General features: G+C 31.4%; 100 protein-coding genes and 1 other RNA gene (2 of these 101 cut by a window edge). 54 read left to right on the top strand and 47 right to left on the bottom strand.

The window, feature by feature from the left end; all coding sequences use genetic code 11:
- The 3 genes from queC to H0I32_RS04005 form a co-directional block, all read left to right on the top strand.
- On the top strand, positions 1-592 hold the 3' portion of the coding sequence (queC, locus tag H0I32_RS04015) for a 7-cyano-7-deazaguanine synthase QueC (RefSeq protein WP_179314661.1). 50 nt of this gene lie to the left of the window's left edge; 592 of the gene's 642 nt are visible here — the last part of the coding sequence; the start codon falls outside the window, past its left edge; it ends in the stop codon at positions 590-592.
- Between the two features lie 1169 nt (positions 593-1761).
- Positions 1762-2724, top strand: coding sequence for an endonuclease/exonuclease/phosphatase family protein (locus tag H0I32_RS04010; protein ID WP_179314660.1), 963 nt, complete (start codon positions 1762-1764; stop codon positions 2722-2724).
- Positions 2725-3002: 278 nt separating this feature from the next.
- Positions 3003-4562 (top strand): Fic family protein, encoded by a 1560-nt coding sequence (locus H0I32_RS04005; protein ID WP_179314659.1) that lies wholly within the window; start codon positions 3003-3005, stop codon positions 4560-4562.
- Between the two features lie 558 nt (positions 4563-5120).
- On the opposite strand, the gene H0I32_RS04000 is transcribed toward H0I32_RS04005, so the two are convergent.
- Genes H0I32_RS04000 through H0I32_RS03990 form a run of 3 tightly spaced genes read right to left on the bottom strand, consistent with a single transcriptional unit; the run spans position 5121 to position 6574 of the window.
- The gene (locus H0I32_RS04000; protein WP_179314658.1) at positions 5121-5420 is read right to left on the bottom strand and encodes a hypothetical protein; all 300 of its coding nucleotides are present in this window, start codon (positions 5418-5420) and stop codon (positions 5121-5123) included.
- A gap of 3 nt (positions 5421-5423) precedes the next feature.
- Complete coding sequence (locus tag H0I32_RS03995; RefSeq protein WP_179314657.1) at positions 5424-5819, bottom strand: DUF5675 family protein; 396 nt, start codon at positions 5817-5819, stop codon at positions 5424-5426.
- Entirely contained in the window at positions 5819-6574 is a 756-nt protein-coding gene (locus H0I32_RS03990; protein ID WP_179314656.1) for a hypothetical protein, read from the bottom strand. The genes H0I32_RS03995 and H0I32_RS03990 overlap by 1 nt, the downstream gene beginning before the upstream one ends.
- Positions 6575-6732: 158 nt before the next feature.
- Between H0I32_RS03990 and H0I32_RS03985 the strand changes: the two genes are divergently transcribed.
- From H0I32_RS03985 to H0I32_RS03955, 7 genes are all read left to right on the top strand, one after another.
- Positions 6733-6936, top strand: coding sequence for a hypothetical protein (locus H0I32_RS03985; RefSeq protein WP_173588953.1), 204 nt, complete (start codon positions 6733-6735; stop codon positions 6934-6936).
- 103 nt (positions 6937-7039) lie between these two features.
- Entirely contained in the window at positions 7040-7282 is a 243-nt protein-coding gene (locus H0I32_RS03980) for a helix-turn-helix transcriptional regulator (protein ID WP_173588952.1), read from the top strand.
- On the top strand, positions 7254-7568 hold the full coding sequence (locus H0I32_RS03975) for a HipA N-terminal domain-containing protein (protein ID WP_179314655.1): 315 nt from the start codon (positions 7254-7256) through the stop codon (positions 7566-7568). The genes H0I32_RS03980 and H0I32_RS03975 overlap by 29 nt, the downstream gene beginning before the upstream one ends.
- Positions 7565-8512 (top strand): HipA domain-containing protein, encoded by a 948-nt coding sequence (locus tag H0I32_RS03970; RefSeq protein ID WP_179314654.1) that lies wholly within the window; start codon positions 7565-7567, stop codon positions 8510-8512. Before H0I32_RS03975 ends, H0I32_RS03970 begins: the two co-directional genes overlap by 4 nt.
- A 508-nt stretch (positions 8513-9020) precedes the next feature.
- Positions 9021-10223, top strand: a complete 1203-nt coding sequence (sbcD, locus tag H0I32_RS03965) for an exonuclease subunit SbcD (RefSeq protein WP_179314653.1) — start codon at positions 9021-9023, stop codon at positions 10221-10223.
- A 12-nt stretch (positions 10224-10235) separates the two neighbouring features.
- A complete protein-coding gene (locus H0I32_RS03960) occupies positions 10236-13889 on the top strand; it encodes an AAA family ATPase (RefSeq protein WP_179314652.1) in 3654 nt (1217 codons plus the stop codon).
- 45 nt (positions 13890-13934) lie between these two features.
- Complete coding sequence (locus H0I32_RS03955; RefSeq protein ID WP_173588947.1) at positions 13935-14294, top strand: hypothetical protein; 360 nt, start codon at positions 13935-13937, stop codon at positions 14292-14294.
- 42 nt (positions 14295-14336) lie between these two features.
- Here the strand turns inward: H0I32_RS03955 and H0I32_RS03950 are convergent, their stop codons facing one another.
- Both H0I32_RS03950 and H0I32_RS03945 read right to left on the bottom strand, forming a co-directional pair.
- A complete protein-coding gene (locus tag H0I32_RS03950; RefSeq protein ID WP_256928788.1) occupies positions 14337-16604 on the bottom strand; it encodes a tetratricopeptide repeat protein in 2268 nt (755 codons plus the stop codon).
- Positions 16605-16692: 88 nt separating this feature from the next.
- A complete protein-coding gene (locus H0I32_RS03945; RefSeq protein ID WP_173588946.1) occupies positions 16693-16845 on the bottom strand; it encodes an SsrA-binding protein in 153 nt (50 codons plus the stop codon).
- A 572-nt stretch (positions 16846-17417) separates the two neighbouring features.
- Between H0I32_RS03945 and H0I32_RS03940 the strand changes: the two genes are divergently transcribed.
- On the top strand, positions 17418-19379 hold the full coding sequence (locus tag H0I32_RS03940) for an endonuclease (protein WP_179314651.1): 1962 nt from the start codon (positions 17418-17420) through the stop codon (positions 19377-19379).
- 89 nt (positions 19380-19468) lie between these two features.
- Here H0I32_RS03940 and H0I32_RS03935 read toward each other — a convergent pair whose 3' ends face one another.
- Both H0I32_RS03935 and H0I32_RS03930 read right to left on the bottom strand, forming a co-directional pair.
- Positions 19469-21409 (bottom strand): M56 family metallopeptidase, encoded by a 1941-nt coding sequence (locus H0I32_RS03935; protein ID WP_179314650.1) that lies wholly within the window; start codon positions 21407-21409, stop codon positions 19469-19471.
- A gap of 2 nt (positions 21410-21411) precedes the next feature.
- Complete coding sequence (locus H0I32_RS03930) at positions 21412-21771, bottom strand: BlaI/MecI/CopY family transcriptional regulator (protein WP_173588943.1); 360 nt, start codon at positions 21769-21771, stop codon at positions 21412-21414.
- A gap of 149 nt (positions 21772-21920) precedes the next feature.
- On the opposite strand from H0I32_RS03930, the gene H0I32_RS03925 reads away from it, so the two are divergent.
- Complete coding sequence (locus tag H0I32_RS03925) at positions 21921-22871, top strand: calcium/sodium antiporter (RefSeq protein ID WP_173588942.1); 951 nt, start codon at positions 21921-21923, stop codon at positions 22869-22871.
- Between the two features lie 497 nt (positions 22872-23368).
- Here the strand turns inward: H0I32_RS03925 and H0I32_RS03920 are convergent, their stop codons facing one another.
- A complete protein-coding gene (locus H0I32_RS03920) occupies positions 23369-25207 on the bottom strand; it encodes a T9SS type A sorting domain-containing protein (RefSeq protein WP_179314649.1) in 1839 nt (612 codons plus the stop codon).
- 374 nt (positions 25208-25581) lie between these two features.
- Positions 25582-26601 (bottom strand): glutamine synthetase beta-grasp domain-containing protein, encoded by a 1020-nt coding sequence (locus H0I32_RS03915; RefSeq protein WP_173588940.1) that lies wholly within the window; start codon positions 26599-26601, stop codon positions 25582-25584.
- A 170-nt stretch (positions 26602-26771) separates the two neighbouring features.
- On the opposite strand from H0I32_RS03915, the gene H0I32_RS03910 reads away from it, so the two are divergent.
- From H0I32_RS03910 to H0I32_RS03900, 3 genes are all read left to right on the top strand, one after another.
- Positions 26772-28958, top strand: a complete 2187-nt coding sequence (locus H0I32_RS03910) for a glutamine synthetase III (protein ID WP_173588939.1) — start codon at positions 26772-26774, stop codon at positions 28956-28958.
- Positions 28959-29493: 535 nt separating this feature from the next.
- Entirely contained in the window at positions 29494-30672 is a 1179-nt protein-coding gene (locus tag H0I32_RS03905; protein WP_179314648.1) for an AIR synthase related protein, read from the top strand.
- 10 nt (positions 30673-30682) lie between these two features.
- On the top strand, positions 30683-31681 hold the full coding sequence (locus H0I32_RS03900; RefSeq protein WP_179314647.1) for a DUF3078 domain-containing protein: 999 nt from the start codon (positions 30683-30685) through the stop codon (positions 31679-31681).
- 13 nt (positions 31682-31694) lie between these two features.
- Here H0I32_RS03900 and H0I32_RS03895 read toward each other — a convergent pair whose 3' ends face one another.
- Positions 31695-32354 (bottom strand): ABC transporter ATP-binding protein, encoded by a 660-nt coding sequence (locus tag H0I32_RS03895; RefSeq protein WP_179314646.1) that lies wholly within the window; start codon positions 32352-32354, stop codon positions 31695-31697.
- A 419-nt stretch (positions 32355-32773) separates the two neighbouring features.
- On the opposite strand from H0I32_RS03895, the gene prfA reads away from it, so the two are divergent.
- Genes prfA through H0I32_RS03880 form a run of 3 tightly spaced genes read left to right on the top strand, consistent with a single transcriptional unit; the run spans position 32774 to position 35543 of the window.
- Positions 32774-33853: a peptide chain release factor 1 gene (gene prfA / locus H0I32_RS03890; RefSeq protein WP_179314645.1), complete on the top strand. Its 1080-nt coding sequence runs from the start codon at positions 32774-32776 to the stop codon at positions 33851-33853.
- Between the two features lie 34 nt (positions 33854-33887).
- On the top strand, positions 33888-34703 hold the full coding sequence (gene pyrF, locus H0I32_RS03885) for an orotidine-5'-phosphate decarboxylase (protein ID WP_179314644.1): 816 nt from the start codon (positions 33888-33890) through the stop codon (positions 34701-34703).
- A gap of 54 nt (positions 34704-34757) precedes the next feature.
- Positions 34758-35543: an ABC transporter substrate-binding protein gene (locus tag H0I32_RS03880; RefSeq protein WP_179314643.1), complete on the top strand. Its 786-nt coding sequence runs from the start codon at positions 34758-34760 to the stop codon at positions 35541-35543.
- 194 nt (positions 35544-35737) lie between these two features.
- On the opposite strand, the gene H0I32_RS03875 is transcribed toward H0I32_RS03880, so the two are convergent.
- The 3 genes from H0I32_RS03875 to purU all read right to left on the bottom strand — a co-directional run bounded on the left by H0I32_RS03875 (position 35738) and on the right by purU (position 37712).
- Positions 35738-35923, bottom strand: coding sequence for a Lacal_2735 family protein (locus tag H0I32_RS03875; RefSeq protein ID WP_173588931.1), 186 nt, complete (start codon positions 35921-35923; stop codon positions 35738-35740).
- Positions 35924-36022: 99 nt separating this feature from the next.
- The gene (locus H0I32_RS03870; protein WP_173588930.1) at positions 36023-36733 is read right to left on the bottom strand and encodes a DUF4197 domain-containing protein; all 711 of its coding nucleotides are present in this window, start codon (positions 36731-36733) and stop codon (positions 36023-36025) included.
- Between the two features lie 124 nt (positions 36734-36857).
- Positions 36858-37712: a formyltetrahydrofolate deformylase gene (purU, locus tag H0I32_RS03865; RefSeq protein ID WP_179314642.1), complete on the bottom strand. Its 855-nt coding sequence runs from the start codon at positions 37710-37712 to the stop codon at positions 36858-36860.
- A 145-nt stretch (positions 37713-37857) separates the two neighbouring features.
- Here purU and H0I32_RS03860 point away from each other — a divergent pair, with 145 nt between their 5' ends.
- From H0I32_RS03860 to H0I32_RS03845, 4 genes are all read left to right on the top strand, one after another.
- Positions 37858-41343 (top strand): methylmalonyl-CoA mutase family protein, encoded by a 3486-nt coding sequence (locus H0I32_RS03860; RefSeq protein WP_179314641.1) that lies wholly within the window; start codon positions 37858-37860, stop codon positions 41341-41343.
- Between the two features lie 86 nt (positions 41344-41429).
- Positions 41430-41897 carry an OsmC family protein gene (locus tag H0I32_RS03855; protein WP_179314640.1) on the top strand — a complete coding sequence of 156 codons (468 nt, stop codon included), beginning with the start codon at positions 41430-41432 and terminating at the stop codon, positions 41895-41897.
- A 245-nt stretch (positions 41898-42142) separates the two neighbouring features.
- A complete protein-coding gene (locus H0I32_RS03850; protein ID WP_179314639.1) occupies positions 42143-42682 on the top strand; it encodes a sigma-70 family RNA polymerase sigma factor in 540 nt (179 codons plus the stop codon).
- Positions 42683-42742: 60 nt separating this feature from the next.
- Entirely contained in the window at positions 42743-43351 is a 609-nt protein-coding gene (locus H0I32_RS03845) for a DEAD/DEAH box helicase (RefSeq protein ID WP_173588925.1), read from the top strand.
- A 10-nt stretch (positions 43352-43361) separates the two neighbouring features.
- Here H0I32_RS03845 and H0I32_RS03840 read toward each other — a convergent pair whose 3' ends face one another.
- Complete coding sequence (locus H0I32_RS03840) at positions 43362-43757, bottom strand: hypothetical protein (RefSeq protein WP_179314638.1); 396 nt, start codon at positions 43755-43757, stop codon at positions 43362-43364.
- 39 nt (positions 43758-43796) lie between these two features.
- Positions 43797-44765, bottom strand: coding sequence for a YpdA family putative bacillithiol disulfide reductase (locus H0I32_RS03835; RefSeq protein ID WP_179314637.1), 969 nt, complete (start codon positions 44763-44765; stop codon positions 43797-43799).
- A gap of 114 nt (positions 44766-44879) precedes the next feature.
- Between H0I32_RS03835 and H0I32_RS03830 the strand changes: the two genes are divergently transcribed.
- Complete coding sequence (locus H0I32_RS03830; protein ID WP_173588922.1) at positions 44880-45485, top strand: DUF1684 domain-containing protein; 606 nt, start codon at positions 44880-44882, stop codon at positions 45483-45485.
- A 5-nt stretch (positions 45486-45490) separates the two neighbouring features.
- Here the strand turns inward: H0I32_RS03830 and H0I32_RS03825 are convergent, their stop codons facing one another.
- The 4 genes from H0I32_RS03825 to H0I32_RS03810 all read right to left on the bottom strand — a co-directional run bounded on the left by H0I32_RS03825 (position 45491) and on the right by H0I32_RS03810 (position 48118).
- Complete coding sequence (locus tag H0I32_RS03825) at positions 45491-45955, bottom strand: GNAT family N-acetyltransferase (RefSeq protein ID WP_173588921.1); 465 nt, start codon at positions 45953-45955, stop codon at positions 45491-45493.
- 5 nt (positions 45956-45960) lie between these two features.
- A complete protein-coding gene (locus H0I32_RS03820) occupies positions 45961-46815 on the bottom strand; it encodes a hypothetical protein (protein ID WP_179314636.1) in 855 nt (284 codons plus the stop codon).
- A 65-nt stretch (positions 46816-46880) separates the two neighbouring features.
- Positions 46881-47699, bottom strand: coding sequence for a 3-deoxy-8-phosphooctulonate synthase (gene kdsA, locus H0I32_RS03815; RefSeq protein ID WP_179314699.1), 819 nt, complete (start codon positions 47697-47699; stop codon positions 46881-46883).
- Between the two features lie 59 nt (positions 47700-47758).
- Positions 47759-48118, bottom strand: a complete 360-nt coding sequence (locus tag H0I32_RS03810; protein WP_173588919.1) for a hypothetical protein — start codon at positions 48116-48118, stop codon at positions 47759-47761.
- Between the two features lie 228 nt (positions 48119-48346).
- On the opposite strand from H0I32_RS03810, the gene typA reads away from it, so the two are divergent.
- The 7 genes from typA to H0I32_RS03775 all read left to right on the top strand — a co-directional run bounded on the left by typA (position 48347) and on the right by H0I32_RS03775 (position 57321).
- Positions 48347-50143 (top strand): translational GTPase TypA, encoded by a 1797-nt coding sequence (gene typA, locus H0I32_RS03805; RefSeq protein ID WP_179314635.1) that lies wholly within the window; start codon positions 48347-48349, stop codon positions 50141-50143.
- Positions 50144-50269: 126 nt separating this feature from the next.
- Positions 50270-51715, top strand: coding sequence for an MBOAT family O-acyltransferase (locus tag H0I32_RS03800; protein WP_179314634.1), 1446 nt, complete (start codon positions 50270-50272; stop codon positions 51713-51715).
- Positions 51716-51717: 2 nt separating this feature from the next.
- Positions 51718-52626 (top strand): hypothetical protein, encoded by a 909-nt coding sequence (locus H0I32_RS03795; protein ID WP_179314633.1) that lies wholly within the window; start codon positions 51718-51720, stop codon positions 52624-52626.
- A gap of 15 nt (positions 52627-52641) precedes the next feature.
- Entirely contained in the window at positions 52642-53619 is a 978-nt protein-coding gene (locus tag H0I32_RS03790) for a GNAT family N-acetyltransferase (RefSeq protein ID WP_179314632.1), read from the top strand.
- Entirely contained in the window at positions 53616-54716 is a 1101-nt protein-coding gene (locus H0I32_RS03785) for a DegT/DnrJ/EryC1/StrS family aminotransferase (RefSeq protein ID WP_179314631.1), read from the top strand. Before H0I32_RS03790 ends, H0I32_RS03785 begins: the two co-directional genes overlap by 4 nt.
- Positions 54717-56027 carry an O-antigen translocase gene (locus tag H0I32_RS03780; protein ID WP_179314630.1) on the top strand — a complete coding sequence of 437 codons (1311 nt, stop codon included), beginning with the start codon at positions 54717-54719 and terminating at the stop codon, positions 56025-56027.
- 10 nt (positions 56028-56037) lie between these two features.
- Positions 56038-57321, top strand: coding sequence for an O-antigen translocase (locus tag H0I32_RS03775; protein ID WP_173588912.1), 1284 nt, complete (start codon positions 56038-56040; stop codon positions 57319-57321).
- A gap of 3 nt (positions 57322-57324) precedes the next feature.
- Here the strand turns inward: H0I32_RS03775 and H0I32_RS03770 are convergent, their stop codons facing one another.
- The gene (locus tag H0I32_RS03770; RefSeq protein WP_179314629.1) at positions 57325-58470 is read right to left on the bottom strand and encodes a glycosyltransferase; all 1146 of its coding nucleotides are present in this window, start codon (positions 58468-58470) and stop codon (positions 57325-57327) included.
- Positions 58471-58506: 36 nt separating this feature from the next.
- On the opposite strand from H0I32_RS03770, the gene H0I32_RS03765 reads away from it, so the two are divergent.
- Positions 58507-59601 (top strand): glycosyltransferase, encoded by a 1095-nt coding sequence (locus H0I32_RS03765; protein ID WP_179314628.1) that lies wholly within the window; start codon positions 58507-58509, stop codon positions 59599-59601.
- Positions 59594-60004 (top strand): sugar 3,4-ketoisomerase, encoded by a 411-nt coding sequence (locus tag H0I32_RS03760; protein WP_179314627.1) that lies wholly within the window; start codon positions 59594-59596, stop codon positions 60002-60004. Before H0I32_RS03765 ends, H0I32_RS03760 begins: the two co-directional genes overlap by 8 nt.
- Here H0I32_RS03760 and H0I32_RS03755 read toward each other — a convergent pair.
- From H0I32_RS03755 to H0I32_RS03705, 11 genes are all read right to left on the bottom strand, one after another.
- A complete protein-coding gene (locus H0I32_RS03755) occupies positions 59990-60928 on the bottom strand; it encodes a glycosyltransferase family 2 protein (RefSeq protein WP_179314626.1) in 939 nt (312 codons plus the stop codon). The genes H0I32_RS03760 and H0I32_RS03755 overlap by 15 nt on opposite strands.
- Positions 60925-61806 carry a glycosyltransferase family 2 protein gene (locus H0I32_RS03750; RefSeq protein ID WP_179314625.1) on the bottom strand — a complete coding sequence of 294 codons (882 nt, stop codon included), beginning with the start codon at positions 61804-61806 and terminating at the stop codon, positions 60925-60927. The genes H0I32_RS03755 and H0I32_RS03750 overlap by 4 nt, the downstream gene beginning before the upstream one ends.
- A gap of 61 nt (positions 61807-61867) precedes the next feature.
- Entirely contained in the window at positions 61868-62551 is a 684-nt protein-coding gene (locus tag H0I32_RS03745) for a cell division ATP-binding protein FtsE (protein WP_179314624.1), read from the bottom strand.
- A 232-nt stretch (positions 62552-62783) separates the two neighbouring features.
- Positions 62784-63965 carry a tryptophan synthase subunit beta gene (gene trpB / locus H0I32_RS03740; protein ID WP_173588905.1) on the bottom strand — a complete coding sequence of 394 codons (1182 nt, stop codon included), beginning with the start codon at positions 63963-63965 and terminating at the stop codon, positions 62784-62786.
- Between the two features lie 273 nt (positions 63966-64238).
- Positions 64239-64892: a phosphoribosylanthranilate isomerase gene (locus H0I32_RS03735; RefSeq protein ID WP_179314623.1), complete on the bottom strand. Its 654-nt coding sequence runs from the start codon at positions 64890-64892 to the stop codon at positions 64239-64241.
- A gap of 127 nt (positions 64893-65019) precedes the next feature.
- Complete coding sequence (gene trpC / locus H0I32_RS03730; protein WP_173588903.1) at positions 65020-65805, bottom strand: indole-3-glycerol phosphate synthase TrpC; 786 nt, start codon at positions 65803-65805, stop codon at positions 65020-65022.
- A gap of 412 nt (positions 65806-66217) precedes the next feature.
- On the bottom strand, positions 66218-67213 hold the full coding sequence (trpD, locus tag H0I32_RS03725) for an anthranilate phosphoribosyltransferase (protein ID WP_179314742.1): 996 nt from the start codon (positions 67211-67213) through the stop codon (positions 66218-66220).
- 85 nt (positions 67214-67298) lie between these two features.
- Positions 67299-67865 carry an anthranilate synthase component II gene (locus H0I32_RS03720; RefSeq protein ID WP_179314741.1) on the bottom strand — a complete coding sequence of 189 codons (567 nt, stop codon included), beginning with the start codon at positions 67863-67865 and terminating at the stop codon, positions 67299-67301.
- Position 67866: 1 nt separating this feature from the next.
- Positions 67867-69267, bottom strand: a complete 1401-nt coding sequence (locus H0I32_RS03715; protein ID WP_179314740.1) for an anthranilate synthase component I family protein — start codon at positions 69265-69267, stop codon at positions 67867-67869.
- Between the two features lie 280 nt (positions 69268-69547).
- On the bottom strand, positions 69548-70117 hold the full coding sequence (locus H0I32_RS03710; RefSeq protein WP_179314739.1) for a YceI family protein: 570 nt from the start codon (positions 70115-70117) through the stop codon (positions 69548-69550).
- Positions 70118-70119: 2 nt separating this feature from the next.
- On the bottom strand, positions 70120-70578 hold the full coding sequence (locus H0I32_RS03705; protein ID WP_173589624.1) for a MarR family winged helix-turn-helix transcriptional regulator: 459 nt from the start codon (positions 70576-70578) through the stop codon (positions 70120-70122).
- Between the two features lie 276 nt (positions 70579-70854).
- Here H0I32_RS03705 and H0I32_RS03700 point away from each other — a divergent pair, with 276 nt between their 5' ends.
- The 3 genes from H0I32_RS03700 (at position 70855) to H0I32_RS03690 (ending at position 74136) form a co-directional block, all read left to right on the top strand.
- Complete coding sequence (locus H0I32_RS03700; RefSeq protein WP_173589623.1) at positions 70855-71172, top strand: rhodanese-like domain-containing protein; 318 nt, start codon at positions 70855-70857, stop codon at positions 71170-71172.
- 10 nt (positions 71173-71182) lie between these two features.
- Positions 71183-71587 carry a rhodanese-like domain-containing protein gene (locus H0I32_RS03695; RefSeq protein ID WP_173589622.1) on the top strand — a complete coding sequence of 135 codons (405 nt, stop codon included), beginning with the start codon at positions 71183-71185 and terminating at the stop codon, positions 71585-71587.
- Between the two features lie 143 nt (positions 71588-71730).
- Entirely contained in the window at positions 71731-74136 is a 2406-nt protein-coding gene (locus H0I32_RS03690; RefSeq protein WP_179314738.1) for a protein-disulfide reductase DsbD family protein, read from the top strand.
- Positions 74137-74139: 3 nt separating this feature from the next.
- Here the strand turns inward: H0I32_RS03690 and H0I32_RS03685 are convergent, their stop codons facing one another.
- From H0I32_RS03685 to msrB, 3 genes are all read right to left on the bottom strand, one after another.
- Entirely contained in the window at positions 74140-75096 is a 957-nt protein-coding gene (locus tag H0I32_RS03685) for an aldo/keto reductase (protein ID WP_179314737.1), read from the bottom strand.
- 75 nt (positions 75097-75171) lie between these two features.
- Complete coding sequence (msrA, locus tag H0I32_RS03680) at positions 75172-75717, bottom strand: peptide-methionine (S)-S-oxide reductase MsrA (RefSeq protein WP_179314736.1); 546 nt, start codon at positions 75715-75717, stop codon at positions 75172-75174.
- Positions 75717-76169: a peptide-methionine (R)-S-oxide reductase MsrB gene (msrB, locus tag H0I32_RS03675; RefSeq protein ID WP_173589618.1), complete on the bottom strand. Its 453-nt coding sequence runs from the start codon at positions 76167-76169 to the stop codon at positions 75717-75719. The genes msrA and msrB overlap by 1 nt, the downstream gene beginning before the upstream one ends.
- A 235-nt stretch (positions 76170-76404) precedes the next feature.
- Here msrB and H0I32_RS03670 point away from each other — a divergent pair, with 235 nt between their 5' ends.
- Complete coding sequence (locus tag H0I32_RS03670) at positions 76405-76833, top strand: peptidylprolyl isomerase (protein WP_173589617.1); 429 nt, start codon at positions 76405-76407, stop codon at positions 76831-76833.
- Positions 76834-76921: 88 nt separating this feature from the next.
- Here the strand turns inward: H0I32_RS03670 and H0I32_RS03665 are convergent, their stop codons facing one another.
- From H0I32_RS03665 to ssrA, 4 genes are all read right to left on the bottom strand, one after another.
- Entirely contained in the window at positions 76922-77761 is an 840-nt protein-coding gene (locus tag H0I32_RS03665; RefSeq protein WP_179314735.1) for a universal stress protein, read from the bottom strand.
- A gap of 69 nt (positions 77762-77830) precedes the next feature.
- The gene (locus tag H0I32_RS03660; protein ID WP_173589615.1) at positions 77831-78658 is read right to left on the bottom strand and encodes a universal stress protein; all 828 of its coding nucleotides are present in this window, start codon (positions 78656-78658) and stop codon (positions 77831-77833) included.
- Between the two features lie 38 nt (positions 78659-78696).
- Positions 78697-79545, bottom strand: a complete 849-nt coding sequence (locus tag H0I32_RS03655) for a universal stress protein (RefSeq protein WP_173589614.1) — start codon at positions 79543-79545, stop codon at positions 78697-78699.
- A 308-nt stretch (positions 79546-79853) separates the two neighbouring features.
- Positions 79854-80247, bottom strand: a transfer-messenger RNA (tmRNA) gene (gene ssrA / locus H0I32_RS03650).
- Positions 80248-80780: 533 nt separating this feature from the next.
- Between ssrA and H0I32_RS03645 the strand changes: the two genes are divergently transcribed.
- The 3 genes from H0I32_RS03645 to H0I32_RS03635 all read left to right on the top strand — a co-directional run bounded on the left by H0I32_RS03645 (position 80781) and on the right by H0I32_RS03635 (position 87657).
- A complete protein-coding gene (locus H0I32_RS03645) occupies positions 80781-81665 on the top strand; it encodes a tetratricopeptide repeat protein (RefSeq protein ID WP_179314734.1) in 885 nt (294 codons plus the stop codon).
- Between the two features lie 7 nt (positions 81666-81672).
- Positions 81673-85641, top strand: a complete 3969-nt coding sequence (locus tag H0I32_RS03640; protein ID WP_179314733.1) for a choice-of-anchor D domain-containing protein — start codon at positions 81673-81675, stop codon at positions 85639-85641.
- A 129-nt stretch (positions 85642-85770) separates the two neighbouring features.
- A complete protein-coding gene (locus tag H0I32_RS03635; protein ID WP_179314732.1) occupies positions 85771-87657 on the top strand; it encodes a cytochrome-c peroxidase in 1887 nt (628 codons plus the stop codon).
- A 77-nt stretch (positions 87658-87734) separates the two neighbouring features.
- Here H0I32_RS03635 and H0I32_RS03630 read toward each other — a convergent pair whose 3' ends face one another.
- A complete protein-coding gene (locus H0I32_RS03630) occupies positions 87735-88688 on the bottom strand; it encodes a T9SS type A sorting domain-containing protein (protein ID WP_179314731.1) in 954 nt (317 codons plus the stop codon).
- 440 nt (positions 88689-89128) lie between these two features.
- On the opposite strand from H0I32_RS03630, the gene H0I32_RS03625 reads away from it, so the two are divergent.
- Positions 89129-90334, top strand: coding sequence for an NAD(P)-dependent oxidoreductase (locus tag H0I32_RS03625; protein ID WP_179314730.1), 1206 nt, complete (start codon positions 89129-89131; stop codon positions 90332-90334).
- Positions 90321-91112 (top strand): SDR family NAD(P)-dependent oxidoreductase, encoded by a 792-nt coding sequence (locus H0I32_RS03620; RefSeq protein WP_179314729.1) that lies wholly within the window; start codon positions 90321-90323, stop codon positions 91110-91112. Before H0I32_RS03625 ends, H0I32_RS03620 begins: the two co-directional genes overlap by 14 nt.
- Here the strand turns inward: H0I32_RS03620 and H0I32_RS03615 are convergent.
- The 5 genes from H0I32_RS03615 to H0I32_RS03595 form a co-directional block, all read right to left on the bottom strand.
- Positions 91109-91771 carry a DUF1361 domain-containing protein gene (locus H0I32_RS03615; protein WP_179314728.1) on the bottom strand — a complete coding sequence of 221 codons (663 nt, stop codon included), beginning with the start codon at positions 91769-91771 and terminating at the stop codon, positions 91109-91111. The two genes, H0I32_RS03620 and H0I32_RS03615, sit on opposite strands and share 4 nt — an antisense overlap.
- The gene (locus tag H0I32_RS03610) at positions 91759-92166 is read right to left on the bottom strand and encodes a DUF2809 domain-containing protein (RefSeq protein ID WP_173586612.1); all 408 of its coding nucleotides are present in this window, start codon (positions 92164-92166) and stop codon (positions 91759-91761) included. Before H0I32_RS03610 ends, H0I32_RS03615 begins: the two co-directional genes overlap by 13 nt.
- Before the next feature lie 67 nt (positions 92167-92233).
- Positions 92234-93625: a cell envelope integrity protein CreD gene (gene creD / locus H0I32_RS03605; RefSeq protein ID WP_179314727.1), complete on the bottom strand. Its 1392-nt coding sequence runs from the start codon at positions 93623-93625 to the stop codon at positions 92234-92236.
- An 83-nt stretch (positions 93626-93708) separates the two neighbouring features.
- The gene (locus H0I32_RS03600) at positions 93709-94002 is read right to left on the bottom strand and encodes a winged helix-turn-helix domain-containing protein (RefSeq protein WP_173586614.1); all 294 of its coding nucleotides are present in this window, start codon (positions 94000-94002) and stop codon (positions 93709-93711) included.
- Between the two features lie 54 nt (positions 94003-94056).
- Positions 94057-94665 carry a hypothetical protein gene (locus tag H0I32_RS03595; protein WP_179314726.1) on the bottom strand — a complete coding sequence of 203 codons (609 nt, stop codon included), beginning with the start codon at positions 94663-94665 and terminating at the stop codon, positions 94057-94059.
- 314 nt (positions 94666-94979) lie between these two features.
- On the opposite strand from H0I32_RS03595, the gene H0I32_RS03590 reads away from it, so the two are divergent.
- Positions 94980-97529: an adenosylcobalamin-dependent ribonucleoside-diphosphate reductase gene (locus H0I32_RS03590; RefSeq protein ID WP_179314725.1), complete on the top strand. Its 2550-nt coding sequence runs from the start codon at positions 94980-94982 to the stop codon at positions 97527-97529.
- Between the two features lie 160 nt (positions 97530-97689).
- Positions 97690-98058, top strand: coding sequence for a DUF1801 domain-containing protein (locus H0I32_RS03585; RefSeq protein ID WP_179314724.1), 369 nt, complete (start codon positions 97690-97692; stop codon positions 98056-98058).
- 172 nt (positions 98059-98230) lie between these two features.
- On the opposite strand, the gene crcB is transcribed toward H0I32_RS03585, so the two are convergent.
- Entirely contained in the window at positions 98231-98596 is a 366-nt protein-coding gene (crcB, locus tag H0I32_RS03580; RefSeq protein WP_179314723.1) for a fluoride efflux transporter CrcB, read from the bottom strand.
- A 355-nt stretch (positions 98597-98951) separates the two neighbouring features.
- On the opposite strand from crcB, the gene H0I32_RS03575 reads away from it, so the two are divergent.
- The 4 genes from H0I32_RS03575 to H0I32_RS03560 all read left to right on the top strand — a co-directional run bounded on the left by H0I32_RS03575 (position 98952) and on the right by H0I32_RS03560 (position 106205).
- Positions 98952-101975, top strand: a complete 3024-nt coding sequence (locus H0I32_RS03575) for a tetratricopeptide repeat protein (RefSeq protein WP_179314722.1) — start codon at positions 98952-98954, stop codon at positions 101973-101975.
- 54 nt (positions 101976-102029) lie between these two features.
- Positions 102030-103760, top strand: a complete 1731-nt coding sequence (locus H0I32_RS03570; RefSeq protein ID WP_179314721.1) for a TonB-dependent receptor — start codon at positions 102030-102032, stop codon at positions 103758-103760.
- Positions 103761-103862: 102 nt separating this feature from the next.
- A complete protein-coding gene (locus H0I32_RS03565; RefSeq protein ID WP_394366317.1) occupies positions 103863-105527 on the top strand; it encodes an amidohydrolase in 1665 nt (554 codons plus the stop codon).
- Positions 105528-105536: 9 nt separating this feature from the next.
- Complete coding sequence (locus H0I32_RS03560) at positions 105537-106205, top strand: hypothetical protein (protein ID WP_179314720.1); 669 nt, start codon at positions 105537-105539, stop codon at positions 106203-106205.
- Here H0I32_RS03560 and H0I32_RS03555 read toward each other — a convergent pair.
- Entirely contained in the window at positions 106202-106897 is a 696-nt protein-coding gene (locus H0I32_RS03555; protein ID WP_179314719.1) for a class I SAM-dependent methyltransferase, read from the bottom strand. The two genes, H0I32_RS03560 and H0I32_RS03555, sit on opposite strands and share 4 nt — an antisense overlap.
- Positions 106898-106976: 79 nt before the next feature.
- On the opposite strand from H0I32_RS03555, the gene H0I32_RS03550 reads away from it, so the two are divergent.
- The 3 genes from H0I32_RS03550 to H0I32_RS03540 all read left to right on the top strand — a co-directional run bounded on the left by H0I32_RS03550 (position 106977) and on the right by H0I32_RS03540 (position 109311).
- Positions 106977-107471, top strand: a complete 495-nt coding sequence (locus tag H0I32_RS03550; protein ID WP_179314718.1) for a YkgJ family cysteine cluster protein — start codon at positions 106977-106979, stop codon at positions 107469-107471.
- A gap of 47 nt (positions 107472-107518) precedes the next feature.
- A complete protein-coding gene (locus H0I32_RS03545; protein ID WP_179314717.1) occupies positions 107519-108418 on the top strand; it encodes a hypothetical protein in 900 nt (299 codons plus the stop codon).
- Positions 108419-108483: 65 nt separating this feature from the next.
- The gene (locus H0I32_RS03540) at positions 108484-109311 is read left to right on the top strand and encodes a glycerophosphodiester phosphodiesterase (RefSeq protein ID WP_179314716.1); all 828 of its coding nucleotides are present in this window, start codon (positions 108484-108486) and stop codon (positions 109309-109311) included.
- Positions 109312-109323: 12 nt separating this feature from the next.
- On the opposite strand, the gene H0I32_RS03535 is transcribed toward H0I32_RS03540, so the two are convergent.
- Complete coding sequence (locus H0I32_RS03535; RefSeq protein ID WP_179314715.1) at positions 109324-110622, bottom strand: exo-beta-N-acetylmuramidase NamZ domain-containing protein; 1299 nt, start codon at positions 110620-110622, stop codon at positions 109324-109326.
- Positions 110623-110630: 8 nt separating this feature from the next.
- Here H0I32_RS03535 and H0I32_RS03530 point away from each other — a divergent pair, with 8 nt between their 5' ends.
- The 4 genes from H0I32_RS03530 to H0I32_RS03515 form a co-directional block, all read left to right on the top strand.
- Positions 110631-111863 (top strand): ABC transporter permease, encoded by a 1233-nt coding sequence (locus tag H0I32_RS03530; protein WP_179314714.1) that lies wholly within the window; start codon positions 110631-110633, stop codon positions 111861-111863.
- A gap of 457 nt (positions 111864-112320) precedes the next feature.
- Positions 112321-113301, top strand: a complete 981-nt coding sequence (locus H0I32_RS03525; RefSeq protein WP_179314713.1) for a PLP-dependent cysteine synthase family protein — start codon at positions 112321-112323, stop codon at positions 113299-113301.
- A gap of 200 nt (positions 113302-113501) precedes the next feature.
- Positions 113502-114395 carry a T9SS type A sorting domain-containing protein gene (locus H0I32_RS03520; protein WP_179314712.1) on the top strand — a complete coding sequence of 298 codons (894 nt, stop codon included), beginning with the start codon at positions 113502-113504 and terminating at the stop codon, positions 114393-114395.
- A gap of 228 nt (positions 114396-114623) precedes the next feature.
- Positions 114624-115343, top strand: partial view of a methyltransferase gene (locus tag H0I32_RS03515; protein WP_218841366.1) — the 5' portion only. Its footprint extends 348 nt past the window's final position; 720 of the gene's 1068 nt are visible here — the first part of the coding sequence; its start codon is at positions 114624-114626; its stop codon lies off the right edge, out of view.

The raw sequence follows: 115343 nt of genomic DNA, 5'->3' as shown, positions 1-115343 counted from the left end.
AACGTTATTAGCTAAACTAAAAGAGGAAAATAAAGAAGTTTTAGCGATTAGTTATTTCTATGACCAAAAACACGCAATAGAACTTGAATTTGCGAAAGAAAATGCTGAAAAATATAATGTAATTGAACATAAAACAATTCAATTAGATAGTCAACTCTTTTCAAGTTCTGCTCTTGTGAATAGCAATAAGCAATTATCTACTTATAAAGAAGGAGAAAAACCTGAAGGGCAAGAAAACGCCTATGTCCCTTATAGAAACTTAGTGTTTTTGAGTATGGCGCTTAGCCTTGCAGAATCTTACCGAATTAATGATATTTACGTGGCTTTTAATAAGGACGACTGTGTTAACTTTTGGGATTGTACTACCGCTTTTTTATCTCAATTAAACACGATTTCAGAACAATCAAAAACGGAAGTACACGCACCACTAATTAACTTAACAAAGAAGGAGGTTGTTCAATTAGCTAAAAAGTTAGATGTCGATTTAAATAGAACTATTAGTTGTTATCAACCTTTTAATGATAAAGAATGTGGTAGCTGCTTGAGTTGTTTGGTTAAACAAGATGCTTTTAATAGAATAGAAATAGAGTGAAAAAAGAATGAATATTAAGGAGTTAATCGGTAAGTATAGTATGAATTGACGCAATCAAAACGAAAAAGATTCGACCTGCATAGGAAGATTGAAACTAATTAGCTTCGATTAAGAGTAAAAAGAGAATGTCCTACATTTCCAGCACTTACTCATTCTGCCGTTTCACGAAAAGCTTCACGCTATCAATCGCAAGAGCTTCCAACAAAGCCTGTCCTTAGCAAAATCGAAGCGCCCAATACTAGTGATGTCCATTTCGCACCTACCTATCGGATAGACGCTACATTCCCAAAAACAATATCTTCTACCAAAGCACAACGCGTCCTTTATTTAATCTATAGTACTAACATCAAAATCAAGGTAGGCAGGTAATAAGGTGTTCGTCAGGCGTTCCATTTTGTTATATAGTACATCTGGGCAAGGCACAGTACCCACGAAAGTGGGGATCTTATTCATAATTCGCAAACCACATAAGTAACCGCTCAAACCAACCCCTTGCCCAAACCATAAATAGCACTACTGCGGCGACACGTCCTCGCAGCACTATGTATTTGTACTATGCCACACACTACACTATTCCTCACCCATAGCTACTCTTGTACCTTAAAATCCAAAGCGGTTTTGCGCAAAGCGCAAGCGCTAAAAATTAAGGTACAACCGCTATTTAATATTTCGCGAGCCTGCGGGTCGCTGCGGGCAAAACCCACAGTAATGAGGTGCTCAATAATAGCTTTTTACAGATAATTAAAGGGCCATAAAACGTTAAGATTTAAAAGAGTTAAAGCTGTGGGTCTACGGGTGTCACATTTTTTGAAACCGAAACAATAAACCTAAAGGATCTCAATAACGGACGGCAGCAGAACCATAAAAAAAATGCTACAGCTGCTGTCCTGGCAAGTAAGAGTAGTACCAACCCTCGCTTTTTCCTACCGTCAAAAACTTCAAATTGGCACTACACTTACCGAAGCGAATAAACAGTAAGCCACCATACAACAAATCAAAAAACTGCGCCACCCTTGCGGTAAACCGTTGCTGTGCTGCGCCCTTTTGCAAAAAAATGCAACGGGCTATTCATCACACCACCCTTGCTCATCTCGCAGTCGGCTCGCGCCTTTTAGATCACCTGCTTATCAAACAATTGGAAATAAGAACCAATAGTAGTATATTGAGAGATGAATGCAATACAAAAACAACCACCTCAAGAAGTTATAGAGAATCTAGAATTTCTAAAAGCCGACTTAGACATTAAAATACCTTCCAAACAATTAGATAAAAACCTTCTAATTGCAACCTGGAACATTAGAGCATTTGGAAACCTCACACGTAAATGGGATTCTGATGATGACGATTCACCTAAAAGAGATTTACATGCCATTCTATGCATTGCAGAAATTATAAAACGTTTTGATGTTATAGCAGTACAAGAAGTAAAAGATAACATCCGTGCTTTAAGGGATACCTTAAAAGTATTGGGTTCAGATTGGTCATTAATCTTAACCGATGTAAACAAAGGAAAAGTGGGGAACGGTGAACGCATGGCTTATGTATTTGATACACGTCGTGCACAACTTTCCGGATTAGCAGGCGAACTTGTAGTGCCAGAAGAATGGGAAGATGCAATTAAAGATAACGCGCTTTCAAATCAATTTGTAAGAGCACCGTATGCCGTAAGTTTCAAATCAGGAAAACGTACATTTATTCTAGTAACACTGCATATTTTATATGGTAAAAATAAGAATAGCCGTATTCCCGAATTGCGTGGTATAGCCAAATGGCTCAGGGAATGGGCGGAGAATGTAAATGCATACCATCAAGACTTTATTGTCTTAGGCGATTTCAATATAGATGCTCGTGGCGATTTGCTAAATCAAACATTTTTATCTGAAGGGCTTTATGTTCCACCGCAATTACAAGACGAAAAAGTAACCAGGTCCATTTTTAATAAAACAAAGTACTACGATCAAATCGCTTGGTTCAATAGTGATGATGGTGGTCCTAAATTAGCAATGGATTTTATAAATGGAGGTAATTATGATTTTGTAAATGTGGCTTTAAAAAATCGAGTGCTAACCAATAATAGTTTGTCCTGGCTCATCTCAGATCACTATCCATTATGGGCAGAATTTAAAGTATAAAAAAGAACACAAATAGAGTGGGCTTCCATCGGCCACTACTAAAATGCTATAAAGTGCAAGCCAAAGGTTTTGAAAAAAAAATACGCCGTAAAAAGCGTATTTTTTTGCGCTTATTTTTTCTATTAAATGAGTTTTGCGCTTATTTTTTTGTAATTGCGCTCGTTTTTAAATTTTAATTTGCGCTCGTTTTTATTTTTGATTTCAATTTTGCGCTCATTTTTTATGAATAGCGCGCGTGTTTTTGGTTATCTTTGAGTAGTATTCAAAGAAATTAAAACATGGAAATAGTAACATCATTAGTAGTAACATCATTAGTAGTAACATCTATATTTCAAGGAAAAACCATACCTGAAAAAGGGAAAATAGTGGGCTACGGTGCTATCATAGAAGGTTTAAAGTTACCAATACCATTTCCAAACACATTAGCATTAATAGCTGACAAAAGCAAAAAATATAGTAACGGCAAATGGAAAGTGTTTCCTGCGTCCTACCAACCAGAAGAAACATTATATAAACAGTTGGTGTTTGCTATTAAATATGAAGGCATAAATTTATTAGTGTTTAAATCATTATTTAATGCAATAACTAAAGATAAAGTACAAGATATATTACATATAGAGCCTAGTGGTCAATATAGTCGTAAAATTTGGTTTTTGTATGAGTGGCTTCAGCAAGAACAGATTCATGTAGATGTCGATTTAAAAAAACGTAAATATATTCCGTTGTTAGACGCTAAAATGCAATATGTAATAAAAGGACAAGAAGCTGTAAGACAAAAAATAATTAATAATCTTCCAGGTACCGTAGATTTTTGTCCGTTAATTTTTAAAACTGAAAAATTAGAAAAATATATCAATGCCAATTTATCCGATCAAAAAAATAGGTTCTTACAGGGTATTCATAAAGATGTATTACAACGTGCATCTTCGTTTTTACTATTAAAAGATTCTAAAGCGTCTTTTACTATTGAAGGTGAAAATCCTGGAAATAACAGGGCTATGCGCTGGGGGAAAGCAATTGGGCAAGCTGGAGATAAACCTTTAAGTATTGAAGAGTTAGAACGTTTACAGCAAATAGTTATTGAAAATACTAGATTTTTAACCATGGGGTTACGTAACGAAGGGGGTTTTGTAGGGCAGCATGATAGAAGTACAGGAGAACCAATACCAGATCATATTTCTGCAAAACAAAATGACATAGAACAATTACTAAAGGGTTTAATGGCAACAAATGGAGTAGTGCAGGATAAAAGTTACGATGCTGTTTTAGCGGCTGCAACCATAGCATTTGGTTTTGTATTTATACACCCTTTTGTAGATGGTAACGGGCGTTTACATCGTTATATTATACACCATATTTTAGCAAAAAAGAAATTAACACAACAAGGGGTTATTTTTCCTGTTTCTTCCTCAATTTTAGATCATATAGAGGATTATAAAGCTGTTTTAGAATCTTATTCCCACCCGTTATTAGATTATATAACATGGAGTCGAACAGAAACTAATAATATAGAAGTAACAAATAATACTATTGATTTTTATCGTTATTTTGATGCAACCAAACAAGCTGAATTTTTATATGATTGCGTAGCGGATACTTTAAAAAGGGTGATTCCAGAAGAAGTAAGTTATTTGCAAAAATATGATGAATTTAAAAGGTATTTAGATAATCATTTTGAAATGCCAGACAAATTAGTAGCATTAATGGTTCGGTTTTTAGAACAGAATAATGGTACTTTATCAAAAAGAGCTTTGGAAAAAGAATTTACAGAATTAAAAAAAGAAGAAGTTGCAGAGATAGAAGCACAATATCTCAATATTTTTTTAAAGATTGAATAGCCTAATAACTTGGCGCACAATTAGAAAATATTTGGATGAATCATGTCGTTGGTTGGTTTGTTGGTTGTGTTCAGTTATTGGTTTAAAAAAAAGAACACAAATATAGTGGGTTCCCATCGGCCACCACTAAAATGCTATAAAGCTCAAGCCAAAGGTTTTGAAAAAAATAATCCGCCGAAAAAAGCGGATCATTTTTTTAAACCTAAAACTAGGCGTATTTTTTTGTCCAAAAAGCTTGACAGCATCGCCACACCACCAATGAGATAGTTATCTTTTTTTGTTTTTCGTTAAAAATAATAGGAAAGGGTTTTGTAGGATAGTTGAATGATTGCGTTAACCAAAAAGAGCCTCTAGTGAAGCTCTTTTTTATTATTCTTTCGTTTCAGAATAAAGTGATGTATGCGTTTAATCAGTAGTGAAACGAAATAACTGACGATAGCTCCAAAAGCAGCCATGACAGCAGTTTTGAGGAGGTCTTCAGATGTGATTTGAAACCACACAGAGGAAACCGTGCCACCAAGAATTGAAAAGCGAATAGGGGTCACATTTTGGGTCATTTTATCCGGAACTTGATGCAGAATCTTTTGGATCCTTGTTAGGTTTTTTTGTTGTCGGAGACTTCGGAATTACAGTCGCAGCATCGGCATCAGCATCATCATCCATAATCACAGCCTGACTCACTGCGGTAGCAACAGTCCCGGCAACAGTCATATAAGTGGCTACCGTCACCACTAATGCCGGTAATGAAATTGGTGCTGCAATAATAGCACCGCCAGCCGTGGCTAAGGCGATACCGATATTTCTTAAAGTTCTGAAGAACTTTGGCGTTGTTGTTTTATAACGATCTAAAATAGTCATGGTTTAAGATTTAATAGTTAATAATACATTTTCGTTTCTATCCAAAGCTTGATAGCATAGCGATACTAATTTTTGAAGGCATGCTTTTGAATGAATCCCTTTTCCAAGACCTGTTAACTGCGTAACAGGAGCAATACAACCACGAAGATCACGCTGCGCATCATTTGCAGGATGTAGTAATATCAAGCTACGATCTGGTACATCAAGCACTTGTAAATGAGGCCCAAATTTTTCGGAATACCGCGCTTTTAGTGGATATACACCTTCAGGAATACATGAGATATTCCGTTGATTAGATTTCCAAGGCAATTCAATAGCAAAGCCTAAAAATTGACCATTACAGAAGAGGGCACTTGGCGTACCCGCTTCATAATAGGTTCTCTGGAGCAACACAGTCATTACACAGTGTCAATTTGTGCCACAGATAAGGCGTTATAAGCACCGTTTTTTAACGGATACATTTGTCCGTTCACCTCTTGGTAAAACGCAATACCCACAACCTGAATCACAGGAAGTACGGATGCTGCGGTCAAAGTCACAGTAAGGTTCATAGCAGCCGTATCTACACTATCATAGGGAAGAATAGCGGTTTCTGAACTTTCAAATACAGAAGCTTCATTAGCAAAATCAAGTTCTGCTGCACCCATAACTAACTTGTAATGTGTAGTACCAGTTGGGGCAGTAATTCGCACCGTTGGTACAAATGCAACAATATCCACATCAACATCACCAGTGGCACGATCATAGGTGGTCACATAAGGAGTGAAAAGGGTAGCACCCAACTTTCCATTGATGTTAAATTCAAAACCTTGCAAGGTGTTCATATCACCATCTTCAATGGTTCTTAGTCCACGTTCGTTAACTGCATCCGTTTTAGTGATGGCCACTAAAACCTTTGTCAATCGACTCACAACTCTGCTGTCTTTCGCATTCTGCAAAAGCACCCGAATAGCATTTCGGATCACTTTACCACCTTTCCCTGCACGTCCAAATTCAGAACCATTTTCACGGGTTCTCTGAAACGCTGGATCATTCGCAATACGATTTCCATCAACACCACCTTTGTAACGCGCAAGGTAGCCGTCTGCACTCTTGTAAAATGAAATATCACCAATGGTGCCTTTCAATTTAATAATTCCTGTTTGTTTTGCCATAATGTTCTAAAATTTTGATTATGAGACAAAAGACGGTAGATTTATAGAAGAAATCAAATACACATAACCATCCATTCCGATGGATACGTTTTATGCCGTAACAAGTCATATAGACAAACCCAAGATGAGGTATAGACCGTGTATAGATAAAGTATAAAATGAGAATAGTAAGAGCCTGCATATATCCAAAAGACATTCAGCGTATCACGGGAAGAAGTGAACGCTACGGTCGTAAGCTCTTAAATGAAATTAAAACCTACTTCGGAAAAGAAGCACACCAATTTATCACGGCAGATGAATTCGCTGAGTATAGCGGCATCAAAAAAGAGATTGTTATAAAATATCTAGAGAGTGCTTTGTAAATAGACCCTTTCGGGTATAGCTTTGCTTGGTTATATATTAATTACACCTTAAAGGGTATGATATCGATTAAAATCACTAAATTGCACCCATAAAGGTATAATTATGAAAGAATGGGACCGCAATAATGCTATAGCAACGTTTGTACGTAACAGACGTAAAGAAGCCAACTATACACAAATTGATCTTGCAGATTTAACCGGATTAGGCCTGCGTTTTCTTCGTGAATTAGAACAGGGAAAACCAAACGTAATGCTAGATAAGGTCAATCAATTATTACAATTCTTCGGACATACATTAACTCCAACACCTATAAGAAATGAGACAAGGAACCATCTGGATCAATAACGAGCAAGCAGGCATCTTGAAAGAAACCGATGAAGGATACAGGTTTAAGTATCACACAGACTATCTTAATCATAAGAATGCTGCAGCGATTGCGCTATCATTACCATTACAAGAAAAGGAGTTTCAGTCAGAATACCTATTTCCTTTCTTCGATGGATTAATACCAGAAGGGTGGCTACTAGAGATTGCACACAAAAACTGGAAGCTTAACCCTAGAGACCGTATGGGACTTTTACTAAACACTTGTCATGACTGTATCGGCAACATAAGCGTACGTGAGATATGATTTGTTTAGCCTGTCACCAACCAATTACCGAAAATAATAACCAGTATCACGAGGCTTGTCTCAAAGAATTTTGGCAAGAAAACAAGCCAGTAATACAACTAGATTATGCCATGTCTGAAATAGATCAGTTGGCTAAAGAGAATATTGCCCAACGTTTAATAGTTACAGGTGTGCAACCAAAGCTATCTCTAGGGTTTAATAAGCAAGAGGATAACGATAAACGTCTAACCATCGTTGGCGCTTTAAACGGTCGTTTCATATTGAAGCCGCCTTTTTCACTATACCCTGAAATGCCACAAATAGAAGCCTTATCCATGCACCTGGCAAAAGCTTGTGGTGTAGCTACAGTTCCTTTCTTATTAATTCCATTAAAAGATGGAGAGCTTGCATATCTCACAAGACGAATAGACCGCAAACCCGATGGTAGTAAACTAGCAATGGAAGATGCATGTCAATTCACAGAACGATTAACAGAGTACAAATACAGAGGATCCTATGAACAAATAGCAAAAGGAATAAAAGCCTACGGCTATAACCCTTTAATAGATATCATCCGTTTCTATGAGCAGGTTATTGTCTCATTTTTAATAGGTAATAATGATATGCACTTAAAAAACTTCTCATTGATAGCAGAAGTACCAGGGAACTATAATTTAGCACCAGCATATGATATGGTTGCAGCACAATTATTAGTAGATGATCCAGAAGAACTAGCACTTAATCTCAATGGAAAAAAGAATCGTTTAAAACGTTCTGATTTTGATGTGGCCATAGAAGGGAGTGGTATTCCTAAAAAGGCCATGCAAAATATATGGCAGCGTATAGAAACAGGAATGGAAGAGTGGCACCAACTCATTGAAAATAGTTTTTTAAGTCCTGAGAACAAAGAAGCTTTTAATAAGCTAATCGCTGAAAGAGCTCAGCAAATCAATCTTAATTTTTAAAAGTCTTCATAGCATTTAGTACCGTTTATATAGGTTTGAATCTCTGATTTTAGTATCTTTGTAATAAGATTGAAAGACAAGGTAAACCAATCAAAATCAACCGATATTTCAACAAATCGGTCAACAGTATTTTACAAGCATCATAAAGACCTATAAATAGTACAGACTAGATATGTATTTGAATCCAGTCGAGGTCACAATAGAAATTAAAGCTTCCAAGATATTGGGAGCTTTTTTTTGTTTCCTATTTTCTCTAAAATTGCATATAATTCAGGTAAAAAAAATTATGCCTTGATTCCAAAAATGCAATTTATTTAAAAAACAATGTTCTTTATTTTTATTAATTCTATTTCTTAAATATTTTACTTTTGATGATATCAGGTTAATGATTTATGAGTATTGTGAATAACATTAATACTAATTAATTGTTTTTTGTAAATTTAGAAGTGTCATTTGTAAAAGAAAACCTTCAGTCTTAAGCTTAATAGAAAATATCAGATTTTAATATATGAAAGTACTGCATACTGCCGATTGGCATTTGGGACATCGATTGCATGAACAATCTCAGTTTGAAGAACAATCACTATTTTTAAGTTGGATTGAAACTTATATTATTGATCAAAAGATTGATGTGCTTTTAATTTCTGGAGATGTTTTTGATACCGGTTCTCCGTCTAATCAAAGTTTAGAAATGTACTACAGTTTCTTAGTAAAACTAAACGGAACCTCTTGTAAATCGATTATTATTACTGGCGGAAATCATGATTCTCCAGGTACTTTAAATGCGCCAAAACACATCTTAGGTGCTTTGTCTATAAAAGTAGTTGGTAAAGCAACTGAAGACATTAAAGATGAAGTTTTTGAAATTGAAATAAACAACGAAAAAGTAATTATTGCTGCAGTTCCTTATTTACGTGATGGTGATATTAGACGTGCTGTTGCTGGTGAAACTTTTGATGAATTAACAGATAAATATAAAACAGCATTAATTAACCATTATGTCTCTGCTGCACACCAATGCAAACTTATAAACACCACCAATGCGCCTGTAATTGCCATGGGACATTTGTTTGCAACCGGCGGAACCATTTCTGATAGTGAACAAAATATTTATGTAGGAACTTTAGGGCATATTGGTGCTGAAGATTTCCCTACGTATTTTGATTATGTAGCTTTAGGACATTTACACAGACCTCAAATAATTGGAGGAAACGACAAAGTTCGTTATTCTGGTTCTCCTAATATTTTAAGTTTTAGTGAAATTAATTACGATAAAAAAGTCATTATTTTATCTATAGAAAATAATAAAATTGCTGACATTAAAGATGATGTAATTCCGAAGTTTAGAGAGTTTTATAAACTTACAGGTAGTTTGCAAGAATGTATTTCTAAATTTTCTAGTTTGACTTCTAATTCTTATGAATTAACATCTTGGGTAGAAATTGCTTTAAAAGAAGATCATACAGTTAACACAGACGATTTAAAGTATGAAGCAGCACAATATCCTTTTGAAATCTTAAAAATAGGATTGAAAAATCAGCGAAAAGTTAAAGGAATTGAAGAATTGTTGGAGAATACAAAATCAATTAAAGAATTATTACCAACAGAAGTTTTTAAACTTAAATGCGAAGAAATGGATTATGATTTAGAACAAAGACCAAAAGTTTGGGATGCTTTTAATGAAATATTACAATCCGTTAAAAAACAATAAGGCAGCTTCTCTATGAAAATTTTAAAGATAGAATTACAAAATATAAATTCCTTAAAATCGGATACTCCTATTGTTATTGATTTTGAAAATGAACAATTTAGAGATGTTGGTTTGTATGCAATTACCGGTTCTACAGGCGCAGGAAAAACCACTATTTTAGATGCAATAACCATTGCTCTGTATCACAACGTTCCGCGTTTTAACGGATCAAAAGGTACTTTGTTAGATGTTGTAAGTCATGGTGCACATGATGCTTTTAGTAGAATAACTTTTAAAAATGACAAAACCATCTACGAAGCTTTCTGGGGAATTAGAATTGCTGATAAAAAAGGAAAAGCATATAAAAACCCAAAGGAAGAAGTCAGTTTAAAAAACTTAACTACAGATACTATTTTAGCGACTCAAAAACGAAATTTAATTACCGAAGTAGTTAATGCTACTCAATTAGATTACAATCAATTTTTACGATCTGTAATGTTAGCGCAAGGTGAATTTGCTTCTTTTTTAACGGCAAAAGGTCCAGAAAAAGGAAAGTTATTAGAACAAATTACGGGCGAACAGATTTATAAAAAAATTGGTCAAGGAATTTTAGATCGAAAATCTGAGGAAGAAAAAAAACTAAGAGAAATTGAAGCCAAAATAAATGCTGATGACATTTTAAATGAAGAAGCTAAAGCGAATTTAATTTCTGAAGATAAAACGTTAGATGCTGATATTAAACTTACCGAAACTGCGATAAAGTTTTCTCAAAAAATTGTGGATTGGTATGTTAGCTTTCTAAAATTAACAAAAGAAGGAGAAGAACATGAAGAGAAATCTAAAAGTGTTCAATCTTTTGTAGAGAAGCACCAAGTAGCATTAGATCAATTGTCTTTACATGAAAAAGCATTGCCTTTTAAAGAGTTAATAACAGATTTGAATAGAACAGAAAAAGAAACTGTTTTAAAAGAAAATCAACTAAAAGAAATTGAAAAAATAGTAACAGAACTAAAACCACGAATACTTCTTTTAGAAAAGCAAACCAAAGCAGACACTAATAATGTAGAAATTGCAGAAAAAGATTTTGCGGAATGGTTGCCAAAATTTGATACGATTACAAATTTAGACAGTGCTTTAAAAAACGAACGAATTGTAAAAGAAAAAACTTCTGAAAGCTTAGTTAAACTTGAGTTAGAAATCAAAAAAACATCTGAAGACAAAAGTAAATTAGTCAACAGTTTTAATGAGACTACAAATCAAATTAAAATAAAAGAAAGCTTTATAAAACAAAATGAATTTTTAAGATCAGTTGCCTTAGAAATAACAGATTGGAGAACCGATTTATCAACTTTAAAAACCCATAAAGAAGCGATTGTAAAAAGCAATTTATTAGTTGATCAAAAGGAAAAAGAGGTTACTAAAACTACTGAAAACTTAAAAGAAAACAAGAGTTCTTTTCAAGAGAAATCAGGTGCTATAAAAGTTATTGAAGAAAAAATTGCAGCACTAAGCAAAGAGTTAGAGAAAAATACATTAAGTGATTTATTAGCGTTAAAAGAAAAATACAATCAGTCTGAAAATAATTGGAAACAATTTAAAGTTTTTGCGGAACAACATCAAAAAATAGCAAAAGATAAAACTGATTTAGAGACGGATGAGAAAAAATACGTAACCGATTTAAAAGAAATTACTGATAAAATAATAGCTCTGCAAAAAGTCCTTGAAAATCAGGATAAATTAGTTATTGATGCTACTAAAATATTAGATTTAGAGCGAAGCGTGGCTAAATATAAGGAGGATAGAAATCGTTTAATAAAAGGAGAACCTTGTAGTTTATGTGGATCTAAAGAGCATCCGTATACAGAACATTTACCCACAATAAATATATCGGAATCTGAAATAGAATTGACCAAAAGAAAGGAAGATTTAAAAAAGTTAAACGAAGAAAAATCGCTTTTTAATAATAAAAAAACGGCCATACAAACTCGTATAGAAAATTTTCAAGAACAGATTAAAGGAAAATCAACCGAATTATCTTCAATAAATTCTAAAGTAAAGGAATTATTAATTGTTTGTGAATTAACTGATTTTGAAAAAGTTGAAATTGAATTACTTTCCCTTAAAAATAAGTTAGCTGAAATTAATACTAGTTTAAAAAATGCTCAACAATTACAAATAGATAAAGACCAATTCTCTAAAGAGATTCAAAAACAGCAAGAAGCAATCAATCAATTAAAAACAACAATTGCAACATTAGAAGAAAAAAATAAAAATGCAAAAGAAGTAATTCTTCAAGAAGAAAAATCAATTCTAGAATTAAATGCTCATTGTACAAAATTAGAGAATAGCTTAACAATAAAACTCTCTAAATATAAATATCAACTTCCTATTCTTTCGGAAATCAATCTATTTTTAAAAGAAATAGATGAAAACATTGCACTTTTTAACAAAGCAGAAAGAAGTTTAGACGCATTAAAATCTGAAAGTAAGATTCTAAACACAAAAATAGAAAACCTTAAAGATCTGTTAGAAAATCATGCTAAAAACAAAGTTGTTTTTGCTGAAACAATTAAAGAAGCAACAACAAAACAGCAGAAATTAACAACAGAAAGAATTGCTCTTTTAGCAATTGATATTTCGGTAGAAAGCAAAAGAAATCAGCTACAAAAAGCAAAAAGCACCTTTGTAGAAAAAGCAAAATTGAGTAACGAATCCTTACAAAACTTAGGCAACACAAAAACAAAACAAGAAACTTTACAGGTAAATATTACAACTGATTTAAAAAGTTTATCAATTAAAAAATCTGACTTTATAAAAATACTCAATGCTAAATTAAAAGGCAGTGAGTTTACATCAAAAGAAAACATTGAAACAGCATTATTATCCGAAGAAATAGCGAATGAGTATAAAAAGAATAAAGAACGCATTAAGGAAAATCAACTTAAAATAAAGACCTTAAAAGAAGAACATGCTAAGGATCTAAAGTTATTACAAGAAACTAAAAATTTTGAAACTTCTGAATCTGAAAGCAAACAAATTTTAGTCGATTTAAAAACTAAAAAAGATGCGCTGTTAACTGCTAAAGGTAAAATTGTAGAAGCTTTTAGAAAAGACAAAGAAATAAAAGATAGAAACCAAGAAACTTATAAAAAAATAGACGCTCAAGATAAAATTTGTAAAGTTTGGAAAGAACTCTTTAAAATTATAGGAAACTCTAAAGACGCATTTAACGTCTATGTACAGCGTTTAACGTTAAAACATTTGTTAGATCTTGCCAATGTGCATTTGTATCAATTAAACAAGCGTTATTCATTAAAAATGGAAGACTCTTACAAAGCCAAAGAAGAGCTTAATTTTAATTTGATAGACCATTATCAAACTGATCAAGCGAGATTAGTAGATACTTCTAGTGGTGGAGAAAAGTTTATTATTAGTTTGGCTTTGGCCCTAGGATTGTCTGATTTAGCAAGTAAAAACGTGAAAATAGATTCTTTATTTATTGATGAAGGTTTCGGAACTTTAGATAGCAATACTTTAGAAACTGTAATTTCTACCTTAGAGACGTTGCAATCTCAAGGTAAAATGATCGGAATTATCTCTCACGTAGAAAATTTAAAAGAACGTATTCCTACTCAAATTCAAATTACAAAGAAAAGTAATGGTGTTAGTAAGGTTGAAATACTATAGAATACTAAATGGAAGAAGAGTTAGAGGTAATCGAAAGGTGAAAATATGAATGTAAAAGATCTAGTAGGGCAATTTGAAATAATCGGAAATAATCAAGATGAAGAGGGCGGAACTTATAAAGGGATATTAAAGCTATCTCTAGATTTGAATAACAGAATTATTGCAAAATGGAACATTAACAATAATCAAATACAGCTAGGAACGGGTTTTTTTAATGAAAATATTTTAGTCATTAACTTTAATTACAAAGGTGATGATGGAAATATTTATAAAGGAGTTGTGGTTTATAAATGTATGACTAAAGATTTATTAGACGGCTTTTGGTCAGAAAAACATGGAGATCAGCTTTATCTTGGTAAAGAACGTTGTTTCCGCATCGGAACAAAAAAAGAGATTATTCATTAAAAGTTGAATAATCTCTTTTTTATCTTAATGAGGTAAATATTTCTACTCAAACTGATTTAAGAAATTAACATACTGTCTGTTATCAGGATACAGTCTGACTAATTGATTTAAAATGTTTTTAGCTTTTTCTGATTGGTTAGTGCTAGAATAATGATAACCCAATGCATATAGTAAACTTTCGTTGGTAGGGTCAATATTTAATCCTTTTAAAAGCGTTTGTTCTGCATTTTTACTGTCTTGAATTTTACCATATAATAAACTTAAATTGTAATAAGGACGTGGATTATCTGGCATGTACTCAATAGCCTTTTTCATTTGCTTAATAGCATCATCTGTACGATTTAATTCAGCATATAATAAGGATAAAGAGTAGTATACAGGGCCATATTCTGATTCTTGCTCAATAACCTTTTTAAACGTTTCTTCTGCTTTTTCAAAATTTTGATCCTTGTAATAAAGGTTAGCTAAATCTAATCTTATTTGATTGTTTAATTCATCAATATCTAAAGCACTTTTGTAGCCTTCAATTCCTTTTTGTAAATTTCCTTGTTTTATATTATATCTCGCTCTTTTTATTCTACCTCCAACAAAGTCGGAATTATGGTCTAAATAAGCATTAAATTCTTTTTTAACTTTTTGATAGCTTTCTTTGTATTGTTCTGGTATTTGTAATTCTGTTAAACCACCAAGTCCATAAAACGCTTTAATTCTTACAGTTCTTTTTTGATCCTCTAGTAATGGTAAGAAATAATTAGTGTAATCTGTAGTGTTTGCTTCGCTTAAAGCATCAACAGTTGCAGCTCTTATTAAAGGGGATTCGTCGTTTAATAACGTAAGATATTGATCTATTAAATCGTCTGAACTGTAATTTGAAATCACTTTAATAGCTGAAGCTCTTGCTATTTCTGGTTCTGATTTATCATTTATTAATTCTGCTAAACCAGCATATGCATCTGGATGGTGAGCGATACCAGGAGCTAATTTATCTGAAAAATGAATAGAATCTACAGCGCCATGTTGTTTTTGAAATTCTTCCCAAGCCCATTTGTCATCTTTGTCTTCGTGGCATCCTGTACACGCATTTGGAGATCCGTATTTTAAACTTAAATCTGGTCTCGGAATTCTAAAGCTATGATCTCTTCTAAAATCATTTCCCATATAATACCTTCCGGTCATGTGGCAATTAATACATTTTGCACCTTCGGTATTTGCTTCATGAAAATGGTGTTTAGGCGTATCGTATTTTGCGGGTTCATGACATTGTGCACAAAGGTTATTTCCTTCAAATTTTAATTTTAAGGAATGCGAATTGTGACAATTATTACAAGTAACGTTGTTTTGGTACATTTTACTTTGAACAAAAGAGCCATAAACATATACTTCATCGAGGATTTGTCCATCAGGAAAATATAGATTTTCTACAAGTAATTGAGGGAAATAATGATCGAGTAAAGTACCTTCAAAATTAAAGTGAGTAGAGAATTGTTCTCTTCTCATATGGCAACGTGCGCATTGGTCTACTAGTTCTTTTGGTTTAGTATCCAGGGTCATTTGCATAGTTCCGGTTGAATTGTATGCTTCTCCAAGTCTATTAACATCTTCTACATGTTGTTTACCCGGTCCATGGCAGGCTTCACAATTAACATTGATTATGGCATATTTAGTGTCGTAACTATGGGTTTCTTTGTCGTAGTTTTTTCTAACGTTCGTAGAGTGGCAGTCAGAACACATATTATTCCAATTCAAACCACCTCTAGACCAATGTAGCCATTCAGAATGTACAACTTTAAAGTCAGGATATAGATCAAACCATTTATTTTTAACGGAATCCCAAGCGGTTCTTAAACATTGATAATGTCCATTTGGGAATTGAACAATATACTGTTGTAAAGGTGTGATCCCAAAAGTATAAATAACTTTATAATCGTGATATTCTCCGTCAGGACCCTCCGTATTTGCATAGTAAACGTTGTCTTTTTTAAAGAAATGAGATGTAATACCTTGGCTTGTAAATTTTTCACCATTAAAACCTGCTAATACAGATGTGCTGTCTGCAATTTCCATGGCTTTATCGTGATCAGAACCTTCCCAATCTTTAAATTCTTCTTGATGGCATTCTCTACAGTTTTTATCACCCAAAAAATGATCGTCAGGAATTAATTTTCCTGATAAAAAAACGGAAGTTTTGTCATTGATAGCTTCGTATTTAGGTTCTTCTTTACATGATAAACTTGTTGATAAACAGGCTAGTGCAAGAATTAAAGTTGATTTTGAAATCGCTTTTTGAAAAGTAAGAATGTTAAATGTCACCTGAAAAAATTTAGAGTACTAAAAGTACATATTTTTTTGATGTTTTTAACAAGAAATTATGAAATAAAAAATGCTTTTATTAGAACGTTTATCCAATAGCATTTTTAGTAATATAGACACGCCAACCTATTATAGCAAGTTGGATTTTAGTCGCTTTACTAAGGTCTAATTGTTGTTTTGAGTAACTAGGAAGAATAGCCTTGTTCACTTTTGCGATAAGTTTAAAGATGAAAGTCTTCATAATTTTTATTTGTAACGAAAGTTAGTTTTTATTTAGGCTATATTATTTGTGACAAAAATAGTAAAACTTATTCTAGAACTAAGCTTTACCTTTTTTGAGGTTGTTAAATTGTTGAAATGATTATTTCAATAACTAGAGAGATTAATGTGATCATAATTTTTGGTTTTAGAGGTTAGTAATATTCAATGTTTAATTGATTGAGTTTTCAATATAAATATTCAACCTGCTATGTTCCAAGTATTTTTGTAATAATTGATGAGTTTGAATTTTAATTTATATCTAAAAAGATGTAATTAGTTATAATATTTAGTGACTTGTCTATATATGTGTTTTAAATTATAGTTAAAATATCTTATAAGTGTTTTTTATTGTAACTTTCTAAGGGGGTTTTTGGAGTGTTATTATTAATTGTAGACATGATTATTGATTAATAAGCTTAAAATTTGAAATTTCATCTTTTTTTTGAATTTTTAATTATGGCAGATTGTATGTTTTGATAACTGTGTTTCCGTATTTAATTTTGTGTTAACCTGTGGCTTGAGAATAAGTTTATATTTGTAAAAAAAATGATAATGAAAAAAATTACAATTTTAGTACTGCTGTTAATTTCAGGAGTCAGTTGGTCTCAGGTTTTGGTAATTAATGAACTAGATGCTGATAGTCCAAGTGTAGATACTCAAGAGTTTATAGAATTAAAATCAGAAACGCCTAATTTTTCTACTGATGGATACATTTTAGTGTTCTTTAATGGATCGAGTAGTGGAGGTGATAGTAGCTATTTTACGTACAATTTAAATGGTTTAACAACAGATATTAATGGTTTATTAGTTATAGGGAGTTCTAATATTACGCCTTTTCCTCAGGCATTAATGTCAGAAAACGTAATTCAAAATGGACCAGATGCTGTAGGTATCTATGAAGCTTTGACATCAGACTTTTTAGAGGGAACTATAGCTACTCAAGATAATTTAATAGATGCAATGGTTTACGGAACTAATGATTCTGATGCTACGGGTTTATTAGAGAAGTTAGGAGAAACAATGCAATATAATGATAGTGGTACCAATGCTAATCCTAAATCTATTCAACGATTTGTAGATGAAATGGGAGTTGTAACCTTTTCTTCTGTAACACCAACGCCAAGAAGAGAAAATGATGGTTCAGGTATTGCTGTAAATTCAATTGCTATTTCTGTTATAGACACTCAAATTGAAGAAGGTGCAATTTTTGATATTATCTTTACTGCAGATACTAATGTAGATTCAGATTTAAACTTTAATATAAGTTTGGATAATGATAGTTTTGATATTTCTGATTATACAGGAAATACAAATATTACTATTTTATCAGGAGAGAATACAGCGACAACTACAATTACTTTAGTTGATGATGCTGATGATGAAGGTGATGAGGTTTTAAAAATTAGATTTTTAGATCTAGTAGAGCCAATTATAGCTAATAATGGAGATATAGAAATTAGAGTTGTGGATAATGATTTTGTTGTTGCAGCTTGGGGAACACCTTTAGAACCTACTTTCGGTATTGTTGAAACTACACAGCCAACTGGTTATTACAACAGTTTAGATGGCTTAGCAGATGTTACTTTAAGACAGGCTTTACAAGATATTATTGCAGATCCATCTATTGTAAGAGCACAGACTTATGCAGATATTATTGATATTTTAAAAGAAGCAGATCAAAATCCAGAAAACAGTAATGAAGTATGGTTGGTATACTTAGAAAAAGGTCGTGCCAAGTTAGATTACCAAACAAGTTCTATAAATACAGGGAAATGGAATAGAGAACATACATTTCCTAGATCTAGAGGTGGTTTTGATAGCATAGAAGAAGATGAGGTTGCTGATGGAATTGATGTTTATTGGACAACAGAAGCAGATTCATTACGTCATGGTAATTCTGATGCACATGCATTAAGAGCAGCAGATGGACCAGAGAATAGTTCAAGAAATAATCAGTTTTATGGTGAGTATAATGGGCCAACCGGTACAGCAGGAAAATTTAAAGGTGATGTAGCCAGAAGTGTATTTTATATGGCTGTGCGTTATAATGGTCTAGAAATCGTAAATGGTTATCCTGATGGCAATGTTGGTGAGTTTGGAGATTTAGCAACTCTACTTGAGTGGCATAGAAATGATCCGCCAGATGATTTTGAAATGAATAGAAATAACGTGGTTTACAATTGGCAGAAAAACAGAAATCCTTTTATAGATCAACCAGATTTGATAGAATATATTTGGGGAGATAATGTTGGTGATGCATGGGCACAAGCTTTAAGTGTTGAAGATAATGCATTATTAGATGTCACTTTAACACCTAATCCTACAACAGGGCGTGTTTATATTTCTGGATTAAATGCAGCGGCTAATGTTGAGGTTTACTCAGTAGAAGGAAAGCTTTTAAAGCGTATACAGACTGTAAATGATTATCTAGACTTAGATATCGCTTCGGGTTTATATATCTTAAAATTAACCAGTGAGAATCGTTCTGTAATTAAGAAGGTTATTGTTAATTAAGTAGTAGAAATACTTTAATAGAAAAAGCCAAACTGTTTATATTCAGTTTGGCTTTTTTTTTTTTTTTTTTTGTTTTAAAATGGTTTTATTTACTTGGTTCTAGCGATTAAGGATCCTTCTGATTTTCCAAATTCTATATCCGGAATACCATTAGTAACTTTCCATGTAGCGCTACTTTTTGATCCTTCATTATCCTCAAGACTAATTTTTATACTTGTAATTTCTCCAACCTTATTTCTTTTTAACTTAGAATATTTAACTGTGATTCCAATTCTTTTAAGTTCATTTATATGAGAATCTAAAATTTGATCTGTTGAAGATTTTGAAATATAGGCGATAGATTCATTTTTGGAAGGGTTTTCGTCATCAATGTAAGTGAGGCTATTTATTTCTGATTTACCAATGGCTTTCCATGGATTATTGTTTTTTGTTTTGGTTGTATTTTTCTCAGTTGTATTCTCTTTAGTTATTAATATTATAACCCCATTTTTACCTTTATCACCGTATGCATCAATCGCTTTGTTGTCTTTCAAAACAGTCATGCTTTCAATAAGGTTAGGATTCAGGTATTTAAGTAGTTCATAATCTGCTTCTTTTCCATCAATGATTATTAAAGGTTTTTGATTGTTGTTAGTTGCAGTTGAAATAGCTTTATACTTTTTTTGGGGTTGATTAATTATTAGATCATCATTTTTAGTGGTTATTTTTAAAGTTTTACCACCTTCATAGTATAAGTCAGATTTTTCTTTAGATAAGCTTTGCACCTTTGCGGAATCAATCGTTTTAAAGTATAACGTATCATTTGGTTTTTGGATGTTGTAGGCGGCAACTAATGTATTTTCATTATATTCAATATCTTTAATGTTATAAACTTCAATACTTTCGTCAGTCATTTCAAAATAGAAAGGTAAAATTCCTTCTTTAATTTTAGAACTATAGTTGGTTGTTCTATTTTTAGATTCAAAAACAATATTTATTGAGCTAATTTTATCGTCTTGGTTACGTTTTAAGCTTTTTATTTTCATTGTTACACCTTTAGATTCTAAAAGTGTTTTAAATTCTTCTAGGCGATCATCATTCATCTGGTTGGTGAACTTTAGCTTTATGCTTTCGTGTGTAATTGAATCCTTTGTGTTAATTGGTTCAATGTTATTGAGGAGTTCAGCTTCTAGATATATCTTTTTACTATTCATACTAATGAGTAAACCAGCTAAAAGTGGCAACATAAGCAAGTATTTCAATTGATTTTTTTGTTTTGATCTCGTTTTGTTTAACATAAATATTCGTTTTTTGATTGATGAATTATAAAAGTTATTAGATAAAAGTGTATTGTGATTAGCAATACTTGTTTTTAATAATAAATGCTGATATTCTTTTTTTGTGCTAGTAGATATTTGTGTGTTTAAATCTGCTATGTATTCTAAATTTTGTCGTATTTCTTTTCTGTACAACCAAATTAGAGGATTAAACCAAAATACAACACAGGCTAATTGCGTTAGTAAAATATCTATAGAATGTAATTGTGTAGCGTGTACTTTTTCATGTATTAAAATCAACTGAAGTTCTTCTTCCTTGTAAGATTTAGGATTGTAAACGATCCACTTAAAAAATGAAAATGGTGAAATTTTGTTTTTAACAATTATATATGTGAAATTTTGATCTTTATATTTTGGGTTTTTTATCAGTAGAACTATTAAAGAACCAAACTGAAATATAAATTGAATCGAGAATATTGATAAACCAATTGTATATACTATTAAACTTAATTCTTTCCAATTAAAAGTGGTTTCAACGACATCTTCTGTGAAAGTTGAATGATTAACGGATGTTGTGAATATAGATTCTTGTAATGTAGTAGATTCTATTGGGATGTATACAGGGATAACAATTAAAGGAAATACTATTGCAATTATTAAACCGATTAATAAAAACCATCTATTATGCTGAAAAAATGTTTCTTTTTTTAAAAGTAGATAATAACATAAATAGAATACTGCGATTACTACTGAAGCTTTTAGCAAATATTCCATAATTATTTTTTGTTTTCTATTAAAGCTATAATTTCCTTAAGCTCATCAACACTTATTTTTTCTTCTTTTGCAAAAAATGAAACCACGTTTTTATAAGAGCTATTAAAATAATTTTCAATAGCCGTATTCATAAATTTTGTTTTATAATCTTCTTTAGATACAATAGGGAAGTATTGATGAGTTTTGCCATAGGCGTTATAACTCACGTAACCTTTTTCTTCTAGGTTTCTAATTATGGTAGAAAGTGTGTTGTAATGAGGTTTTTCAGTATTAATTTCCGCTAGCACATCCTTAACAAAAGCTTTTTCTAACTTCCACAGTATGTGCATTATTTCTTCCTCTTTATTTGTGAGCTTTTGCATAGTTAAAATAAGTGTTTTAATCTTGAGGGATAAATATATAACTATTTTTACAGTTATAAAACTGTAATAATAGTTATTTAACGAAAAGTGTAGTTTTTAGTCTGTGTGCAAATGAAATATTATCTTTGTGAATTAAATTCAGATAGAAGATGAGTATAGTTTTAGTGTTGGTAGGTTTAGCCTTTTTGGTTGTTGGTGGTGATTTTTTGGTAAGAGCTTCTGTTGGGCTATCTTTTAAACTAAAAATATCAAAACTTGTTATTGGGATGACGGTTGTGTCTTTCGCAACTTCTGCACCAGAATTATTAGTGAGCTTGCAGGCGGCTTTAGATGGAGTTTCTGATATTGCTTTAGGAAATGTTATTGGTTCTAATATTGCTAATATAGGATTGGTTTTAGGGATTACAGCTATGATCTCTCCACTAGCTGTAGATAAAGAGTTTTACAAGTTGAATTGGCCAATGATGATGTTATTATCTTTTGTGCTTTACTATTTTTTAAAGAATGATGGTGTTTTAACATGGATTGAAGGTTTAATTATGTTGATAGCTTTAGTTGTCTTTTTAGTAGTTTTAATTAGAAGTTCTAGAAGATCTACAAAAGAAAATTTGGAAGAAGTTGATGATAATTTAGCTGTTGTTTCTAATTTTAAAATAACAATTTGGTTGTTAATAGGTGCTGCAGGTTTGTATTTTGGTTCACTTTGGTTAGTGGAAGGTGCTGAAGAATTAGCATTATCAATAGGTATTAGTGATTATGCAATTTCTGTTACTGTAATTGCTATTGGTACAAGTGTGCCTGAGTTGGCGGCTTCTGTAATTTCTGCAGTTAAAAAAGAAAAAGCGATTTCTTTAGGAAACCTTATCGGTTCTAATATTTTTAATATTGCTTCTGTTTTAGGTCTTACAGCAATGATAAAACCTATTGTAGTTAATCCTAATACTCCTGAGATCTTATCGACTAATATCTTTTGGATGATTGGTTTTGCTGCTATTTTAATTCCGTTTATAATGATACCAAAACGTTTTGAAATAGGGAGGGTAAAAGGAATGCTTTTATTTGGTGCTTATATAGTTTTTATATTCCTAACTCTTAGGTAGTCATCAGTTTTAATAAGAGAACTATTAGGTAAACTTGTGATTGTTTTTTTTGATAAAAAGTATAAACAAAGCCTCTTGAAAATACATTTTCAAGAGGCTTTGTTATATAGTAAATGTAAAAAGATATTCTTTATAGTGAAACAACTAACTACTTCTTGTGTTGCTTATTGTTCATTAGTACTTTGCTAATATTTAGGTCAAAGCTGTATTGGTAATAAATATATTACTTAGAAATACTTCTTTAGTATGAAGACTCAATATTACAGCATAGAGCTCTTTCTAATTATTTTTTATATAATATAAGATGTTTTTATCTCAAGCGTGTACTTGCTATAGTTAAAGATAATTATAGATTATTTTTAAACATAAGATAAGCACTTATTTTTTAGTTGAAAGCTAAAACAGATGATAAACTAATAGAAAAAATAAAGCCTCCTAAAAATGTATTTTCAGGAGGCTTTTTGTATAGTAATTAGAATAACTAATAAGTTATATTCTTATTTATTAACTACAAACTTTTTAGTAATACTAGAGTTACCAGTTGTTACTTTGTAGATGTATAGTCCAGAAGCTAAATTGTTAACGTTAAATTCAGCTGTATAAGATTGACCTGAATAAGCTTCTTGATTGAAAACTTGACCAATATTACGACCATTTATATCAAATACTTCGATAAGTATATTGCTTGTTGTTTTTGGAGTGAATTCAATATATGAAACAGTACTAGTAGGGTTAGGGTGAGTTGTTACACCTAAATCATTAGCACTTATTTGGTCAACACTTAATAAACGATATTGCTCATCTGCGTAAGCAGCGTAATTGAATTCTTCACATGTTCCAACAGCAATTACACCATCAAGATCGTAAGCATCTTCAGTTGTAGATAATTCATTGTTGTTTACAATTTTCACATAGTAGATGAAATCAAAATCACCAGCATCAGAAATATCAATTGCGTTATCAGATTTACAAACAGTACCTGCAAAATGGAAGTTGATGTTATCTGCAGAAACGTATACATCAGCATATTCTCCATAAGTTTCACAACCCCAAGTGTTTTGGAATGTAGTCTCAACAACGACTAAGTCTGGTCCTGCTTGGTTGTATACAGCTCCACCAAATGTTAAAGTAATTTCTCCACCGTAACCAAGTGTAGTAAATACATAATCATCAGTTCCTTCTGGTGCACCAAGTGTGTTTTCAGGAGTTTCAGTTCTAATAGCGTCAATAACACCACCATTTTTCTTAGTTCCTTCTACGTAGTTAAAATAATCTACAGGATAACATCCAGCAGGTGTAGGCTCAATAAGTTCGTTACAACCTGTTAAAGCAATAACACCATCTAAATCAAAACCATCTTCAGAAATAGAACCGCTAGGCGTTGTATCTACAATTTTTACTTCTGTAATATAAGCAAGAGCTATAGGAGCGTTACTTATATCTAAGTCTCCTGCGTTATCTGTAAGTACAGATCCGATAAGATAAAAATCAATACCGTTTTGAGATACGTAAATATCAGCTGATTCTGGGTAGTTAGAAAAAGAAGCATTACCAAATGTAGTTTCTACAACCTCGATATCTGGTCCTTCATTGTTGTAAACAACACCATCAAAACCAATAGTAACTTCACCACCATATCCTAATGATAAAAAGTTCATTGAATCATCCATTTCTGGTAAGCCTAAAGCTTTGTTAGTATCCATTCGTTCAGCAACATTAAAAGTTGTTCCGTCACTATTTAATCCAGGTACATAGTCAAATGCAGTAGAACCATAACAAAATTCACTAGGTATTTCTTCACAGCCGTTTACAGCTTCAATACCATCTAGATCGTAACCATCACCTGATCCTGTTGTAGCATCTGTAATTTTAATTTGTGTTACATACTCTAAATCAACATCATTAAGGTCTATAAGACCATCACGACAAACAGTTCCGTATTCAACCCATGTTGAACCGTCTTGAGATAATTCGATTAAAGCCATTTCGTCATCACTACCACCACAATTATCTCCACTAAATGAAGTTTCGTAAATAGTAATGTCAGTTCCAGGTTGGTTGTAAACCGCTCCTCCTAATCCTAGGGTAATACTTCCATTTATACCTAAAGAATAAAAACCTCCAGCAGCGTTAGACTTGTCTGGTGTGTATAAAGCAGCGTTCACATCTGAACGATCTGCATTTACAAGAGCTCCTGAAGATGTAGTTCCTTGAGTAGATGCAATCACTTCAATAGCATTACAGCTATCTTGTGTGTTTTGAGCATTCAAGTTAATTGTCATTAATGCAGCAACTCCACAAAAAAATGCAAAGAAGCGCTTTGTAATATTTTTCATAATTATATAAATTTGGTTAATAGCTTCACAAACTTATAACCATACTTTTATAAGGCCTAAAAAAAACGAAGATCACCTAGAATAGTCGATAAAATGTCAAGATCTGCTTTTAAAAGTAGATTTCGTCGATTAAAGGTTGTTTTTTGAGGAAGTTAGAATCTTCTATGCGTTGATAATTAGATAGATATGTTAATTTTTAAAATGAGTAATCAGAATAACCTATTTAGAATAGAAGCTTCAGGGAATAGAAATTAATAGGTCTAATTAAAGGGGAGAATATTGAATGTTGTAACGTTATATATTATATTAAGGAATAAAAAAAGCCGTTTAAATGATATTATCTAAACGGCTTTTTTAAAATTATTTGATACTAATTAAGAAATATTAGCACTTTTTACAGTTTTGATAATCACTCCTGCAATTTTGTATGGATCACCATTAGAAGCTGGTCTTCTATCTTCTAACCAACCTTTCCAGCCTTTTTCAACTGTAATGATTGGAATACGAATAGAAGCTCCTCTATCAGAAATACCATAACTAAAATCGTGAATAGAAGCAGTTTCATGTTCACCTGTTAAACGTTGGTCATTAAACTCACCATAAACAGCAATATGCTCTTTTACAACAGGTCTAAATGCTTCACATATTTTTTCATAAGTTTCTTGAGAACCACAAGTTCTTAAAACAGAGTTAGAGAAGTTAGCGTGCATACCAGAACCATTCCAATCCATATCTTTACCTAATGGTTTTGGATGGTACTCAATATAATAACCATATTGTTCAGTTAAACGGTCTAATAAATAACGTGAAACCCAAATTTCATCTCCAGCTTTTTTAGCGCCTTTAGCAAATAATTGGTATTCCCATTGTCCAGAAGCAACTTCTTGGTTAATTCCTTCAAAGTTTAAACCTGCAGCAATACAAAGATCTGCATGTTCTTCAACTAAATCTCTACCATGTGTGTGTTTTCCACCAACAGAACAGTAGTACATTCCTTGAGGTGCAGGATAGCCACCAATAGGGAAACCTAAAGGTAATTGTGTTTGCGTATCCATAATAAAGTATTCTTGCTCAAAACCAAACCAGAAGTCATTATCTTCATCTTCAATTGTAGCTCTTCCGTTAGAAACGTGAGGAGTTCCATCAGCGTTTAAAACTTCAGTCATTACTAAGTATCCATCCTTACGAGCAGGATCTGGATAAATAGCAACAGGTTTTAATAAACAATCTGAAGCACCACCAGAGGCTTGTTTTGTAGATGATCCGTCAAAAGACCAAATAGGACAATCTTCTAATTTACCACTAAAATCTTCTTCAATTTTAGTTTTACTTCTCATGTTTTGAGTAGGCTTATATCCGTCAAGCCATATATACTCTAATTTAGATTTACTCATAATTTGTGTTGTGTTATTGTTTATGTACTGTCACAAATATGGCTATTTTTTCTTTAACATCAAAAATAATAGGGTAGTTTAGATTAAATACTCTCGATTAATATCAATGCCCCTATTTTTGAGTGGGTATTTTTAAATATTTTGTATTTTTACTTCGAAAAAATAATAATATGTCAACACTTAGATTTCATGCTGTAAAAGCATCCTTGGAAAGGAAACCTTTGAAGATTAAAGATAACCAACGTCGTTCAGAAATATTTGGAGAAAATGTATTTAACGAGGTTTCAATGCGCCAATATTTAACTAAAACGGCATTAAATAGTGTTTTAGAGGCGATTGAAAAAGGTACTAAAATAAATCGAACAGTAGCTGATCACATTTCAGCAGGGATGAAAGAGTGGGCGATAACTAAAGGAGCAACTCATTATACGCATTGGTTTCAACCATTAACAGGAGCAACTGCTGAAAAACATGATGCGTTTTTTGAAACTATTGGTGATGGTCTTGCTATTGAGAAATTAGGAGGGGATCAATTAGTGCAGCAAGAACCAGACGCGTCTAGTTTTCCTAATGGGGGAATTAGAAATACATTTGAAGCTAGGGGGTATACAGCTTGGGACCCGACTTCTCCGGCTTTTATTTACGATAAAACATTATGTATTCCTACTGTTTTTGTATCATATACAGGTGAAGCTTTAGATTATAAAACGCCTCTTTTACGTGCTCTACAGGCGGTTGATAATGCAGCTGTAGCAGTCTGTAAATATTTTGATAAAAATGTAAAAAAAGTAAATGCATCTTTAGGATGGGAACAAGAATATTTTTTAATTGATTCAGCGCTTGCAACATCTAGACCCGATATTTTATTAACTGGCAGAACTGTTTTTGGCCATTCGCCAGCTAAAGGGCAGCAATTAGATGACCATTATTTTGGAACCATACCAGGAAGAGCAATGTCTTATATGCGTGATCTAGAACATCAATGTATGTTATTAGGTATTCCGGTTAAAACAAGGCATAATGAAGTGGCGCCTAATCAATTTGAATTGGCTCCGATATTTGAAGAAGCTAATTTAGCAGTAGATCATAATTCATTACTGATGGATGTGATGAAAAAAATAGCAGAACGTCATAATTTTACTGTTCTTATGCATGAAAAACCATTTGCAGGAGTTAATGGTTCTGGTAAACATAATAATTGGAGTTTAACTACTAATACAGGTGTTAATTTATTATCTCCAGGGAAAACACCAATGAGTAATCTTCAATTTTTAACCTTCTTTATTAATACAATTAAAGCGGTCCAAACTCATGAAGAGTTATTAAGAGCAGCTATTGCTTCTGCGAGTAATGATTATAGGTTAGGAGCCAACGAGGCACCGCCTGCTATAATTTCTGTTTTTATTGGAGCACAATTAACTAATGTACTTAATGAATTAGAAACAGTAACTAAAGGAAAATTATCACCTCAAGAAAAGACGGATTTAAAGCTTAATGTGGTTGGTAAAATACCAGAAATATTACTTGATAATACGGATAGAAATAGAACATCTTCTTTTGCTTTTACAGGTAATAAATTTGAGTTTAGAGCAGTTGGTTCAACGGCTAATTGTGCAAAGCCTATGACGGTTTTAAATACTATTGTCGCAAAACAATTGATAGATTTTAAAGCTGAAGTCGATGAGTTAATCGATAAAAAAGAAATGAAAAAAGATGATGCTATATTCAATGTTTTAAGAGAATATATAAAAACATCTAAGGCAATTCTTTTTGAAGGAAATGGTTACAGTGGTGATTGGGAAAAAGAAGCAGAAAAACGAGGACTTAGTAATAATAAAACAACCCCTGAAGCACTTAAAATAAAAAAAGCTAAATCTACTATTGATCTTTTTGAAAGCTTAGGAGTAATGAATAGTGTAGAGTCTTTAGCGCGCTATGAGATAGAAATGGAAGATTATATTCTTCATGTACAAATAGAAAGTAGGGTTATTGGAGATATAGCTAGGAACCATGTAGTGCCAACAGCGGTAAGGTATCAGAATATTTTAATTGAAAATGTAAAAGGTCTTAAAACCATTTATGGTGATGAGTTTAAGAATTACGCAAAGGCTCAATTGGGGCTTATAGAAAGTATATCAACACATATTGAGGCTATAAATTCTTCTGTTACAGAAATGACTGAGGCTCGTAAAATATGTAATAAGGACGCTAGTTTAGAAAAGAAAGCAGATGGTTATTGCAATAAAGTAAAACCATTTTTTGATACTATTAGGTACCACTGTGACAAATTAGAATTAATGATTGATGATGGAATATGGCCATTAACAAAATACAGAGAGTTATTGTTTACTAAATAAAAGGATCAAACTTTTAATTTAAATAATGTAATACGTGAGTTTACATATGGTAATTTTTTAAAACTTGATGATTTATGTATTTTATCGATGACATTAACTAGTTATCGAAAAGAGAGAGGTCTTAGATTAAGTAATAGATAAAAATAGTCTTAAAATATGTTTATTTTATATTTTTGTAGTGCTATTAATCAGTAATTTATAACAAAAACGAAAAGTTGTTGTTTTAGTTTGATAATTGTAATTGAGGTTGTTTTCATCCTTTTTTAAGATTTTAAACTATAATAATTAACTTTAAGTTTATTTTTTAAAGCAAAAAGATAAAATTGATATTTCAGTTTTATCTTTTTGTATTTTGGGTAAATTTCATTTCAAGTACTTTCAAAAACGTATTTATATCTTCAAATAGAGCAGATTAATCTAATGAAAAATAGAGTTGTGAATAAAAACTCAAATACTGTTATTAATTCCAATCGAATCATTCCTTATAATTAAACGCAATCCTTACTTTTGCAAAACCACACTAATAAATTGTAATATGGATAATTCGGTAAGTAAAAGATATGCGCAAAGAGGAGTTTCAGCTTCAAAAGAAGATGTACACAATGCGATTAAAAATATTGATAAAGGATTGTTTCCTAAAGCGTTTTGTAAAATTGTTCCAGATCATTTAACAAATAATGAAGATTATTGCTTAATAATGCATGCCGATGGAGCTGGTACAAAATCATCATTAGCTTATATGTATTGGAAAGAAACTGGAGATATTTCAGTGTGGAAAGGCATAGCTCAAGATGCGTTGATTATGAATATTGACGATTTACTTTGTGTAGGAGCAACAGATCATATTATGTTATCTTCAACAATAGGGAGAAATAAAAACCTTATTCCTGGTGAAGTTATCTCTGCAATTATTAACGGAACAGAAGAATTAATAGAAGATCTAAAATCTTTTGGAGTTACTATTCATTCTACAGGCGGAGAAACTGCAGATGTAGGGGATTTGGTAAGAACTATCATTGTAGATTCTACAGTAACTGCGCGTATAAAACGATCTAAAGTTATTGATAACGCAAATATTACTGCTGGTGATGTTATTGTAGGATTAGAGTCTTTTGGACAAGCATCTTACGAAACTGAATATAATGGAGGTATGGGGAGTAATGGATTAACATCTGCAAGACATGATGTTTTTTCTAAATACTTAGCTGAAAAATATCCTGAGAGTTTTGATGCTGCTGTACCCGAAGATTTAGTTTATTCTGGGCAAACAAAATTAACAGATGCTGTAGAGAATTCTCCTATAGATGCTGGTAAATTGGTATTATCTCCAACACGTACTTATGCTCCAATTATAAAAGCTATCCTTAATAGTTACGATAGTGAATCCGTACATGGAATGGTACATTGTAGTGGTGGTGCGCAAACAAAAATTCTTCATTTTGTAGATCAATTTCATATTATAAAAGATAATATGTTTGATGTTCCTCCGTTATTTAAACTCATTCAAGAGCAATCTAAAACAGATTGGAAAGAAATGTACCAAGTTTTTAACTGTGGACACCGTATGGAGTTGTACGTAAAGCCTGAAGTTGCAGAAGCTATTATTGAGATTTCAAAATCTTTTAATGTAGATGCTAAAATTATAGGTCGAGTAGAAGCTTCAGATAAGAAGAAGTTAACTATAAAAAGCGATTACGGTACATTCTCTTATTAATTTTTTTAGCATGAAAAACTATTCGTGGTTTATATTTAGTGTATTTGTTTTATGTTCAAGTGTGCTTTTTGCACAGCCTGATTCATTGTATTTTCAAAAGAAAAAAAATGAGGTTATTCAATTAGGTTGGAAAACAAAAAAAGAAGTTGGTTTGACGCTTAATCAAGTGTCATTTACAAACTGGAATGCAGGTGGTGCGAATTCTATTTCAGGAATTGTAACAGCTGCCGCTGAAGCAAAATATAAACAAGAAAAGTGGTATTGGAATTCTAATTTTAATATTAGATATGGTTTAAATAAACAGGAAGAATTAAATATTAGAAAAACAGAAGATGTCATTGAGTTGATTTCTAATATTGGTTTAGAAAAAGATCCTAAAAGTAATTGGTTTTATTCTTCTAAATTTAGCCTTAACACGCAAATGGCCAATGGATATACTTATCCTGATAGAGATACACCAATTTCAAAATTCTTAGCTCCTGGTTATATGTTTTTTGGTGCGGGTATGGAATACGGTCGATTTATTGAGCGATTGTCTTTTTATGCGTCTCCTTTTACTTTAAAAACAACCTTTGTTTTAGATGATGAGTTGGCAAATAAAGGTGCTTTTGGTGTAGATTCAGCTATTTATGATTTGGAAGGGAATATACTTAGAGAAGGAAAAAAAGTAAAACAAGAGTTAGGTATACTTTTAACTAATTCATACGAAGAAGAGCTTTTTGAAAACATAAAAGTTACAAGTCTTTTAAGGTTGTATACGGACTATATTAATAGTTTTGGTAACATTGATTTAGAGTGGGAGCTTAACTTGGACATGAAAGTTAATAGATTTGTAAAAGCAAATTTAGGTTCTCATTTAAGATATGACAACGATATTAAAGTAGAAGTTGAGACTAATGAAATAACAAACGAAGAAAATATTATTGTGGGCCCTAAATTACAATGGAAACAAATTTTAGGAGTTGGTGTTGTTGTGGATTTAGATAATATTATGAAAACTAATTCATAATATTGGAATTTCGTTATAAAGTACCTTCACTTAAATATTTATAATCTTCAAGTTCAGTAAGCTTTTTAATCTTCTTTGTGGTGCCATTTTTTAATAAATAAATGGTGTCCGATACCTCAATTATATGCTGATACATATGATCAGATATTATAATTACTTTATGTTTCTTTTCTTCTGCAATTAATTGTTTTACAGTTTCAATATGTAACGGAGATATATGAGAAAAGGGCTCGTCTAAAAAAACAATCTCACTTTTTGTTTTCAGAGTAATATAAGTTTCAATAAGTCGTCTTTCTCCTCCAGATAGTGCTTTAAATTTATCGTTTTTATATATTGAAAAAGCTCGATATAAAGCAATAAAATTTTTCCAACTTAAATCATATAATTTAAACACAAAAGATAATTTCATCTCAGCAGGAATAAAATTATACTGCGGTAAATATTTAGCGATTTTTAAAACATATAGAGGTTTTTGAAGAGGTTTCTTGTTCAAGCGAATCAACATGTATTTAGGTTTTAGACTTCCGAATGCAATATTGAGTAAGCTACTTTTTCCACAACCATTTCTGCCTAAAATAGCGGTAACTTTTCCTGTTTCACCTTTTAAGTAAATGCCATTTAAAATTCGCTTGGTTTTAAAGTAAAGTTCTATATTATCTAATTCAAATATCAATTTCAGCTGAGGTTTATAAAAATTCCGTGTATAATTTTAGAAATAAAAGTGTTAAGGTAGAGTCTACTATAAATATAATAGAAAAAAGCTTGAAGGATGAAATCCCTAGGTTTCGATAAATAGTTAATTTTCGTTTATTTGAAGTTTCATTAATGTAATACCAAGCAAATATTACAAGGAATAATTTAATACATATTGCTGGTGTTATATACGGTGTATACAGTAAAATAATGATGTTTACGATAAACGACCAAACTACAAATTGTTTGTAAAAGGTTAGTATAGCTAGAAATTTGTACATATTATATGTATAACGCTAAATTTAAGTGGTTTATTTTTTGAAAGTTAAAATGTCCTTATAAGCAACGTTTAAAAATCCATTATTTATCGTATTTTTGAACGATAATTTTTGAAGATAGATGTTAGAGAAAATACAGATTATAAAACAACGGTTCGATGAGGTGAACGACCTTATCATTCAACCAGATATTATATCAGATCAGAAGCGTTATACGAAGCTGATGAAAGAATACAAGGATCTTAAACTTATTGTAGATAAAGGTGAGGTTTATAGTGAAGCATTAGAAAATGTATCTGAAGCTGAAGAAATTATTGCAGATGGTTCTGATGCCGAAATGGTAGACATGGCAAAAATACAACTCGAAGAAGCTAAGGAAACTATCGCAAAACTTGAAGAAGAGATTCGTTTTATGCTTATTCCTAAAGATCCAGACGATGCTAAAAACGTCGTTGTTGAGGTTAGAGCAGGTACAGGTGGTGATGAAGCAAGTATTTTTGCAGGTGATTTATACAGAATGTATTCTAAATACTGTAGTGATAAAGGCTGGAAAGTAGATGTTGTAAGTCAGAGTGATGGAACATCAGGTGGTTTTAAAGAAGTTATTTTTGAAGTTTCTGGTGAAGATGTTTACGGAACTTTAAAGTTTGAAGCAGGTGTGCACCGTGTACAACGTGTACCACAAACAGAAACTCAAGGACGTGTACATACAAGTGCAGCAACAGTTATGGTTTTACCTGAGGCTGAGGAGTTTGATTATGAATTAGACATGACTGAGGTTCGTATTGAGCGTACTACATCAACAGGTCCTGGAGGACAATCGGTGAATACAACATATTCTGCAATTAAGTTACACCACGAGCCTACAGGAATGATTGTAAGTTGTCAGGATCAAAAATCATCACATAAAAACTTAGAAAAAGCCTTAAAGGTTTTACGTTCACGTTTATACGATTTAGAATTAGCTAAGCAACAAGCTGCCGATTCTGAAAAACGTAAAAGTATGGTAAGTTCTGGAGATAGATCTGCTAAGATTAGAACCTACAATTATCCACAAGGACGTGTTACAGATCATAGAGTGCCAGGTTTAACACTGTACGATTTATCAAATATCATTAATGGTGATATCCAAAAAATTATAGACGAATTAATGTTAGCTGAAAACACAGAGTTGTTAAAGGCTAACGATGATGTAATTTAAATGTAAGCCTCTATTTTGAGGCTTTTTTTATAGTATGACAACACAACAACTTATTACCCAAATTAAAAAGAAACAATCTTTTCTTTGTATCGGATTAGATGTCGATTTAAATAAAATTCCAAAACATTTATTAAAAGAAGAAGACCCGATTTTTGCTTTTAATAAAGCAATTATTGATGCAACACATCATTTGTGTGTCGCTTACAAACCAAATACAGCTTTTTATGAAGCTTACGGAATTAAAGGATGGCAAGCTTTAGAGAAAACAATTAATTACCTTAACAAAAATCATCCTGAAATATACACTATTGCAGATGCAAAACGAGGAGATATAGGAAATACAAGCACAATGTATGCTAAAGCTTTTTTCGAGGATTTAGGGTTCGATAGTGTTACGGTTGCGCCTTATATGGGAAAAGATTCAGTAGAGCCTTTTTTAATATTTAAAGATAAACATACCATTCTTTTAGCCTTAACGTCTAACCAAGGCGCATTCGATTTTCAAACTAAAGAAATAGATGGTGTAGAGTTATATAAACAAGTATTAGAGACTTCTAAATCTTGGGAGAACTCAGAAAATTTAATGTATGTAGTTGGAGCTACAAAGGCTGAATATTTAGGAGATATAAGAAAGATAATCCCAGATAGCTTTTTGTTAGTGCCAGGTGTTGGTGCTCAAGGTGGAAATCTTCAAGACGTTTGTAAATACGGAATGAATGATTCTGTAGGTTTATTAATAAACTCATCTAGAGGAATTATTTATGCTTCACAAGAGGAAAATTTTGCTGAAGCAGCTGCACAAAAGGCAGAAGAACTTCAGTTACAAATGGCAATAGAACTGAAGGCCTAATTTTCTTTGTATAACAACAAGAAATTAATAGTTTATAAAATTTAAATTTCCCTAATGAAAACGTGTAAAGACCAATTAAATCGTAAACTTCTATTTGGTCGTAAACCAAAACGTATTGTTTCATTAGTACCTTCGCAAACAGAGCTTTTAGTAGATTTAGGTCTAGAAGCATTTATTGTAGGTGTTACTAAGTTTTGTGTACATCCAAATCATCTTAGAATGTCTAAAGTGGTTGTTGGTGGAACTAAAGAAGTTAATATTGAAAAAATAAAAGCACTTCGTCCTGATATTATTCTTTGTAATAAAGAAGAAAATACCAAGGAAATGATCGAAGAATTAACTGGTATTGCTCCAATTCATGTTAGTGATGTTTATAATCTTGAAGATAGTTTTGAGCTTATAAATATGTATGGAGATATCTTTGAAATTGAAAGAACAACTTCAACTTTAGTATCAAATATTCAATTAGAACGTGAAGCCTTTCAACTTCAAAATCAAAATAACGAGAAATTAAAAGTTGCTTATTTTATTTGGAAAAAACCTTGGATGGTTGCAGCTTCAGATAACTTTATAAATGTTATGCTTAATGAAGCTGGGTTTATAAATATTTTTGAATCAGAGAAGCGTTATCCAGAAATTGATTTTAATAATTCAAAATTAAAAGAAGCAGATTTTATTTTTTTATCAACAGAACCTTTTCCGTTTAAAGAATCAGATGTAAAAGAGTTGCAATTTCAATTTCCAGAAATGAAAATAAAAATTGTAGATGGAGAATTGTTTTCTTGGTATGGTAGTCGCTTACTGAAGTCTTATCCGTATTTTAAAACACTTCATAATTAAACAAAAAAAGTCGATACCTAACTAATATCGACTTTCTAATCTAAACTAACTGTTTTAGAGACTTAACTAATCTCAATCTTTTGCTCTGCAAAGATGATAACTTTTATTATTGTAGAGGTTACGGTAATGTTAGGTTATGATTAAGTGTGTTTTAAATAAATAAAGCATTAAAAATAAGGTAATTAGAGTATTTTCTAATTAGAGTCTCTTACTACAAATTCTAATTTATTTATTTTATAAAGAACTTTTGTGGCTTTGTATTCTGAAAAGTCACTTAAAGCCTGATCACTTTGTCTTAAGTTATAAGCCTCCTCAATAAGTTGAGTGTATTTTTTTTTAAGTCTTGTTCTTTTTTCTAAGAGTTGATCTGAATTGTTCACGGCTAAATTTTAATAATTATTTTATTAAATTACTAAAATTTAGCGAGAACAAATATATTTTACTTAAAAATTTATGTATTTTTTAAGTAAATATGTTTTTTAATCTTGTAGTGCAAATACTTTTTTCAATAAATCTGTACTGCGAGAAGCTACTGAATTTCTGATTTCTAATTCTTCAACAGCAATCATAGTGTAAACACCTTCTAATGCTTCTGAAGTTACGTAATCAGTTAAATCTGGATTTACATCATTAGTTAAAGGAATGTTGTTGTATTTTGTAATAAGATTAGCCCAAATTTTATCAGCACCAACTTTACTAAAAGAACTATTAATAACGGGCTTAAATTTTTCGTAAAGCTCTGTTTGAGTTTTAGTCGTTAAGTAAGATGTCGCTGCATTATCTTCTCCTAAAAGAATAGTTTTAGCGTCATCAAAAGTAATGTCTTTAACAGCATTAACAAATATTGGTGTTGCTTCAGATACAGCATCTTCTGCAGCTCTATTAAGTACTTTTAAACCTTCATCAGCTAAGCTGCTTAATCCTATTTTACGTAAGGCACTATCTACTTTTTGTAACTCTTCAGGTAAAGCAATTTTTACCAATTCATTTTTATAAAAGCCATCTTCAGCGGTTAGTTTTGCAACTTGTTTCTCAATACCTAAATCTAAGGCTTCTCTTAATCCTGCAGCAATATCAGCATTTCCTAAAACATCAGTTGTTCCTTGAGGCAATGAATCTACAACTTGTTGTAATTCTGCACAGGCCATTAAATTGCAAACAACAATTAAGGCTAAAATTCTTTTTATCATAATTTTTAGTTTTTGTTAGTGGTCAAATATAATTTATAAGGTTTTAACATACATATAGAAAAAAAAAACCTTAATACGAGTTTAACACTATTTAGTAGACACCAGTTATTCAGTTTGGTCACTTTTACGAGAAAATTATAGTTTTATTATTATAAACCATAACTTTTCGCATAGTATGTAATTTAATGGCGTTAGATAAAACAATTTTTTCGAGATCTCTACCCTTCGCAATTAAGTCTTTTATGGAGTTATTGTGCGAAATTTGGGCTACTTTTTGTTCAATAATTGGTCCGGCATCAAGTTCTTCGGTTATATAATGACTTGTAGACCCTATAATTTTAACACCACGTTTATATGCCGAATGGTAAGGTTTAGCACCGACAAAAGCAGGTAAAAATGAATGATGGATATTAATAATTTTATTGGGATATTTATCTATTAAAGTTTGAGATACAATTTGCATGTATCTGGCTAAAACAATAAAGTCAATATTATGTTCGACTAAAAGTTCTAGTTGCTTTTGTTCTGCTTCATGTTTTGTTGCTTTTGTAACAGGAACATGATAAAAAGGAATATTAAAACTGTCTGCAATAGGTTTTAAATCTAAGTGATTACTTAATATAAAAGGGATTTCTAAGAATAGCTCACCAGAATTATAACGCCCTAAAATATCGTATAAACAATGATCATATTTAGAAACAAACAATGCCATTTTAGGTTTTTTCTCAGCAGCGTACATGCGCCATTTAAGTTTGAACTTTTCAACTAAAGAATTTTTAAAAAGTTCTTTAAATGCTTCAACTGAAAACGAATTTGAAATAAATTCACATTCCAAACGCATAAAAAAGATATGCTGTTCTCTATCAACATACTGATCTATATAAACAATGTTGCCATCGTTTGTAGCCATAAAATTAGTTACAGACGCAATAATATTAGGCTGGTCTTTACAGTTTATAAGTAATGTTATTTTCTGCATAAAATGAATATTGAATGAATTGTTAAAAGTAATTAAAATTGTATGCTTTAATAAAAATCTATAAGTTTTAGATATTTTTTAATTGTTGCTTGACTTTTTTGGATATTTCTTAGATTTGCTGATTAAATAAGCTATATTTTTACGAATGGAACAAATAACACCTTATAAGCCAAAATATAAAGTACGTATAGTAACTGCAGCATCGCTTTTTGATGGGCATGATGCTTCAATAAATATTATGCGTCGTATCATTCAATCTACTGGAGTAGAAGTGATTCATTTAGGACACGATCGAAGTGTAGAAGAAGTTGTCAATACTGCCATACAAGAAGATGCTAACGCAATTGCATTGACATCTTATCAGGGAGGGCATAACGAATATTTTAAATACATGTACGATTTGCTTAAAGAAAAAGGAGCAGGTCATATTAAAATTTTCGGAGGTGGAGGTGGTGTTATTCTTCCTGAAGAAATTAAGGAATTAATGGATTATGGAATTACCAGAGTCTATTCTCCTGATGATGGTAGAAGTCTTGGTTTGCAAGGTATGATTAACGATTTGGTTCAAATATCGGATTATGCCATTGGTGATCAGCTTAATGATGAGGTTAAAACGTTGCATGAAAAAAATCCGAAGTCCATTGCAAGATTAATTTCTTCAGCTGAAAACTTTCCTGAAGTTGCAAAGGATGCATTAGATGCTATTCATGAAAAAAATAAGAATTCAAAAACACCAGTTCTTGGAATTACAGGAACAGGTGGTGCTGGTAAATCATCATTAGTTGATGAGCTTGTTCGTCGTTTTCTAATCGATTTCCCTGAGAAAACAATTGGTTTAGTTTCTGTAGATCCTTCAAAACGAAAAACAGGAGGTGCACTTTTAGGAGATCGTATTCGTATGAATGCCATTAATTCGCCTAGAGTTTACATGCGTAGTTTGGCAACACGTCAATCTAACTTAGCATTATCTAAATATGTAAATGAGGCTATAGAGGTTTTAAAAGCTGCTGAATACGATTTAATTATTCTTGAAACTTCTGGTATCGGACAATCGGACACAGAAATTATGGAACATTCTGATGTGGCACTTTACGTAATGACACCAGAATTTGGTGCAGCGACTCAGCTTGAAAAAATTGATATGCTAGATTTTGCTGATTTAGTAGCCATCAATAAATTTGATAAACGAGGTTCTTTAGATGCGTTACGTGATGTAAAAAAACAATACATGCGTAATAATCATCTTTGGGATGTGCACCAAGACGATTTACCGGTTTACGGAACTATTGCGTCTCAATTTAATGATCCAGGAATGAATACGCTTTACAAAGCGATAATGGATAAATTGGTTGAAAAAGCAAATTCGGACTTAAATTCTACATTCGAGATTTCTCAGGAAATGAGTGAGAAGATTTTTGTAATTCCACCATCAAGAACACGTTATTTATCTGAAATCGCAGAGAGCAATCGTGCGTATGATAAAACAGCAAATGTTCAGGTTGAAGTTGCTCAGAAACTTTACGGAATTTATAAAGCAATATGTTCCGTAGCTAATGTCACCTTGAGCGCAGTTGAAAGGTCTTTCATTGGTAAATTAGGTTTAGATTATGAAGAAATTCTTCAACAAGCTCAAAATGATAAAGGGGTTGCTATTTCAACAGAAGGAGGCACGACTGAAGAAGAATCTCAAATTCAATTATTAAAATTATTATTTGCTGAATTTGATCGTGTAAAACTAAACCTAGATCCTTACAATTGGGAAGTGATTACAGGTTGGGATGAAAAAGTAAATAAATATAAAGATCCAATTTATAGCTTTAAGGTAAGAGACAAAGAAATAAAAATTGAAACGCACACAGAATCTTTATCACACTCTCAAATTCCAAAAGTAGCCTTACCAAAGTATCAAGCTTGGGGGGATGTTTTAAGATGGTGTTTGCAAGAAAACGTACCAGGAGAATTTCCGTACACTTCAGGTTTATATCCTTTTAAAAGAACAGGTGAAGATCCTGCAAGAATGTTTGCCGGTGAAGGTGGGCCAGAGCGAACTAATAAGCGTTTTCATTACGTAAGTATGGGTTTGCCCGCTAAACGATTATCTACAGCTTTCGATAGTGTTACACTTTATGGTAATGATCCCGATTTGCGTCCAGATATTTACGGTAAAATTGGTAATGCAGGTGTTTCTATCTGTTGTTTAGATGATGCCAAAAAATTATATTCTGGTTTCGATTTAGCAAACGTTATGACTTCTGTGAGTATGACTATTAATGGTCCTGCGCCAATGTTGTTAGGTTTCTTTATGAATGCAGCTATTGATCAACAATGTGAATTTTATATCAAAGAGAATGGGTTAGAAAAAGAAGTTGAAGCTAAAATCGCAAAAATCTATAAAGGAAAAATACGTCCATCATATAATGGTGATTTACCAGAGGGAAACAACGGATTAGGTTTAATGCTTTTAGGAGTTACCGGAGACCAAGTTTTACCATCTGATGTTTATGCAGAAATAAAAAAGAATACTATTGCTCAGGTAAGAGGAACCGTTCAAGCAGATATTTTAAAAGAAGATCAGGCACAAAATACTTGTATATTTTCTACGGAATTTGCTTTGCGTTTAATGGGAGATGTTCAAGAATATTTTATTGAGAATAATGTTAGAAACTTCTATTCTGTATCTATTTCTGGGTATCATATTGCAGAAGCAGGAGCCAATCCTATTACGCAATTAGCATTGACGTTATCTAACGGGTTTACTTATGTAGAATACTATTTGAGTAGAGGAATGGATATCAATAAATTTGGGCCAAACTTATCGTTTTTCTTTTCAAACGGAATTGATCCAGAATATGCTGTTATTGGTCGTGTGGCACGTAAAATTTGGGCCAAAGCGATGAAGCATAAATATGGTGCTAACCCAAGAGCGCAGATGTTAAAATATCATATTCAAACTTCGGGACGTAGTTTACATGCCCAAGAAATTGATTTTAATGATATTCGTACGTCACTTCAGGCATTGTATGCAATTTATGATAACTGTAATTCGCTTCATACCAATGCGTATGATGAGGCAATTACAACACCAACAGAAGAATCGGTTCGTAGAGCCATGGCTATTCAGTTGATTATTAATAAAGAATTAGGTTTAGCTAAGAATGAAAATCCAATTCAAGGATCATTTATAATTGAAGAATTAACGGACTTAGTTGAAGAAGCTGTTTTATTAGAATTTGATCGTATTACGGAACGTGGAGGAGTGCTAGGCGCTATGGAAACGATGTACCAACGAAGTAAAATTCAAGAAGAAAGCTTGTATTACGAAACATTAAAGCATAACGGAAAGTTTCCAATTATAGGTGTAAACACCTTTTTAAGTTCTAAAGGATCACCAACGGTTGTTCCTGCGGAAGTGATTAGAGCAACAGAAGAAGAAAAACAATTTCAGATTAAAACTTTAGAGAGTTTGCATGAGGCACATAATACAGAAGAATTATTAAGTGAGTTGCAACGAAAAGCCATAAATAATGAAAATATTTTTGAAGCTTTAATGGAGGTTTGTAAAGTATGTTCCTTAGGTCAAATCACGTCGTCGTTATTTGAAGTTGGTGGTCAGTATCGTCGTAATATGTAAGCAGAGAAATAAATCATTTTTTTGTGTAAACTAAAAAGCGTTTCTTTATGAAACGCTTTTTTTTACATTCAAAATTAAAAATAGTTATGAAACATACTTTTAAAGCTTCAGTAAATTGGTCACTTAGTGATGGAGAAAGCACAATGAGTCCGAGAACATTTAGCAGGAATCATGATGTTTCAATTGTAAATAAAGTTTCACCATTACAAGTCTCTGCTGCAAAAATATTTAGAGGTGATGATTCATTATATAATCCTGAAGATTTATTATTGTCTGCATTAACATCTTGCCACATGATGTCTTATTTGTATGCCTGTGCACAGCATCAAATTGAAGTATTAAGTTATTTAGATAGGTCTGAAGGAGATTTAGAAGTAGAATCTTCGGGAAGCGGAAGTTTTAAAGTTGTAAGGCTAAAACCTGTTGTTACTATCAACAATGCAAACCAAAAAGAATTAGCGTTACAATTACATAAAAAAGCAAATGAACTTTGTTTTATCGCTAACTCGTGTAATTTTCCAATCTCTCATGAGGCAATAATATTGGTGAAGTAATTTAATTTGAAAAAATAATCACATCTTTTTGCATCTTTTTTAAAAGTTCTTCGTCTATTAAGTGAACATTAAAACATAATATTATGAAAGATAAAGAATGTACTTGCAACTGTGAAGGTTGCGCAAAAGGAGGTTGTCAAAATTGTACTTGTGAAAACTGTACATGTACAAATTGCAATTGTTAAATTATAATCAGTTCGGGTTCTAAATTTTGAATCCGAACTGATTTTAGTTAAATTTAAAGTATGACTACAAAAAGTGTTTGGGAAAGTTATTCTGGTGATATTAGACGTTTTATTTTAAGTAAAGTAAAAAACGTTGTGGTTACTGATGATATTTTGCAAGAGACATTTATTAAAGTTCATACTAAACTACATACTCTTAAGGATGAAACAAAGCTAAAACCTTGGTTGTTTTCAATTGCTAGATATACGATTCTAGATTATTTTAAAACTAACAAACTAGCTATTACTGTTGAAGATTTAGAAATTGAATCAGAGCCTCTACCAAAAGGACATACAGAACAAGATTGCTTAAGGGGAATTTTAGTGAATTTACCAAAAAAATATAGAGATCCTTTGTTTCTATCAGATATTAAAGGTCTTAAGCAACAAGAGGTTGCTAACCAATTAAATTTATCTTTGCCAACAGTAAAATCGCAAATTCAACGTGCAAGAAAGCAGATTGCACAAGGTTTTATGGACTGTTGTGGTTTTAAGATGAATGAAGATGGTCATTTGGTTGGAGAAATACAAGACAAAGCAGACTGTAAAGTTTGTCAATAATCGTACCTTTGAAGATTAATAGCTAAATAACTAATCAAGCTATTTTTATTACTTACTCAGATGTCTTTCAAAAAACTACACCCTTTATTAAAAGAATCCTTGGAAAATGAAGGATTTGAAACTTCAAATCCATTTCAGAAAAAAGTATTACCAACTTTAAAAGGTGGTGCGGATGCTTATATTATTGGGCCAAAAGGAAGTGGTAAAACTACAGCGCTTATTATAGCAACGATTCATAAGCTAAAGGCAGAAGCTTTTGAAGATTCGCCAAGAGCCATTATTGTTGTTGAAAATAAGAAGGAAGCTTTACGTTTAAAAGAAGAGTTTGAAAGATTTACTAATACAACAGATTTAAGAGTGTATGCTTTGTATGATGAATACGATATTGAAAAGCAAAAGACAGAGGTGTATTACGGACAAGATATTGTAATTGCAACTCCTGCTAGATTAAGTAAACTTTATTTTTTAAATGGAATTCATTTAGGTGAAGTACAGTTATTGGCTATTGAAGATGCTGACTATTTAGGCAGGCATAATGGTTATAATCATATTTTACGTTTATCTGAAAGTCTTAATAAATGTCAGTTTATAATTATGGCTGACGAAATGAATTCTAGAATTAAAAATTACCAGAATGCATTTATGAGTAATGCGCATCTTTTAAAATAGTAGTTATAATTTATAACGTCATCATCCAGTGACGTTGTAGTTTTCTAAATTTTCTTAATTCACCACGTAGAATAGGTAAGTAATTTTTACCATTACTATTTGATTTTTCTAATCTTTTACAGTTTGTATATAGTCGTGTGGTTAAACGATCTAAAATTGCTAGATGTTTACTCTTTTTCTGTGAACATTTTTCGAGTTCAGCATTAATAATTTCAGGAGCTAGACTTGTAGATTGTTGAATAATATCACCTGAAAAATAGATGTTATTATCCTCAGTGCCATCTGTATTTAAATAGGCTAAATCTTGATTGATATAGTTTGAAATACATCGTGAAAGCACAATAATATCCATAGCCTTTTGGTAAATAGGCAAATTAGATAGATGTGATGGCAGATTGTAATTCATGATTTTAATAGCGATTATTACAAATTTAAGGAAAGTAGCTTAACTTTGTGAGATATGGTCAATAATCATTTTTGCATGTATTCTAGAGTTTTCTATAAACCATTTATGAGTTTCCATTCCTCCACAAATTACACCAGCTAAGTAAAGCCCCTCTATATTGGTTTCCATGGTTTCAGAATTATAACTAGGGATACGTTTTTCATCCTCAGAAAATTCAATTCCTACAGTATCTAATAATTCAAAATTAGGATGATAGCCTGTTAAAGCAATAACATAATCATTATCTAAAGTTTGTTCGCCATTAGGAGTTTTAATAATAACTTCTGTAGGTTTAATTTCTTTAATTTCAGAATTAAAATAAGCTTTAATACTCCCTTCTTCAATACGGTTTACAATATCTGGTTTTACCCAATATTTTACGCGTTCTCCAATAGATTTACCTCTTATGACCATAGTGACATTTCCGCCTTTTCTATAGATTTCTAATGCAGCATCTACGGAAGAGTTACTTGCACCAACGACGATCACATCCTGCAAAGTAAAAGGATGTGCTTCTTTATAATAATGAACTACTTTAAGTGAATCTTCACCAGAGACATTTAATAAGTTAGGGATGTCATAAAAGCCAGTAGAGATAATAACTTTTTTGGCTAAATAAGTGGCTTTGTTAGATTGAATATTAAAACCATTTTCTATTTTTTTTAGATCTTCTACTTTTTCATATAGATTGATGTTTAGGGCTTTTGAAGTTGTTACGCGTCTGTAATATTCTAAAGCTTCGTTTCGTGTAGGTTTAGGATTGTTGCTTATAAAAGGAATATCATCAATTTCTAATTTATCAGAAGAAGAAAAGAATGACATGTTTAAAGGGTAGTTGAAAAGGGAATTGGTTAAAGCTCCTTTTTCTAATACCAAATAATTCAGATTTCGTTTTTTACACTCTAAAGCACAGGCAATACCTATAGGGCCTGCGCCAATAATTAATACGTCTAAGTCAAGTTTTTTCATGGTGCTTAAAATTACACTTATTGAATAAATTTAGAAAATGTATGCTATTAAATCTCTCTTAAAATATTAAGGACATTTTATATATTGTATTTTTGAATTTTAAATTTGAACCTTATGCGAATTTTAGTCATCTTATTTACAATTGTCTTCTTTACGAGTTGCGCTCAAAATAAAAAAATGGTTGCAACAGATTTAACACCATTTCAAAAAAAGATGAATGATGAGTTTAAAGATGCTTCAAGATCGCCTTTAAAAGCAAAAGATATTAAAACATTTGAAGGCTTAGATTTCTTTGCTTACGATTCTACGTTTTTAGTGAAAGCAGAATTAAAGCGTACTCCAAATACAGAATGGTTTCAAATGAAAACAACAACAGATCGCTTATCTAAAGAGCGTGTTTTTGGAATTGTAACTTTTGAAATAAAGGGGAAGTCTTTTCAGTTAAATGTTTATCAAGGTGAAGAATTAATGCAAACAGAAGGCTTTGAAAACTATTTATTTTTACCATTTATGGATAATACCAATGGTTCTTTAACTTATGGAGGAGGGCGTTATATTGACTTAGATATTCCTGAAGGAAGTATTATTGAAATAGATTTTAACTCAGCATACAATCCTTATTGTGCTTATAATGAGAAATTTTCTTGTCCAATTGTGCCAAGTGCTAATTATCTTGATTTAGATATTAAAGCGGGTATAAAAGTTTTTGTGAAAAAGTAATACAATTACATTTGTTTCTCAACAAGATAATTTTCTAGCATAACACCTTTTACACTCTTCTTTTGTATTTTAATAACATTAAAATATTTGTTATCAAAAAACGGTAAAGCTGTTTTACTAACGTCAGATTTAAAAACTTCAAAATCATTCATCATAACTTGCGATTCCATTATTCGTAATAATTTTGAACCTACTCCTTGACGTTGGTAATCTTTATGAACAAATAAGCCTTCTAGGTAATTTCCATTCTTTAAATAAGCAAAACCAACAATAATTTTATCAATTTCAGCGACAATAAAATAAAGTTTACTGATTCTTTTTTCCCAATCTTTAATTTTATCTGCACCAGAAGCCCAAGCTGTAGTTTGTTTTTCTGAATAATGTTTAGTACTGATATTGATAATTGTATCTCTAAATACTGAAGTGATTTCAGGAATATCGTTTAAATCTGCGGTTCTTATTTGTATCATGTTTTTTATAATCTAAAAATGCTGCCAAAAGAAACTACTCGCTGAAAAAAGTAAAAACTTTGTTCTGCGTGGTCAGCTGTGTTACCAGTAGTTCTAATATCATTCATATTTATATAGCCTCCTTTGGCATTTAATTGCACAAAAAAGTGTTTTAAAAAGGTTAAGTTTACTCCAAGATTTGCAGATAAACCATAACCTGCAACATGAAATTCGTCATATCTATCTTTTTGTAATAATGTGGCATTTGTTTTAGGAAATAAGACACCACCACCAATACCTTCAGTTAAATTAACTTGAAATATATCCGTGTTATTTATACCAAATAGAGACGAAATATCATCGTATCTCGCAATTTCGGTATAGATGTAGTTTAGACCATCCGTATGTTCGAATTTTAAGAAATCTTCCGAAATAAATACGCTTTCATTATTAAAATCACCATTATAGATACTTCCAAGTTCGCTGTCAGGCAAGTCAATATAACCATTTACAGTTCTGTCTCTGTTTCTATTCATTACATATTTCATGTGGTCTAATCCCAAAGAAACGGTGTAATGATCAGAAATAAAATAACCCAATTTAGCATTGGTTTGAGGAATTGTCATCCTCGTAGGATTAACGTAATCGATATGCCAACCTTTTGGTTTGTCTTTGGCCGTAGCTTCGCTTATAGTGAAATCATAATTATCACCCTTAAAACGAATATCTGATTTAGAATATGCACCTCTATTTCCTCCCCAACTCACAAAGAATTTACCTTTATTTGATGTTGTGTATTTCAGTGTTTGTTCTGTTTGGCTATATACAATGGTGCAAAAAAGCGTGAATCCGATACTTAGGATTCTGTTAAAGTAGTTCATAAGAAATATCCGTAAAGGAACTAGTAGACGTCAGTCTTCCGGCGTACTTACAATAATTTATAAATTTATAATGAATTAATGGTTTTTCTAATCGCTACAAGATTAGTTAGAAGCCTTTCTAAATTATCTAGATGTAACATGTTGGCGCCATCACTTTTTGCATTTGCAGGATCAAAATGTGTTTCGATAAATAAACCATCTACATTATTTACAATTCCAGCTCTAGCAATAGTTTCAATCATATCAGGTCTACCGCCTGTAACACCAATACTTTGATTAGGTTGTTGTAATGAGTGGGTAACGTCTAAAACTGTTGGTGCAAATGCGCGCATCGTTGGGATGCCTCTAAAGTCTACGATCATATCTTGGTAGCCAAACATCGTTCCGCGATCTGTAATCCAAGCTTGTTCATTACCAGCATCTTTTACTTTTTGCACAGCATGTTTCATCGCTTCAGGACTCATAAATTGTCCTTTTTTTAGATTAACCACTTTTCCTGTTTTGGCAGCAGCAACAACTAAGTCGGTTTGTCTTACTAAAAAAGCAGGGATTTGTAATACATCTACATACTCAGCAGCCATAGCAGCATCAGAAACCTCATGGATATCTGTAACTGTAGGAACATCAAATGTTTCAGAAATTTTTCTAAGGATTTTTAAAGCTTTTTCATCTCCAATACCAGTGAAACTGTCAATTCTACTTCTGTTTGCTTTTTTAAAACTCCCTTTAAAAATGTAAGGAATTTCTAGTTTATCTGTGATTTTTATGACTTTTTCTGCAATGCGCAAAGCCATATCTTCTCCTTCTATGGCACAGGGTCCACATAGTAAAAAGAAATTATCAGAATCTGTATGTTTTAATTTTGGTATTGTGATCAAAGCTATAGACTTAAAAGTTATTAGGTCACAAAGATACAATTATGATTGTTGAATTTAATTTTTATCTAAAATTCCTTTCTAATACTATTTCTAACCATCCAAAGTGACATAGCAAAGTTGCTAAACACAAAAAGGCCTCCATATAGTAATAGTTTTTGCGAAGATTCTGTCCAATCAACAATATTTAATAAATCAAAGAAATATGCTAATATTAGGTATGATGATAGACAAACAAAAACAATACCTAATGAGAAATTTAGCTTTCTACTAGGCTTAATAAGCTGCCATACAAATGGAATACCAAATAATAATATAGGGTAAGCAGAGAGTCCACTTGTTTGATTAATATTTGTAAACCAATACACTATTATCGAGAGAAAATAGAGGTAAGGAATAAATTTAGTGTATTTATTTAGAGTTGCCATTTGTTTTGTTTTTATAGGTGGAAATTGACGTTTTTTCTTTAGTTATGTATACTAATAACATCAATATTTTAAAAAATCAGTGCTATTATGGCTTCATAATTAAATTTGAAAATCAATTATTTAGCTTAATATACGGCCTTAGTCGTTGTATAAACGAAATTATAACACATTATTAACGGAATGAAAAAATTATGATGTACATTTGCACGCTTAAAATCAGCACTAGTTATGACTAAGATTAAAAATATCGCAATTATTGCACACGTTGACCACGGAAAAACGACTTTGGTTGATAAGATCATGTACCATTGTCAATTATTTCGTGAAAACGAAAACACTGGCGACTTAATTCTAGATAATAATGATTTAGAACGTGAAAGAGGAATTACAATTACTTCTAAAAACGTTTCTGTTATTTATAAGGATACTAAGATAAATATCATTGATACACCTGGTCACGCCGATTTCGGTGGAGAAGTTGAACGTGTTTTAAACATGGCAGATGGTGTTGTGTTATTAGTAGATGCCTTTGAAGGTCCTATGCCACAAACACGTTTTGTATTACAAAAAGCGATTGACTTAGGTTTAAAACCATGTGTTGTTGTAAACAAAGTTGATAAAGAAAACTGTACGCCTGATGAAGTACATGAAAAAGTTTTCGATCTAATGTTTGAACTTGGTGCTGAAGAGTGGCAATTAGATTTCCCAACAGTTTATGGTTCTGCTAAGAACAACTGGATGAGTGATGATTGGAAAAATGAAACTGACAATATTGAGCCATTATTAGATATGGTTATAGAGCATGTTCCAGAACCTGTTTTCCCAGAAGGAAATACTCAAATGTTAATTACATCTTTAGATTTCTCTAACTTTACAGGTCGTATTGCAATTGGTAGAGTACAAAGAGGAAACATTGTAGAAGGACAACAAATTTCTTTAGTTAAAAGAGATGGTTCTATTACAAAAACAAGAGTAAAAGAAGTTTTCATCTTTGAAGGTTTAGGCCGTAAAAAAGTAGAAAGCGTTGAAACAGGAGATATTTGTGCTATTGTAGGTGTTGAAGGTTTTGAAATTGGAGATACAATTGCAGACATAGAAAACCCAGAAGGTTTAAAATCTATTGCTATTGATGAGCCTACAATGAGTATGTTGTTTACAATTAACGATTCACCTTTCTTCGGTAAAGATGGAAAGTTTGTAACATCTCGTCACATTAAAGATCGTTTAGAAAAAGAATTAGAGAAAAACTTAGCCTTACGTTTAGGTGAAACTGCTACTGCAGATAAGTTTATGGTTTTTGGTCGTGGTGTATTACACTTATCGGTATTAATCGAAACGATGCGTCGTGAAGGTTACGAATTACAAATTGGGCAACCACAGGTAATCATTAAAGAAATTGATGGTGTTAAATGTGAACCAATAGAAGAGTTAACAATTGACCTTCCTGAAAATGTATCGGGTAAAGCTGTAGAGTTTGTAACGATGCGTAAAGGTGAGTTATTAAGTATGACTACTAAAGGTGATCGTATGGTATGTGAGTTTATGATTCCTTCTCGTGGTATCATCGGTTTACGTAACCAATTATTAACAGCTACTGCAGGTGAGGCTATTATGGCACATCGTTTTAAAGAGTACCAACCTTTAAAAGGTGATATTCCTGGACGTATTTCTGGATCTTTAATTTCTATGGAAAACGGAACAGCAATCCCTTATTCAATTGATAAATTACAAGATAGAGGTAAGTTCTTTGTAGAACCAGGTGAAAATATCTATGAAGGTCAAGTAATTGGTGAGAACTCTCGTCAAGATGATATGGCTGTAAACATTACAAAAGCTAAAAAGCAGAGTAATGTACGTAGTTCTGGAGCAGATGATAAAGCTAAGATTGTACCAGCTATTAAATTCTCTCTAGAAGAAGCTTTAGAATATATTCAGAAAGATGAGTATGTAGAAGTTACACCTAATCACTTAAGATTACGTAAAATTTACTTAAAAGAAACAGATCGTAAACGTAACAAGTTTTAGATCAACGTTTTTTATAAATATTATTGAAAAGAGAGATACTGAAAAGTATCTCTCTTTTTTTATTTATTAGTATTATAACGCAATCTATTTTATCTTACACCGATTTATTTCTATTAAAACAAATTAATGCTATTCAATTCCTTAGATTTTGCAATTTTCCTTCCTATTATATTTATACTCTATTGGTTTGTATTTAAATCATTAAAAAGTCAGAATATATTATTGTTAATTGCTAGTTATGTATTCTATGGATGGTGGGATTGGCGTTTTTTAGGCTTAATAATTCTAAGTACTTTTATTGATTTTTGTATTGGTTTAGCTATAGAGAAAACTTTAATAAAGCGTCATAAAAAATACTTGGTTACATTGAGTGTTTTACTCAATTTAGGGATCCTTGGCTTCTTTAAATATTATAATTTTTTTATTGAAAATTTTAATGAAGCATTTATGCTTTTCGGAAGAGATATAGATCTCAATTACCTTAATATCATTTTACCTATTGGGATTAGTTTCTATACGTTTCAAACCATGAGCTATTCCATAGATATCTATCGCGGTAAAATAAAGCCTACAAAAGATATTATTGCATTTGCGTCTTTTATCTGCTTCTTCCCACAATTGGTGGCTGGTCCTATTGAGAGGGCATCAAACTTTTTACCTCAAATACAGAAACGAAGAGTTTTTGATTATACAAAAGCAACCGATGGACTAAAACAGATTCTTTGGGGACTTTTTAAGAAAATGGTTATTGCAGATAATTGTGCATTTTTTGTGAATGATGTTTTTGAGAATTATGGCGATTACTCGGGAAGTACATTGTTTTTAGCTGCTTTTCTCTTTTCTATTCAGATCTATTGTGATTTTTCAGGATATTCAGATATTGCAATTGGTGTCTCAAGATTGTTTGGTTTTAATTTGAAGAAGAATTTTGCATATCCTTATTTTGCAAGAAATATAGCCGAATTTTGGAGGCATTGGCATATCTCCTTAACCACTTGGTTTAAAGATTATTTTTACATTCCGATAGGAGGAAGTAGAGGAAGTAAATGGATGCAATTAAGAAACACCTTTGCCATTTTTATGGTTATTGGTTTATGGCATGGAGCACATTGGAAATTTGTAGTTTACGGATTAATAAATGCCTTACATTTTGTACCCTATATTATTAGAGGAAAGAACACAAAATATACTTCAATTGTAGCTGAGAATCGTCTGTTTCCAAATAAGAAAGAACTTTTTGGGATGTTTCATACATTCTTGTTTTTAATTTTTGCGCGTATATTTTTTAGAGCAGACTCATTAACTATTGCAGTAGATTATTTGAAGAACTTGTTTTCTGTAACCTTGTTTCAATTGCCACAATTTTCTAGCAATAGTCAAGCTTTAGTATTGTTTGTACTAATCCTATTTTCGTTTGTTGTAGAATGGTTTGGGAGAGATAAAGAGCATGCGCTTGAAAACATATTTAATAAATCGAAACGATCTTATAGAGTAATGTTTTATTATACAATTGTATTTTTAATATTTTACTTTAATGGAGAAGAACAACAGTTTATCTACTTTCAATTCTAGGTATGAAAAAATTTATAAAACAGTTTTTAGCGTTCTTAATTCCTATTTTAATTCTTATTGTAATATTAGAAATAACTTTAAGACATATTCCCAATGATTATAGATTTAAAAATTCTGAAATAGAATTGCAAAAGGATGATGTTAAAACCTTAATCTTAGGAAGTTCACACAGTATGTATGGTATGAATCCTGAATATTTCACGCAAAGAGCTTATAATTTGGGTCATGTTTCAGAAACCATAGATTTCGATTATCTAATGCTTAAAAAGTATATTAAAATATTACCAGAGTTAGAAACTGTAGTGCTAAGGTTATCATATACGACTTTATACGAACAATTAGGTGTGGGAGCAGAAGCATGGCGATTAAAAGACTACAATCTATATTATGATTTAAATGTCTCTAATAAATTAAAATATAAAAGTGAAGTTTTAAGTGTAAAGCTTAAAAATAACTTATCTCAACTTAAAGCATATTATTTAAATGATGAGAAAATGATAACCGTAAAAAAGTCGGGTTGGGCCTTTTTTGAAAATGAACATGCAAACGGAACAATAGATGATTTAGGATTATATGCGGCAAAAAAACATACAATAGCATCTGATGCTTTAGTCAATGAGAATATACTTTTTTTAGATAAGCTAGTTCAATTATGTGACGATAAAGGTGTCAAAGTAGTTATAGTTACCTTACCTGCGTATAAAAGTTATAGGGATAATTTAAATGATTCTCAATTAGAAACGATTATTAACACAGGTAAAAAAATGAATAATAAGTATAAAAACTGTACTTATTATAATTTTATGGATGATGAAGCGTTTACCGCAGAGGATTTTTACGATGCAGATCACCTCAATAAAAAAGGATCTAAGAAATTTTCTTCACTCATTGATCGCTTAATTCAAAATTAGAATTATTTTTGATTGATGTCAGATTATAAAGTCAAAATATATAACTCTTCAGATAAAGAAATCTGGAATAATTTTTCGCTAAAAAGTAACCAAGATACCTTTTTGTTTCAAAGAGATTTTATGGATTACCATAGTGATCGGTTTCAAGATTTTTCTCTAATAATTTATAAAAAAAATAAGCTCGTTGCTTTATTACCAGCAAATAGAGTGGAGCATTCTTTATATTCTCATCAAGGGTTGAGTTATGGTGGCTTTATATGTCTAAACACAATTAAAACCACAGAATATATAGAGTTATTTAGGGTTGCCTTAGAGTTTTTACATCAAAATGAAATTACTAATATCACTTTTAAGGAGCTTCCTGTTATATATTTACACAACATAACTAATCATCCTATAGCGTATGTGTTATTTAAAACTAAGGCTGAATTGATTAGAACAGATTTACATTCGGTTGTAGATTTAAAATATAAAAAGTATTCTAATAGTAGGAAAGAAGGCGTTAAAAGAGCGAATAAGTTTGAATTAAAAGTTGAAGAGTCTCTAACATGTGATTTGTTTTGGAATGAAATTTTAATTCCAAATTTAGAACATAAACACGGGGTAAAACCTGTTCATAATTTAGAAGAAATAACACTTTTAAAATCGCGGTTTCCAAATAATATTAGACAGTTTAACGTATACGTTAATGATAAAATAGTTGCGGGAACCACTATTTTTGAAACCAAAAATGTAGCGCATTGTCAATATATTTCGGGTAATGCAGATAAAAATGAATTAGGAAGTTTAGATTTTTTACATCATCATCTTATAGAAAATATATTTAAGGATAAGTTATATTATGATTTTGGAACGTCTAACATTAATCAAGGACAACAAATAAACCAAGGTTTATTATTTTGGAAAGAAGGTTTTGGTGCACGCTCTATTCCACAAGGGTTTTATAATATAATAACAGAGAATTATAAATTGTTAGAGGATATATTAATATGATTAAGTTTTTAGATATACATAAAATCAATAATCGTTTTCGAGATGAATTTAAGACTTCATTCTCTAAATCTCTAGATGATGCCTATTTTGTTCTGGGTAAAAACGTAACTAACTTCGAAAATGAGTTCAGTGCGTATTGTGGTACTAAATTTTGTGTTGGTACAGCTAACGGCTTGGATGCATTAACCTTAATATTAAAAGGCTATATAGAGCTTGGTAAATTAAAGAAAGGAGATAAAGTAATTGTACCTGCAAATACATTTATAGCAACTATTTTGTCCGTTTTACATGCAGAACTAGTTCCTGTTTTAGTAGAGCCTAATGCCGATACTTATAATATATCTATAGCAGAAGACAAATCTATTTACATCGATGCTAAAGCGATTATTATGGTGCATCTTTATGGGCAATTAGCAAATGCAGAAGGCTTGCAGCATGTCGCAAAAGATTTTAATTTACTTTTAATAGAAGATGCAGCACAAGCACATGGCGCTATTTCTAGTTTTAATGCTTGTAAAGCCGGAAATCTTTCAGATGCAGCAGCATTTAGCTTTTATCCCAGTAAAAATCTAGGTGCACTTGGAGATGGAGGTGCTGTAACCACTAATGATTCTGAATTAGTAGCGGTCATTAAATTACTGCGTAACTACGGAAGTGAAAAAAAATACACTAACAAAATTATAGGTTACAATAGTCGTTTAGATGATATGCAAGCGGCTTTTCTAAGTATTAAACTAAAGACTTTAGATAAAGATAATCAACGTCGCAGAATAATTGCAAAGAGTTATTTAAAGGGGATTAAAAATTCAAAAATAAAAATACCTTTTTATGATGGTTCCAAAAATCATATATTTTATGCTTTTGTTGTAGAAGTTGATAATAGAACGGATTTTACGGACTACCTTACAGAACATAAAATTGAATGGTTAATTCATTATCCTATTCCTCCTCATAAGCAAGAGGCTTTAGAATCCTTTTCTCATTTTAATCTTATGTTAACGGAGAAGATTCATAAAAGAATAATAAGTTTACCTATCAGTCCTGTGTTGAATGATGACGAAGTTCAGACAGTTATAGACGTTATAAATAACTACTAATTGAAAAAGTTTTTTAATTATATAAACAGCCAAGTTTTAGTAAAAGCAGCCAATTTAAATATGGCTAACATTAGTATTAAAATTATAGCTGGTATTTTAATTTCTAAATTTATAGCTATTTATATCGGGCCTCATGGAATGGCGCTTATAGGAAATTTGCGTAATTTTTTACGTGCCTTACAATCATTGTCTATTTCAGGCCTTTACAAAGGTGTTGTGAAATTTATTAGTCAAGTAAAAAATGATAGTGTTGAGCTCACAAAAATATTATCAACCGTATTTTATTTAGGTTTTTTCTCTTCGGTGTTTTTAGCATTTCTATGTTACTATAATGCAGATTTTATTAATAATATCCTTTTTACTCAAAACTATAATTATGTATATGTGATTGAAACACTAGCAATCATTTTGCCTTTTTATGCATTAAATATGTTTACATTTTCCATTATGAATGGATTTTCTAAATATAAAAATTTACTGCTTATTAATATTCTTGGGCAGGTTGTTGGGATTTTAATAACCTTACTTTTAATACGTCAAGAAAATATTGATGGTGCATTATTAGCAATAGTAATTACACCGGCTCTTAATTTACTAATTACTATCGTTGGTATTGCATTTAGGAGAAATTTAATGGCATCTGTTAAAATCACAAAAATTAGTCTGTCTGTTTTAAATAAATTAAGTCCTTATATGATAATGGCATTGGTTAGTGCTATTGCGCTTCCAATAGTAATGATTATGATTAGAAATTATCTTATTGATAAAATAGGAATCAATTCTGCAGGTAATTGGACAGCTATGACCCGTGTTTCAGATTATTATCTAATGTTTTTTAACTCATTAGTTGCATTATATATTTTACCTCGATTTTCAGAAATTAATTCAAAATTAGAATTCAGAAAAGAAGTTTTTAGCTTTTATAAAACCATGATGCCTGCTTTTTTAGTTTTACTTTTTATTATTTATATCAGTAGGTCAATACTTGTAAATATATTGTTTACGGAAGACTTTAGACAAGTTGAAGATTTGTTTGGCTATCAAATATTAGGTGATATTGCTCGTGTACTTTCTATGGTAATTGCGTATCAGTTTTTGGCTAAAAAGATGTTTGCTCATTTTATAGTTCTAGAAGTATTCTTATTTGTTATCATGTATTTTTCTAGTATTTATCTTATAGATGAATTTGGACTTAAAGGAGCTGTGATGGGACATTGTTTAAGCTATTTTATGTACCTAGGTATAATTTTATTACTATTTAGTAGTTCTTTGTTTGGTGTTATTTCAGAAGAAGGTATAGAAGATTATTAAAAATAGAAACGTGAAGCTCCCCAAATTTATTAGCAATAATTTAGTTCTTAAGATTACCTCTCTCAATGCGGTTGTTATTACAATCCGTTTAATTGTTTCTGCCTTTATACAGCGTTTATTGGCTGTTACAGTAGGTGAAGCAGGTATTGCAAGTATCGGTCAGTTAAGAAATGTTATAGCGATGGTTACAAGTACTTCTACTTTAGGTACGTTTAATGGCGTTGTAAAATACATGTCTGAATTTAAAACAGATCAGCCAGAGCTTTCTAAAATATTTTCTACCGTTACTGTTTTTGGAATCATTGGTTCGCTAACGTCTTCGGCAGTATTATTTTTTGGAGCGTCATTTCTATCTGATTACCTCTACGATTCTCAAGATTATATTTTTGTATTTCAACTTTTGTCAGTCGTTATTCCTTTCGTAGCGATTGGTCGTATTGTAAATGCTGTAATTAGTGGACTGTCTGATTATAAACGTTATGCTAAGGTTGAATTAATAAGTTACCTTTTAGCAACTGTTGCGCTAATTATTGGTGTTTATTCTTCAGAGTTAAATGGAGTGCTAATTGCTATAATTATAGCCCCTGTTATTCAACTCATTGTTTTGGCTTTTGTATTTGGAAATACCTTAAAAACGTATGTGAAATTCAAGTCGTTAAAACTTAATTTAATTTATAAAAACAAACTATTAGCATTTACATTAATGTCTTTTATTTCAACCTTTTTGTTGAATTACATCGAGCTTAATATTAGAACTTTAGTGTCCGAAGAAATTAATATTAATGAAGCTGGTTATTGGACAGCTGTTACTTTTATTTCAAAAAATTATATGGTATTTGCCACAGGTCTATTTACACTATACGTTTTACCTAAGTTTGCGAGTATACACAATAAGCACGATTTTAAAATTGAAGTGTTTAATATTTACAAGACCATTTTACCCATTTTTGGGTTAGGAATGATTCTGGTTTATTTCCTTAGAGACTTTATAATTCAAATTATATATCCCGAGTTTACAGGCATGGAGCCTTTATTTAAATGGCAGTTGTTAGGAGATTTTATTAGATTGGGAGCATTAGTATTATCTCATCAATTTTTAGCCAAGCGTTTGGTGAAGAGTTTTGTAATAACTGAAATAATTTCTCTAGGAGTATTTTTTGTGTTATCAAAAATATTTATTCCATATTATGGAACAGAAGGTGTTGTAATGGCACATTTTGTACGTTATATCATTTACTTTATAGTGGTAGCTTTTGTTATTAAAAGTTATTATAGTTCTAATAAAAGTGAATAAGATTTAAGAGTTAGAACTCCATATTTTTAAATATTGTTTGGCGCAAGCTATATGATCATGGTGCTCTTCTACAAATTTTCGTCCTTGTGTAGATATTTCAATTATTTTCTCAGGATTCAGGATTAACCATTCTAACTTTTGTGTAATTTTTTCAGCATCAGGTAAAGCATTTATAGCAATAGTGTCTTCCTTTATATTAAAATAGTCTAACCATTCTTGTTCTGCTCCAGTAAGGACGACTTTTCCTTTAGCCATGGCTTCTAAAGCATTGTAACCTTGGTCATAGGCATAAACCTGGTCTAATAAAATATGTGCTTTGTCAAAACTTTTAATGTAGTCTTTGTACGGTAGGTCTTGTGCAATAATAATTTCTACTTTATCCTCATATTTATGCGCTATAATAGCTAAAGCGGCTTCAAAAAGATCATTTCCTTTTTTGTAATAATTAGCAGTATTAATGCCGTGAAAAATAATTATTTTATCTTCAATAATAGGCGTTTTGTAAGTTAACTCACTTAAGTCAATAGCATGAGGAATCATTCCTAAATGCTTTGGATGTCCTTCTAAAGGAATGTAATAATCCATATCGTTAGAGATGACACCTTCAATTTTTTGATAGACATACCGATTTAGCACTTTAAAGCTTGGACTCATGTATCTAAGACCTAAAGAGTGATCTTTTTCAGGAACTTTACCTTCAAAATAAGGCGTTAAAATAGAATATCTAAAACGCTTATCGTGAGCGTAAGATACACTAGGATAATCTAACCCGCATGATAATAAAAAGAGTTTGGCATTGTTCCATTGTTGTAGCCATTTTAAAATTTTTATATGACTCTTTGCTTCAATATTAAAAGGAGATTCATTTATTAATTGAATGATATCGTAGCTTGAAAGTTCCTTTTTTTTCGATTTTATTTGCTGTAATATTAATTCTGATAAGAGGTTAATTTTAGTGAGTTTAAAAATTAAAACACGAACCTTATTGAGTATTGGAGAGTTAAAATATTCTTTAATTTCTATATCAACATCTACTTTTTTAAAACCATCAGTAGTACTTACTACAATAGCCTTGTGCCCCAAAGATTCTAAACCTTTTTTTATGTTTCTGTGAGCTCTATTATACTCTCCAATGAGTAAGATTTTCATTATTAATAATTACATTTGTTTCAAAGGTATTAATTAATGGCTAATCTTAACACTTTAAAAATTTGTATTGTTTTATCTTCTTTAAGTAATGGTGGTACAGAGCGTTTTGGTGCATCTCTTTCTAATATTCTTACCAGTTTAGGTTATGATATTCATATTGTTATTACGCATGATGCTGTAGAATATGATTTTTCAGGAACTCTTTTTAATTTAGAAAAAGAAGCGAAAAAAAGTGATAGTTCAATAAGTAAATTAATAGCTTTATCACGGTATTTCAAAAAACAAAAATTTGATATTATTATAGATAACAGACTGAGAACACAATTTCTCAAAGAGTTAATTATGTACAGATCATTTTATAACGGTTCTAAAATTATAGGAATGGTGCATAACTATAAGGTAGAAAATTATTTTCCTGTAAATAAATATATGTCAAAAATCATATATCCAGAGACTACCACATTTATTGGTGTGAGCAAAAAAATAAAGGAAAACGTAAAGGAAATGTACGGGTTTAAAAATGTTGATTACATGCATAATCCGATTAATATAAATGAGATTACAGCTAAATCTAATAGCAATATAAAAACATTAGATTATAAGTATATTCTTTATTTTGGAAGATTTGAAGAAGTTGCCAAAAACCTAACTTTATTAATAGAAAGTTATAAATTATCTAATCTTAGAGCTCAAGATATCAAGCTTGTTTTAATGGGTAAAGGAGATGACAAGGCTTTAATTAAGCAATTGGTTTCTCAATATTCTTTAGAAAATGATGTAATTTTTATGGATTACCAACCACAACCTTTTCCTTTTGTGAAAGATGCTTTATTTACAGTTTTAACAAGTAATTACGAAGGATTTCCGATGAGTATTATAGAATCTCTTGCTTGTGGTACACCTGTTGTTTCTGTAAATTGCCCGTCTGGCCCAAGTGAGGTTATTCAGAATAATATTAATGGTATATTAATAGAGAATAATACACCAGAAGCCGTATCTAATGCTTTTACTTCTTTTTTGAGTGATAAAGATTTATATAAAAAGTGTAAAGAAAATGCAATTTCTAGTGTTAAGCATTTAGACGTTAGTGTCATTGCTAAAGGATGGCAAAAATTATTAGAAAATGAGTAGAAAGACTGTAGAAGATTGTCAATTATTAAAGATACCTAAAGTTCATGATGAACGTGGAAGCCTTGGTGTTATAGAGAAAACTATAATTCCATTTTCTATGAAACGCATCTATTATCTATACGATGTGCCTAGCGATAGTTACAGAGGAGGACATGCACATAAAAAACAAGAATCTGTAATAATAGCGCTTAGTGGTAGTTTTGAAGTTGTTTTTGATGATGGTAAAAACAGAAAACGCATTACCTTAAATAAACCTAACCAAGCATTGTATATACCAACAGGAATATGGCGAGAAATTGAAAATTTTTCTTCGGGTTCAGTTTGCTTTGTGATTGCTTCTACGGAATTTGAAGAGCAAGATTATATTAGAGATTATAAAGATTTTAAATTATTTAAAAGCTGAAACGTAAATGTTTTTTTTGATTAATGTTGTTTGAATTTTTTTTAATACTACAAGTATAATTCTCGGTGAATAGAGAAGCAGCTTTTGTTTGAAATTTAAATTTGAAAGTAAAATCTGCTGCTTCGCAGTTTTATAAATATTAAATTCTTTTAAAACTTTACATCTAATAGCTAAGGCATATCTGTTAATGTCCAGATAGTGCTTTAAGGCACTGTTATTCTCTTCTTCTTTTCTGTAACTATTAATAAAATTTAGACGTATTAAATTGGTTTCTTTCTTTGTTAAGCTATCAGGTATATAATATTTATATGCCATTGTTATAGTCGGATTAAAACTGACCTCATACTTTAAAGCAAACTTTATCCATAAATCTAAATCTTCAGAAGTATCTAAATTAATATTGAATCCGCCAACAGCATCAAATTTATCTTTAGAAAAAGCTACCGCTGATGTCCATGCAATTGAGTTAATAATATTTCCTCTAAAAAAGTCTTTAACAATTAGGCTGTCCGTACCATAATTAAAGTTGAAATTAGCATCTCGTTTGGTGTTTTTATCGAGATAAATTTCGTAATTATTACAATACAATCCCGCATTTGGAAATTGAGTTATTTGCTGTTTTAATACATTAAGATGATTCTTATACCAATAATCATCTGCGTCTATTAAAGCGATAAATTGTCCTTTAGCAATAGATATTCCATTATTTCTAGCTTCAGAAACGCCTTTGTTTTCTTGTTGAATTAATATAATTCTTGAATCCTTAAATTGTTTAACGATATCAATACTTTGATCTGTAGAACCATCATCAACAATAATAATTTCAAAATCTAAGAAGTCTTGGTTAATGACACTTTGAAGTGTTTCTTCTATAAATTTAGCCTTATTATATAAAGGGATTATAACAGAAAAAAATGGTGTCATTTTTTATGAGAGATTAATGTGCAATAATAGCCCAATTTATAAAAATCGAATAATAATAGCGAAGGATGTGATGAGTTGAAATTTTTGATTAAAATGGGTTTAATTATATTATAAATAAGGATAACTAAAGAACTTAAACCGAGTGTCTTTATTTTAGTATGTGCAGCTACTATTTTTATGTCACGAATTAAATCCTTGTTTTTATTTGATAATAACACTAAATTTTTAAGTCCATCTTCGGTTTTTACAAGATATGTATTAGCATCTTCTTTTGCATCATGGATTACCGGATTATTGATGAAATTTAGATGATACCCATTAATTTTTAAATTATTGAAAAATATAAAATCTTCAAACCCATATCTTTTTATACTTTCATCAAAAGGATGAGATTTTAAAATCGATTTTTTAATTAAAAAGTTAGCCGAAGTAAATGTTGGATTGTGGTTTTTATCATCAAAAGAACAAGCTTCTCTCTTTTTGGTATAGAGCCACCTTAATTTATAAGGCTTCTTTGGTACTGATGCTTTTTGAGTCATACCACCAACAGTTATGTTGTGTTCTAAGGTATTTAGATAGTTTGAAATGAATTTTTCTGACTTAGGAAAAGTACCCGCGTCAATAAACAATAAGTTTTCGTAGGTTGCTTCTGTTGCTAATAAATTACGAATAGCACTTCGTCCTATATTTTGCTTATTAAAGATTAATTTAATATTTGATAACTGCTTAACGTGATCAATATCAAATGGAATTTGAGTAGAAAAATCGTCTATAATTATAATTTCAAATACAATTTTACAAGATGTTGCTTGTTGATGAATTTCTTCAGCCAATGGCTGTACATCGTAATTGTGAACGGGTATAAGTATAGATAACATGTGAGTCTCTCTTTGTTGCAACAATAACAGTTTAGACTTTTAAGCCTTAATATAGTTGTACTTAATTTTTACGTTGCACCACTTCAAAAACCTTGTTTTCATCACACTTTAAAGTTTTACTTGGGTATTTTAAAAGTAAAGCGTAATCGTGAGTTGCCATTAAAATGGTATTTCCGTTTTTATTAATTTCTTGTAGCACCTCCATTACCTCAATACTAGTTTGTGGATCTAAATTTCCGGTAGGCTCATCAGCTAAAATAAGCTCAGGGTCATTTAATAAAGCACGAGCAATAGCAATACGCTGTTGTTCTCCACCAGAAAGTTCGTGTGGATATTTAAAGCCTTTTGTTTTCATAGCAACCTTGTCTAATACGGTTGCTACGCGGTCTTTAATTTTGTCTTTTTCTTTCCAACCTGTTGCTTTTAAAACAAATTCTAAATTTCCGTTAATCGTACGGTCTGGTAATAATTTAAAATCTTGAAAAACAACACCTAATCGTCTTCTTAAAAACGGAATGTCTTTCTCTTTCATGGTTCTTAAGTCAAAATCAACAATAGAACCTTCGCCTTCTGTTAATTCTAAATCCCCATAAAGTGTTTTCATAAAACTACTTTTTCCGCTTCCGGTTTTACCAATAAGGTAAACGAAATCTCCTTTTTTCATTTCAAAGTTTACCTTAGACAGTACCATACTGTCACCTTGATAAATAGTAGCATCTTTAAGTTCTAAAACCGTTTCGGACATATTGTAGATATAAATAAATTGGTCACTGTAAATGTATTGCTTAAAATTTCAAATGCAAAACTTAAATTCTTAATTCCTTAATTTGCGTTAAGGATTGAAGCGGCATCCTTTTTGTTTTTTATTTAATGCAATAGAAATGAAAAAAAATAAAAAGATATAGTGGAAAGCCTGACATTTTACCATTCTTCAAGTTTTAGCTTGTAGGATGGTAAAATGGAACGCCCAAAATATTTTAAAGCTTAAAATAATCAATATAATTCTGTAAATCTTTATCACCACGACCAGACAAGCTAATTACTACAACATCGTTAGGTTTAAAAGTTTTATGTTTAAAAATAGCTAGGGCATGAGAGCTTTCAATAGCCGGAATAATACCTTCCAATTGGGTTAATTCTAAGCCAGAATTCATGGCTTCATCATCTGTAGCTGAATAAAATTCACCACGACCTGTTTTATATAAATGCGAATGTAAAGGACCAACACCTGGGTAATCTAATCCTGCGGAAATAGAGTAGGGCTCAGTAATTTGTCCGTCATTGGTTTGCATTAACAAGGTTTTACAACCGTGAATAATCCCTTCTTTTCCTAATACAGAAGTTGCAGCGCTTTCACCAGAATGAATTCCTTTTCCTGCAGCTTCTACAGCAATGATACCGACATCTTCATTATCTAAAAAGTGATGATACGTTCCTGCAGCATTACTTCCGCCACCGATACATGCCACAACGTAATCAGGGTTTTCTTTACCTTCTTTTTCTTTTAATTGCCACTTTATTTCTTCGGAAATTATAGACTGAAATTGAGTTACCATATCTGGATAAGGGTGCGGGCCAATAGCTGAACCAATAATGTAATGGGTGTCAACAGGGTTGTTAATCCAATCTCTAATAGCTTCATTGGTGGCATCTTTTAAAGTTCGACTTCCTGATAAAGCAGGTACCACTTTAGCGCCTAACATTTTCATTCTCGCAACATTTGGTGCTTGGCGTGCAATGTCAATTTCTCCCATATAAACTACACACTCAATACCTGTTAAAGCACAAACGGTTGCTGTTGCAACACCATGTTGACCAGCGCCGGTTTCGGCAATAATTCTGTTTTTACCCAGACGTTTTGCCATAAGGATTTGCCCAATAGTATTATTGATTTTGTGCGCTCCAGTATGGTTGAGGTCTTCTCGTTTTAAATAGACTTTTGTATTATATTTTTCGGAAAGTCGTTTTGCAAAATAGAGGGGTGAAGGACGCCCCACATAATCTTTTAAAAGTTGATTAAACTCTTCTTGGAAAGAAGGTTCAGCCATGATTTTTAAATAATTTTGACGTAATTCTTCTACGTTTGGATAAAGCATTTCAGGGATGTATGCGCCGCCGAATTCTCCATAGTATCCTTTTTCGTTGATTTTGTAACTCATGATTGTTTTATTATCGTCATTGCTAATCACGTTTTTACGTGATATGGCAATCTGTTTCTTTTTTCTTTTTGTTCATTTGCCTTGATGCAAACGAACCAAAAATCACAATCAAAATTAGGAAATCGCTAAAAGCGACATTCACTTTTAGAACTTCGTGCTTGAGGCTGCGCCTAGCATCTGCGTTCTTTCGCTCATTATTTCTGAATTTTGATGTTTCCGACACTGTCGGAATTTGGGACATTACTTTTTACTAAATTTTGTTTTCTTCCCAATTTATATTTTTCTAACTTCTAACTTCTCTTTAAATAATTTCAAACCTTCAATATTCTTCAATCCTGGTTCTAGTTCAAATTTACTGTTAACATCGATGGCATAACAAAGCTTAGATTCCTGGCTTTGTAGGAATGACAAAACGTTTTCAACTTCATTTAATCCAATACCACCGCTTAAAAAATAAGGTTTGGTTGAAGGATAGTTTTTAAGCACATCCCAGTTAAAGGTGTAACCATTTCCACCTGGTAATTTTCCTTTAGTGTCAAACAGAAAATAATCACAGACTGTTTCATAAGGTGCTAAATCTTTAAAGTTGAATTCGTCTTTAATACTGAAAACTTTGATGATTTCAATGTCACTTAGACCATGTTCAGTCTGACAATTTTCTTTCAATTTAGAACAATATTCAGGGGATTCTTCACCATGTAATTGTACGGCTTGTAAATCGAATTCTTTTACTTTTTCAATAACAACATCTAATGATTCATTGACAAAAACACCTGTCTTTTTTATAGATTTTGATAATTTTGGGATAAAACTATCAAAGTTACGTTTTGATTTTTCGTAAAATATAAAGCCTAGATAATCGGGTTGCAAATTAGCAACAGCTTCTAGGTTGTCTTTATATTTCATTCCGCAAATTTTTAGTTTCATATATTCTAGCAAAAGCGGGAATTTCACCACACTTTATATTTTTGTTATTCTTACCAAAGCAGTAATCTATTTATTTCTTCTTGATATCATTTTTTCGTACTTCTAAAATCACTCGAAGTGACGATTATTACTTATTTAATGTTTCAATAAATGTTGTAGCACTTTTTCCTGGGTCATCTGTTTTCATAAAATTCTCTCCAATTAAAAAACCTTTATAACCAAAAGGTTGTAATTCTTTAATGGCTTCTATAGAGCTAATTCCAGATTCAGAAACCTTTACAAAATCATTAGGGATTAATTGACTTAATTGTTTTGAAGTATCTAAACAGACTTCAAAAGTTTTAAGATTTCTATTGTTTACGCCAAGCATATCTAACGATGGCATTATAGATTTGTGTAATTCTTCTTCGTTATGAACTTCTAATAAAACATCAAGGTTTAAGTGTTTTGCAAATTCTGAAAACTGTTTAATTTCAGCTCTTGTTAAGATTGCTGCAATTAGCAAAATGACATCGGCACCGTAAGCTTTAGCTTCAAGAATTTGGTATTCATCAATAATAAATTCTTTTCTTAAAAGCGGTAAATTAGAACTTGCTCTTGCTAATAATAAATCGTCTAAAGAGCCGCCAAAATATTTTGCATCTGTTAAAACAGACATTCCACAAACACCAGCATTTTCATAACCAGATGCTACATCTTGTACATTTAAGTTTTGATTAATAACAGATTTTGAAGGTGAACGCCTTTTATGTTCTGCTATAATTCCTGATGTGCTGTTTCTTAAATTAGCAGCTAAAGAAAACGTTGCTCGTGAAAACAATATAGACTGTTCTAATTGTTTAATAGGAATCAATGATTTACGTAAATTAACTTCTTTACGTTTGTCGAATACAATTTTATCTAGAATGTTCATGTTCTTTTCCTCTATGAGGTTAACTTTTTATTTTTTATTCTGTTCATTTTGTCTTGATACAAAACGAACCAAAAAATCACAATCAAAATTAGGAAATTGCTAAAGCATCACTCACTTTCAGAACTTCGTGCTTGAGGCTTCGCCACGCATCTACGTTCTTTCGTTCATTATTTCTGAATTTTGATGTTTTCCGACTGCGTCGAAATTTGGGACATTAATTTTAACTTAATTTTATTTTCTTCCCAAGTTGTATTTTAAATTTTGCTTACTGCTTACTGCTTACTGCTTACTGCTTACTGCTTACTGCTTACTGCTTACTGCTTACTGCTTACTGCTTACTGCTTACTGCTTACTGCTTACTGCTTACTGCTTACTGCTTACTGCTTACTGCTTACTGCTTACTGCTTACTGCTTACTGCTTACTCAATTCAATTAATTTATCTAAACTCTGTTTTGCTTTTCCACTAACGAGAGATTCTTTAGCAAGTTCAAAACCTTCTTTATGAGAGATTTGTTTTGCTGTTGCAATGGCTAAACCTGCGTTAGCACAAACGACCTTATGTTGTGCTTCTGTTCCTTCGTTATTGATGACACTTTTAAAAATCTCGGCAGCCATTTTTACGCTATTTCCTCCAAATATTTCAGATTGTTGAATTTGTGAAAGGCCTAGATAAGAAGGTTCAAATAAAACTTCAGATGTATTAGAAATCACTTTTGTTTTTCCTGTTAATGAAATTTCATCATAACCATCTAAAGCATGGACAATAGCATAGTTTTTATCTGTTTCTTGATATAAATAACTGTATAATCTTAATAATTCGAGATTAAAAACACCAACCATTTGATTTTTTGGAAATGCCGGATTTACCATTGGACCTAACATGTTAAAGAATGTTTTTACACCTAATTCTTTTCTAATTGGTGCTACATTTTTCATAGCTGGGTGAAATAATGGGGCGTGTAAAATACAGATTCCTGCTTCGTCTATACTTCGTTTTAAAAAGTCGGAATCACTACTGAATTTAATCCCTAAATATTCCATAACATTTGAAGAACCACATGCTGATGATACGCCGTAATTTCCGTGTTTTGAAACGTGAACTCCTGCTCCTGCAGTTACAAAAGAAGATAGGGTTGAAATATTAAAAGTATCTTTTCCATCACCACCAGTTCCACATAAATCAATGGTCTCGTAATTATCTAAATTTACAGGAATACATAATTCTAAAAGTGCGTCTCTAAAACCACGAAGTTCATCGGTGGTAATACTTCGCATCATATAAACGGTTAAGAACGATGCAATTTGACTTTGATTATATTTTCCTTCGGATATGTTAACCAAGACGTTTTTTGCTTCTTTACTAGAGATGTTTTCTTGGTTGATGAGTCTATTTAATATTTGTTTCATTCTAATTCCTGCTAAAACAGATGTTCTTTAATTAAACTGTTATCTGTTTATATTGTCTTATTCCTTTATTATTTTTACTTCAAGTTTATTGGTTCACCCAATTCTCAAGAATCTTTTTTCCGTCTGGTGTTAATACTGATTCAGGATGATATTGTACGCCTTTTACATCATAAACTTTATGTCTTAGCGACATTATTTGTCCGTTTTCGTCAAAAGAAGTCGCTTCTAAAACGTCAGGTAAATTACTATTAACAACCCATGAGTGATATCTGCCAACTTCGAAGGTTTTGTTTAAGTCATTAAATAAAGTTTCATCAGTAACCGAAAGTGTAATATTGGTAGCGACACCATGATAAACATTTTCTAAGTTTTCTAATGAACCTCCAAAAACTTCAGCTATGGCTTGTTGTCCTAAGCACACACCTAAAATACTTTTAGTAGGCGCGTAGGTTTCTATAATTAGCTTTAATAAACCAGCTTCGTCTGGGATACCTGGTCCTGGTGATAATACAATTTTATCAAAAGCATCGACTTCTTCGATGGTTAATTTATCGTTTCGTTTAACGGTGACTTCACAGTCTAAATCTTCTAAATAATGAACGAGATTATAAGTAAAACTGTCGTAATTGTCTATGACTAATATTTTTTTCATCTTAAATTTCTTCTGCCTGTTCTATCGCTTTTGTTAAAGCACCAAGCTTATTATATACTTCTTGCAATTCACTTTCGGCTTCAGATTTGGCAACTATTCCTGCTCCTGCTTGCCAAAATAATTTATGGTCTTGACTTAAAAATGTTCTAATCATAATGGCGTGATTAAAATTGCCGTTAAAATCCATAAAACCTATGGCACCGCCGTAATAACCTCTACTGGTTTTTTCATATTTTTCTATCAGTTGCATGGCTTTGTGCTTTGGTGCTCCACTTAAAGTTCCTGCAGGAAACGTGTCTGCAACCACTTGCATGGTATCTGTGTTTTTATGAATTGTTCCTGTAACTTTACTTACTAAGTGTATAACATGCGAGAAAAATTGTACTTCTCTATAGTTTTCTACAGTTACATTGCTACCGTTTCTACTTAGGTCATTTCTGGCTAAGTCAACTAACATAACGTGTTCACTGTTTTCTTTATCGTCTTTTATTAACTCTTCAGCAAGTTGCGCATCTTTAAGATCATTTCCACTTCGTTTAAAAGTTCCTGCAATGGGGTGAATCTCTGCTTTTCCTTTGCTGACAACTAGTTGTGCTTCTGGTGAACTTCCAAATATTTTGAAATTTCCGTAATCGAAATAAAATAGATAAGGGGATGGGTTAATACTTCGTAATGCTCTGTAAACATTGAACTCATCTCCAATAAATTCTTGAGAAAATCGTTTAGAGAGTACCAATTGAAAAACATCACCTCTGCCACAGTGTTTTTTTGCAAGCTCTACATTCTTTTTATATTCTTCATCAGTTAAATTTGATTGAATACCTCCTTTAGGTTTAAAATTGTAAGAAGCATATTGTCTGGTTTGAATTAGCTGTAGAATATCGTCAATATTATTTTCGTTATGAAAACAATTAGCAAAAATATAAGCCTCATTTTTTTTGTGATCTATAGCAATGATGTTTTGATAAACAGCATAGTATATTTCAGGAATAGAAACAGAATTATCTTTCTTAGAAATTGTTATATCTTCAAAATACTTTACAGCATCATAAGAGGTGTAACCAAAGATTCCATTATTTATAAACTTAAATTCTTCTTTACAGTCAACCTTAAAACGTTGTGTAAACTTGTGAATTTCTTCAACCACACCAACTGTTTCAACAATATTACTTTTAGTGCTTCCGTCCGGATAGGTTTGCGAAATAATATCACCTTCAACTTTTATAGATGCAATAGGATTACAGCATATATATGAGAAATTATTGTCACTGGCATGATAATCACTACTTTCTAAAAGAATACTGTTGGGGAATTTATCTCTAATTTTAAGATAGATACTAACAGGTGTAATGGTATCTGCTAAGATTTTTTTATAATGTGTGTGTAAACTAAATGTTTTCATTTTTGCTGAATTTATTTTCAGTATTTGTTTAAAATAAAAAAAGGCTTGTCGTGAATGACAAGCCTTTTTTTATATAATTTGTTACATAACAAGGATTATTTCACGAACGTAAGTTTGAGAAATTCCACCACCAAGTATGATTTGTATTTATTTTCATAATATATTCAAATATAGAAATCAATTTTCAGATTTCAAACACTTTAAGAAAAAAAGATTCCTGATTTAGTAAATTTTAACCAAAACAGGAACCAAAAGTTGAGTCTTACTTAAATTAAAAGTATTAAAACTTAAGTGTTACGTTTAAATCAAATTCGTCATAAATAGCCTTGTCTTTTAACGTTTCTAAAATTGAAGGTGATTGGTAAGTAATATTATGTTTTGTTCTGTCAATTTTTAAACTTGCAGTAGCCGTGTCACCTTTAACAATCATAGGAAAAGAAATAGCTTCAGTTTCTCCTTTAATTGTAATGTTAGCCTTTACAATATAATCTCCATCTTTTCCAGATACAGAAGTGATTTCAAGAGATGCTGTTGGAAATTCTTCTACGCCAAAGAAATCATCAGATTTTAAATGACCATCTAATTTCCCTTTATATTCACCTTCTAGATCAGTACTACCTAATGATGTCATATCTATAACAAAATTACCTCCTGTTAAAGTTTTACCATCAAAAGCTAATGAGGCACTAGTTAAATTAACAGTTCCTGTATGTTCACCACCTACTTTGTAGCCTTTCCATACTACTGAACTTTCTTTAACTTTTACGGTTTTGTCTTTTATTGTTGTGTAAGACATAAATGATAATGCTAAGATTAATAGCGTAGCAATTTTTGAGTTTCTGTTTTTCATAATTATTTATTTTTTAATTTTATTAAAAGGGTATTCAATTGTGTTAACTCTTCTTGAGTTAATTTTTTTGTGATTTTTTTTTCTTTTGTATCTATAATTGGGTCAACCATTTTTAGAGTTTCTAAGCCAAGGTCAGTAATTATTATTTCAACTTTTCTTCTATTGATTTTACAAATACTACGTTTTACAAATTTCTTTTTAATCAATTTGTCAACTAGTCTTGTAGTGTTACTCATTTTACTTACCATACGTTCTTGTATATCTTGTAAGTTTATAGCATTTCCGTTTTGGCCTCTTAAAATCCGAAGCACATTAAACTGTTCTAAGGATAAATCAAAAGGTTTTAATTCTATTAATAAATCGTCTTTCATCCAAGAAGTTGTCTGAAATATATTTACGACAGTTGCTTGTGATAGAGGGATCTCTAATTTCGTTTTTATAATTTCACTTAATTCTTTCATATACAACAATTGTATATACAAATGTATATATTTTGTTATCATATAAGATTAATTTTTTGTTAAAATTAATAGGATGCTTTTTTAGCTGAAAAGAAGCATGTGATAAAAATGAACTAAGTAAAATTAATTGTTTGTATATTAATAGATTAAGCTTATATGTTGCTTTGTGTTGTTCTTCAATATGTTAAAAATGAGTTTGGATTGTAACACTTCTAGTTTTTTTTCGTCTATATCACAAGGAAATGTTAATTTCGTTAAAAATTAATAAAGAAAAAGATGGCTAATTTATCACAAGAAGAATGGACAAAACAATTAGAAGCAGACGATAATGCTGTTGTTTTAGATGTTAGAACCCAAGATGAAGTAAACGACGGAATGATTCCTAATGCAATACATATTGATATTTATAAAGGTCAAGGCTTTGTTTCTGAAGTAGATCAATTAGATAAAACTAAAAATTATTATGTGTATTGTAGATCTGGTAATCGAAGTGGACAAGCTTGCAATATTATGAATCAATTAGAAATAGAAAATGCATATAATCTTTTAGGAGGATTTATGGAGTGGAAAGGAGAGGTTGTTTACAATGAATAATACGAATAGGATGAATAAAGTATTTATAATATGTTGTTTGTTTTTAACACTAGGTGTTAGTACCAGTTGTTTAGATACTACATTATCTGATGATGATATAAAGTTAATAACAGCTGCGGAAATGAAATCTATTTTAGAACTAGAAAACGTTCAATTAATAGATGTACGAACGCCAAAGGAATATAAAGAAGATCATATTTTTAGTGCGCAGAATATAGATTTTATGTCTCCTACTTTTGATGAAGACATTACAAAGTTAGATAAAAATGAACCTGTAATACTTTATTGTAAGTCAGGAAGGCGTAGTGCTAAATGTGCTAAGAAGATGAAGAAAGCCGGATTTAAAAAAATATACGATTTAGAAGGCGGAATTTCGAAATGGAGACATTCCGATGAAATAGAAATTGAACAATAATCATAATTAAAAAAACGAACTTAATGTTCGTTTTTTTTTATACCATGAATTCTATTCAAATATTCTTAAGATTTTTATAAATTAGACCTTTTTTAAATGTAAGAAGAAATACATCTGCTACATTTGCAAATCAACTCATCATCATGAATATTAAAAAATTACTTTTCTTCTGTCTATTGGCATTTTCATTCAACTTATTTTCACAGGTTTTCGATCCTGTAAAATGGGAAACTAAAACAGAAAAAATATCTGATACAGAGTATAATCTTATAGCCATAGCAACAATCGATTCAGGTTGGCATTTATACTCTCAAAATGTACCAGAAAACGGTCCTATACCTACGGGGTTTTCATTTACAAGAACTAAAAACTTTGAGTTGGTTGGCGATACTTCGGAAGATGAAGGTGTAACTGTTGATGATCCTGTTTTTGAAATGAGAATTAAATTTTTTGGAGATAAAGCAGTATTTAAACAGCGTATTAAAGTTTTAAATAATGAATTGTCACTTGTTGAAGGTGAAGTAGAATTCATGGTTTGCGATGACGAAAAATGTTTACCACCAACTTATGTTGATCTTAAGTTTAATCTTAATGAAGCTGAAGCGGTAGAAGGTGCTAAATCAGAATCAGCACCATTATCATTGGGTTTTGGAGGTGGAGAACAAAATAAAATTTTAGAACCTGTTAAATGGAGTACTTCTGTTGAAAAAATAAACGCTACCGAATTTGTCTTGGTCTCTACTGCAACTGTAGATAAAGGCTGGAAGCTCTATTCTCAAAATGTTGCAGATGGTGGGCCAATTCCAACAAGTTTTGAATATCCATCAAAAGAAGGTGTTGAGTTTATAGGAACTACTATTGAAGAAGACGGAAAAGAAAGTATGGATAAGGTCTTTGAAATGAAGATTAAATACTTTAAAGAGAAGACTGAGTTTAGACAAAAAGTAAAGCTTACTAATAAAGATATTACATCAATTACAGGAGAAGTTGGTTTTATGGCTTGCGACGATGAGCGTTGTTTAGCTCCAACTTATGTAGATTTAGAATACGATTTAACCAATACTGTTGCAGCTACTTCAGATGTAAAAGATACAGCAGATTCAGAAGAAGATGAATCAAGCGAAGGTTTGTGGTCTATTTTTATCATCGCTTTCTTTTCAGGATTTGTAGCTTTATTAACGCCTTGTGTGTTTCCTATGATTCCAATGACGGTAAGTTTCTTTATTAAACAAAGTCAATCTAAAGCAAAAGGAATCCGAAATGCAATTATCTACGGATTATCAATTATTATCATCTATGTTTTATTAGGAACTATAATTACAGCCATCTTTGGAGCCGATGCTTTAAATGCTTTAGCAACCAATGTGTGGTTTAATTTGATATTCTTTTTATTATTAGTTGTTTTTGCTATCTCATTTTTAGGAGCTTTCGAGATTGTTTTACCTAATTCTTGGGCCAATAAAGCCGACAGACAAGCTGATAGAGGCGGGCTAGTCGGTATCTTTTTTATGGCTTTAGCTTTAGCGATTGTTTCGTTTTCTTGTACAGGACCAATTGTAGGTACTATTTTAGTCGAAGCAGCATCTAAAGGAGGTATTGCACCAGTAATTGGTATGTTGGGGTTTTCTACAGCAATAGCATTACCATTTGCTTTATTTGCAGCATTCCCAGGATGGTTAAATACATTACCAAAATCTGGTGGTTGGTTAAATACAGTAAAAGTTGTTTTAGGATTTTTAGAATTAGCACTTGCATTTAAATTCTTATCACAAGCAGATTTAGTTTTACAATATCATTTCTTAGAGCGAGAAGTATTTATTGCAATTTGGATTGCTGTTTTTGGAACGTTATCTCTTTATCTTTTTGGGAAGATTCAATTACCACACGATTCACCTTTAAAACATATCTCTGTTGGTAGATTATTATTTGGTTTACTAACCTTGACGTTTACCATTTATATGATCCCTGGACTTTGGGGAGCGCCTTTAAAAATTATAAGTGCATTTCCTCCTCCATTAGATTATAGCGAATCTCCTTACGGTGTAGGAAACTCAAAAGGTGGAGCAGTAGCAAGTATTACAGATATTCCAGAAGGCGCACATTTATTAGCACCACACGATATTTTAGCGTTTAATGATTACGAAACAGGTTTGGCTTATGCTAAAAAAGTAGGAAAGCCTGTAATGTTAGATTTCACAGGTTGGGCTTGTGTTAATTGTCGTAAAATGGAACAAAATGTTTGGGTAGATCCAAATGTATTAGCGAGACTTAAAAACGATATTGTACTTATTTCTCTATATGTTGATGAGCAAATTGATTTTCCGGAAGGTGAAGCACCCGATTCTAAATTAAGACCTGGTAAAAAGCTTAAAAATAAAGGACAGATGTGGAGTGAGTTTCAAACTATAAAATACAAAACCAATACACAGCCTTATTATGTGTTAATGGATCATAATGAAGATACACTTATTGAACCTGTTGCTTATACGCCAGACATTGAAGAATATGATTCATGGTTGAAAGAAGGAATTAAAAGTTTTAAAAAATAAAGATTAATTCCATTCTAAATCGCTGCGCTCATTCCAGTAATGATCTTTAGATACTGCAAATGATTTTAATGTTGTGATTTCATCTTCGGTTAGAACAAAATTTGAAGCTTTTAAGTTTTGTTCTAATTGAATAGAATTTGAAGCGCCACTCAATACGACTTTAGGTTCTAAATAATCCATGATAAATCGAAGTGCAATAGCATCATTACCAGCATTATATTTATTTGAAAGTGTTTCTAAATAATTATAAGCTTTATCATAGGCTTTAAATTTATCATACTTAAAGATACGACCGTTTGCTAATCCTTCTTTAATAATTACAGTTTTGCCTTCGTTGATTAATTCTTTTAAAATCTGAAAAGTAGATTGTTCAAATATGTTGAACGTTACTTGGTAGCTGTTAAATAAAGCTTCTCCATTAAACTCAATTTTTCGGGCTTCTTCTATAATTTTTACTTGTTCTGTTCCACTTGAAGAAATTCCGATTTCGAGTTGATATTCTTGTTTTAATTCATTTAATCTAGAGAGTACAGCGTTGTTGGTTAAAACACCGCTATCTAGTGTTGCAGAATGTATTTGATAGATTTTTAAATTAGGTAGTAGGGCTTTAGATACTTCCCATTGTTCATTCAATTTTTCAATAGAATGTTCTTTAATTTCATGTTTGCCAGAAAACCCAATTTCCCAATTAGCAACATAAGTATAACCGAATTTTGTAGATAAGCAGACGTCTTTATAACCACGAGAGTCATTCCAATTTTGTAAAAACTCTTCACCTAAACCATAAGAAGGAGCAACATCAAAATCTCTAATTCCAAGTTGGTAAGCTTCATCTAAAACTTTAAAAGCTGTATTTCTAAAGGTTGCAACAGATTTATCAATATTAGAATCTGGTCTAATATTTAGATAATCTGGTCTTCCTAAAGCTGCTAAGCCTAATCCTATTTTTGTACTGCTCATTTTCTTATGTATCTGGAGTAAATTTAAAAATTTTTAAACAGATAAGACAGCGATACTATTTAAAATTAGGATCTATTAAGCTGTTTTTAATTTATCGGAATGTAATTTTCTAAGCTTCGCTAATTTAGGGTCAATTACAAAACCACAATAACCATACTCGGGATTATTCTTATAAAAATCTTGATGCTCCTGTTCTGCTTCATAAAATGTTGGAGCTGCAGATAACTCTGTTACAATAGGATCTTGGTAGTATTGTGCAAGTTCTTTAAGTACTATTTCGGCAATCTTTTGCTGTGCGTCATCATGATAATAAATTACAGAACGGTATTGTGTTCCTCTATCACCACCTTGTCTATTTAATGTTGTTGGATCGTGGGTGGTCATAAAGATGACTAAAATATCTTCATAGCTAATAACATTAGCGTCAAATGTAATTTGAACAACTTCTGCATGGCCTGTTAAACCAGAGCAAATTTCTCTATACGTTGGTCTTCCAGGAACAGTTCCTCCAGAATAACCAGAAAGGACTTGTTCTACACCTCTTACTTCTTCAAATACGGCTTCTGTACACCAAAAGCAGCCACCGCCAACAGTCGCTATTTGTAAATTCTTTGTACTCATTAGGTAGTCTCTGTATCTAAAATCATTGATTCTGAATTTACGCAATAACGCAATCCACTAGGTTCTGGGCCATCAGGGAAAACGTGTCCTAAATGCGAATCGCAGGTATTACACATAACCTCTACACGTACCATCCCAAAAGCGGTGTCTTTTTCGTATTTAATAGCATTTTCTCTTATGGGTTGTGTAAAGCTAGGCCAACCTGTACCGGAGCTAAATTTTATAGTCGAATCGAATAATGGTGTATTACAGCAAATGCAATTGTATTGACCTTCATCATAAGCTGTGCAAAGGTCACCGCTATGTGCACGTTCTGTTCCTTTTTGTCTTGTAATTCGGTATTGTTCTCTTGTTAATTGTGCCATCCATTCTGCTTCTGTTTTTTCAACACGGCGGTTTGGAGTTGGATTTCCTTTTACAGAAAAGTTAATAATGTCTTTCCAAGTTAGCATATATATGAGTTCTTTCTTTTAAATTAGTGAACATAAAGATAGTCGAAATGTTTCTTAATTTCTTACGATTTTAATGTGAGTAATGATTAGTCGATCTACTTGAGGTAAATTACGAGTCTAAATGATAAATTGACGTTAAGTTTTTCTAAATTAAAGAGAAAAACCCGCGTATCATTCTTTATTCTCTATTAGAAACAATAATTTTGCGATTCATTATAATGAAAACAAGAAATTTATGAGTCAAGTAAAAGAAAATGATACGGTAAAAGTACATTATACAGGAAAATTAAAAACAGGTCAAGTTTTTGATAGTTCTTTAGAGCGTGAGCCTTTAGAATTTACATTAGGACAAGGCATGTTGATTCCTGGTTTTGAAAAAGCTGTTATCGATATGAAAGTGAGTGATAAAAAAACTGTAGACATCCCAATGGAAGAAGCTTATGGTGATGTAAGAAAAGAATTATTTCATAAAGTTGAAAAAGCACAATTACCTGCTGAAATTAAGCCGGAAATTGGTTTAGGTTTAGCGTCTAGAGATGAGCAAGGAAACGAGCACCAATTTAGAATTGTTGAGGTAAACGAAGATCACGTTATCGTTGATGGAAATCACCCTTTAGCAGGACAAGCATTAGTTTTTGATCTTGAATTAGTTGAGATTAAATAAGCATCTGCTATTTTAAAATATAAAAAGACCTGTAAATTAAGTTTTACAGGTCTTTTCGATTTAAGAGATTGTTGTATATAATATAATTTTATGATTTCAATTCAGGTATTACTAGAAATGGTATTACCGGATGAAATCCTATTTTCTGAATCACGGGTTCATTCATAACATTTTCAATAAAGCTATGTTTGTAATTTACCATGGCTAAAATATTAATGTTATGATCTTTAACATAGTCTTTTATAATTTGTTCTTTAGAGCCAAAGTTAGGAGCCCAATCAATGCTACTTGGATAATCTTCAAGATATACTTTTAACATTGATAAATTATAATTTTGTTTCTCTGTTAAAGTTTCTTTCGTGTTAATATGCACAACTTTTATTTTTGAATTATATAATTTGGTTAATTCCATTAAAGGCATTAATTCATCTCCATAAAATCTATTAAAATCAGTTGGAAATGCAATCTGTTCTGGTTTTACAAAATTATACGCATCAGGTACAACTAAAACAGGGCAAAGTCTTATTTTGTTTATGATATTAACAGTGTTACTACCAAAGATAAATTCTTTAGCACCAGTAGCACCTTTAGTAGCCATAATTACTAAACTAATGTTACGTTCTTTAATTGTGTCTTCAATTATAGTTGATAAAGATTCTATACTATAGATCGTCTCAAAAGTATGCTCAGAATTTTTGCTTTCAGCTTTAGCTTTTTCTTTTAATTCAACAAGGTTATTTTTAGCTTCTTCTTTTTGTAAATCTATAAAGCTTGAAGTTATATATGTCCTAGATGTATTATTTGTAAAAGACCAAGAGTGTAAAAAGTGAAATGTACAAGATTCATTTGCATATAATTTTAATGCATAAAGTATGGCGCTCCATGAATTATCTGAAAAATCTGTTGGTAATAATATATGATGTCTCATAATGTTTTAAATCCTTTGTATAAACAAAATTAATAATTAACTGTTGTGGTAGAAATGATTTATATCAGTTTAACGTGGAATCACTAAAAAAGGAATTGTAGGATGAAAACCTATGTTTTTTATAATGGGTTCTTTAATAATGTTTTCCATAAAACTATGTTTATAATTAATCATTACCAAGATGTTAATCTTTAGTTCTTTAATAAAATCGGTTATCACTTTTTCTTTTGTGTCATAATCGGTTAACCAATGAAAATTGTAATCGTAATGATCTAAATATGTACTTAGTAATGCTAAATTTTGTTTTTGAGTTTCAGAAATATTATCCTCTTTATTAATATGCATAATTCTAATTTTAGAATTATAAAGATTAGTTAACTGCTTTAATGGTAATAACTCATCTCCATAGGCACGATTAAAATCCGTAGGAAAAGCAATTTGCTCCAGAGTTTCAAATTCATAATCTTTAGGAATAACTAAAACAGGACAGTTTTTAATCTGTTTAATAATGTTAACTGTGTTACTACCAAAAATAATTTCTTTGGCCATACCAGCTCCTCGTGTACCAATAATAATGAGATCGATTTTTTCTTTTAGAATAATGACTTCAATAGCGTGTTCTAAATCATTTGCATTTGAAATAACTTTAAAAGAATGATTTTCATTAATCTTATTTTTTTCTGCCAAAGATTTTAATTCAGCTAAATCTCTCTCTGCATTTTCTGCCATTACTCGTATCAGCTTATTAGACATACTAGACATTGCAGAGACCTTCATTTTAGAAGAATGTAAAAAATGAAATGTACATTCTTCATTCTTATATAGCTTCATTGCATATACAGCAGCACTCCAGGCATTATCTGAAAAATCTGTTGGTAAAAGAATATTTTTTGACATTGTAATTCTGTTGTTTTATATTTTGTGTTTATTTTAAATTAATTTCTAACGGTATTCTGAAAAGCTAACAGTGGAATTTTTAAACCAAGACTTACCTTATCTATAGTAGAAGGAAATAGCATATCTTCTAAAAAAGAATGTTGTGTATTTATCATAGTGATGAGATCAATATCATTTTGTTCAATGTGATTGCTAATCGTAACGGCAACTTTTTTACTGTTTTTAATATTGAAATTCACTTTATTTGGTGATAATGTGTCTTTTATAAAATCTCTATTATCTTCTTGTCTTATTGATAACTTATTGCTTGTGCTAATGTACATAACATCAATTTTACTTCGGTATGATTTTGCTAAAATTGATAACAATTTTAATTCACGTCTTTTATACGGAATAAGAAAATTTGTTGGAAATAAAATTTTCTTGGGTTGTGTATTTGTATAATCTGAAGGAATAGCTAAAACCGGACATTGTACATATTTTAAAACCTGAAATGTCTGACTTCCAAATACAATATTACGTGCGTTAGATTTACCTTTTGTTCCCATGACTATTAAATCTATATTTTGTTCATTAGCTATGGTATTTGCTTCTTCTACAAGAGTGCTATAAGCAGAAATGCTTCTGTAGGTATACTTTGGATTTGGAGCAATTTTTTGAATCTCATTTAATAATTTAGCTAAGTTGTTTAGAGATGAGGTTTTTACCTTATTCAATACATTTTCAAAGACTTCACGAGATACCAATTCATCATGATCATAAAACTCATTTCTATAAGCATGCATTAAAGTAAATTCAACTTTTTGATACTTAAAAAACTCTAAGGCATACTTAATAGCATTTATAGAATTTTTAGAGAAGTCTGTTGGTAAAAGTATGGATAACATGATCTTAGCTTTTATTTATGAATATAAATTTACGAAATAAATTTATTTTAATCTATGATATATGTCAGTAGAAAAATGAAGTAAACTTTTTGTGTTGTTATTCAATTGAGTAGAAATTGTTAAACAATTAAAGGAGATGAAACTTTAGTTAATCATTGTTTTAAACTCGAAAAAAAAAGGTAAGCGATACTCTTATTTTTTTGAAGGGTAAATAATTTTGAAGAAACTAAAGAAGTGGATGCTTAAGAATAGGTTTTTGTCTGAAAAAATAAACCCCTTATGTCTTTTTAGACATAAGGGGTTTTTAATAGTGGAGTCGGAGAGAATCGAACTCTCGTCCAAACAAGTAACCAAAAGGCTTTCTACACGTTTATTCTTTTCTTAGGTTTTCGACTTGAAGCTGGTTAAAGACAACCCACTTTTAGCTTAGCTTCTTAATCTCGAAAAGGTATCGAAGCACTACCTAATCTAAGTCAATTTTTACGATGCCTAATAAAGAACGCCATTAACTAAGGCTTTCTCGAGACATTTAGCACTCCTACCTAGTAGGACGAGGCTTAATCTTACTGTAATTCAGATTATGCAGCTAAAGCGTAGTTATTCTCGCCGTTTAAAATTTGGTCTAGCCTTTTACGTGTATCAATGCCATTACACGACGTGCTTACAATCTAATTAATCTCGCTGTCAAAACCAGTCGACCCCAATTTAATAGAATAGTAATTTCCAAGAAACAGATAATAAAGTTTCAAGGGCTGCAAATTTACTAAAAATACTAACGCAAAAGCTATACCAAATCCATTTTATAAACTTCTTAACTAACATTGTCAGCTTATAACATCCCAAATTGGCACTCTTTTTTACATTTTAACCTAAGATTTGTGTTGAATTACCTACGTTCTATATAAAGTTTTTAGACTTAAAATACAGCAAATTTTCATTTACTTTTTTGTTTGTTTTTACGCTTCAAGTCAGAGGCTTATAGTCTGCTTTTTTTATTTCAAAAATCACTCCTTAACAATTAGAATACATTATTAACAATGCCTTGGTGATCATTTAAAGTAATCTTAATAAGGTGTGTTAAGTTGTTGTTTGTTAGGTTTTTGATAAAATGTAAAAAACTAAAAAACGCACTTTAACGATGTTTTGTGCTTTTCAGTGGGGTCTCAATTTAATGCAGGAAGACGATGTTTTGTTAGAATTTCTACATTTGTTTCGAATTAAAAATAAGTGTTCTCATGAAAATAAAATTGCATACTTTACTCTTAAATCAGAGTGCTTTTCTAAGTGTATTTTTATTCAAAATTATACTATCTATTGTTGTATTTATAAGCTTGTCTACAAAAGCATCTGCTCACGGAGATTTAACAAAACAAATAGCAATAAAGACACACCAAATTTCAGAAAGTCCAAACAATTTTAAACTGTATTACGAAAGAGGATTGTTATATCAACAGCATGTTGAATATCCAAAAGCAATGGAAGATTATTTAAAATCTAAAACTTTAGGAAATACTGATAATGCATTACAATACCGAATTTCTGAACTTAATTATCTATCTGAAGATTATCCAAAAGCTTTACAAAACATAACTTCTTATTTAGATATTACACCTACGGATGTAAAAGCTAAAAAGCTTGAAGCACAAATATTGTTTCATTTAAAATCTTACCAGAAATCCTTAAGTGCCTATAAATATGTTATGGAGCATATGGTTGATTTAAGACCAGAGGATATTTTAGAATATACAGACATAATTCTAGCCGAAAATAATGAAAATTATAAAGTAGCCTTAGAGGTTATAGAATTAGGTTTAAAGAAGCTAGGTTCAAATACGCTAGCTCTTCAACTTAAAAAACTAGACTATTTCAAGGCAGATCATCAAATAGAGGAAGCTTTAAAACAATATGATTATTTCATTTTAGAATACAAAAGAAAAGAGTTTTGGTACTATAAAAAAGCCAATTATTTAGCCCAATTAGATAGATCTAACGAAGCCAATATTGCTCTAAAACAAGCAACGATTGCTATAGATCAATTGGATAACAAGTTTAAAAAAATGAAATCGATTACAGAATTAGAAGTCAAAATACAAGATTTAGAAAACACAATTAATAACTGAAAAAATTATGATTAAGAAAAGTACTTTTATGTTAATGATGCTGCTAGTTACGGCGTATTCATTTTCTCAAACCGTATCGGTAGATATTCCCATTAATGGGAGTGCGGGTTCTGCTGAAGAAAATTTTAGTGGTAGTGGTGAAGTCTATACAGGCAGTTCGGATTTAGAATTATACCACGACGGAACGGATGAACAAGTCGTTGGTCTTTATTTTCAAAACATAGGACTTCCTCAAAACGCAGTTATTACTAATGCATACATTCAATTTCAAGTAGATGAAAATGGCGCAGGAGATGTTACTGTAAATGTAACAGGCGATGATACAGATAATGCATCAAGTTTTGTTGGTAATGCAGCTTATGGTGTTTCTTCAAGACCCTCTACAACAGCAAACGTAGATTGGGCTATTGCAAGTTGGGATGGACAAATTGGTCAAGCATCAACAGATCAAAGAACACCAGATATTAGTGCTATACTTTCAGAAATTACCTCAAGAAGTGGTTGGGCAGAAGGAAATAGCATGGTTTTTAAATTTACAGGAGTTTCAAGATCTGATGGTGCTTGGAGAGAAGCTGAAAATAATTCAGGAGGCACACCTTCATTACATATTGAATACACAGCTGAGCCTTCAGACGTTGTTATTTCTACAGTAAATATTACAGCTAATGAAGATGATGGTACGGCTGAAGAAGCGTTTAGCGGTAGCGGTTTTGTAAGTACTATTAGTTCCGATTTAGAATTATATTATGATGGAACTACAGAACAAGTTGTAGGGGTCCGTTTTGAAAATATTAATCTTCCACAAAATGCTGTGGTAACCAATGCTTATGTTCAGTTTGAAGTGGATGAAAACGGAAATGGAGATGTCACTGTAAATGTTACAGGAGATAATAGTGACGATGCTTCTGTGCTTGGATCTAATGGTAATTTTGGCCTTTCAACCAGAACAGCAACTACAGCAAATGTAGATTGGGCTATAGCGAGTTGGGTAGGGCAAATAGGTCAAGCTTCAACAGCGCAGAGAACACCAGATATCAGTGCTATTCTTTCTGAAATTACAGCAAGAAGTGGTTGGGAACCAGGGAATAGTATGGCATTTATGTTTACAGGAGTTTCGAGATCTGATGGAGCTTACAGAGAAGCTTCTAGTGCATCAGTTTTGTTACATATTGAATATGAAACACCACCAGTTGAAATCGATATTACAGGAAACTCTATTTCTATTGAAAATGGAGATACAACACCAGATCTTTCAGATTTTACACAATTTGAAAACACAGGAATTAATGAAACATTAACCAGAACGTTTTCTATTACAAATTTAGGGGAGCAAGATTTAAACTTAATAGGTTCACCATTAGTTTCTATAACTGGTGATGCTGAGTTTACTATTCTTACACAACCAAGTTCTTCTATTGTAAGTGCTGGCGGAAGTTTAGATTTTGTAGTGCAATATGCACCAACTGCATCAGTAACTAATACGGCAATGATTTCAGTTGCTAGTGATGATGCCGATGAAAATCCTTATACGTTTAGTTTACAAGCTACTGGTGAAACGGCTGTTATCGATTTAGATGTTTTAGGGAATGGAACATTAATTTCTAATGGAGATACGACACCAGATGTTTTAGATCATACAGATTTTGGCCCTACTTTTATTTCTATAGGAACAACAAAAACTTATACCATAGCAAATACAGGAAATAGTGTAATTACAATAGCTTCTATAATTAGTGACAACCCAGAGTTTGTGATTACTAATTCAGAGTCAACTATTAATGGCGGAATGTCTTCAACTTTTAATATCACTTTTATACCTACAAGTTCAGCTTCATCTACAGCTACTATCACTATAGAGAGTAATGATACGGATGAAAATCCATTCACATTTAATGTGCAAGGTGAAGGAGAAGAGGCTTCTTTCCCTGCTACAATTATGGCTGGTGATGATTGGTTCTACTTAAATGATGCTAGCGATCAAGGTACAGCATGGAGAACCTTAACGTTTGACCAAAGTAATTGGGAAGAAGCAGCTACGGAAATTGGTTACGGAGATGGAGATGAAGTTACCGATTTAGGAGTGCCTGCTACACCAAGACCTGTTACAACCTATTTTAGAAAGTACATTGATATGGAAAATATAGGAATGTATAATAGTTTAGATTTAGAAGCTGTTAGAGATGATGGTATTGTAGTTTATGTAAACAATGTTGAGGTTTGGAGAAATAACATGCCAACTGAAGGAGCTATAGCATTCGATGATGAGGCAATCACAGGAATTAGTGGGTCTGATGAAGATTTTTGGAATACACAAAATGTAAATTCTTTCCCGTTAGTTGAAGGAGTTAATATTATAGCCGTAGAAATTCACCAGAGTAGTGTAAATAGTGGAGATATTAGTTTTAATTTTAAACTAACACCTAGCACATCTATTGCACCAACTATTGAAGTAGAAAGAGGCCCTTATTTACAAAGTGGAACACCTACAAGTGTGGTTGTAAAATGGAGAACAGCAGTAGAAACGCAATCTGCGGTTAAATACGGAACAGCTTTAGATATGTTAACTTCAGTAGTTTCTAATTCAGAATTAACTACGGAACATGAAGTGACTTTAACGGGGTTAGATCCAAACACTACATATTACTATAATATAGGTAATGCCGATGAAGTACTTGCACAAAGCGAAACTGGAGATATGTTCATTAAAACAGCACCAGTTGCAGGAACAGATCAATTTGTAAGAGCATGGATTTTAGGAGATCCTGGAACAGGAAGTGTTAATCAAAGAAATGTTAGAGATGCTTATTACAATTACGTTTCTACAGTAGAAACAAATACAGGTCAAACGGATATGATGTTGTTTTTAGGAGATAATGCTTACAGTAATGGTACTGATGCACAGCACCAAAGTTATTTCTTTAATGTGTATGACGACATGTTGAAAAAGGCCGTAGCTTGGTCTTGTTTAGGAAACCATGATGGTTTTACTTCAGATTTAGAAACTCAGTCTGGTCCTTATTATGACATATTTACTTTTCCAACGGCTGCTGAAGCTGGTGGAGTTGCATCAGGGACGGAAGCTTATTATTCTTTCGATTATGCAAATATTCACTTTATAGTATTAGACTCTCATCAATCAGGTAGAGAAGTAGGAGGTAGCCAATACCTTTGGGCTCAAAATGATATTCAGAATACAACACAAGATTGGATCGTCACTTTATTTCATCACCCAGCATATTCTAAAGGATCTCACGATTCGGATTGGGAAGATAGATTGATTGAAATGAGAGAAAATTTTATGCCAGTATTAGAAGCTAACGGTGTAGATTTAGTATTAAATGGGCATAGTCATTCTTATGAGCGTTCTTACTTTATCAATGGGCATCAAGGATTTGCAAACACTTTTAACATCGATAATATAACTAATGGAGGTCATATTGTTGGAGCAACAGGAGATGGAGATGGTAAAGTTGATGGCGATGGTGCATACCAAAAAACTAGCGATGCAACAGAAGGAGCTGTTTATATTACTGCAGGTTCATCAGGACAAATATCAGGAGGAGATTTAGATCATGAAGCCATGTTTTTATCTTTAAATCAACTTGGATCTTGTGTGATGGAAATTGAAAGTGATGGTAATGGTGGACAAAACTTAACGGTTAAGTTTGTAAGAGATACTGGTGCTATTGATGATTATTTTACCATCAGTAAAACAGGTGTAACACTTAGTGTTGATGATAACGAAACAGTAGAGAAAACGATAAAAGTTTTCCCTGTACCAGCTAACGATTTACTTAATATTAAAGTAAACCTTAATGAGCATGTTACAAATGTTAAATTTTATAACAGCACAGGAAAGTTAGTTAAGGAAAGTGATAACGAAACTATCAATGTAAGTAATATGGCAACAGGAATGTATGTTATTGAAATTGCTACAGATAAGAATACGTATTACAAGTCTATAATTATTGAATAATTTACCTAACTAAATTATTTATTAAACCTCAACACAATGCTGTTAATAGCAGATTGTAGTTGGGGTTTTTAATTTATCTATAAGTTGATAAAATTTAAAGGATTTCTAAGTTGAAAATCTAAATGTAAAATGAAAAAAATAATCTTTTTAATCATCTCTGTTTTAATTTGTTCTTTAGCACTGTCTGGAAAAGAAGGTACAGAACCTTTTGAAACCAATACTATTACAGAAAATATAGGAGTCTTATACGCTTCTAATTTTTATAAATTTCAAGCAGAAGTCAATAGCTTAGTGAAGTTGACTCGTAATTCTAATAGTTCGAGTGAATTAAAAGCAATTAAAACTCAAGTTGAAAAGACAAGATTAGTCTATAAAAAAATCGAATTTATTTTTGATTACTACCAAACCTTCTATAACGGGACTTATATAAACGGAGCACCTTTACCTAAAGTTAGTGAGTATTATGAAGAAGGAAAAATTATTGAACCTTCAGGATTACAAGCCTTAGATGAAGCTGTAAATGAAGAGGCTTCAATTGAAAATATAGATTACATAAAAAAATTAGCAAACGAACTTAAAGCACATGTAGATTATGCTTCTGAGATTCATTTGCCAATTCGTCTAAAATCAAGTCAGGTTATAGAATGTATGCGTTCTGGTATGGTTAGGATTTTTACATTAGGTGTTACAGGTTTTGATACACCAGGTTCTGTAAATGCTTTAAAAGAAAGTTATGTGAGTTTGCAAAGTATGGAAACTGCATTTTTATATTTTGAAGAAGACATACAACCCAAAGCTAAATCTAAGTTCAGATCTATAAAAAAACTTTTTAAAAAAGGGAAAAAGATACTTAGTGATAATGTTAGCTTTAATGATTTTGATAGAATGACATTTCTAAAAGAAGTCATTAACCCTTTGTATGCAGAATTGTTAGAGTTTCAAAATTTAAATAAAATTACACTTGAACCTTATAAAAAACACGCTCAGAATTATAAAGCGGTTAACCTTTTTCAATCCGATTTTTTAGATACTAAGTTTTATTCAGAATTGGTGTATTTACCATTAGATAATCCTAAAACTATTCAGTTGGGTGCGTTGTTGTTTAAGGACACTAAGCTTTCTAATGGTAATATATTGTCTTGTGTTAGTTGTCACGATCCTAACAAAGGTTTTACAGATGGTTTACCAAAAAGTTTAGCCAATAAGAAAGGGTTTTATACATCTAGAAATTCACCTACCGTTATCAATTCAGGTTATGCGTCGCGTTATTTTTGGGATTTACGATCTTATGATTTAGAACGACAAGTCGGTCATGTTATAGATAATGATCTAGAGTTTAACACCACTTTTAAAGCCATTGTAAAGAAATTAAAAACAAATCCTAATTATTTAAAGTTATTTAAAGACGCTTACGGCGGTATTGATAAGCAAGATATAAATGAACGCTCTATCAGTAATGCAATTGCAGCTTATGTAAATTCTTTAAAATCTTTTGATAGTCCATTCGATAAATATGTTAGAAACGAGAGTAATGATTATCCTAAAGATGCCTTACGTGGATTTAATTTATTTATGGGAAAAGCAGCTTGTGGTACCTGTCATTTTGCACCGATGTTTAACGGAACTGTTCCGCCTTTTTATTTAGAGACAGAGTCTGAAGTTTTGGGTGTTACACAAGGTTTCGATACTATTAACCCTAAATTAGATACCGATATGGGGCGCTATGCTAATGGGTTAGATATTGATAAACAACCTTATTTTAGAAACTCTTTTAAGACTGTTTCTGTTAGAAATGTCGCTTTAACAGCACCATATATGCATAATGGTTCTTTTAATACTTTAGAAGAAGTGTTAGAGTTTTATAATTTAGGTGGTGGAGCAGGTATGGGCTTAGAGGTTGAAAATCAAACTTTATCTGATGCGCCGTTAGATTTAACAACTCAAGAAATTAAAGATATTATAGCCTTTATGGAATCTCTTACGGATACGTCTAGTTTTTTAGATGAAGAAGATTAGGGGGGATTTCAGTACCATTTAAAACAAAAAAACAGGAAGCTTTCACTTCCTGTTTTTTTTATGGATATATTTTTGTGTTAATCCTTTGTAACTCTTAAAGTCTGTGTGTTATTTCCTGAAGAAACTTTTACTAAATAAAGTCCTTTAGATAATTCAGATAAGTTAATAGATGAACCTGTAATAGCATCTTTATCAAAATTAGCGACTGTTTGCCCTAATAAGTTAAATACAGTAACGTTGTCAATGTCTTGAGCTGATTTAATGTTTAAAATTCCAGAAGTTGGGTTCGGGTAAACACTAGTCGTTTCAAATACGTTATCTGAGATAGATAATGCGGCATCCGTTGTAAAACTCCAAACATCACCTGTTGTTGATCCCATGCAATTTGTAGCATCTACACTCCAATAATACGTTGTATTAGCTTCTAAATTTGAAAAAGAATCTCCATTTTCAAAATCAGTATAAGCTTGTGTTGGCGGGTTTACAGTATCTAAGTAAAATACACTTGTATCTTCAGTAGTAGAAGCTGTCCAGTTAAAAGATACAGAAGCATCAGTTGTTTGAAGTTCAACATTAGAAGCTGAATTTGCAGGACTAGGTGCCGATGCTAATTCAGGAGCAGCGTCATTAGGGCAACAAGTAACACATTGAATCCTTGTATATGTTGTTGTGTCATCATTACTACAGTTCTCATCTATATGCCAATAAATAGTAATATTAGTAACTTCGATAGGTGCTGTAAAATTTAATGGACTCATACCATATGCAATTACAGTATCATCACTTTCTGTAACCGTTATATGTATTGGGTTATCTCCAGTAACCGAATAGTCATAGCCAGGTGTAAGATTTCCAATTAAAGAATATTCAGAATTTGGCCAAGTATCAAATACAATAGTTTCAGCATAACCTGTATTTTCCATAGCAACAGTCCCTCCTGGCCAATGTCCGCCAGAACCATCAAAACATTGTGCATTTGTAGTCATTGTCATTGTAAGACATAAGATAAATAATAGAGTAATTTTTTTCATTTTTTTTGTTTTAGTTAATGAACTCAAAACTACAATTGAGAATTACTAAATAGGTTACTCTATTATTATATAAATATTACTTTAAACCCTTACTATAGCTGAATTTTAAGAGAGTGTTAAGTGGTTGTGTTTTTTAATTATGTAGATGTTTATGCTTTTTTATAATTATGAAATAAGCTTATGTCTTAAAGTGAAATTTTATTTTGTAGAGATGTAATTGATACACAGATAAAAAACTATTTTATTTAATTTAATGTTGAATTTTTTTTGTTCTTTTTTTTATCAATATGAAGAAGAATAAGCAGTATTAAAATAGAAATACAATGTGTTAATTAGTATAGGATGTTAAATAATATTAATTTGCTCATATATATTAATCACATTATTTTCGTGAAAACAATATTTTTTATTTTATTAGAATATAAAAACTCCATCGGTATATGATATTTGCCATTATAAAAGAACGTAAAAATCCACCGGATAGACGTGTGGTTTTCTCTCCAAAACATTTGGAAGAAGCTAGAACACAATTTCCTGAAGCGACATTTATTGTAGAGTCTTCTGATATTAGAATATTTCCAGATCAAGCCTATAAAGCATTAGGTTTTGAAGTTTTAGAAGATGTTTCGCATGCTAATGTAATGATTGGAGTAAAGGAGGTACCAATTGAAAATTTAATTCCTAATAAAAAATATTTCTTTTTCTCACATACGATTAAAAAACAACCTTACAACAGGGAATTGTTGAAGGCTATGTTAGATAAAAATATAGAAATGTACGATCATGAAACTATAGTAAGAAAAACAGGAGCTCGTCTTATTGGTTTTGGTCGTTACGCAGGTTTAGTTGGTGCTTATAATGGTTTTAGAGCATTAGGTTTAAGAGATGGTTTATTTACATTGCCAAAAGTAGAAACACTTGCCGATTTAGATGCCGTAAAAGCGGAATTAGATAAAATAACAATCCCTAATATTAAGATTTTATTATCAGGTACAGGTAAAGTTGCTAATGGAGCTAAAGAGATTTTAGACCATTTAGAGATTAAACATATTAGTGATGCGTTATATTTAACATCGCAATTTACAGAGCCTGTTTACGGTACTGTAGATGTTATGGAGTATTCTAAACGTATTGATGGTAAAGTAGGAGATAGATATAAGTTTTATAAAGATCCGTCGGGTTACGAAAGTAATTTTATGCCTTATGCTAAGGAAACGGATTATTTTATTGCAGGTCATTTTTATGGTAATAATGCTCCTTATTTCTTTACAAGAGAAGAGGCTAAGGATTCTGATTTTAGAATTCATTTATTAGCAGATGTATCTTGTGATATTGATGGTCCTGTGGCAAGTACATTGAGACCTTCAACCATAGCCAATCCTTTTTACGGTTACGATATTAAAACGGAAAAAGAAGTTGCCTATGATGCCGAAGGTGCTATAACCGTTATGGCTGTAGATAATTTACCTTGTGAATTACCAAAAGATGCTAGTGAAGGTTTTGGTGAAGCATTTTTAGAACATGTAATTCCTGCATTTTTTAATAATGATGAACGAGAAATATTGAAACGTGCTAAGATGACCAAAAATGGTAAATTGACTAGACGTTTTCATTATTTACAAGATTTTGTAGATGGAAAAGAATAAAAAAACAGCTTTAGTTACAGGTGCAGCTTCAGGCTTAGGTTTTGAATTGGCTTTATTGTTGGCTAAAGATAATTATAATCTTATTTTAATTGACATTGATTCTAAAAGATTAGACCAAGCAAGGGATATTATTTTAGAAACTTATGCGGTTGAAATAACCTTATTATTAAAAGACTTAAGTTCTTTAAATATTGCTAAAGATATCTATGATAATATAAAAAGCACACCAATAGATGTTGTTATAAACAATGCTGGTTTTGGGGTGTTTGGTACTTTTTGTGAATCAGATTGGGAGCGCGATTCGCAAATGTTGCATTTGCATGTGTTAACAAGTACACATTTACTAAAGTTAATTTTACCAAATATGGTAAAACGTGGTTCTGGTAAAGTTCTTAATTTATCTTCATTAGCGGCCTTTCAGCCAGGTCCATTAATGGCTTTATATTATGCTTCAAAAGGTTATATTTTATCATTTTCAGAAGCTATTTCTAACGAACTCAAAGGAACAGGAGTAACCGTTACGGCTTTGTGTCCTGGCCCAACAAAAACAGCATTTCAAAGTACCGTTTCTGATGATGCAACAGAAGGTAAAATTGCCTTTAATATGGCTTCAGCAAAAGAGGTTGCTGCTTATGGATATGATGCTATGAATAAAGGTAAAGTTGTTGCTATACCAGGAACATTGAATAAATTTTTATCTGTTTTACCACGATTTTTAACTCGTAATAGAACGACTAAAATTGTAAGGAAAATTCAAGATAAAAATAGAGAGTGCTAATCATCTTGATGCTTTAAATTTTTAAACATCCAAAACCCAACGGTTAAAAACATCCCGAAGCCTAAAGTAAACAGCCATGCATTTATATTTTGAAAAGGTGTCATAATTATATTCAAAATGTCTTTAAATAAATAGTGTGGCTGACTTATAATTTCCCAAGAATTATAACGTAAAAATCGACCAAGATAAACTCCAAATCCACATAGAAAGAAGATCGCTGTAGTTATTGTTTTTTTAGGGGTTTTTTTAAACGTTGAATTTATTAATTTCTGCATATCTATAATAGAAAGATAAAAAAGAAATAAGCCACTCAAAGCAAAAGATAAAACGACTAAGACATCTAGCCATAAAAAAGATTTACTACCAAATCTAATATGAATAAGGTCTGTTATAATATATGGAGCATTAGGTAAAAACAATACCCAAATTACAAACCCAAATACTAATTTTAATTTACTTAAATGAGTTTTAGTGCTAAGATACATCGTAATTGTGTACGGTATAATGGCTAAAAATACATTCCAAATTAAAAATAGAAAGAAAAAAGATTTGTTAAGTTTTATACGTACCATAAGTAATACAATGCTAAGGCTTACAGCAACAAGAATTAAGGCTAAGGTTTTAAACCGGGTTTGAATTAATGTTTTTAAGGCTTCCATAGTTTTGCGTTTTCTTTAGTTTCTAATTTTAAAACTTTGGTTTCTAGTATTAAAACGGTAATAACTCCTAGTGTATAGGCTATTAAATCATTAATTTCAAAAGTGCTTCCAAAAATTAATTTTGCAGTAAAACTGCGTTCTAAATTAAAGTAAGTTAGAAATGGTGTGAGTTGAAGACACTCTACAGTATAAGCAAAAATGAGTACTGCTAAGCTTGATGTCCAAACCCCTAAATTAGTACATCCTCTTAAAATAGCGTACAGTAAAATAACCACCAGATAATCGCCAAAGGTGTGACGTATAAAACCAGAATGAAGCGTAAATGCTATGGTTAATTCTATTAAAAATAAAGTAAGTGCTGTGATGAGGTATTTTTTATTGAATTGAAATTTCATATTTATATTTTTTAATTACATCTCGCTTTACTTTGTATGATAGAAGTAAAACGAGATGTTTTATTTATTATCCGTTATTCCAGTCAATTTTACGAGATACAAACATCACTATTGCTAAGATTAAGAATAGACCAACGCTACCCACTAATAAAGCATAGTTTTCTAGTTGAATAATGACGTAGATAAAGGCGTATAAAGCTGTAAGTGATAACCCAATTAATGCCGAGAATTTAAAATTCTTGAGCATAGATTTAGAGTATAAGGTTATCAATAGTATTACGGAAACACCTGCAATTAAATAAGCTTTTAAAAAGTTACTATGTTCCGATATAGAAACTAATAAGGTGTAAAACATAATTAACGCCAAGCCTATCATGAGATATTGAAATGCATGAATATGAATTTTACTCATGGTTTGGATTAAGAAAAAGATTAAAAATGTAAGTCCAATGACTAAAAATCCATATTTGGCAGAACGTTCACTTTTTTGATATTCATCTACTAAGACCACAAATTTAGTTCCGAAGGCAAATTGGCTCAAACTCGGTACTTTATTTAAGTATTGTTGCGAAAATGCTCTATTGATCGCTAACACTTTCCAATCCACTTTAAAACCATCTTTGGTAATACTTCTTGTTTCGTCATCTGGTGAATAATTTCCAATAAATCCTGGATCGGCCCAATTAGAAGTCATTTCCATGGTAGTTGTCTTACCAACAGGAATCACTTGTATTTGCTCACTTCCGTCATAGGTTACATTCATATTAAAATTAAAATCACCTTTCAGTAAGTCTTCATTTAAAAATGCTGTTTCTAATTCATCTAAATTGTTTAAAGATGAGTTTTCGTTATAGCTGGTTTCAAAAGCATAAGATTTATCGTTAATAACGATAGCCATTTCGTTTTTAATACCTTTTAGATTACTTGTTTTAAATAGAATACTAGATTTCTCCCAAATAATATCTTCATTTTTAATTCCTTTTCCTTCAAGATTTATGGGGTGGTAACGTCCTGATAAAGCCATGTCAGATGTAAAAACGGCAGACTCAAAATTACCTAAATACATGGTTTTAGATTTTACAGCGGCATCTACATGTAGTTTTTCTGGAAAAATATAAGCGTAATTAATTAGTGTTTTAGTTTCCTTTAAATAGGTTTTTGTCTTCTCATTAAAAGTAGAAGTTTCTGAATACGATTTATAAGGTAATTTTATAATTGGACCATAAATTAAGACTTCATTTCCCCATTTCTGATTAATCTCATTAACCACATCTTTTTGTCGGTAAGAGCGTTCACTTATTAAAATATTCACATAACTTAAAGGAATAAGTAATACTAAAATTAAGGCTCCAACCATCATCATTCGGGCAGTAATAGATGTTTTTAGCCATTGCGAGAATTTGTTGGGTTGATTAGTAGGTTTTTGAGGTTCTGGTTTTTGGTTTTCGGTGCTGTTCATTATATATGGTTTTAGTTATTGTAAAGTACTTTGTTTTTCAAAGTAAATGTGTAAAAAAAAGATTTTATAAAAGTGAAAGGGTGCTAAGTTTTTCTAATTAATTTTTCAAGGGCTTCAATATGTTTTTTAAACTCTGCTTTTCCTAATGTTGTGGCGCTGTATCTAGTGTTAGGTTTTCGGCCTATAAATTGTTTTTCAACCAAAACATATTCTGCTTTTTCTAGAGCTTTGGTATGGCTGGCTAAATTACCATCGGTTGCACCCAGCAATTCTTTAAGCATATTAAAATCGGCATACTCGTTTACCATTAAAACAGACATGATTCCAAGTCTTATTCTATGATCAAAAAGTTTATTTATGTTGGTTATAATGCTCAAAATTCAGTATTCAATAGTTGTATTGCGTTCTCTTTATGCTTTTATGTTGAAGGATTATTTTCTGTCATATTTAAAATGCATCCAGGCCCCATAAATAATATGCATAACCCCAAAACCTATAACCCAAAGCCAAAATCCATAGCCAGGATATAACGTTGCAATAAGTCCTAAAGTGATCTGAATAAATCCTAAATATTTAATGTCACCAATACTAAATTTAGCAGCATTGACTAAAGCTAAACCATAGAAAATAAGCATAAGCCCACCAGTTTGTCCGTATCTGCCTTGAGATAAAATAATTAAGATGTATAAACCGCCAGCAATTAAAGGAATTAAGAAATTAAAGATTAGGCGTCTAGAGGATTTATCCCATATTTTCTCACCCGTTTTCTTTGCTTTTCTAGTGGTTAGTAAAATCCCCGTTGCTATACTAAACACTGCGACTAAAATTAAAACTAACATTACCGATCTAAAAATCCAACCGTCTAGCATTAATGTACCATAACTATAAGTGTCTACTAAATAATAAGTAATGGCAGCACCAATTAAGGCATAGATTCCGGCCATAATTCCAGATAAGCCACTCAATGAAATAAATCGAGAAGATTTATTCATCAGGTTTTTAATCTCGCTAATATCTTTTAAGTAATCCTTATCACTCATAATTAAAGTACTTTGAATTGCAAAGTAAATTAAATTATTCTATTGAAGCAAATTTATTTTTAATATTTTATTATTTACTTCTGTATTAAGAGACGTACAGGTTTTAGAAATTAAATTATATAAGGTTTCAGATCAATTAATGACTTTTAAAACTGCCATTGGTATTTTGCTTTTAGTTATCATAATTCTACAGCTTTTTAAATTAATCAACAATCCTTCTCACTTATTAACAAGTATGATTTTTGTCATGTTTTGAGGTTTTATGTTCGCTAGCTTTGTAGTTATTCTAAAAATATTTCAAAATATATTCCGTTATGAATGAAACTGTTTCGTCCACAAAATCAAAGACTTATAAAAATGTTTTAAAAGCTTCTCTATCTTATTTTAATAACGATGAACTTGCTGCAACCACTTGGATTAACAAGTATTGCCTAAAAGATAGGCAGGGCAATTATTTGGAAAAATCACCAGATGATATGCATAAGAGAATGGCAAAAGAATTTGGTAGAATTGAAAATAAATATGCAAAAACAGAAACAGTTTTAGAAAGTTTATCAGCGTACGGAAAAAATAGAGACCCATTAGACGAAACTAAAATTTACCAACTTTTTAAAGATTTTAAATACGTTATTCCACAAGGAAGTGTGATGTTTGGTTTAGGAAATAAGCAAGTCATCGCCTCTTTATCTAATTGTATTGTGGTGCCATCGGTTTTAGATTCTTATGGTGGCGTTTGCCATACCGATGAGCAATTGGCACAATTATTTAAAAGACGTTGTGGTGTTGGTGTAGATTTATCAGAATTACGACCTAAAGATGCTTTGGTATCTAATGCCGCTGGTTCTACAACAGGAGCCGTTTCTTTTATGAATCGTTTTTCTAATACAACAAGAGAGGTTGCACAAAATGGAAGACGTGGTGCTTTAATGTTAACTATGGACGTAAAACATCCCGATATAGAAGATTTTATTACCGAAAAACAAGATCTAACCAAAATAACAGGGGCTAATATTTCTATTCGTTTGTCAGACGAGTTTATGGAAGCTGTTGTTAACGATACTAAATTTACGTTGCAATGGCCAATAGATAGTAAAGATCCAAAATATACTAAAGAGATTGAGGCTAAAGATTTATGGAATAAGATTATTACTTGCGCTCATAATACAGCAGAGCCAGGATTGATTTTTTGGGACAGACAGCATAAATATTCGACCTCTTCGGTATATCCAGAATTTAAAAATAGCTCTACCAATCCGTGTTCAGAAATTGCCATGCAAGGTGGCGATAGTTGTAGATTAATCGCTATTAATTTATTCAGTTTTGTAGATAAGCCTTTTACAAAACAAGCTAAATTCAACTTTAAGAAATTTTATGAAGTGACTTACGAGTCGCAACGTCTTATGGATGATTTGGTAGATTTAGAACTAGAAGCTGTTGAGCGTATTTTGGCAAAAATCGAAGCCGATCCAGAGCCAGATGCTGTAAAACGAACTGAAAAAGAATTATGGAACCTTCTCTATGAAACAGGAAAAAAAGGAAGACGAACTGGTCTTGGTTTTACAGCTTTAGCCGATGCTGTTGCTGCTTTAGGTCTAAAAATAGATACGGATGATGCGCTAGTTGCTGTAGGTGAAATTATGAAAACTAAAATGACTGCAGAGTTTGATAGCAGTATTGATATGGCGATTACTAGAGGTCAATTTGATGTGTTTAATAGAAATATTGAAGATACTTCAGAATTTGTTCAAATGCTAGCTAGCGAGTTTCCTGAAATCTATAATAGAATGATGGAACACGGTCGAAGAAATATTTCCATAAGTACAGTGGCTCCAACAGGTTCTTTAAGTATGCTGGCACAAGTTTCTTCTGGGATTGAGCCCGTTTTCTTACTCTCTTATGTAAGACGACGAAAAGTAAATACGAATGATGAAAACTCAAAAGTAGATTTTGTTGATGATTTAGGCGATGCGTTTGAAGAATTTACCGTCTATCACAAAAAGTTTGAAACTTGGATGAATGTCACAGGGAAAACTGAAATAGCAGATAGTCCATATGCAGGTGCAACAGCCCCCGAGATAGATTGGAAAAAACGAGTAGAATTACAAGCTTTAGTTCAAAAATATACCACACATTCAATTAGTTCAACTATTAATTTAGCTTCTGATGTTACCGTAGATTTGGTAGGGGATATTTATGTGGATTCTTGGCAAAAAGGGTTAAAAGGAATTACGGTTTATAGAGATGGTTCTCGAAGTGGGATTTTAGTCGCTACAAAAGAAGAAAAGCCAGAAGAAAAAAATAATACTTCCACTGAAACTTTAATAGCAAAACGACCCGATAAAATAGAAGCAGAGATTGTGCGTTTTCATAATGATTCTGAAAAATGGTTAGCTGTTATCGGTTTGGTAGAAGGACGTCCTTATGAAATCTTTACAGGCCAGATGAAAGATGCCTTCAATTTACCTCAATGGGTAGAAAAAGGTTGGGTTATTAAACAACGAAATGATGATGAATCTTCAAGATATGATTTTCAATATATAGATAATGAAGGTTATAAAATAACGATTCAAGGTTTATCGCGATCATTTAACAAAGAATTTTGGAATTATGCTAAGCTAATTTCTGGGGTGTTACGTCATGGTATGCCAATTCCGTATGTTGTAGGTTTAATTCATGATCTAAATTTATACGACGATCATATCAATACATGGAAAAATGGTGTCGCAAGAGCCTTAAAACGTTTTGTGCCAGAAGGAACAGAAGCTGTGGATAAAAAGTGTCCTAGCTGTAATGATCCTGAAGGTTTAATATATGAAGAAGGATGTTTAAAATGTAAAAGTTGTGGGTATTCTAAATGCGGATAATAAACTATTTTAAGCTATCTTTTTTTTTGAATGATCTGTATTAAAGATTAATAAAAAGACCTCATTTGTTATAGACTTTGAGGTCTTTTTTATATAAATAAATTACCCTTAAATTTGAATGAATAAAAAAGTTGAAAAAAAGCGTAAATAAAAATATAATTTGAATCCAGCAGAAGACTATATCTTAAAACAAGAAGAGCCTTACAAATCTATTTTAATGCATTTGCAAGTTTTAATAACACATACGTTACCTGAAGCAGAGTTGTTATATAAATGGAGATTGCCTTGTTATTATATAGAAAAAAGGCCAATCTGTTATATCAATCAGAGTAAAGATTATGTTGATGTTGGTTTTTGGCATTCCGCACATTTATCTAAACAATGGGATGCGTATTTAATTTCAGAAAATCGTAAAGTCGTTAAATCATTACGATATAAAACTATTGAAACTATTGATGACACCGTTATTATTTCAATACTAAAAGAAGTAGAGGCTTTGAAGGAAAAAGGATTTTATAAGAGAGATTAGTTTTTTTTAGTCCACGTTATGTAGCTTTCAGTCTTCAGTCTTCAGTCTTCAGTCTTCAGTCTTCAGTTGGTAAATAAGAGTAAGATTTTAAAGGTTATCTAAATTTCTCTGTGAATCTCCACGTAATCTCAGAGTATCTCAGCGAAACAATAAAACAACAGTTTCAATAAAATTACTTCACCAAAAACATACCTAAAAACACAGCTAAAAACCCAACCACAAAACTAGCAATCGTATAAATTGCAAAAGTCATAAAATCACCAGATTTTAAAAACATATGATTTTCATAAGCAAAGGTAGAAAATGTAGTAAATCCACCACAAAATCCAGTCGCTAAAAGTAACGTTTGACCTTGAGATAACGTTTCGTTTTTAGCGGCTAAGCCAAGAAATATACCGATTAATAAACTACCAAAAATATTAGCAGTAAAGGTTCCGTAAGGGATTCCGGTTTCAGTATTATTAAGCCATTTTCCTATAAGAAATCGTAGTACACTACCACAACCACCACCTAGAAATACGAGTATAAGATGTTTCAATTTTTTTAACTTTAATTATTAATTTGATGTAAGATATTTATGTCAAATAATAGGTTGAGCTCTTCATACAAAGCATAAACTTATAAAAGGAAATTTAAAAGTATAAAAGTAACCGATTTTTCCGAATGAATAATAATCAAAACGTGTAGAGTTTATAAGCGCACGCCATTAAATGACTTTTTAATTAAAAAGGAATTGTAAATAGTGAAAAATAAGCGCTTTGGTTTTTAAAAATTAAATTATAGTTTTAAATATAAATAAGAGCATTTATAATTATAGGCAAATTATCTCGTTATAGATTTTGTATTGAATTATATTTGCACATAATAAAATCATCAATAAAAACACGTAACAAATGATGTTCATCAAAAGACAGTTAATCATCGTTTTCCTTATAGTTTCTTCAATAGGTATGGCACAAAAATCTGCCGTATATACTAACGATTATAAAGATTACCAAAAGGCATTAACGTTATATAATAACAACCAGTTTAAAGCTGCTCAATCTTTATTCGACGATGTAAAGTTGAATACAAAAGATGCAACAATAGAATCTGATTGTGCTTACTATATTGCGAATTGTGCTGTAAGATTAAATCAAAATAATGCAGATAATCTTGTAACAGCATTTGTTGAAGATTACCCGACTAGCACAAAAAGAAATACAGCATTTTTAGATGTAGCCGATTATTATTTTAATAATGGAAAATATGCTTATGCTCGTAAGTGGTACGATAAGGTAGATCAGCGTAGTATTTCTGGAACGGAGAAAGACCGTTTCAATTTTAATTATGGCTATGTTTTGTATTCTACACAAGAAGAAAAGCAAGCTTCTAAATATTTTAATCGTGTTGTTAATTCAAAAGAATACGGATCACAAGCCAAATATTATATTGGTTTTATGGCTTACCAAGGTGATGATTATGATACCGCAAATGAGTATTTCGATCAAGTGAGTGACAACGAAAAATACAAAGAGAAGTTATCTTATTACCAAGCCGACTTAAACTTTAAGTTGGGTAATTTTGCGAAAGCGATAGAACTTGCCGATGCACAATTACCAAAAAGTAATGCAGCAGAAAAGTCTGAATTATCAAAAATCATAGGAGAAAGTTACTTTAACCTTGAGCAATATGATGCTGCTATTCCTTATTTAAAAGCGTATAAAGGAAAAGATAGAAAATGGAACAATACAGATTATTACCAACTCGGTTATGCGTATTACAAGCAAAATGATTTTGAAAGTGCCATTTCAGAATTCAATAAAATTATTGGAGGTGACAATTTTGTAGCTCAAAATGCTTATTACCATTTGGGTGAAAGTTATATTAACCTAGATAAAAAACAAGAAGCATTAAACGCATTTAGAAATGCATCTCAAATGGATTTTGATTTAAAAATTCAAGAAGATGCTTGGTTAAACTATGCTAAGATTAGTTATGATATTGGGAATCCTTATCAATCCGTTCCTCAGGTTTTAACAGGCTATTTAAGTCAATATCCAGATACAAAATATAAAGATGAGGTTGAGACTTTATTAATCGATTCTTACATCACATCAAAAAACTATAAGGAAGCTTTAGAGCTTTTAAAAGGTAAAAATAGTTTCGAAAATAAATCAGCTTACCAAAAAGTAGCCTTTTTTAGAGGTGTAGAATTATATAACGAGAATAAATATAATGAAGCTTTAGATTTATTTAAAGGTTCTTTAAAAGAACCGATCGATTCAGAATTTGTTGCAAGAGCTACATTTTGGAAAGCTGAAACAGAATACAACTTAACCAATTACAATGATGCCTTAATAGGATTTAAGCAATTTGCAGGTTTTAGTGATATTTCAGATTTATCAGAAAATGAAAACTTAAATTATAATTTAGCTTACACTTATTTTAAGTTGAAGGAATATACAAATGCTTCAACTTATTTTGAGAAATTCATCAAGAACAAATCGAATGACCAACTGCGTCAAAACGATGCGTATTTAAGATTAGCAGATGGTTATTTTGTATCTAGTCAATATCAAAACGCCATTGATGCTTATACCAAAGCCATTCAAATTAATGAAATAGAAACGGATTATGCAGCGTTTCAAAAAGCAATGAGTTTAGGTTACTTGGCAAAAGGACCTGAAAAGATTTCAGAATTAAACTCATTTATAAAAACATATACAAAATCATCTTTACGAGACGATGCTATGTATGAGTTAGCAAATTCATATGTAAAAGCAGGTGATACCAATAAAGCGATGCTTATGTACGATCGTTTAAATTCAGATTATCCTACGAGTGCTTTCACTTCAAAATCTTTATTACGTCAAGGTTTAGTTTATTATAATGGTAACGATAATAGTAGAGCGTTGACTAAGTTTAAGAAAGTAGCCACAGATTTTCCGGGTTCTGGTGAAGCGGTTCAAGCGGTATCAACAGTACGTTTAATTTATATCGATTTAGGTCAAGTAGAAGAATATGCCTCTTGGGTAAGGACTTTAGATTATGTTGAGGTTTCTAATGTAGAATTAGATAATACCACGTATTTAGCAGCAGAAAAACCATATTTAGATAACGATACGGATAGAGCAATTCGTCAATTTAATAAATACTTAAATGAATTTCCTAAAGGACTAAATAGTCTAAAAGCACATTTCTATTTAGCACAATTATATTACAAAAAGAATTTGTTTGATAATGCTTTACCTCACTATTTGGCAGTTGTTGAAGCTTCTAAATCTGAATATTCTGAGCAAGCAACGGTTAAGCTTTGTGAGATTTATTTAAGTCAATCTAATTGGGAAAAAGCAATTCCGGAATTAAAACGTTTAGAGGTTGAAGCAGATTATCCTCAGAATGTTATTTATGCACAGTCTAATTTAATGAATGCGTATTACCAAACTGATGATTTTGCTAAAGCTGAAGGTTATGCAGCAAAAGTATTGAGCAATCCAAAATTAGATAATAAAGTAAAGAGTGATGCAAAATTAACTATTGCGCGTTCTGCTATTAAAATAGGAGATGAAGCTAAAGCAAAAACAGCATATGCTGAAATTGAAACCATAGCGACAGGAAGTGTTGCTGCAGAAGCATTATACTACAAAGGTTATTTTGAAAATAAAGAAAGCGCTTACGAAGCGTCTAACATTACCATTCAAAAATTAGCTAAAGATTACGGAAGTTATAAATTGTATAGTGCAAAAGGTTTAGTGGTTATGGCTAAGAACTTCTATGCTTTAGGAGATGCGTTTCAAGCCACTTATATTTTAGAAAGTGTAATTAGTAATTTCCCTGACTTTACAGAAGTTGTTAGCGAAGCAAAAACTGAACTTAATAAAATAAAAGCAGAAGAAGCTAAGACTAATTCATCGGTAGAAACGGATGAAAATTAATAAATTCCTGCAAAGAGATTTAATCGTTAAAATTCTAATACTAATATTTTAATAATGAAAATTAAATATTTAATATTATCAATGTTTACCTTGAGTGCAGCTTTTAGTTTTGCTCAAGAGCGTACCAAAGATACTCTTGGAGATCAAACGGTAAACGTTATAAGACCATATACACCAACAATTTCAGATGCTTTTAAGATTAAAGATAATCCGAAGTTAAACGATTCTAATGCGGTTAAGAAAAAGGAAATAAAGTATAATATATTTTCAATTCCTGTAGCTTCAACATTTACACCTGCAAAAGGAAAAGCAGCAACGGTAGATAAGGCTAAAGCTATAAAATTATATGATAATTATGCTTCGTTAGGTGTCGGTTCTTACACCACCATTTTAGGTGAGGTTTATCTAAATCATGAACTGAGTAGGGATGAAAATGTAGGTGGTTATTTTAGTCATCATTCATCTCAAGGTGGCATTGATGGTGTAGAATTAGATGATAATTTTTCTAAAACAATGTTAAATGCTTATTACAAAAAAAGTGATAGAGATTTTACATGGCAAGTAGACGGAGGTTTTAATTTACAAGCCTACAATTGGTATGGTGTACCACAAGATTTTTATGATGAAAGTGTATTGAATGATATTGATGCAGGTCAGACTTATAACGATTTGTATGTGGGTGGTAAAATTGATTTTGAAGATGCTATAGTAAAAGATGCAAGTCTTCGTTTTAGACACTTTGGTGATAATCACGATTCTGCTGAAAATAGATTGGTAGCTAAGTCGGGCTTTGATTTTGTAGTACAAGATGCTGTTATTAAATCAGAGTTTTCTATAGATTATATCAGCGGTACTTTTGATCGCGATTACTATAATATTGACGAAATTAATTATGGTAATGTTACTTTTGGATTTGCACCTTCTTACCAACTCGTTCAAGATGAATTAACTCTAGATTTGGGAGTTAAATTGGCATACCTTAATGACACAGAATTCAGCAATAATAAGTTTTATATTTATCCAAACATCGAAGCATCTTACCGTTTAGTAGACGAAATATTAATCGCTTTTGGGGGACTTAAAGGTGATTTAATTCAAAATTCTTATTACGATTTTGTAAATGAAAATCCATTTGTATCCCCTAGTTTATTTGTTACACCAACCAATCAGCAATACAAAACTTTTGTAGGAGCTAAAGGGAAGCTTTCTAGTAAGATGGCATATAGTTTAAAAGTGAATTATTCATCAGAGAAAAATAAGGCTTTATACAAATCAAATGAAGTGCCAAGTGCAGTTTTAACAGATTATCAGTACGGAAATTCATTTAATGTAGCTTATGATGATGTTACTACATTTTCTTTTGCTGGTGAGCTTAATGTAGATTTAAATAGAAACTTTACGTTAGGTCTAAAAGGAGAATATTTTGGGTATAGCACAGATAGCGAATCTGAAGCTTGGAACTTACCAGATCTTACAGCTTCTGTATTTTTAGATTATCAAATTTCAGAAAAATGGTCTGCTGGTGCTAGTATGTTCTTTGTAGGAGAACGTAAAGATCAAGCTACATTTTATGATGTGTTAGATCCTTTAAACACAACCATAACAACGGTAAGTTTAGATAGTTATTTTGATGCTAATATGCATGTCGGTTATAAAATAAACGATCAGTTATCTATTTTTGCTAAGGGTAATAATTTAGCGAGTCAAAATTATGAACGTTGGTTAAATTACCCTGTACAAGGTATTCAGGTCTTAGCAGGCGCAACATATCAGTTCGATTTTTAAAAATAAGTAGTTCTATTAATTTAATAATCAACTTACAATTAAAAAAAGCGTTCCCTAATCGGAGCGCTTTTGTTATTTTTACATATCAATAAACCTAACGAAATGAAATTTCAAAATTACAATTACCCATTATCACGTTTAATTAAGATGAGTAAAAATGCCTTTTTATTGTTGGCTGTATTCTTTTTTATGTCTTGCGAAAAAGGGAAACAAGAAGTAGATTTAATTGTTACCAATGCTAATATTTACACTGTAGATGATGCTTTTAGTAAAGCGGAATCGTTTGTCGTTAAAGACGGTAAAATTATTGCTGTGGGGACAACTTCAGAAATGGATAAACAGTATATAGCTGCAGATACTATTAATGCAGACGGAAACACAATTGTACCAGGGTTAATTGATGCACATTGTCATTTTTTAGGCTTAGGATTTAATCAACAATCGGTTGATTTATTTGGGACGAAGAGTTTTGAGGAAATGATGAAGCGCTTATTAAATTTTCAGAATAAAAATAATAATGAATATATTTTAGGTCGTGGTTGGGATCAAAATGATTGGGAGATAAAAGAATTTCCAAATAAGAATCTGTTAGATAAACTTTATCCTAATACACCGATAGCTTTAACAAGAATAGATGGACATGCTATATTAGCTAACCAAGCAGCTTTAGATTTAGGAAATGTAACTATAGATAGTAAGATTGAAGGGGGTGAAGTTGTAGTAGAAAACGGTAAGCTAACTGGTATTTTAATAGATAATGCAGAAAGCTTGGTAATGGACCATTGGCCAAAACCAACAAAATCTGATATAACAACAGCATTATTAGAAGCACAAAAAATGTGTTTTGATTTAGGGTTAACAACTGTAGATGATGCTGGTTTAAATAGAGAGGCTATTGAGGTGATTGATAGTCTTCAAAAAGCTGGAGAATTAAAAATGCGTATTTACGCCATGGTTTCTCATACAAAAGAGAATTTAGATTACTATTTAGATAAGGGAATTACTAAAACAGATTATCTTAATGTACGTTCATTTAAGTTTTATGCCGATGGTGCTTTAGGATCTAGAGGCGCAATGCTGCGTGAGCCTTATTCAGATAAACCAGGGCATTTAGGCTTGTTGGTTACCGATTTAGAAACTATGAAAAAGTCTGCTGAACGTATTGCGAATTCAGAATTTCAAATGAACACACATGCTATCGGTGATTCTGCAAACCATGCTATATTAGAAACCTATAATAAAGTTTTAGCAGGGAAAAAGGATAGACGATGGAGAGTAGAACATGCTCAGATTGTTTCACCTGAAGATTTTGGATTATATAAAAATGTAATGCCATCTATACAACCAACACATGCAACGAGTGATATGTATTGGGCAGAAGATAGAATAGGAGAAGAACGTATAAAAGGAGCGTATGCTTACAAGCAATTATTAGAAGCTTATGGGAAAGTTGCATTAGGAACAGATTTTCCTGTAGAAAAAGTAAGTCCGTTTTTAACGTTCTATGCGGCTGTGGCAAGACAAGATTTAGAGCAGTACCCAGAAGATGGTTTTCAAATGGAAAATGCATTAAGTAGAGAAGAAGCTTTAAGAGGAATGACCATTTGGGCAGCTTACTCTAATTTTGAAGAAGAAGAAAAAGGAAGTATAGAAGTTGGTAAGTTGGCAGATTTTATTATCTTAGATAAAGATATTATGTCAGTTAATACAAGTGTTATTCCTCACATCAAAGTATTAAAGACGTTTGTAGGAGGGGAAGTCCAATAATAAATAATTATGATGAAAAACGCCATTTATACATTACTATTCTTATTGTTTTGTTCAAATTTTACTTTTGCACAATACCGTTGGACGGATGCTGTTGTTTACCTAAAAAATGAAAAAGTTTTAACGGGTTTGGGAGCTATACCTATGATGTCGGATGGTATAAACTTAAAAAAAGAACAGCTTAAATTTAAGACAGATAAAAAATCTAAATATAAACCCGAAGAGATCGATAGTATTGTTTTTACCATTACATATAAAGAGCGTGTAAATGGTAATCGTATTGAGAAAACTCGAGTTGAAACTTACATCCCTATTTATTTAAATAATAGACAAACTAAAATGGGCTTTGCTGAAATATTAGTAGATGGAGCTTTAAAATTAGTTGGTAGAACTGTATCTGTGCAATCAGGTGGAGGATTTATGCCAACTGCAGGTGCACCAAATATGGCACCAATTTATCACCCAGGTTATATGGGGAGTCATAATCAGGTATTGATATTAAGAGATGGTGAAACACCAGAGATATTCAATCAAGTAAGTTTAACAAAGTCCTTTAGAAAAAGAGCAATGGAATATTTTGAAGATTGCCCAGTTCTTAAAACTAAAATAGAAACGAAAGAGTTTAAAAAGGAGGATTTGCAAGATATCATCAGATTTTATAATTCAAATTGCAATTAAGAAAGTCTAGCTAAATAATCAAAGTGTTCGCCATCCATTACTTTTTCGCATTTTAACCCCACAGTCAAACAAGCTGTTTTTAGAGTTTCAAAATCTAAATAGAGCCATTTCATAGGCTTTTCTTTTTTACCTTTATAAGATAAGAAATAATCTAATTCACCAGGATAACTTTGGTTTAAATCTAACCACATTCCGCCATCTTCATCTTCATACATGTAAGAAATATCAGAAGAATCAATCAAAATTTGACCATCAGTATTTAATAACGATTTTAGATGGTTTAAATGTTTAGAAACTTCAGATAACTCTTTAAAAATTCCGGTGCCATTCATCAGTAATAAAATGGTATCAAAAGTTTCAGTTTCTTCTAAAAGAGGTTTTAATTCAGCATGTAAAACGCCACGTTTTTTAGCCACTTCAATAGCACCTTTAGAGTTGTCTATGGCTTTTACTTGTAACTCTTTTTCTTGTAACCATAAAGAATGACTTCCAGAACCACACCCAACATCTAAGGTTTTGCCTTTACTTAATTTTAAAGCTTTTTGTTCTAATTTAGGCATTTCAGCATAATTTCTAAATAAATAAGGAAGCGGTAAATCATCTTCATCCGAAATATTTGTAGACGTGATTAAGTCTTCAGTATAATTTCCGTTTTGATAATCTAATAACGCTTGTCCAAAAATATCTTTCATAAATAATTAGTGCTAAAACTTAGTTGAGTGATTTTGTTTTTCTCGGATATGAATCGAGAACTTTACTTAAATTTGTATTATGCAAGATCAAATAAATAACCTTCCAAAGCTCGCCAAAGATAAGCATAAGGAAAACAAAACCTTTTTTACAAAGCTAAAAAAGAAGCCGCCAAAGCAGTTAGATTATATAATGCAAGAACTCCATGAAGAAGAATTTGAACGCACCGACTGCTTAGAATGTGCCAATTGTTGCAAAACAACAGGTCCTTTATTTACCGCTAAAGATATACAGCGTATCTCTAAATTTTTCAGGATGAAAGAACAACAGTTTATAGAGGCCTATTTGCGCTTAGATGAAGAAAATGATTATGTTTTACAATCGGTTCCTTGTACATTTTTAGGTGCAGATAATTACTGCTCTATTTACGATGTGAGACCAAAAGCATGTAGTGAGTTTCCACATACAGATCGTAAAAAGTTTCAGCAAATTTCTAATTTAACGTTAAAGAATGTGGCTATTTGTCCGGCAGCTTATAATATTGTTCAAGAAATGAAAAGGAGGATTCCCAAGTAAGAGAATAGCTTCGGAATAATTTTTGATATTTAAACAGAAAACACTTTATGAAAAATTTATTTACAAAATTTATATTTCTATTCTTTGTGGTTAATGTCTCTCACTCACAAGCATGGTTAACTAATTTAGATATCGCTCAAAAATTAGCTTTGGTTCAGAATAAAATGGTGCTGATGGTATGGGAAGATGCTACAGAGTACGATTATCAGGTTGTTGTAAATAATGAGAATGGTAATATTGTTTTTGTTCAAAATTTATTTGAGAATGAAGAGGTGAGTCCTTTAATATGGAAATATTTTATACCTGTTATTGTAGATGAATTAGAGTATGAAGATTTGTATATGAATATTAAAGACAAACGATCTCAAAAATACATTGATAAGTTTAATGATGATTCAATTAAAATTATGGATATAAATGGTCATATTTTAAACGTATCTAATCAACCTGAAGGTTACCAAAACATCACAAAAATCATTTTAGATTATGGGTTAAATACGGAATTTATAGCAACAGAATTAAAAGGGTATAATACTAATCCAGATTTTTATTCAGCTTATTATTTGGCTTCAAAATATTTAGATTATTCATTATACACAAAAGAAAGTATTAGAGAGAATATTTTAGATTTAGCGACCATTTATTTAGATACTGCAGCTGAGTATTTAGTGAATAACCCAGAAGAAAATCAATCCAATTTATTGCAAAGGGTAGCACTTTCTAAAATTGAACAATACCTAATATTAAAGCGTCCAAGAAAGGTTTTAAGAGAGTTAAAACGAATTGATACTGAAACTATAGCGCAAAATAATCAAGGATTTGTAGACTTTTTATACTATACGTCTTACCGTGTTTTAGGAGATATAGAAGAAGCCGAATTATGGAAATCTAATATTTCTTCGTTAGATTTAAAGAAGGCACAATTGCTTATTAATCTTAATGATTAATGATTCTGAGAAATTTACACTTACAGTATAAGTTGCCCATTTGTATATTCACTTTAATAATAATTATGAGTTGTAGTTCAGAGAAAAAAATAGGAGTTCAAGGCCATAGAGGTTGCAGAGGTTTAATGCCAGAAAATTCTTTAGCCGCTTTTGAAAAAGCAATAGATCTTGGTGTGCAAACTTTAGAACTAGATATTGTAATTTCTAAAGATGGAAAAGTTGTGGTATCTCATGATCCTTATATGAATTCTATCTTTTGTTTGACTTATGAAGATAGTATTATTCCAAAAGATTTAGAGACTGATTACAATTTATATGAAATGAATTACGATGAAATTAAGACATTTGATTGTGGTACAAAATTTCATCCCACTTATCCAAATCAAGAAAAATTTAAAACGTATAAACCTTTATTATCTGAAGTATTCGATTTAGTAAAAACTAAAAAATCGGATGTTAAGTTTAATATTGAAATAAAATCTGACCCTAGTTATTACGATATTTTCACACCACAACCAGAAGCTTATGTCGCTTTAGTTTTAGAAGAAATAAATAAATACGACATGTTTAGTCGTGTAAATTTACAGTCTTTTGATATTGCTATTCTCGAAGAAGTAAAGGTACAAGCACCTAAAATACCCTTGGCTTTATTAGTAGAAGATAATGAAACTATTAATGAAAAGTTGAATTTACTATCGTTTCAACCCGAAATTATAAGCCCTTATTTTAAATTGTTATCAGAAGCGTCTATTTCAAATTATCAAAAAGAAGGTTTTCAAGTTATTCCATGGACAGTAAATACAGAAGCAGATATGAAACAAATGATAGCCTGGAATGTAGATGCAATTATTACAGACTATCCTAATGTGCTTATAGAAATTCTAAAACCATAAATAAGTATTAATCTATTTATACAATAAATACTTATTTCTTGTAGTGCTAAAAGCAGTTAAGCCATCTTTCCAAGTGGCTCTAATTTCGCTTTCAGATAATCCAGATTCTATTTGCTGCTGTAGTTTTTTTGTTCCTGCTAATAATGTAAAAAAGTTAGTAAAAAATGGACCTTTAGAGCCTGATTTTTTGTCTTTATTGTAGAATTCAATTAACCATTTTAAATTAAGGGCATCTAAATGTGCTTCCTTAGATAAGTCATAACCAAAACAAACTTTATTTTCGTGTTTAGGATATTTAGCACCTTCATTTGCTTTTGGTGTAAACTGAAATGGTAATGCTTGCTTTGCGAAAATAGGTGAGCCAACAACCTGAAATTGCTTATCAGTTCCGCGTCCTACACTAATATTAGTGCCTTCAAAAAAGCATAAACTTGGGTAGAGGTTTATAGCCGCTTCGTTAGGTAAATTTGGTGACGGTTTTATCGGTAAATTATAAGGAAGTAGATGATTATAATTTTCAACAGAAATGACACTCAATTCACATTGTATTCCGTTCTTTAGCCATCTTTCGCCATTAATCATTTTTGCGTATTCGCCAATAGTCATACCGTGAACCACAGGGATGGGGTGCATACCAACAAAACTAGTATGCTCTTTTTCTAAAACAGGACCATCAATATAATGCCCGTTTGGGTTGGGTCTGTCTAATATGAGAACCGGAATGTTTTGCTCTGCACAAGCTTCCATGACATAATGTAGACTAGAAATATAGGTGTAGAAACGAGCACCAACATCTTGTATATCAAAAACAACAAGGTCAAGTCCCTTTAATTGCTCAGCGCTTGGTTTTTTGTTTTTACCATAAAGAGAAATAATAGGTAAGCTTGTTTTAGTGTCAATGCCATCTTTTACAACTTCGCCTGCATCTGCAACACCTCTAAATCCGTGTTCTGGTGCAAATACTTTTTTTACATCAACTTTAAGACTTAATAATGAATCTACAAGATGTGTTTGATTTATAGCGTTAGATTTAGAATTGCTAGTTTGAAAGATAACGCTTGTTTGGTTGGCAACAATTCCTATTCGCTTTCCTTTTAATAATGGAAGGTAGTCTTGCGTTTTATTAGCACCAACAATAATTTTTTGTTTATTTAATGTACTTAACGGGGCTGGTGTGTCGTTAATAGCTAAAGTATCTATGCTATAGTTTACGGCATCTTTGTTTGTGCTATTTCCACAAGAAAATGTTACCAATGAAATCCCAATAATTATAGAGAATAAAACTGTATTTTTGAAAACCTTTAAAAGCATATATAAGTTTGAATTTTGAATTATTTATAGCTAAACGCATAATTGGCAATAAAACGTATAAAAGTAGTGTATCGGGACCAATAATTAAAATTGGTATCGCTGCAATTGCTATTGGAGTTATTGTAATGCTTATTGCAATAGCTACAGGTTTGGGTTTACAGCAAAAAATTAGAGATAAAGTTGTTGCTTTTAATGGTCATATAGAAATTACCAATTACGATAATAATACTTCAGACGAATCTCAAGTTCCTATTTCTATTAATCAAGAATTTTATCCGAATTTTAAAGATGTTGAAGGTGTAAAGCATGTTCAAGGGGTAGCTCAAAAATTTGGGGTTGTTAGAACAGAAACTGATTTTGAAGGTATCGTTGTTAAAGGTGTTGGTGCAGATTACACTTGGCAGTATTTTCAAGAATTTTTAATTGATGGTCGCTTACCAGATTTTACAAAAGACAGAAATGAAGAAATTTTAATATCTCAATATTTAGCCAATCGCTTAGGGTTTAAAGTAGGAGATAAGATGCAAACGTTGTTCTCAGAGCGTATTGATAGATTACCTCGTCTTATGAGTTTTGAAATTGTTGGGATTTATAATTCTGGTTTTCAAGAGCTCGATGAGAAATTCTGTATTGCAGATTTAAGACATATTCAGCGTTTAAATAAATGGGAAGCAGACCAGATTGGAAATTTTGAAGTTTTTATAGATGATTTTTCAAAGATCGAAGAAAAGACAGTAGAGATTTATAAAACAATTCCATCTTTAATGAATGCTAATCCAATCACAAGAAAATATTATACAATTTTCGAATGGATTAAGATTTTTGATAACAATACATACGGTATAATTGCCATAATGATTATAGTCGCTGGGATTAATATGATTACCGCATTGTTAGTTTTAATTTTAGAACGTACTCAAATGATTGGTATTCTAAAAGCCTTAGGAAGTTCTAATTGGACGATTAGAAAAGTATTTCTCTATAATGCATCTTATTTAATTGGTTTAGGTCTGCTTTGGGGAAATATAATAGGTTTAGGTTTATTATTTGCTCAAAAATATTTTAAGCTATTCCCGCTAAATCCAGATACTTATTACGTGAGTAATGCACCTGTTTATATCAGTTTAGATTATATCGTTTTTCTTAATATTGGGACATTTATAGCGTGTTTATTAATGTTGTTAATTCCTTCTATTATTATCTCTAAGATATCTCCGGTTAAAGCTATCCGATTCGACTAATAAAAAGTAGATAGTCATCAGTTTCTAATCTAGACACTAATTATCCTTAACAATTCAGTTTGAAGTTTTAGAAAACCGCTCTGTGAATCTCAGTGAATTCTCTGAGAAACTCCGCGTAACAGTTTATAGATTTTTAAGTAATATCTTAACAATTAAGTTAGGAGTTTTAGAAAACCACTCTGTGAATCTTCGTGCATTCTCTAAAAACTCCGTGTAACAGCTTACAGGTTTTTAAGTAATATCTAGGCTCTATTTACCCTTAACAATTAAGTTTGAAGTTTTAACAAGCCTCTATGTAAACCTTCTTGAATTCTCTGAGAAACTCGGTGTAACAACAGTTTTTATACCTTCATAAAAATTTTCAGTTTCAAAATAATTAAGCCATGTATCAGCTTTAAGGATTTAGAGTTTTTATACCGTAACATTTAGCGTAACTTTGCACTTCTGAAAAAAAAATATGGATTACGTAGAAAATATATTAGGTACAATAGGAAACACACCATTAGTTAAAATGAATAAACTAGTGGAGGATTTGCCTTGTTTAGTCCTTGCTAAATATGAAACTTTTAACCCAGGAAACTCTGTAAAAGATAGAATGGCTTTACAAATGATTGAAGATGCAGAAGCGGACGGTCGTTTAAAACCAGGAGGAACTATTATTGAAGGAACTTCGGGGAATACAGGAATGGGATTGGCTCTGGCAGCCATTATAAAAGGATACAAATGTATTTTTGTAATGGCAGATAAGCAGTCTAAAGAAAAAGTAGATATTCTTAAAGCTGTTGGTGCAGAAGTTGTGGTTTGTCCTACAGCAGTAGAACCATATGATCCACGTAGTTATTATTCTGTATCTAAACGTTTAGGAGAAGAAACACCAAACTCTTGGTATGTTAATCAATATGATAATCCTAGTAATACAAAAGCACACTATTTAAGTACAGGTCCAGAAATTTGGAAACAAACCGATGGTAAAATCACACATTTTGTTGTTGGTGTTGGTACCGGTGGAACAATTAGCGGCGTAGGTAAATATTTAAAAGAACAAAATCCAAATATTAAAGTTTGGGGAGTTGATACTTATGGTTCGGTATTTAAAAAATATCATGAAACAGGTGAGTTTGATGAAAATGAAATTTACCCTTACGTAACCGAAGGTATTGGTGAAGATATTTTACCTAAAAATGTAGATTTCGATATTATTGATGGCTTTACTAAAGTTACAGATAAAGATGCTTGTGTTTACACACAACGTTTAAGTAAAGAAGAAGGAATGTTTTTAGGAAACTCTGCAGGATCTGCAATTAAAGGAGTGTTACAGTTAAAAGAACAGTTTAAACCAGAAGATGTTGTTGTTGTTTTATTTCATGACCACGGAAGTCGCTATGTAGGAAAAATGTATAATGACGATTGGATGCGTGAAATGGGTTATTTAGATTAATAAATAACATTTTATCATTTATATATAAGTATAAATCCTGATTTAATTATCAGGATTTTTTTGTTTTATATCATTTCTAAAAATAATAAAATAACCTGTAATGCATTTTAAAAGTGTTAGTTGCTGTTAATATATTTAGATTGTTACAGTTTGCCTATAACATAATTTTGGTCTATATTTAGACCTTAAAATCAATTTCTATGAAGCAATTATACACACTCGTTTTAGCTATAAGTATCAGTTTTGTTAGTTTCGCGCAAAACACACAAATTCAATTGGAGTTGGTAAATCCAAGTATTGGACAGCCGTCAACAGGTAATTCATGGGAAACAACCTCTAATGATAATGGTTTAAATGCGATATTAAATTCGTATACTATTTCTTCGTATCAGGTTTTATACTCTGAAGCTCACTCTGATTTGTTTTACGATCAAGATGCAATTAACTCTAGATATATGAATGTCCTATGTGAAAATTGTGATACAGAACAATTAATTTTAGATTTAGCATCTTATTCAAATGTTGTTAAATATGCTATGGTAAATGATACAGATGATTATTTAAAAATAAGTAACGGTCTATCTTTTAATTTGGTTGATGATAACATAGGAGCTGCAACAGGAGTAAATGCTATGAATATTATTGAAACAAATGATGACGGTTTAAATCAGATTTTTAGCAATTTTAATGTTAGAGGTTATGAATTGGTTGACAATCCTTATAATGGTTTCAATGGAAATAAATCTATTGTTTGTGATTGTGATGCTGATTTGTTAAAACTAGAATTAGAATCGTACGACGCTGTAATTTCAGATGTATATAATGTTAATTCTATAATGTTATTATCTGTAGATGAAGTTACGGAAACAGCTGTGAGCATTTATCCTAACCCGTTTAATAATAAAGTAAGAATTGAAATAAACCAGCCTGTAGAAAATGTAATGCTATATAATATTTTAGGAAAACAGGTTTACAAATCAGCTTCAATTAAAGATTTAGAGAATTTTTCTTCAACATTAAAATCTGGAGTTTATCTTTTAAAACTTTTAACTTCTAATGGAGAAGCTATGACTAAAAAACTAATAAAGTCTTAGTTTTTAATACGTGTTTTCTTTTTTTTGAGAATTCAATAAGATTTTATTTATTGCATATAGAAACATAAAGTATTTAATTCATCGCTATTATAAAACAAAAATCCTGATATCACTATCAGGATTTTTTATTTAGTAACTAAACTAAAAAATAGATGGTTTCAATTTAATAATACATTATGGTTGCAATAGTATTTACCTACCTTCACCCAAAAGTAATACCATATTATAATGAAAGAATTAAAAGTAAATAGACCAGAACCGTTTTTACCATTACAAGATATGGTAATTTATAATCGAGGAGAAGATCTTCAGCAAGTTATAAAAGTATTAGAAAGCGGTAAGCCTGTTTTAATTACTGAATTTTATAATAACGGAGCTATATTACTTAGAGGTCTTCAAGAACATTTAAACAGAAAACTACCTAATAAGTCGTTCAAGGAGCAGAGAATTTATCGTTCGGAATATCATAAGCTTTCAAACCTTATTAAGATTCAGATTGAAAATCATCAATTGTTAGTGAAAAAATCACCTGTTATAGGGTGGTTTGAAAAATTGTACCCTGATACTAGTGACTTTTTATTAAGTCTTCCGCAGGTACAAGGTTTTAATAGTGCCTGGCAATGGTATAAAAATGGGATTACAATCCCTGTTTTACGAAATAAAATTCACCCTTACTATGGTACTTATTTTCCAACACGCTTTGAACACTTAGAATTGTTTGATAACTGGTTAAAGCGCTATACAGGTCCTAAGAAGTCAGCGATAGATGTTGGTTTTGGTAGTGGAGTCTTAGCATTACAAATTATAAAGCATGGATTTCAAAAAGTATTCGGAACAGACACCAATCCTAATGCTGTTATTGGTTTAACAGAATCGATGGGTGAGACTAAGCTTTCAAGGAAAATAGAATTAGATTTTGGATCACTTTTTGGTAAATGGGATAAACCA

It is taken from the genome of Winogradskyella sp. HaHa_3_26 (assembly GCF_019278425.1).
GTDB classification, from domain to species: Bacteria; Bacteroidota; Bacteroidia; order Flavobacteriales; family Flavobacteriaceae; genus Winogradskyella; species Winogradskyella undariae.
This window is presented reverse-complemented; position numbering and strand designations above follow the sequence as displayed.

What these genes read in the sequence shown, in the direction of transcription:
- pyrF (WP_179314644.1), top strand. Translation starts at nt 33,888, where the DNA reads ATGACAACACAACAACTTATTACCCAAATTAAAAAGAAACAATCTTTT.
- H0I32_RS03565 (WP_394366317.1), top strand. Translation starts at nt 103,863, where the DNA reads ATGAAATTTCAAAATTACAATTACCCATTATCACGTTTAATTAAGATG.
- H0I32_RS03970 (WP_179314654.1), top strand. Translation starts at nt 7,565, where the DNA reads ATGATTTGTTTAGCCTGTCACCAACCAATTACCGAAAATAATAACCAG.
- H0I32_RS03700 (WP_173589623.1), top strand. Translation starts at nt 70,855, where the DNA reads ATGGCTAATTTATCACAAGAAGAATGGACAAAACAATTAGAAGCAGAC.
- H0I32_RS03665 (WP_179314735.1), bottom strand. Translation starts at nt 77,761, where the DNA reads ATGAGACATCATATATTATTACCAACAGATTTTTCAGATAATTCATGG.
- H0I32_RS03925 (WP_173588942.1), top strand. Translation starts at nt 21,921, where the DNA reads ATGAGTATAGTTTTAGTGTTGGTAGGTTTAGCCTTTTTGGTTGTTGGT.
- H0I32_RS03635 (WP_179314732.1), top strand. Translation starts at nt 85,771, where the DNA reads ATGAAAAAAATAATCTTTTTAATCATCTCTGTTTTAATTTGTTCTTTA.
- H0I32_RS03955 (WP_173588947.1), top strand. Translation starts at nt 13,935, where the DNA reads ATGAATGTAAAAGATCTAGTAGGGCAATTTGAAATAATCGGAAATAAT.
- H0I32_RS03660 (WP_173589615.1), bottom strand. Translation starts at nt 78,658, where the DNA reads ATGTCAAAAAATATTCTTTTACCAACAGATTTTTCAGATAATGCCTGG.
- purU (WP_179314642.1), bottom strand. Translation starts at nt 37,712, where the DNA reads ATGCAGAAAATAACATTACTTATAAACTGTAAAGACCAGCCTAATATT.
- H0I32_RS03570 (WP_179314721.1), top strand. Translation starts at nt 102,030, where the DNA reads ATGAAAATTAAATATTTAATATTATCAATGTTTACCTTGAGTGCAGCT.
- H0I32_RS03940 (WP_179314651.1), top strand. Translation starts at nt 17,418, where the DNA reads ATGAAAAAAATTACAATTTTAGTACTGCTGTTAATTTCAGGAGTCAGT.
- H0I32_RS03910 (WP_173588939.1), top strand. Translation starts at nt 26,772, where the DNA reads ATGTCAACACTTAGATTTCATGCTGTAAAAGCATCCTTGGAAAGGAAA.
- H0I32_RS04005 (WP_179314659.1), top strand. Translation starts at nt 3,003, where the DNA reads ATGGAAATAGTAACATCATTAGTAGTAACATCATTAGTAGTAACATCT.
- H0I32_RS03695 (WP_173589622.1), top strand. Translation starts at nt 71,183, where the DNA reads ATGAATAAAGTATTTATAATATGTTGTTTGTTTTTAACACTAGGTGTT.
- H0I32_RS03770 (WP_179314629.1), bottom strand. Translation starts at nt 58,470, where the DNA reads ATGAAAATCTTACTCATTGGAGAGTATAATAGAGCTCACAGAAACATA.
- H0I32_RS03935 (WP_179314650.1), bottom strand. Translation starts at nt 21,409, where the DNA reads ATGGAATATTTGCTAAAAGCTTCAGTAGTAATCGCAGTATTCTATTTA.
- H0I32_RS03905 (WP_179314648.1), top strand. Translation starts at nt 29,494, where the DNA reads ATGGATAATTCGGTAAGTAAAAGATATGCGCAAAGAGGAGTTTCAGCT.
- H0I32_RS03750 (WP_179314625.1), bottom strand. Translation starts at nt 61,806, where the DNA reads ATGTTATCTATACTTATACCCGTTCACAATTACGATGTACAGCCATTG.
- creD (WP_179314727.1), bottom strand. Translation starts at nt 93,625, where the DNA reads ATGAACAGCACCGAAAACCAAAAACCAGAACCTCAAAAACCTACTAAT.
- H0I32_RS03930 (WP_173588943.1), bottom strand. Translation starts at nt 21,771, where the DNA reads ATGCAAAAGCTCACAAATAAAGAGGAAGAAATAATGCACATACTGTGG.
- H0I32_RS03525 (WP_179314713.1), top strand. Translation starts at nt 112,321, where the DNA reads ATGGATTACGTAGAAAATATATTAGGTACAATAGGAAACACACCATTA.
- H0I32_RS03990 (WP_179314656.1), bottom strand. Translation starts at nt 6,574, where the DNA reads ATGGCAAAACAAACAGGAATTATTAAATTGAAAGGCACCATTGGTGAT.
- H0I32_RS03945 (WP_173588946.1), bottom strand. Translation starts at nt 16,845, where the DNA reads ATGAAGACTTTCATCTTTAAACTTATCGCAAAAGTGAACAAGGCTATT.
- sbcD (WP_179314653.1), top strand. Translation starts at nt 9,021, where the DNA reads ATGAAAGTACTGCATACTGCCGATTGGCATTTGGGACATCGATTGCAT.
- H0I32_RS04010 (WP_179314660.1), top strand. Translation starts at nt 1,762, where the DNA reads ATGAATGCAATACAAAAACAACCACCTCAAGAAGTTATAGAGAATCTA.
- H0I32_RS03850 (WP_179314639.1), top strand. Translation starts at nt 42,143, where the DNA reads ATGACTACAAAAAGTGTTTGGGAAAGTTATTCTGGTGATATTAGACGT.
- H0I32_RS04000 (WP_179314658.1), bottom strand. Translation starts at nt 5,420, where the DNA reads ATGACTATTTTAGATCGTTATAAAACAACAACGCCAAAGTTCTTCAGA.
- H0I32_RS03795 (WP_179314633.1), top strand. Translation starts at nt 51,718, where the DNA reads ATGAAAAAATTTATAAAACAGTTTTTAGCGTTCTTAATTCCTATTTTA.
- H0I32_RS03685 (WP_179314737.1), bottom strand. Translation starts at nt 75,096, where the DNA reads ATGAGCAGTACAAAAATAGGATTAGGCTTAGCAGCTTTAGGAAGACCA.
- H0I32_RS03645 (WP_179314734.1), top strand. Translation starts at nt 80,781, where the DNA reads ATGAAAATAAAATTGCATACTTTACTCTTAAATCAGAGTGCTTTTCTA.
- H0I32_RS03830 (WP_173588922.1), top strand. Translation starts at nt 44,880, where the DNA reads ATGCGAATTTTAGTCATCTTATTTACAATTGTCTTCTTTACGAGTTGC.
- H0I32_RS03620 (WP_179314729.1), top strand. Translation starts at nt 90,321, where the DNA reads ATGGAAAAGAATAAAAAAACAGCTTTAGTTACAGGTGCAGCTTCAGGC.
- H0I32_RS03615 (WP_179314728.1), bottom strand. Translation starts at nt 91,771, where the DNA reads ATGGAAGCCTTAAAAACATTAATTCAAACCCGGTTTAAAACCTTAGCC.
- H0I32_RS03820 (WP_179314636.1), bottom strand. Translation starts at nt 46,815, where the DNA reads ATGAACTACTTTAACAGAATCCTAAGTATCGGATTCACGCTTTTTTGC.
- trpB (WP_173588905.1), bottom strand. Translation starts at nt 63,965, where the DNA reads ATGAGTTACAAAATCAACGAAAAAGGATACTATGGAGAATTCGGCGGC.
- H0I32_RS03630 (WP_179314731.1), bottom strand. Translation starts at nt 88,688, where the DNA reads ATGAAAAAAATTACTCTATTATTTATCTTATGTCTTACAATGACAATG.
- H0I32_RS03845 (WP_173588925.1), top strand. Translation starts at nt 42,743, where the DNA reads ATGTCTTTCAAAAAACTACACCCTTTATTAAAAGAATCCTTGGAAAAT.
- H0I32_RS03550 (WP_179314718.1), top strand. Translation starts at nt 106,977, where the DNA reads ATGCAAGATCAAATAAATAACCTTCCAAAGCTCGCCAAAGATAAGCAT.
- H0I32_RS03825 (WP_173588921.1), bottom strand. Translation starts at nt 45,955, where the DNA reads ATGATACAAATAAGAACCGCAGATTTAAACGATATTCCTGAAATCACT.
- H0I32_RS03860 (WP_179314641.1), top strand. Translation starts at nt 37,858, where the DNA reads ATGGAACAAATAACACCTTATAAGCCAAAATATAAAGTACGTATAGTA.
- H0I32_RS03840 (WP_179314638.1), bottom strand. Translation starts at nt 43,757, where the DNA reads ATGAATTACAATCTGCCATCACATCTATCTAATTTGCCTATTTACCAA.
- H0I32_RS03520 (WP_179314712.1), top strand. Translation starts at nt 113,502, where the DNA reads ATGAAGCAATTATACACACTCGTTTTAGCTATAAGTATCAGTTTTGTT.
- H0I32_RS03900 (WP_179314647.1), top strand. Translation starts at nt 30,683, where the DNA reads ATGAAAAACTATTCGTGGTTTATATTTAGTGTATTTGTTTTATGTTCA.
- H0I32_RS03755 (WP_179314626.1), bottom strand. Translation starts at nt 60,928, where the DNA reads ATGACACCATTTTTTTCTGTTATAATCCCTTTATATAATAAGGCTAAA.
- H0I32_RS03980 (WP_173588952.1), top strand. Translation starts at nt 7,040, where the DNA reads ATGAAAGAATGGGACCGCAATAATGCTATAGCAACGTTTGTACGTAAC.
- H0I32_RS03545 (WP_179314717.1), top strand. Translation starts at nt 107,519, where the DNA reads ATGAAAAATTTATTTACAAAATTTATATTTCTATTCTTTGTGGTTAAT.
- H0I32_RS03560 (WP_179314720.1), top strand. Translation starts at nt 105,537, where the DNA reads ATGATGAAAAACGCCATTTATACATTACTATTCTTATTGTTTTGTTCA.
- prfA (WP_179314645.1), top strand. Translation starts at nt 32,774, where the DNA reads ATGTTAGAGAAAATACAGATTATAAAACAACGGTTCGATGAGGTGAAC.
- H0I32_RS03720 (WP_179314741.1), bottom strand. Translation starts at nt 67,865, where the DNA reads ATGAAAAAAATATTAGTCATAGACAATTACGACAGTTTTACTTATAAT.
- H0I32_RS03735 (WP_179314623.1), bottom strand. Translation starts at nt 64,892, where the DNA reads ATGAAACTAAAAATTTGCGGAATGAAATATAAAGACAACCTAGAAGCT.
- H0I32_RS03595 (WP_179314726.1), bottom strand. Translation starts at nt 94,665, where the DNA reads ATGAGTGATAAGGATTACTTAAAAGATATTAGCGAGATTAAAAACCTG.
- H0I32_RS03535 (WP_179314715.1), bottom strand. Translation starts at nt 110,622, where the DNA reads ATGCTTTTAAAGGTTTTCAAAAATACAGTTTTATTCTCTATAATTATT.
- H0I32_RS03745 (WP_179314624.1), bottom strand. Translation starts at nt 62,551, where the DNA reads ATGTCCGAAACGGTTTTAGAACTTAAAGATGCTACTATTTATCAAGGT.
- H0I32_RS03760 (WP_179314627.1), top strand. Translation starts at nt 59,594, where the DNA reads ATGAGTAGAAAGACTGTAGAAGATTGTCAATTATTAAAGATACCTAAA.
- H0I32_RS03670 (WP_173589617.1), top strand. Translation starts at nt 76,405, where the DNA reads ATGAGTCAAGTAAAAGAAAATGATACGGTAAAAGTACATTATACAGGA.
- H0I32_RS03810 (WP_173588919.1), bottom strand. Translation starts at nt 48,118, where the DNA reads ATGGCAACTCTAAATAAATACACTAAATTTATTCCTTACCTCTATTTT.
- H0I32_RS03540 (WP_179314716.1), top strand. Translation starts at nt 108,484, where the DNA reads ATGAGTTGTAGTTCAGAGAAAAAAATAGGAGTTCAAGGCCATAGAGGT.
- H0I32_RS03710 (WP_179314739.1), bottom strand. Translation starts at nt 70,117, where the DNA reads ATGAAAAACAGAAACTCAAAAATTGCTACGCTATTAATCTTAGCATTA.
- H0I32_RS03800 (WP_179314634.1), top strand. Translation starts at nt 50,270, where the DNA reads ATGCTATTCAATTCCTTAGATTTTGCAATTTTCCTTCCTATTATATTT.
- H0I32_RS03880 (WP_179314643.1), top strand. Translation starts at nt 34,758, where the DNA reads ATGAAAACGTGTAAAGACCAATTAAATCGTAAACTTCTATTTGGTCGT.
- H0I32_RS03555 (WP_179314719.1), bottom strand. Translation starts at nt 106,897, where the DNA reads ATGAAAGATATTTTTGGACAAGCGTTATTAGATTATCAAAACGGAAAT.
- H0I32_RS03625 (WP_179314730.1), top strand. Translation starts at nt 89,129, where the DNA reads ATGATATTTGCCATTATAAAAGAACGTAAAAATCCACCGGATAGACGT.
- H0I32_RS03790 (WP_179314632.1), top strand. Translation starts at nt 52,642, where the DNA reads ATGTCAGATTATAAAGTCAAAATATATAACTCTTCAGATAAAGAAATC.
- trpD (WP_179314742.1), bottom strand. Translation starts at nt 67,213, where the DNA reads ATGAAACAAATATTAAATAGACTCATCAACCAAGAAAACATCTCTAGT.
- trpC (WP_173588903.1), bottom strand. Translation starts at nt 65,805, where the DNA reads ATGAACATTCTAGATAAAATTGTATTCGACAAACGTAAAGAAGTTAAT.
- H0I32_RS03995 (WP_179314657.1), bottom strand. Translation starts at nt 5,819, where the DNA reads ATGACTGTGTTGCTCCAGAGAACCTATTATGAAGCGGGTACGCCAAGT.
- H0I32_RS03590 (WP_179314725.1), top strand. Translation starts at nt 94,980, where the DNA reads ATGAATGAAACTGTTTCGTCCACAAAATCAAAGACTTATAAAAATGTT.
- H0I32_RS03985 (WP_173588953.1), top strand. Translation starts at nt 6,733, where the DNA reads ATGAGAATAGTAAGAGCCTGCATATATCCAAAAGACATTCAGCGTATC.
- H0I32_RS03715 (WP_179314740.1), bottom strand. Translation starts at nt 69,267, where the DNA reads ATGAAAACATTTAGTTTACACACACATTATAAAAAAATCTTAGCAGAT.
- H0I32_RS03575 (WP_179314722.1), top strand. Translation starts at nt 98,952, where the DNA reads ATGATGTTCATCAAAAGACAGTTAATCATCGTTTTCCTTATAGTTTCT.
- H0I32_RS03835 (WP_179314637.1), bottom strand. Translation starts at nt 44,765, where the DNA reads ATGAAAAAACTTGACTTAGACGTATTAATTATTGGCGCAGGCCCTATA.
- H0I32_RS03655 (WP_173589614.1), bottom strand. Translation starts at nt 79,545, where the DNA reads ATGTTATCCATACTTTTACCAACAGACTTCTCTAAAAATTCTATAAAT.
- H0I32_RS03870 (WP_173588930.1), bottom strand. Translation starts at nt 36,733, where the DNA reads ATGATAAAAAGAATTTTAGCCTTAATTGTTGTTTGCAATTTAATGGCC.
- H0I32_RS03640 (WP_179314733.1), top strand. Translation starts at nt 81,673, where the DNA reads ATGATTAAGAAAAGTACTTTTATGTTAATGATGCTGCTAGTTACGGCG.
- msrB (WP_173589618.1), bottom strand. Translation starts at nt 76,169, where the DNA reads ATGCTAACTTGGAAAGACATTATTAACTTTTCTGTAAAAGGAAATCCA.
- H0I32_RS03705 (WP_173589624.1), bottom strand. Translation starts at nt 70,578, where the DNA reads ATGAAAGAATTAAGTGAAATTATAAAAACGAAATTAGAGATCCCTCTA.
- H0I32_RS03690 (WP_179314738.1), top strand. Translation starts at nt 71,731, where the DNA reads ATGAATATTAAAAAATTACTTTTCTTCTGTCTATTGGCATTTTCATTC.
- H0I32_RS03610 (WP_173586612.1), bottom strand. Translation starts at nt 92,166, where the DNA reads ATGAAATTTCAATTCAATAAAAAATACCTCATCACAGCACTTACTTTA.
- H0I32_RS03915 (WP_173588940.1), bottom strand. Translation starts at nt 26,601, where the DNA reads ATGAGTAAATCTAAATTAGAGTATATATGGCTTGACGGATATAAGCCT.
- H0I32_RS03960 (WP_179314652.1), top strand. Translation starts at nt 10,236, where the DNA reads ATGAAAATTTTAAAGATAGAATTACAAAATATAAATTCCTTAAAATCG.
- msrA (WP_179314736.1), bottom strand. Translation starts at nt 75,717, where the DNA reads ATGAGTACAAAGAATTTACAAATAGCGACTGTTGGCGGTGGCTGCTTT.
- H0I32_RS03765 (WP_179314628.1), top strand. Translation starts at nt 58,507, where the DNA reads ATGGCTAATCTTAACACTTTAAAAATTTGTATTGTTTTATCTTCTTTA.
- H0I32_RS03975 (WP_179314655.1), top strand. Translation starts at nt 7,254, where the DNA reads ATGAGACAAGGAACCATCTGGATCAATAACGAGCAAGCAGGCATCTTG.
- typA (WP_179314635.1), top strand. Translation starts at nt 48,347, where the DNA reads ATGACTAAGATTAAAAATATCGCAATTATTGCACACGTTGACCACGGA.
- H0I32_RS03855 (WP_179314640.1), top strand. Translation starts at nt 41,430, where the DNA reads ATGAAACATACTTTTAAAGCTTCAGTAAATTGGTCACTTAGTGATGGA.
- H0I32_RS03920 (WP_179314649.1), bottom strand. Translation starts at nt 25,207, where the DNA reads ATGAAAAATATTACAAAGCGCTTCTTTGCATTTTTTTGTGGAGTTGCT.
- H0I32_RS03785 (WP_179314631.1), top strand. Translation starts at nt 53,616, where the DNA reads ATGATTAAGTTTTTAGATATACATAAAATCAATAATCGTTTTCGAGAT.